The organism is Klebsiella pneumoniae complex sp. WS1778, from assembly GCF_049472055.1.
Classification (GTDB): Bacteria; Pseudomonadota; Gammaproteobacteria; order Enterobacterales; family Enterobacteriaceae; genus Klebsiella; species Klebsiella quasipneumoniae.
Map to the genome: position 1 here is coordinate 1569325 of NZ_JBKGTJ010000001.1, position 115343 is coordinate 1684667.

At 56.3% G+C, this 115343-nt stretch carries 92 protein-coding genes, 2 pseudogenes and 1 riboswitch (2 of these 95 only partly in view); of the genes and pseudogenes, 34 read left to right on the forward strand and 60 right to left on the reverse strand.

Going from position 1 to position 115343, the window contains the following annotated elements:
- The 15 genes and pseudogenes from gndA to galF form a co-directional block, all read right to left on the reverse strand.
- On the reverse strand, positions 1-1057 hold the 5' portion of the coding sequence (gene gndA / locus ACLEXF_RS08015) for an NADP-dependent phosphogluconate dehydrogenase (protein WP_407259700.1). It extends 350 nt beyond the left edge of the window; only the first 1057 of its 1407 coding nucleotides appear in the window; it begins with the start codon at positions 1055-1057; its stop codon lies beyond the left edge, outside the window.
- A 140-nt stretch (positions 1058-1197) separates the two neighbouring features.
- Positions 1198-2595 (reverse strand): undecaprenyl-phosphate glucose phosphotransferase, encoded by a 1398-nt coding sequence (gene wcaJ, locus ACLEXF_RS08020; protein WP_117053763.1) that lies wholly within the window; start codon positions 2593-2595, stop codon positions 1198-1200.
- Positions 2596-2654: 59 nt separating this feature from the next.
- A complete protein-coding gene (locus ACLEXF_RS08025) occupies positions 2655-5048 on the reverse strand; it encodes a hypothetical protein (protein WP_407259699.1) in 2394 nt (797 codons plus the stop codon).
- Between the two features lie 22 nt (positions 5049-5070).
- Positions 5071-6105, reverse strand: a complete 1035-nt coding sequence (locus tag ACLEXF_RS08030; RefSeq protein WP_407259698.1) for an acyltransferase family protein — start codon at positions 6103-6105, stop codon at positions 5071-5073.
- Between the two features lie 30 nt (positions 6106-6135).
- Positions 6136-7236: a glycosyltransferase gene (locus ACLEXF_RS08035; RefSeq protein WP_407259697.1), complete on the reverse strand. Its 1101-nt coding sequence runs from the start codon at positions 7234-7236 to the stop codon at positions 6136-6138.
- Entirely contained in the window at positions 7211-8332 is a 1122-nt protein-coding gene (locus ACLEXF_RS08040) for a hypothetical protein (protein WP_230128020.1), read from the reverse strand. The genes ACLEXF_RS08035 and ACLEXF_RS08040 overlap by 26 nt, the downstream gene beginning before the upstream one ends.
- Positions 8333-8338: 6 nt before the next feature.
- Entirely contained in the window at positions 8339-9409 is a 1071-nt protein-coding gene (locus tag ACLEXF_RS08045; RefSeq protein ID WP_230128017.1) for a glycosyltransferase, read from the reverse strand.
- Positions 9410-9423: 14 nt separating this feature from the next.
- On the reverse strand, positions 9424-10407 hold the full coding sequence (locus ACLEXF_RS08050; RefSeq protein WP_230128014.1) for a polysaccharide pyruvyl transferase family protein: 984 nt from the start codon (positions 10405-10407) through the stop codon (positions 9424-9426).
- Positions 10397-11614 carry a hypothetical protein gene (locus tag ACLEXF_RS08055; protein WP_230128011.1) on the reverse strand — a complete coding sequence of 406 codons (1218 nt, stop codon included), beginning with the start codon at positions 11612-11614 and terminating at the stop codon, positions 10397-10399. Before ACLEXF_RS08055 ends, ACLEXF_RS08050 begins: the two co-directional genes overlap by 11 nt.
- Positions 11615-11676: 62 nt before the next feature.
- The gene (locus tag ACLEXF_RS08060; protein ID WP_407259696.1) at positions 11677-13833 is read right to left on the reverse strand and encodes a polysaccharide biosynthesis tyrosine autokinase; all 2157 of its coding nucleotides are present in this window, start codon (positions 13831-13833) and stop codon (positions 11677-11679) included.
- Positions 13834-13852: 19 nt separating this feature from the next.
- Positions 13853-14284 carry a protein tyrosine phosphatase gene (locus ACLEXF_RS08065; RefSeq protein WP_269077179.1) on the reverse strand — a complete coding sequence of 144 codons (432 nt, stop codon included), beginning with the start codon at positions 14282-14284 and terminating at the stop codon, positions 13853-13855.
- Positions 14284-15423: a polysaccharide export protein gene (locus ACLEXF_RS08070; protein WP_407259695.1), complete on the reverse strand. Its 1140-nt coding sequence runs from the start codon at positions 15421-15423 to the stop codon at positions 14284-14286. Before ACLEXF_RS08070 ends, ACLEXF_RS08065 begins: the two co-directional genes overlap by 1 nt.
- 144 nt (positions 15424-15567) lie before the next feature.
- Positions 15568-17001, reverse strand: coding sequence for a capsule assembly Wzi family protein (locus ACLEXF_RS08075; RefSeq protein ID WP_407259694.1), 1434 nt, complete (start codon positions 16999-17001; stop codon positions 15568-15570).
- Between the two features lie 955 nt (positions 17002-17956).
- Positions 17957-18586: a phosphatase PAP2 family protein gene (locus ACLEXF_RS08080; protein ID WP_069734090.1), complete on the reverse strand. Its 630-nt coding sequence runs from the start codon at positions 18584-18586 to the stop codon at positions 17957-17959.
- A 360-nt stretch (positions 18587-18946) separates the two neighbouring features.
- A pseudogene (galF, locus tag ACLEXF_RS08085) lies at positions 18947-19875 on the reverse strand (GalU regulator GalF).
- A 758-nt stretch (positions 19876-20633) separates the two neighbouring features.
- On the opposite strand from galF, the gene ACLEXF_RS08090 reads away from it, so the two are divergent.
- A complete protein-coding gene (locus ACLEXF_RS08090; RefSeq protein WP_117129901.1) occupies positions 20634-22217 on the forward strand; it encodes a TerC family protein in 1584 nt (527 codons plus the stop codon).
- Positions 22218-22633: 416 nt separating this feature from the next.
- Here ACLEXF_RS08090 and asmA read toward each other — a convergent pair whose 3' ends face one another.
- From asmA to alkA, 4 genes are all read right to left on the reverse strand, one after another.
- Positions 22634-24481, reverse strand: a complete 1848-nt coding sequence (gene asmA, locus ACLEXF_RS08095; RefSeq protein ID WP_117129900.1) for an outer membrane assembly protein AsmA — start codon at positions 24479-24481, stop codon at positions 22634-22636.
- A 30-nt stretch (positions 24482-24511) separates the two neighbouring features.
- Positions 24512-25093 (reverse strand): dCTP deaminase, encoded by a 582-nt coding sequence (dcd, locus tag ACLEXF_RS08100; protein WP_004151145.1) that lies wholly within the window; start codon positions 25091-25093, stop codon positions 24512-24514.
- A 90-nt stretch (positions 25094-25183) separates the two neighbouring features.
- Positions 25184-25825, reverse strand: coding sequence for a uridine kinase (udk, locus tag ACLEXF_RS08105; RefSeq protein WP_002912442.1), 642 nt, complete (start codon positions 25823-25825; stop codon positions 25184-25186).
- 114 nt (positions 25826-25939) lie between these two features.
- Complete coding sequence (alkA, locus tag ACLEXF_RS08110) at positions 25940-26788, reverse strand: DNA-3-methyladenine glycosylase 2 (protein WP_407259693.1); 849 nt, start codon at positions 26786-26788, stop codon at positions 25940-25942.
- Between the two features lie 137 nt (positions 26789-26925).
- On the opposite strand from alkA, the gene yegD reads away from it, so the two are divergent.
- The 5 genes from yegD to ACLEXF_RS08135 all read left to right on the forward strand — a co-directional run bounded on the left by yegD (position 26926) and on the right by ACLEXF_RS08135 (position 32251).
- Positions 26926-28278 (forward strand): molecular chaperone, encoded by a 1353-nt coding sequence (gene yegD / locus ACLEXF_RS08115; protein WP_004201546.1) that lies wholly within the window; start codon positions 26926-26928, stop codon positions 28276-28278.
- A 288-nt stretch (positions 28279-28566) separates the two neighbouring features.
- On the forward strand, positions 28567-30423 hold the full coding sequence (locus tag ACLEXF_RS08120; RefSeq protein WP_064794954.1) for a sensor histidine kinase: 1857 nt from the start codon (positions 28567-28569) through the stop codon (positions 30421-30423).
- Between the two features lie 14 nt (positions 30424-30437).
- A complete protein-coding gene (locus ACLEXF_RS08125; protein WP_226632813.1) occupies positions 30438-31145 on the forward strand; it encodes a response regulator transcription factor in 708 nt (235 codons plus the stop codon).
- Positions 31146-31382: 237 nt separating this feature from the next.
- Complete coding sequence (locus ACLEXF_RS08130) at positions 31383-31523, forward strand: small membrane protein (RefSeq protein WP_004146563.1); 141 nt, start codon at positions 31383-31385, stop codon at positions 31521-31523.
- Between the two features lie 116 nt (positions 31524-31639).
- Positions 31640-32251 carry a helix-turn-helix transcriptional regulator gene (locus ACLEXF_RS08135; protein ID WP_004201550.1) on the forward strand — a complete coding sequence of 204 codons (612 nt, stop codon included), beginning with the start codon at positions 31640-31642 and terminating at the stop codon, positions 32249-32251.
- Between the two features lie 274 nt (positions 32252-32525).
- Here ACLEXF_RS08135 and ACLEXF_RS08140 read toward each other — a convergent pair whose 3' ends face one another.
- On the reverse strand, positions 32526-33800 hold the full coding sequence (locus ACLEXF_RS08140; protein WP_043520386.1) for a dicarboxylate/amino acid:cation symporter: 1275 nt from the start codon (positions 33798-33800) through the stop codon (positions 32526-32528).
- Positions 33801-34101: 301 nt separating this feature from the next.
- Here ACLEXF_RS08140 and ACLEXF_RS08145 point away from each other — a divergent pair, with 301 nt between their 5' ends.
- The 8 genes from ACLEXF_RS08145 (at position 34102) to yegS (ending at position 47987) form a co-directional block, all read left to right on the forward strand.
- Complete coding sequence (locus ACLEXF_RS08145; RefSeq protein WP_004201552.1) at positions 34102-35340, forward strand: MdtA/MuxA family multidrug efflux RND transporter periplasmic adaptor subunit; 1239 nt, start codon at positions 34102-34104, stop codon at positions 35338-35340.
- Positions 35340-38462 (forward strand): MdtB/MuxB family multidrug efflux RND transporter permease subunit, encoded by a 3123-nt coding sequence (locus ACLEXF_RS08150; RefSeq protein WP_017899361.1) that lies wholly within the window; start codon positions 35340-35342, stop codon positions 38460-38462. The genes ACLEXF_RS08145 and ACLEXF_RS08150 overlap by 1 nt, the downstream gene beginning before the upstream one ends.
- Positions 38463-41540 carry a multidrug efflux RND transporter permease subunit MdtC gene (gene mdtC / locus ACLEXF_RS08155; protein WP_043520382.1) on the forward strand — a complete coding sequence of 1026 codons (3078 nt, stop codon included), beginning with the start codon at positions 38463-38465 and terminating at the stop codon, positions 41538-41540.
- Position 41541: 1 nt separating this feature from the next.
- The gene (locus tag ACLEXF_RS08160; protein ID WP_004201556.1) at positions 41542-42957 is read left to right on the forward strand and encodes an MFS transporter; all 1416 of its coding nucleotides are present in this window, start codon (positions 41542-41544) and stop codon (positions 42955-42957) included.
- Positions 42954-44450, forward strand: a complete 1497-nt coding sequence (gene baeS / locus ACLEXF_RS08165; RefSeq protein WP_048295157.1) for a two-component system sensor histidine kinase BaeS — start codon at positions 42954-42956, stop codon at positions 44448-44450. Before ACLEXF_RS08160 ends, baeS begins: the two co-directional genes overlap by 4 nt.
- Positions 44447-45169, forward strand: a complete 723-nt coding sequence (gene baeR, locus ACLEXF_RS08170; RefSeq protein WP_004201558.1) for a two-component system response regulator BaeR — start codon at positions 44447-44449, stop codon at positions 45167-45169. Before baeS ends, baeR begins: the two co-directional genes overlap by 4 nt.
- A gap of 317 nt (positions 45170-45486) precedes the next feature.
- Entirely contained in the window at positions 45487-46848 is a 1362-nt protein-coding gene (yegQ, locus tag ACLEXF_RS08175; protein WP_004201559.1) for a tRNA 5-hydroxyuridine modification protein YegQ, read from the forward strand.
- A 242-nt stretch (positions 46849-47090) separates the two neighbouring features.
- The gene (gene yegS, locus ACLEXF_RS08180; RefSeq protein ID WP_017899357.1) at positions 47091-47987 is read left to right on the forward strand and encodes a lipid kinase YegS; all 897 of its coding nucleotides are present in this window, start codon (positions 47091-47093) and stop codon (positions 47985-47987) included.
- A gap of 240 nt (positions 47988-48227) precedes the next feature.
- Here the strand turns inward: yegS and ACLEXF_RS08185 are convergent, their stop codons facing one another.
- The 10 genes from ACLEXF_RS08185 to dalD form a co-directional block, all read right to left on the reverse strand.
- Positions 48228-49001, reverse strand: a complete 774-nt coding sequence (locus tag ACLEXF_RS08185) for an ABC transporter ATP-binding protein (protein WP_004180550.1) — start codon at positions 48999-49001, stop codon at positions 48228-48230.
- 10 nt (positions 49002-49011) lie between these two features.
- Positions 49012-49875, reverse strand: a complete 864-nt coding sequence (locus ACLEXF_RS08190; protein ID WP_004175147.1) for an ABC transporter ATP-binding protein — start codon at positions 49873-49875, stop codon at positions 49012-49014.
- On the reverse strand, positions 49847-50752 hold the full coding sequence (locus tag ACLEXF_RS08195) for an ABC transporter permease (protein ID WP_407259691.1): 906 nt from the start codon (positions 50750-50752) through the stop codon (positions 49847-49849). The genes ACLEXF_RS08190 and ACLEXF_RS08195 overlap by 29 nt, the downstream gene beginning before the upstream one ends.
- Positions 50749-51786: an ABC transporter permease gene (locus ACLEXF_RS08200; RefSeq protein ID WP_032456380.1), complete on the reverse strand. Its 1038-nt coding sequence runs from the start codon at positions 51784-51786 to the stop codon at positions 50749-50751. The genes ACLEXF_RS08195 and ACLEXF_RS08200 overlap by 4 nt, the downstream gene beginning before the upstream one ends.
- The gene (locus ACLEXF_RS08205; RefSeq protein WP_004180553.1) at positions 51783-53405 is read right to left on the reverse strand and encodes an ABC transporter substrate-binding protein; all 1623 of its coding nucleotides are present in this window, start codon (positions 53403-53405) and stop codon (positions 51783-51785) included. Before ACLEXF_RS08205 ends, ACLEXF_RS08200 begins: the two co-directional genes overlap by 4 nt.
- Positions 53406-53524: 119 nt before the next feature.
- The gene (locus ACLEXF_RS08210; protein ID WP_004214749.1) at positions 53525-54679 is read right to left on the reverse strand and encodes a mandelate racemase family protein; all 1155 of its coding nucleotides are present in this window, start codon (positions 54677-54679) and stop codon (positions 53525-53527) included.
- Positions 54680-54975: 296 nt separating this feature from the next.
- A complete protein-coding gene (locus ACLEXF_RS08215) occupies positions 54976-55638 on the reverse strand; it encodes an HAD family hydrolase (RefSeq protein ID WP_062914149.1) in 663 nt (220 codons plus the stop codon).
- A gap of 49 nt (positions 55639-55687) precedes the next feature.
- Entirely contained in the window at positions 55688-56965 is a 1278-nt protein-coding gene (gene dalT, locus ACLEXF_RS08220; protein WP_069734087.1) for a D-arabinitol transporter, read from the reverse strand.
- A gap of 70 nt (positions 56966-57035) precedes the next feature.
- On the reverse strand, positions 57036-58499 hold the full coding sequence (xylB, locus tag ACLEXF_RS08225; protein ID WP_062914151.1) for a xylulokinase: 1464 nt from the start codon (positions 58497-58499) through the stop codon (positions 57036-57038).
- A gap of 9 nt (positions 58500-58508) precedes the next feature.
- Positions 58509-59876: a D-arabinitol 4-dehydrogenase gene (gene dalD / locus ACLEXF_RS08230; protein WP_062914152.1), complete on the reverse strand. Its 1368-nt coding sequence runs from the start codon at positions 59874-59876 to the stop codon at positions 58509-58511.
- A 206-nt stretch (positions 59877-60082) separates the two neighbouring features.
- Between dalD and ACLEXF_RS08235 the strand changes: the two genes are divergently transcribed.
- Positions 60083-61024, forward strand: a complete 942-nt coding sequence (locus ACLEXF_RS08235; RefSeq protein WP_004201572.1) for a sugar-binding transcriptional regulator — start codon at positions 60083-60085, stop codon at positions 61022-61024.
- A gap of 21 nt (positions 61025-61045) precedes the next feature.
- Here ACLEXF_RS08235 and ACLEXF_RS08240 read toward each other — a convergent pair whose 3' ends face one another.
- Positions 61046-62047: a substrate-binding domain-containing protein gene (locus ACLEXF_RS08240; RefSeq protein ID WP_023318719.1), complete on the reverse strand. Its 1002-nt coding sequence runs from the start codon at positions 62045-62047 to the stop codon at positions 61046-61048.
- Positions 62048-62302: 255 nt separating this feature from the next.
- Between ACLEXF_RS08240 and ACLEXF_RS08245 the strand changes: the two genes are divergently transcribed.
- The 3 genes from ACLEXF_RS08245 (at position 62303) to ACLEXF_RS08255 (ending at position 66051) form a co-directional block, all read left to right on the forward strand.
- Positions 62303-63052: an SDR family oxidoreductase gene (locus tag ACLEXF_RS08245; protein ID WP_023318720.1), complete on the forward strand. Its 750-nt coding sequence runs from the start codon at positions 62303-62305 to the stop codon at positions 63050-63052.
- A 27-nt stretch (positions 63053-63079) separates the two neighbouring features.
- Entirely contained in the window at positions 63080-64687 is a 1608-nt protein-coding gene (locus ACLEXF_RS08250) for an FGGY-family carbohydrate kinase (protein WP_205426233.1), read from the forward strand.
- An 80-nt stretch (positions 64688-64767) separates the two neighbouring features.
- Positions 64768-66051 carry an RbtT/DalT/CsbX family MFS transporter gene (locus ACLEXF_RS08255; protein ID WP_004201577.1) on the forward strand — a complete coding sequence of 428 codons (1284 nt, stop codon included), beginning with the start codon at positions 64768-64770 and terminating at the stop codon, positions 66049-66051.
- A gap of 60 nt (positions 66052-66111) precedes the next feature.
- Here ACLEXF_RS08255 and fbaB read toward each other — a convergent pair whose 3' ends face one another.
- From fbaB to thiM, 3 genes are all read right to left on the reverse strand, one after another.
- Positions 66112-67164 carry a class I fructose-bisphosphate aldolase gene (gene fbaB / locus ACLEXF_RS08260; protein WP_004201578.1) on the reverse strand — a complete coding sequence of 351 codons (1053 nt, stop codon included), beginning with the start codon at positions 67162-67164 and terminating at the stop codon, positions 66112-66114.
- A 147-nt stretch (positions 67165-67311) separates the two neighbouring features.
- A complete protein-coding gene (gene thiD, locus ACLEXF_RS08265) occupies positions 67312-68112 on the reverse strand; it encodes a bifunctional hydroxymethylpyrimidine kinase/phosphomethylpyrimidine kinase (RefSeq protein WP_009307429.1) in 801 nt (266 codons plus the stop codon).
- Positions 68109-68882: a hydroxyethylthiazole kinase gene (thiM, locus tag ACLEXF_RS08270; protein ID WP_205426235.1), complete on the reverse strand. Its 774-nt coding sequence runs from the start codon at positions 68880-68882 to the stop codon at positions 68109-68111. The genes thiD and thiM overlap by 4 nt, the downstream gene beginning before the upstream one ends.
- Before the next feature lie 34 nt (positions 68883-68916).
- A riboswitch (TPP riboswitch) is annotated at positions 68917-69014 on the reverse strand.
- 185 nt (positions 69015-69199) lie between these two features.
- Between thiM and ACLEXF_RS08275 the strand changes: the two genes are divergently transcribed.
- The gene (locus tag ACLEXF_RS08275; RefSeq protein ID WP_205426236.1) at positions 69200-69622 is read left to right on the forward strand and encodes a universal stress protein; all 423 of its coding nucleotides are present in this window, start codon (positions 69200-69202) and stop codon (positions 69620-69622) included.
- Here ACLEXF_RS08275 and ACLEXF_RS08280 read toward each other — a convergent pair.
- Positions 69619-70533 (reverse strand): LysR family transcriptional regulator, encoded by a 915-nt coding sequence (locus tag ACLEXF_RS08280; RefSeq protein ID WP_072206886.1) that lies wholly within the window; start codon positions 70531-70533, stop codon positions 69619-69621. The two genes, ACLEXF_RS08275 and ACLEXF_RS08280, sit on opposite strands and share 4 nt — an antisense overlap.
- A 120-nt stretch (positions 70534-70653) precedes the next feature.
- Between ACLEXF_RS08280 and ACLEXF_RS08285 the strand changes: the two genes are divergently transcribed.
- Entirely contained in the window at positions 70654-72465 is a 1812-nt protein-coding gene (locus ACLEXF_RS08285; RefSeq protein WP_080828048.1) for an adenine deaminase, read from the forward strand.
- A gap of 2 nt (positions 72466-72467) precedes the next feature.
- On the forward strand, positions 72468-73811 hold the full coding sequence (locus ACLEXF_RS08290) for an NCS2 family permease (RefSeq protein WP_023318729.1): 1344 nt from the start codon (positions 72468-72470) through the stop codon (positions 73809-73811).
- Here ACLEXF_RS08290 and ACLEXF_RS08295 read toward each other — a convergent pair.
- A complete protein-coding gene (locus ACLEXF_RS08295) occupies positions 73801-74700 on the reverse strand; it encodes a LysR family transcriptional regulator (RefSeq protein ID WP_004201589.1) in 900 nt (299 codons plus the stop codon). The genes ACLEXF_RS08290 and ACLEXF_RS08295 overlap by 11 nt on opposite strands.
- A 183-nt stretch (positions 74701-74883) precedes the next feature.
- Between ACLEXF_RS08295 and ACLEXF_RS08300 the strand changes: the two genes are divergently transcribed.
- Both ACLEXF_RS08300 and ACLEXF_RS08305 read left to right on the forward strand, forming a co-directional pair.
- Positions 74884-75201, forward strand: a complete 318-nt coding sequence (locus ACLEXF_RS08300) for an RcnB family protein (RefSeq protein ID WP_004201590.1) — start codon at positions 74884-74886, stop codon at positions 75199-75201.
- On the forward strand, positions 75176-75637 hold the full coding sequence (locus ACLEXF_RS08305) for a GNAT family N-acetyltransferase (RefSeq protein ID WP_043520347.1): 462 nt from the start codon (positions 75176-75178) through the stop codon (positions 75635-75637). The genes ACLEXF_RS08300 and ACLEXF_RS08305 overlap by 26 nt, the downstream gene beginning before the upstream one ends.
- On the opposite strand, the gene apbC is transcribed toward ACLEXF_RS08305, so the two are convergent.
- Positions 75634-76743, reverse strand: coding sequence for an iron-sulfur cluster carrier protein ApbC (gene apbC, locus ACLEXF_RS08310; protein ID WP_043520345.1), 1110 nt, complete (start codon positions 76741-76743; stop codon positions 75634-75636). The two genes, ACLEXF_RS08305 and apbC, sit on opposite strands and share 4 nt — an antisense overlap.
- 153 nt (positions 76744-76896) lie before the next feature.
- On the opposite strand from apbC, the gene metG reads away from it, so the two are divergent.
- Positions 76897-78930 (forward strand): methionine--tRNA ligase, encoded by a 2034-nt coding sequence (gene metG / locus ACLEXF_RS08315; RefSeq protein ID WP_032456480.1) that lies wholly within the window; start codon positions 76897-76899, stop codon positions 78928-78930.
- 109 nt (positions 78931-79039) lie between these two features.
- On the opposite strand, the gene ACLEXF_RS08320 is transcribed toward metG, so the two are convergent.
- The 3 genes from ACLEXF_RS08320 to ACLEXF_RS08330 are packed head-to-tail and all read right to left on the reverse strand — an operon-like array spanning position 79040 to position 81959.
- Positions 79040-79510, reverse strand: coding sequence for a DUF1456 family protein (locus tag ACLEXF_RS08320; protein WP_017899341.1), 471 nt, complete (start codon positions 79508-79510; stop codon positions 79040-79042).
- A gap of 47 nt (positions 79511-79557) precedes the next feature.
- Complete coding sequence (btsR, locus tag ACLEXF_RS08325; protein WP_004144215.1) at positions 79558-80277, reverse strand: two-component system response regulator BtsR; 720 nt, start codon at positions 80275-80277, stop codon at positions 79558-79560.
- A complete protein-coding gene (locus ACLEXF_RS08330) occupies positions 80271-81959 on the reverse strand; it encodes a sensor histidine kinase (RefSeq protein ID WP_004201596.1) in 1689 nt (562 codons plus the stop codon). The genes btsR and ACLEXF_RS08330 overlap by 7 nt, the downstream gene beginning before the upstream one ends.
- 229 nt (positions 81960-82188) lie before the next feature.
- Here ACLEXF_RS08330 and ACLEXF_RS08335 point away from each other — a divergent pair, with 229 nt between their 5' ends.
- Positions 82189-82302, forward strand: a complete 114-nt coding sequence (locus ACLEXF_RS08335; protein ID WP_002912762.1) for a protein YohO — start codon at positions 82189-82191, stop codon at positions 82300-82302.
- On the opposite strand, the gene ACLEXF_RS08340 is transcribed toward ACLEXF_RS08335, so the two are convergent.
- The 5 genes from ACLEXF_RS08340 to bglX form a co-directional block, all read right to left on the reverse strand.
- Positions 82277-83014: an ABC transporter permease gene (locus tag ACLEXF_RS08340; RefSeq protein WP_004201597.1), complete on the reverse strand. Its 738-nt coding sequence runs from the start codon at positions 83012-83014 to the stop codon at positions 82277-82279. The two genes, ACLEXF_RS08335 and ACLEXF_RS08340, sit on opposite strands and share 26 nt — an antisense overlap.
- On the reverse strand, positions 82998-83945 hold the full coding sequence (locus ACLEXF_RS08345; protein WP_043520342.1) for an ABC transporter ATP-binding protein: 948 nt from the start codon (positions 83943-83945) through the stop codon (positions 82998-83000). Before ACLEXF_RS08345 ends, ACLEXF_RS08340 begins: the two co-directional genes overlap by 17 nt.
- Positions 83938-85095 carry an ABC transporter permease gene (locus ACLEXF_RS08350; RefSeq protein WP_080841637.1) on the reverse strand — a complete coding sequence of 386 codons (1158 nt, stop codon included), beginning with the start codon at positions 85093-85095 and terminating at the stop codon, positions 83938-83940. The genes ACLEXF_RS08345 and ACLEXF_RS08350 overlap by 8 nt, the downstream gene beginning before the upstream one ends.
- A 7-nt stretch (positions 85096-85102) precedes the next feature.
- Positions 85103-86020, reverse strand: coding sequence for a glycine betaine ABC transporter substrate-binding protein OsmF (osmF, locus tag ACLEXF_RS08355; RefSeq protein WP_049092377.1), 918 nt, complete (start codon positions 86018-86020; stop codon positions 85103-85105).
- Between the two features lie 136 nt (positions 86021-86156).
- Complete coding sequence (gene bglX / locus ACLEXF_RS08360; protein WP_004201601.1) at positions 86157-88454, reverse strand: beta-glucosidase BglX; 2298 nt, start codon at positions 88452-88454, stop codon at positions 86157-86159.
- A gap of 194 nt (positions 88455-88648) precedes the next feature.
- Between bglX and dld the strand changes: the two genes are divergently transcribed.
- Positions 88649-90394, forward strand: a complete 1746-nt coding sequence (gene dld, locus ACLEXF_RS08365) for a D-lactate dehydrogenase (protein ID WP_004201602.1) — start codon at positions 88649-88651, stop codon at positions 90392-90394.
- An 85-nt stretch (positions 90395-90479) separates the two neighbouring features.
- Positions 90480-91034, forward strand: a complete 555-nt coding sequence (locus ACLEXF_RS08370; protein WP_002912829.1) for a GNAT family N-acetyltransferase — start codon at positions 90480-90482, stop codon at positions 91032-91034.
- A 218-nt stretch (positions 91035-91252) separates the two neighbouring features.
- Here the strand turns inward: ACLEXF_RS08370 and pbpG are convergent, their stop codons facing one another.
- Both pbpG and ACLEXF_RS08380 read right to left on the reverse strand, forming a co-directional pair.
- The gene (pbpG, locus tag ACLEXF_RS08375; RefSeq protein WP_074194143.1) at positions 91253-92203 is read right to left on the reverse strand and encodes a D-alanyl-D-alanine endopeptidase; all 951 of its coding nucleotides are present in this window, start codon (positions 92201-92203) and stop codon (positions 91253-91255) included.
- A 188-nt stretch (positions 92204-92391) separates the two neighbouring features.
- Positions 92392-92979, reverse strand: coding sequence for a Yip1 family protein (locus tag ACLEXF_RS08380; protein WP_004201605.1), 588 nt, complete (start codon positions 92977-92979; stop codon positions 92392-92394).
- Positions 92980-93132: 153 nt separating this feature from the next.
- Between ACLEXF_RS08380 and ACLEXF_RS08385 the strand changes: the two genes are divergently transcribed.
- Positions 93133-93702 (forward strand): DedA family protein, encoded by a 570-nt coding sequence (locus ACLEXF_RS08385; RefSeq protein WP_023318737.1) that lies wholly within the window; start codon positions 93133-93135, stop codon positions 93700-93702.
- Between the two features lie 33 nt (positions 93703-93735).
- Here ACLEXF_RS08385 and mdtQ read toward each other — a convergent pair whose 3' ends face one another.
- Positions 93736-95175, reverse strand: a complete 1440-nt coding sequence (gene mdtQ, locus ACLEXF_RS08390) for a multidrug resistance outer membrane protein MdtQ (protein ID WP_023318738.1) — start codon at positions 95173-95175, stop codon at positions 93736-93738.
- A gap of 128 nt (positions 95176-95303) precedes the next feature.
- Here mdtQ and ACLEXF_RS08395 point away from each other — a divergent pair, with 128 nt between their 5' ends.
- Positions 95304-96038, forward strand: a complete 735-nt coding sequence (locus ACLEXF_RS08395; RefSeq protein WP_017899332.1) for a class I SAM-dependent methyltransferase — start codon at positions 95304-95306, stop codon at positions 96036-96038.
- Positions 96039-96071: 33 nt separating this feature from the next.
- Here ACLEXF_RS08395 and ACLEXF_RS08400 read toward each other — a convergent pair whose 3' ends face one another.
- The 5 genes and pseudogenes from ACLEXF_RS08400 to dusC form a co-directional block, all read right to left on the reverse strand.
- Complete coding sequence (locus ACLEXF_RS08400) at positions 96072-97466, reverse strand: glycoside hydrolase family 1 protein (RefSeq protein ID WP_004201610.1); 1395 nt, start codon at positions 97464-97466, stop codon at positions 96072-96074.
- Between the two features lie 15 nt (positions 97467-97481).
- Positions 97482-99456: pseudogene (gene bglF / locus ACLEXF_RS08405) on the reverse strand (PTS beta-glucoside transporter subunit IIABC).
- A gap of 28 nt (positions 99457-99484) precedes the next feature.
- Positions 99485-100318: a transcriptional antiterminator BglG gene (bglG, locus tag ACLEXF_RS08410; protein ID WP_048295206.1), complete on the reverse strand. Its 834-nt coding sequence runs from the start codon at positions 100316-100318 to the stop codon at positions 99485-99487.
- A 155-nt stretch (positions 100319-100473) separates the two neighbouring features.
- Entirely contained in the window at positions 100474-101838 is a 1365-nt protein-coding gene (locus tag ACLEXF_RS08415) for a carbohydrate porin (RefSeq protein WP_407259688.1), read from the reverse strand.
- Between the two features lie 356 nt (positions 101839-102194).
- Positions 102195-103127 (reverse strand): tRNA dihydrouridine(16) synthase DusC, encoded by a 933-nt coding sequence (dusC, locus tag ACLEXF_RS08420; RefSeq protein WP_004201619.1) that lies wholly within the window; start codon positions 103125-103127, stop codon positions 102195-102197.
- Positions 103128-103484: 357 nt separating this feature from the next.
- On the opposite strand from dusC, the gene ACLEXF_RS08425 reads away from it, so the two are divergent.
- The 4 genes from ACLEXF_RS08425 to sanA all read left to right on the forward strand — a co-directional run bounded on the left by ACLEXF_RS08425 (position 103485) and on the right by sanA (position 106579).
- Positions 103485-103889, forward strand: a complete 405-nt coding sequence (locus tag ACLEXF_RS08425; protein ID WP_004201620.1) for a CidA/LrgA family protein — start codon at positions 103485-103487, stop codon at positions 103887-103889.
- Complete coding sequence (locus tag ACLEXF_RS08430; RefSeq protein WP_004201621.1) at positions 103879-104574, forward strand: CidB/LrgB family autolysis modulator; 696 nt, start codon at positions 103879-103881, stop codon at positions 104572-104574. The genes ACLEXF_RS08425 and ACLEXF_RS08430 overlap by 11 nt, the downstream gene beginning before the upstream one ends.
- Before the next feature lie 128 nt (positions 104575-104702).
- On the forward strand, positions 104703-105587 hold the full coding sequence (gene cdd / locus ACLEXF_RS08435) for a cytidine deaminase (protein ID WP_004201623.1): 885 nt from the start codon (positions 104703-104705) through the stop codon (positions 105585-105587).
- 275 nt (positions 105588-105862) lie between these two features.
- A complete protein-coding gene (sanA, locus tag ACLEXF_RS08440; protein WP_064150961.1) occupies positions 105863-106579 on the forward strand; it encodes an outer membrane permeability protein SanA in 717 nt (238 codons plus the stop codon).
- Between the two features lie 69 nt (positions 106580-106648).
- On the opposite strand, the gene mglC is transcribed toward sanA, so the two are convergent.
- The 6 genes from mglC to folE all read right to left on the reverse strand — a co-directional run bounded on the left by mglC (position 106649) and on the right by folE (position 113627).
- On the reverse strand, positions 106649-107659 hold the full coding sequence (gene mglC / locus ACLEXF_RS08445; protein WP_002912871.1) for a galactose/methyl galactoside ABC transporter permease MglC: 1011 nt from the start codon (positions 107657-107659) through the stop codon (positions 106649-106651).
- Positions 107660-107674: 15 nt separating this feature from the next.
- Positions 107675-109195 carry a galactose/methyl galactoside ABC transporter ATP-binding protein MglA gene (mglA, locus tag ACLEXF_RS08450; RefSeq protein ID WP_004201625.1) on the reverse strand — a complete coding sequence of 507 codons (1521 nt, stop codon included), beginning with the start codon at positions 109193-109195 and terminating at the stop codon, positions 107675-107677.
- A 118-nt stretch (positions 109196-109313) separates the two neighbouring features.
- Positions 109314-110312 (reverse strand): galactose/glucose ABC transporter substrate-binding protein MglB, encoded by a 999-nt coding sequence (mglB, locus tag ACLEXF_RS08455; protein ID WP_004201626.1) that lies wholly within the window; start codon positions 110310-110312, stop codon positions 109314-109316.
- Between the two features lie 295 nt (positions 110313-110607).
- Complete coding sequence (gene galS, locus ACLEXF_RS08460; RefSeq protein WP_017899327.1) at positions 110608-111630, reverse strand: HTH-type transcriptional regulator GalS; 1023 nt, start codon at positions 111628-111630, stop codon at positions 110608-110610.
- A 155-nt stretch (positions 111631-111785) separates the two neighbouring features.
- The gene (gene yeiB, locus ACLEXF_RS08465) at positions 111786-112943 is read right to left on the reverse strand and encodes a DUF418 domain-containing protein YeiB (RefSeq protein ID WP_032456403.1); all 1158 of its coding nucleotides are present in this window, start codon (positions 112941-112943) and stop codon (positions 111786-111788) included.
- A gap of 15 nt (positions 112944-112958) precedes the next feature.
- Complete coding sequence (gene folE / locus ACLEXF_RS08470) at positions 112959-113627, reverse strand: GTP cyclohydrolase I FolE (RefSeq protein ID WP_004201633.1); 669 nt, start codon at positions 113625-113627, stop codon at positions 112959-112961.
- Positions 113628-113987: 360 nt separating this feature from the next.
- On the opposite strand from folE, the gene fghA reads away from it, so the two are divergent.
- Complete coding sequence (gene fghA / locus ACLEXF_RS08475) at positions 113988-114821, forward strand: S-formylglutathione hydrolase (protein WP_004201634.1); 834 nt, start codon at positions 113988-113990, stop codon at positions 114819-114821.
- Positions 114822-114891: 70 nt separating this feature from the next.
- Here fghA and cirA read toward each other — a convergent pair whose 3' ends face one another.
- On the reverse strand, positions 114892-115343 hold the 3' end of the coding sequence (gene cirA, locus ACLEXF_RS08480) for a catecholate siderophore receptor CirA (RefSeq protein WP_023318747.1). 1522 nt of this gene lie beyond the right edge of the window; the window shows 452 of its 1974 coding nt (coding positions 1523-1974); its start codon lies beyond the right edge, outside the window; the stop codon is at positions 114892-114894.

Here is a 115343-nt window from a genome sequence, read left to right on the forward strand (position 1 = left end):
AGTTAAGATCCCAGTTGTATTCATCGGAAGCAGCACGCAGCTGGGAGAAGCCCTGAGCATAGGAAACGATTTTACCGAGGTACAACGCACGACGCACTTTTTCGATAAATTCAGCTTTATCACCGGCCGACTGAGCCTGCGGACCACTCAGCACTTTCGACGCGGCTACACGCTGGTCTTTGAGCGAAGAAATATAGCGAGCAAACACGGACTCGGTGATCAGGGACAGAGGTTCGCCGAGATCCAGTGAGCTCTGGCTGGTCCACTTACCGGTACCTTTATTTGCAGCTTCATCAAGAATAACATCAACGAGGTACTTACCTTCTTCATCCTTCTTGGTGAAGATATCTTTGGTAATATCGATCAGATAGCTGCTCAGTTCGCCTTCGTTCCATTCAGTGAAGGTTTGCGCAAGCTCTTCGTTGGAAAGCGCCAGACCACCTTTCAACAGTGCATAAGCTTCGGCAATCAGCTGCATGTCTCCATACTCGATGCCGTTATGAACCATCTTCACATAATGGCCAGCACCGTCAGCACCGATATAGGTCACACATGGCTCACCGTCTTCAGCAACTGCAGCAATCTGCTTCAGAATCGGAGCAACCAGCTCATAGGCTTCTTTCTGCCCACCAGGCATGATGGAAGGCCCTTTCAGAGCCCCCTCTTCACCACCGGAAACACCGGTACCGATAAAGTTAAAACCTTCGGCAGACAGCTCACGATTACGACGGATAGTGTCCTGGAAGAAGGTGTTACCACCATCAATGATGATGTCGCCTTTATCGAGGTAAGGCTTCAGGGAATCGATGGCGCTGTCAGTGCCAGCCCCAGCCTTCACCATCAACAGGATACGACGTGGTGTTTCAAGGGATTCAACAAACTCTTGTACTGTGTAGTAAGGGACCAGTTTCTTGCCTGGGTTTTCGGCAATCACTTCTTCGGTCTTTTCACGGGAGCGGTTGAAAACGGAGACGGTATAACCACGGCTTTCGATGTTCAGCGCAAGGTTACGCCCCATCACGGCCATACCGACAACCCCGATCTGTTGTTTGGACATTACTTACTCCTGTCAGATATAGTACTACGAAACTTCACAACTGATAAAAAAATAATATATAACAAATTAAATAAGACGTATAGTGGAAAGTTAAAATTGTAAATAAATGCTACTAATCAGGTGGAAATCGAAAAAAATAATTAATATGCTGTTTTACTGATAAAACCTTTAAACACTGTTAAAAAAATAATCTTTAAATCTAACCATACACTCCACTCACGGATATACTCAAGATCATATTCAACGCGCTTTTGCATTTTTTCCAAAGTATCAGTTTCACCGCGCCAACCATTAATTTGTGCCCAACCTGTAATTCCGGGTTTAACTTTATGACGTAACATATACCCATCAATTAAAATTCGATATTGTTCATTGTGTGCTACAGCATGAGGGCGAGGTCCCACAATAGACATTCCCCCAAGCAAAACATTAAAAAACTGAGGTAATTCATCAAGAGAGGTTCTTCTAAGAAAACGACCAACTTTAGTCACTCTGACATCATTTTTTGTAGCCTGAGTTACTACGTTGTCGTTCTCCATAACGGTCATACTTCTAAATTTCCAAACTTTAATTGGTTTACCATCCATGCCATATCTTGTCTGTCGAAATATAACAGGCCCCTTGGAGGTAAGTTTTACTGTTACAGCAATAACACAGAGGACAGGAGATATTAATATTAAAATCAACATGGATACGATAATATCTTCAATTCGTTTGAACACCATATTGATACCACTTAAAGGCGTATCAAACAACGGTACAACAGGAACACCATTTACTTCTTCTATCTTTGACTGGAGAATATTGAAAGTAAAAATATCAGGAATCAACATCACAGAACAAGTTGTGTCGGTTAACTCCCTAACAATTTTTTTCAATTTTTTTTCATCAGCCATATCCATGGCAATATAAATACGGTCTAATTTCCCTTTTTTTGCGTCTTCAACTAACTGAGTGAAATCACCCGCATAATTAATTCCCATATTATCTGGTAATGGCGTATCATTGTAAATTCCTGCAACTACAAAACCTAACCACGGCTCATCCAAAAAGCCCTTGAGTAAATTGAACCCAACAGGCATAGATCCAGCCACTGCGACTCTTCGTGTATTATATCCTAGTTTGCGAACTATACCGGCCAAAAATCTGATAGAGGAACGACTTAATACAAAACCGACATCAACAAAGACATACCATTGGAATATGAATTTAAAGCTAAGATCGTAATCTATAAAAATAGAAAATACACCGCTAGCAATCAAAATGCTAAGCGTCCAGTTCTGAATTATCAAATTTAATTCAGTTAAAAATTTAACACCTCGCCAAGAGCGATAAAAGTCAGTAATCCCCCCAATCATCTGGAAGATAACAAGGACCAACAGGGCTAACAACAAATGAATATAACCAATCGTTATTTGATTCAGCTTACATATAAAATAAACACCTACAAATATAATAAATATATCTGAGAATCTTTGTAACATTGATATAATAGAAGCATTTGCTTTCGATTTCGCTTTATTTTTGAAAACCGTCATAATATATTATTCTCATGCTAGTTTTAAATGCAGATTTATGAAGGCGTTGTAATGGCCAACTAATGTAACTTGCCAATCTTATGCCAGCCATTTGCAGTATATATAATACCAATATCGCTACCAATTTCTGGCTTGAGTGAATATAAAACTTCACCAACACTTGCTGTATATAATGGTGAAATGTTATTCATATCATTCGGATTATAACCATCAATACCTTGAATAGTCTTAAATGAGTTTCCAACCATGTAAAACGGCCCGTAACCTTTACCTGAAACATCGACATTCAAGGGAATATTCGAAGTATTCTTAGCTAGGTGCAATAAATGCACATCTTTGAACTTTGCTAAAAAAACCTCTTTTCCATTAATATTAACTTCTGTTTTCTGCAAAGAAATATTATAAATGCTATCACTGCTAAAATTAAACAACAGAGGGGTACCAGGCCCAGTTACTTGTGCTGATTGTATAACGTTACTTACTATATCAACATTATTTGAGGTGATATCAAAAATAGCGACATTAGATAATTCGCCAAAATAAAAATTATTACCTTTAAATTTTACACCTGATGACTTTGTCACAATGAATGGTTTAGCAACTTTAGACATAGACACTTCATTTTCATCAAAACATATATGCGAGTTACTTAATAGTTGAAAAAAACCACTAAAAATGTTATTTCTAAAAATAAAAGAATGAGCACCATCATTTCCTAAAGCTATCTCACATGGATTTAAGGATTTATTAATAAAGGTATTCCCAAAGAACTTCACATTCGCATTATATGTAATATGAGAGGAAGAGCCTTCGTATGCCTCATCAATTACAAATGTATTTTCGATTAGCGCGAGACCAGTTACAATTTTATTATCCTTAGAATCGAATAACTTACCTTTCTTTGTTGTTAAAAAGTAATTATTTTTGACGACAAGATTATTTCTATTAGCAAGAAATACGGGGTACATATCCGACTTGACATAATTCTTTTCAATAAGAAGGCTCATATTTGTATCATTATTTTCTGCCCAAGTAGCGCCACCTAGGCATGAACGCTTAAACTCAAGCCCTCCCTGAGGACACTTAATACCGGAGCATTGGAGCATATCAACCCAATTCGACGATATCGTGCATCGGGTACCACTGGCAAAAATTGGTAGATAACAATTTAATACTACATTACCGTCTATTATGGCATCAACATAACTCTCAGTTTTTATTCCGATAGTGTATCCATATACAACGTTGTTTCTAAAAACTATTCCACTGGAGAGTGTATCTGAAATAAGATCCTTATTCTTTAACCAATTTAGCCTCGGCGGAGGGACATCATTATCTCTTGTTAACGAATACTCAGCCCAAATACCAATATAACCGCAAATTGTGCCCTGCATCTCGGTTTGATTATCGAGGGAAGAAAATTTTGATTTGTAAACACGTTTATTCCATACGATACAATTCTCAACAATTCCTGAAAAACAGGACCAAAGAAAGCAAAAACCGCCATCCGAATCTTTAGCCATGTTTCCATCCGGAGAAACAACATTACCTGCTGAAACATTATTCCCTTTACAGTTCCTAACTTTAGGAAAAAAGCATTTTTTTATTACAATTCCATTGCCATATACTTCATTAATATATACATTCTCTATTGTAGGCAAATATGCATAGTAAAAATAAATTGCATTTGTACCAACGGAAAAAGGTGAAGGATGAGTAAGATCCAGTTCGTTTAAACTATGGCCGCCTTTATTTTTTTGATTTGAATAGTCTATTGAGAAATCTTTTAAGATAATACAGGGAAGATAATCATCAGAATCTGTACCAATAAAAGAAAAAAGCACAGGCTCTTTAATTAATTTTCCATCATGATTTGCAACGGGATCAATATTTCCAAAGGCAAAAATAGTTTTTTCACCATTGCCAACTATTGTAAATGAATTTTTAATATCATCTTTAACAAGTGAGATTCGTTGCTCACCAATGAAATAATAACCTGCCGAAAATTCTAGGACACCACCATTATGCGCAATATATTTGATCGCGCGAACAATTTCTTTGCCACACTCTGTATTCTGAGACTGGACACCAAACCATTGAGCCTGCACATTCCCTGAAAAAACACGCAACCATCCGTAGCTTTCATTAATTCGGAAGAAGACCCCCCCATCGTCTTTATAATCAGTATTTCTAATAGCTAAAAAGTAACCATCTTGAAAGGGGTTTGAATTTGTTGAAAAATAACATTTTTCATTTTCAAAATTAAAGCTAATATTTTTAATATTTTCTATTCTATCAACTACAATAACTCGAGACGTATGTGTGTTTATATTGGAGGATGTATTAGCATTTGCTTTCGGTGGGAGAATACTAGCAATAAATGGCAACGTTAAAAGGTTAAACAACCACCCTCTTCTGTTCACATTTACTATAGAATTTTCATGCTTATTCATGAGGTCCTCGGGCAACGGGCTGTTATACAGATGCAGTTTTATTAAGTCTAAACCTATCCTTAATATAAGTATGCAGAGGTCTCTCTATAAATAAATAAACAAAAATGCCGACAACGCAAGAAGAGAATAAAAGAACAGTGGAAAATAACAGTGATGATGTTAATAATCCAAAATGCTTGCCGATTATAGCTACTGGACTAAGCACAAATGGGTGCGTAAGATAAATAGAATATGAGGCATCCCCAAGAAGGACTCCCAATCGAGAAATGAAATTATTGTTGTAGTTACGTAATAATGATTCAAACCCAATCGTGCCTAGAAATACCAAAACCATAGGCACACCGGAATGGATAGTTCGCCCAAAACTTGTCTCAAGAAACCCATGCTCGTTTTGATAAAACATCAAGAATGAACCAAGGCATATCAATACTAAGCTATGTATATAAGATAACGAAGTCTTTTTATATAAAACAAAACAGAAAATCCCGAAAATGAATTCTAACAATATTGAATCGGTTAGGAAATTCAGAAACGGAGATAAATCAGTCACTTCATTTCTTAATATAAATCCGAATGAAACTAAAATGGTGATTACGCAGGAGCAGATAACGAGATATATATTCTTGAAAATAAGAGAAATGCCAAATATTAAATAGAATAAAAATTCATAACTTAAGGTCCAACCATTTTGCACCAGGTATTTATCACCATTAGGGATAAGAGTAAATGAAGCAAAGATACTTGTTTCTCCCCCAGAACTATTAACTAAACTTGGGGCTACAATATACACCACTAAAGCCAGTAATGTAACAAGCCAATACAATGGCAGAATACGCTTACAGCGTGCAAATATAAATTTAGTGAAACTGATATTCCTATTATGTGTTGTATAACACATAATAAAGCCGGATATAATAAAAAATAGATCTACACCAGAACCTCCGATGTGAAACCATTGAAAAGAATTAATATTATATTGCAGTCCCTTGAGACTAATATGCGAAATTACAACAAATAAAGCAGCAATTGCGCGGAGAAATTGTACAGAGATAATCATATAGAATCCTCGAAAAAATAAGCAGTAGGACTATTTTTTAACATCTTCGCTCATGTACAAATTCATCGTGCGATTGATCATATTTGAATCAGTATATAGCTCATTAAAGATCACATTCCCATGAATTCCCATTTCCTTAAATTTAACAGGCTCATACATTTTTATGGTCTTCAATAAATCTTTAGCTATATTAATATCAAAGAGAAGACCATTTTTATTATGTTCTACAACTTCAGGTAGTGAGGTTGCATTACTTGCAATAATTGGAAGCCCATAACTCATTGCCTCTAATGGAACCATAGCAAAACCCTCCCATCTTGATGGGATGACAAGGCAATCAGCAAACGCTAGGTATTTTGAAATTTCTTTTGAAGCCATCCATCCTGTATAAGTTATATTTTCCGCATCATCATATTTGAAATCCGAATGTACCGAACTACCAATGGCTGTAAGATGAAAATCAGTCCCCTTGAGACTATTCATTGCATCCAATAATAAGTCAAATCCTTTTTGATAATCAAATCTTCCAATAAATAACAGGTTAATCTTACTCGTATTATATGGATTCAAACATTCAGGTGGTATATCTTTTACTACAGGAACTCCGTTATGAATAACATGAAGTTTTTCTTTTGGCATTCCAACCATGACTGCTTGTTTTTTTTCATAATTACTTACACATATAATAGCACTTGTAACCTTTGCCAATATTTTTTCAATGGTAATGTAAAATTTATTTTTAAAAACCCCATTATTACTCATTAAAAAAGAAAAGGCATGCGGACAATAAATTACACGTGGTCTATTCAAGGGGAATAACAAAAAGGTTAAAACCCTTCCTATAATTCCAGCGAATGAACTATGTAAATGTATTACATCCGGTTTTTCTTTTAGTAATGTTTTTAGCAATGCAAATGTAAATTTAATTAATGAGGTTACATTTCGGCCCGTTCTTTCAAAACCTATAATATATTGACTCTCAAGAGGTTCTAGCTGTGACGACTGGCTTGAAGGAACAATACATCTTACACGTGAAAAAGCCCCAGACTTTACTTGATATAATGCAAGCTGTTTTAAAACAGTTGCCACTCCACCCTGAATTGTTTCAGCCGCATGTACTACTTTCATCATCCCTCTCTATAGAATTCGATTTGTTAGCGAAAATAACGTAGAAAAACAATGGATAGAATGGAGCAAGATGCCTCACATAGCTTCCATAGTCTGGTTCAAATAAACTTTGTGTTAAAGTGAATGAAAGAATTAAGCATGCGAGTGCTATGCATGAATTATTTCTAACTTTTTTGTTTTTCTGTAATTCTATTTTTAATGCATACCAAAACTTATAATATAGCATAATTACAAGAAGTGATATTACAATATAATACAAAGATAAAGACAATATTAAAGGAAAGGGAAGCATGAATGAAATCCATGTCAATGAAACATTCAGCCATCCAACTATTAACCCTCCTCCGGGGATAAAAGGCAGTATCATTGAGTTTGCATTCTCATTGCCCTGATCAAGTCGCACATCATTAACAATTTTCCTGAAATTATCTACATCAACACCCAATGCTATCTGTAAAAGAATAGCCAAAAAGAGCAAGGCTAATATACAAATTATAAATAACTTATTTGTTTTATTAATTAATCCACAGACTAAATACAACCCCCAAAAGACACCTAAAAAAAGAAACCAATATGTTCTAAAGTAAAATGCATAAAAGGCTGCGAGTATTGTCCAACATATTAACCCTGCAGTTCTTTTTTTTGTTAAATACAAAAAAGGTAAAATTATTAGGAAAACGATAAAGTCTTTACTTAATAATGTCATATATATGACAGACAATAGCATATAAAAATAAAGTAAAGCTATATCAATAAAACTTAATGTATTCGTTCTGTTTTTTACATGAATATAAAAACCGAATACTATTATTATTGCTGCAAATATTGAAAATACAAAAGACGTTCTCCCTACGCCTAAAACTTTATAAAAGAGGGCTGTATTAGCAAATGAATCACCTGGCACTAAACTTTTGGCATACTGAATATAATCAGCGATTGTATTTGCATCAAAGAAAAAATATTTTGGGATAACAGTCTCTTTATATACAGCTAAAAAGAGCAGGAATGCAATTGCCATATACCATATAAACAACGATATAAAAACATCATTTTTAGATCCTGTCTTTTTATCTGACGAAATTAAGCGAAATACTTTCATTGCACCTCACTCATATTTTTTATTATAAAGTGAAATATGTTTTTCAACTGCATACTGTATTGTATACTCTTGACTATTATGCAATGCATTGTAATGAAATTCATTTAATAGTGCTGTATTACTTGTTAATTCATATAATTTATCAGCATACTCTTTGCAATCTTGTGAATTTACGACAATACCGTTGCCTACATGCTCAACTATTTCACGACAACCACCAACATCAGTAACAATTACAGGTAATCCCGTTAATGTTGCTTCGATAAGTGCAATAGGTAAACCCTCCCATGCTGATGACATAGCAAAAATGTCAACAGTTGGCATAATTTCTTTAATATTATCGCAGTTCCCCAAAAATTTAACTTTAGATAATAACCCTATTCTAGTTGCATAATCCTCTAATAGCTGACGTTCCGGCCCCTCACCCGCTATCTGCAAATTAATATTTAAATTTGGATTATGCGCCAATGCATCAAGCATCAGTTTGAAATTTTTTTGTACAGTTAACCTACCAGCCATTAATATTCTTAATGGAGAACCCGGATGATAATTATCTTTTTTAATAACTCTGTTTTCGGCTACACCATTTGTAATTAATGTCACAGGTTGTCTGGCGATGTTTTTTAACATATCCTGACATGCTCGACATATTCCTATATAATCATCAATGCCTAAATCGAGTAATTTATAAATGTTTTTATTTGCACCAAGATCAATATTATGATGAGTATAAACTTTCCTCTTTGCTTTCGCAAAAAGTGAGAAAACGGCGCCATAGTATAAATGAGAATGCAGAACATCCGGTTTAAACAAGTGAACAACTTTCCGTAACTTAAGAATCCCCTTTAACGGATTTTTTTTACAGCTGTTTCCAATAAAATCATACTGTATTCCTTTATTCCTTATCTCCTCCAAAAAGAGCATTTCAAATGATGTATCTCTGGCTATTTCTTTAGCATGACTTATAAATAAAATAAAAACGTCATGACCTTTTTCAGCCATTGCTATAGATAGATCTTTGACGTACATTTCAGCCCCTCCTGCGGCAGGAGAGGATATAATATGTAAGACTTTCATTTAAACCCCTGAATTTATTTAAACTGAGTTTTCCATTTCTCTATTTCAGAATTTGGCAAGGTAATTTTCGTATCGAATTCTTCGCTGTATATTTTGCAGTAATCGCTTGAACTCATATCACGAGGAATGACTTTAAGATTGAAATCTTTTTTCTTTTCTTCCGCCCTATTATCCACTGATATAATGATACTTCTCCTTTTCTTTTGCAATGCACGAATACCTGCATGCAAACGCGTACCAATATATTCCAATGACTCATCACTATTAAGCACTTTATCAAAATCATATAAATTAGGCGGAACTACGATAATGTCTTTCACAACATCACCAAAACTATTAAAGTAGACATAATCCTTTGAACCTTGAACCCAGAAATAAACTTTATTATATGATTTTAATAGTGAGTTTATAAGCTCTAAGTCTTTAACTTTATCTTCTCTATAATCAGTTAATGTGAAAATAACATTTTCTGATTTATAGGATGGAATTGCTGCACAGTGTTCTTCTGTAAGATCCCACATCGTCGGGCATGATGTATTAATAACATTTGATATCCCTGCATTTTGCAGCATTTCTAAAGTATAGTTGTCCCTTACTGAATGGAGATAGTCACAAGAAAGAAGTCGTTTCAATAATGTCTTTGTATAAAAATCCGGTTTGCCTTGATAATTTTGCCAGCCTACACCTAATGTTATTACATCTTTCATGAATACAGAATTAAGAAACCCAACGTTCCATTGACGATGCAACATCATTTTTGAATTAAGACAGTTCGTCCCGCATAAAAAATTTATAGCTATTTCTTTTTGGCGTTTAAATCCAACTCTATTAATTCTTTCATGTGTTGGGAAACTAACTTTTTGCGCATTATCAAAAACGGAATTAATCCTCTTATAGGCTGAATCCATAATAATGTAATCGCCTACGTTCATTGATGAGATGCTGGTATCTAACACACCAATTTTACTTTCGACAGTATTTAATTGTTTATTTTTCATTTAAAACTCCATCCTTTTTCAAGAAAAAATAATATGCAACAGAACAAAGAATACCATTAGCCAATACCATTAACGCTATGACATTTTGAGCAGTAAATATAAAGGAATATGCTAAAATATATGTAAACACAACTCCAAACAAATTTGAGTAAAAGGTTTCTTTATGTTTTTGAGCTGACTTCAATACATAGGCATAATACTTAAACACCCCCGTCAATATTTGATATAAAGCTAATAAAATAAATGGGATAGAATACTTTAAATTCCCACCATAATAAAATATGTAAATGACATATATAGATAATGACAATGGTATAGAGATTAAAAGCCCATTTCGCCAATACATCTTCCATTGTGTTTTTATATAATTAATATCATTTGATACATATGCGCGTCTCAAGTCTGGCATCAATTTATTTTCTATTGAAGCAAAATAAATTGAAATAATACCAGTTAAACTCAAACACAACCTGCTCACGACAAGTTCATCATCTGATATTTTACCATATAAAAACACAAACAAGCCCTGAGTAGAAAGCCAAAAACAAATCATGGATATAGCAGACCATCTACCATAAACAAAATACTCTTTAATTTTATGGTAATAATTTTTATCCTCTATATTTCCTTCTTTTGCATCAGTCTTTCTTATTATTAAGTTACTGATAAGAAGTGCACACGAAGCAATAATTAGCCCTATAGCCAATAGATATACATATGGTTGATAACTTGTCGCGCCTTGTAAATATAATAACCAATAACCAACACCTATAAACATAGATAAGACAACAGTGGTTATTGCTGATATTATTTCTTTATTTTCAACATATAATGTTCTACGAAGAAAATCATACATTGGGTAACTTACTGATACTAATATTATTTGAATTACGTCATAACAATTCCCGTTTTGTTTTAATATATATACTGCAGAAATTATTACACCTGTCAGCAATGACAAATTTATTGCAAATTTCGACCCAAAAACAAAATTATCTGAATTCCGATTGGCTGAATGAACCCAAAAGGGTGTAATTACTAATGCAACAACAACAATTAATGAAAATGAAGCATATGTGTTTATAAGAATATATTTAGCAGCCAACTCTGAACTTAAATATTTGGATACAAAAGCAATAGTACCAACATTAAGTAATGAGAAAAAAAACTGATCTATATACTTATATATGAAACCCAACTTTCTCATTTTAATCTCATTTGTGTCTATCCAACGTAGTAAAATCCCTTTTACTACGTTGGTTTAGGATGTTATTTTTTCTGATTATCGTATGAATAACCATAATGGTTATATCCGTAACCATAATAGCTACTAGCCTTTTTAACTACACCATTAAGTATACAGCCACGAACCAGTACACCACTTTGCTCAAAACGTTTAACGCTAACAGCAATTTCCTTCGCAGTGTTTTCCTCAAATCTTGCAACCAAAAGAGTTGTCCCAGCATAACGACCAATAATTGCAGCATCAGTCACAGCTAAAATTGGAGGAGTATCAATAATTACAAGCTCATAGTTATCAGAAGCCCATTTTAATAATGCTTCGAATCGTCGGTGCATTAATAATTCCGCAGGATTTGGTGGGACCTGGCCTCTTCCTATATAATCAAATTCCGCACTTGGAATTCGTTCTATTACACTTTCAACTGAACTTTGTCCTGACAAAACATCTGAAAGCCCATGGATGTTTTGTCCACCAAGCATCTTATGCACATAACCTTTACGAAGGTCAGCATCGATGAAAAGAACTTTTTTGCCTGTGGAAGCTATGGTTGCCGATAAGTTAGTACTGATAAATGTTTTCCCTGCGTTCGGGCTAGCACCTGAAATCATTAAAACATTATTTTTTGCTTCCATCATTGCAAAATGCAGGCTAGTACGTAAGCTTCTAATAGCTTCTACAGCTAAGTCCGCAGGGTTTTCAATTGCCAACAGCTTTTCAGATTCATTTTTTTTCAGTTTTATCTTACTAGAGTTTTTAGTAAGCCATTCTGAAACAGGTATGCTAGCATAAACATTTATCCCCATTTCCTCCAATTGTTCTGGAGACTCTATACCTCTTCTTAAATAAACTTTAACAAGCACAATACCAATTGAAATAAACAACCCTGCAAGAATTCCAACAGCAACCACAATTAATGATTTCGGCTGTATCGGTTTTGGTTCTGTTATTGCTTGGTCAATTATTCTCACATTACCTATTGCACTTGACTTTGCGATATTTAATTCTTGTTGTCTATTTAACAACTGCAAGTAGACTGCTCTACCAGACTCAACATCTCTACTCAATCGCAAAACTTCTTGTTGAGTAGAAGGCATAGAACTCACGCGTTTGTTCAGTTTGGCTTTTTCTTCTTGTAAAGTTTTTTTCTTCTCCATTAACGCTTTGTACGTTGGATGTTCTTTAGTATAAAGTTGCGAAACCTCAGCCTCCCTAAAAGTTAGAGAGTTTAATTGATTGTCTACATTTACAATCTGATCGAGGATAGATTTTGCCTCCATAGTTAAATCTACAGAGTCTTTTTGCTTCCGATAATTGTTTAACTTATCTTCCGCAGCATCTAAATCACTTCGGACTTTTGGTAATTGTTCATTTAAAAATTCTAAGCTTTTGGCATCCTGAGCTGCCTGTCTTTCAACGTTCTGTGCCAAATAGTTCTGACTAATGCTGTTCAGAATTTCTCTAATTAATTTTGGATCCTCCCCTACTAACGTAAGGTTAAGCATTCCAGTATCTTTACCTTGATCTGCCACATTGAATTTTTTTTGAAGGTCATCAATTTTTTTTAATTTAGTTTCATATCTTATATAAAATTCTGTTCCGGGATCAGCATTAATCTTATCAATAAGAATGCTAATGCCATTATTATTTAAAAGTGTTCCAACAGTGCCATTTATAGTTATGTTATCTGTAACAATCTGGTATCTTCTTTCATCCAGTATTTTTAGCAGAATATCCTGACTTTCATCGCCATTACTAGGGATATATAACTTTTTTACATCTACAGAACCTTCATTTAAACCCAAAAGACGAGACAAGCCAGCACCGAGAACAGGAAAATGCTTTTGCTCTATTTTATATTGCAAGTTTAGATCATCGATCGTTTTCCCAAGGATCATTCTTGACTGTAAAAGCGATATTTCTGGAGCAGATTGTGGCTGGCTATCTGGAAGCATCTGACTCAAACTATTCAGTATTGCATTCCCCTGCTTTTGCTCTATTTGAATTAGTGCATTTGCTTGATAGACAGGTGTTGCTAAAAGGACATACACTAAAGCAACAAATGTCACAACAGCTGTAACTGCTATTATTAATTTACGATGATCAAGTATTTCACCTATTATTCTTCCCAGATCAATTTCGTCAGAATCTTGTGGTGAAGTTTTGTTATTTGCCAATGAGGACATACTATTCATTCCTAAATAATCAACCGAGTTTATTCGCCCAACCACTGCAACTTTGTTCTACTAGCTTATAAACTAGCTCAAACGCCTCTTCACTTTTTCGATACGGATCTGGAATTTCTTTGCCTCCTAGCCAATGCCCTAACAACATTGTTTTCCCTCTTACTTCTGGTGCTATCTGATTAATTTGCTGGACATGATAATGTTCCATTACTAACAGTAAATCGTAATTTCTTGCCATTGCACTTGTTAATTGCCGCCCCTCATGATTATCTAACGATATGTTATGCTTTGCGGCAATAAGAGCTGCTGTTTCGTCAGCTGAATGGCCTACCATTGCGCCTGTTCCAGCTGAATCTACTTTTAAACTCGGTAACAAATTCCGCAATATTCTCTCAGCAATAGGTGAACGGCATATATTCCCAGTGCATATAACTAGTATTGAATTAAACATTAATTTGGCCACCTTTTGATATAACGTACTGTTTCAGTCATATCATGAACACCGGTGATAGTCGGAACTAGCTGTGAAATTACACGATTCCAACGTACCAAAGGCGCAGTTGTGACATATACAATATCATATGGCTGTAACTGGAATTCCGTGCCTAATACCATTGCAGAAGCATCTTGCGCATTAAGCTGATAAATATTAGCAATTTTTCCCTGTTTATCACCCTTCAACTGTCGAATGACGAATACCCCTGTTGCGTCACTGAATGCTTGCGACATACCTTCCGCATTACCTAACGCTTCTGCCAGAGTCATCCCACTCCGATCCATTTTCATTGTGCTTTGTTTACCAACTTCTCCCATCACAAACACTTTAAGATCATCATTACGAGGGACAAACAGAATATCACCGGGATAAAGCAATCGGTTTTCGGTTAAATCCCCTTTTTGCATTAGAGCGTAAAGTGAGATTTTGGTGTCTTTACCATTATGCGTCAAAACAACATTCCGCCAGTCAGCGTTCTCTGATAAGCCCCCCGCAGCGTTTATAGCATCCATAACTGTTAAAGGGATATTAGTGATCGGTTGCTGACCTGATTTTGCAACTTCGCCAGTCACATAGGCTTTTTGAGAACGAAATGCAGCAATACTTACATCAACCTGTGGACTTTCAATATAAGTTGTCAAACGGCTGGCTATATCCTGGCGTACCTGGCTAAGTGTTTTCCCCGCCACCTGCACTTTACCGATATAAGGATAGAAAATGGTACCGTCGGAGTTAACCCAGTTACCAGTATCGCTGGCGCTACGGTACTGACCTGCAGGGGTAGTCAGTTCAGGATGGTCCCAAACAGTGACCATCAATACATCGCCTACACCAATGCGATATTCATAACTACGTAGTAAATTATCCAACTGTGGATTCGGACGCGCGAGAACAGTCTCCGGGCGGAGTTGATCAATTAAGCCTGGAGTCATCGGATATACATTAACCAATTTATCCAGATCGTAGTCGCTATCCGGGAGTTCAACCACGTTCTTACGTAGACTGTTTAATCCCTGGCCAGGGATAATTGTACAACCCGATAAAAAACCAATTGTCAACGCTAATGCCGAAAATCTAAAGATTTTTTTCTTCATAATGTCACATCATCAGTAAATCAAAATTTGCCAATTCCTGAGCAGCTGTCATAGCCATTGCTTCCCTACAGGCTTATGGAGAGATAAAAGCTGACTGCGTCCTGCAGCGCTACCACCCTTCTCCCCAGATTTCAGCATTCAGCCTTATAAACTAAATGGTATCTCTATCCCTGCGCTGGCCCCAACGTCATCGCTGTCGCTGTTGTTAGCGTTGGTATACCATAGGGAGGTATTCAGGCGGACCGACTGATAAACATCTCCGCTCCAGCCCAACTGCACACCTTTCAATGTGTCTGAATGAGGGAATGCTTTATTAATTGGTTGATCTTTTGGATTTACCTTGGCATATACCAAACGCGTACTCCAACGCTGATTGTCCTCTGTTATCAGCTCAACCTTACCGGCGAATAACTGGCCATCTCCCCCCATCGCATCCCCCAGCGGATAACCCTGCTGGTAGTAACCATCCTTATAGATATGATGAGTGTAGCTGTAACCATAGCGACTCATATTGGTCCGCGTGTCGTGCGCTTCCAAATACCAGTTCACCGCGTCCTTACCCCAGCCATGGTGGCCTTCGACACCGCCCAGATACATATTGGCAGAAGGCAGATAACCTGACTCATCCTCGCCGATCATCTGTCCATAGAAACTGACCGGCCAGCCGAGAGTTGGCTCGAGTTTAAACTTAAAGTCAAAGCCGGCCAGCTGGTTACCCGGTTCATTATCTGTTCCGGTATTATCATGGCCAGTGAAGCCATCCCAGAAGCTGCTAAATGACTCAGGCCGTCCTTCACCACCCCACTGCATAACACGCGACGCACCTAATTCTAATGACTGGAACGGTGTGAAGGTAAAGCGTCCGCCGATAATTTTGGCATGAGGCACAGCGGTATATTGATTCATCTGACTAGCGGAGATCTGGTACTGCCACGGGCCTACCCAGCGCAGCCACCAGGTTTCCGGCGCCGCCTGCTCGGCTCGCTGCATCAGGAAACCGGTCATCGGTCGCATTGCATCCCCGCGGATCAGGCTTCCTTCATAGCCCGGCCCCCACCACTGCGGAACCTGACCAAAGGAGAGCCACTGGTTCCAGAATTTCACCGCGCCGTAGGCGCCGTTGGCGTTGAAACGCGATCCGTTACTGATCCGCTCCCCCCCTTCGACGTTCCCCTGAAGGTGGACATCCCACCATTCGCCGCTGTTGTTAAACGCCAGGCCTAACGAGTTATCTGCCGGCTGCGTCTGGCCAAAACCCTGTGGGGTGCCCGGCTGATCGGTTGAAGTGTAGCCGGTGACCCGGAAATCCGCTTTTAGGGCAGACAGTCGCTGATTGATACGGGCCAGCACCACTTGTTCAGAAGAATAGGACGGTTTGGCCTTTTTTAGCGCCCTGGCGATCTCTTCCTGACTTAGCGGCCAGGTCGACAGGCTCAGATGGATGACCCCACGATCGGAAAGCCAGGCAAGGTCGTTTCGCAGATCATTATCATTTACTACTAACCCGGCCGCGTAAGCCTGGACTCCCAGTGAGGAAAGCAAGCCCAGCGTCACGGCAATGCGCGCAATTTTTATCATTGTACAAGATCCATTTTCAGCCCCGCTGTCGTATCTCAATGAGAATGAGGGGAATACCAAGATAGAAAGCGCTCGCGGCACCAGCTGACTTCACTGTGCAACACCGGCGAGGCAAGTACAGTTACCCTAAGCTGCTTGTTAGCCTTATAACTTCCACCCAGCTCACAATGTAGGCGAATTTTACCCTACAGGCTATCGATGAGACGGGAAAGTTGGTTTAAAGGTGATATCAGCAGCCGCTCCTGACCCTTTTTGAGGATATTTGATAAGCATCATAGATATCTCATCGCGTTAATCACCCAGAGAGTGTCGATTTTTATAGCCGTTCAAAGAAGGTGTTTTGTGTTGCAGCAGGTGGTTTCAGCGACGCTACCGCCCCTGGCTTAACAGCTACCAGCGCACTGACTACCTGAACGGCGTATTTATCGGCCTGTGGGTGATAAATTGGTCAGGCCTTTATTTTTTGCGGCGTTAAGTTTACGGGATTTCGGTCACAATTGGGAGTCTTGTTACCGAATATCTGCCATTTAATACCGCCTGCTCTTTTATTGGCAAAAATAAGCGGTCAACACTTAAGATTATTCACTAAGTTAAACGGCCAGACAGTGTCCCGTTGTTGCTAACCTATCAAGCATGAAGCTAACCATCTGTAAAACAAGATCTTTTACGTTAATGTCGCGTCGTTCAAAAATCAGATGATGGCGTCTAAGTCAACTACAATTTCTAATAGTTTCCTGGTAACGGAATATTCAGCAGACGTGCTCCAGGTTCTTTCTCATCGCATTTAAGAAACGTCTGAACACGGCTATATCCAGGCAAATATGCAATAGCAATGTAGTAGCACTTCATTATTTCATAAATATGAATTATCAATAGCCCGGCATATAGTAGATTATTTTCTTATTTGACTAATTAACCAGCAAAAACTTAATTTCCCCTGTAAAACAAATGGCAATTACCAGACCTGCTTGTACAGGTCGTTGCGGGTAAAGGGTTTATCCAGCGGGCCTACCGCAATAGCAATTTGCCCCAGCAGGGACTGAGTTGGCGCCTTATTGCCGCTATGCAACAGGATAAGCGGGACCATCACCAGGCACACAGCGCCGCCCCAGGAAATATTCACGCTATCCGCACGGGCGGTACGTTTTTGCAGCAGCAGGAACAAAGCGCTGCCGGCAGCGCCCAGCAGCAGGCCAGCTATCACTTCCGAGACGGAATGCGCATGGATGACCAGCCGTGAATACCCCACCACTGCGGCTAAAACATAGCCGGTGGCGACCGCTGCTCTTTGCACACCCGCCGAAAAACGAGCGCTGAGCAGCCATAAGAAGATAGGCCAGAAGGCCGCGGAGAGCGCTGAGTGGCCACTGAAGCCGGTGTAATCCAGCTCACGAATGCCCAGACCCCAGCCCATAAAGGCCAGTTTGGAGGCGCAGACAATGGCGCCGGTGATGCCGAACAGCAAACTCCACTGCCACGCCAGCAACCGCGACGTTTTACGCAGCATCAGGACAATAAACAGCGCCGCTGCGCTGGGCAGCAAAACGGTGCTATCGCCAAAAAATGAGATGAGTTGCCAGTTCATATACCTGTGATCCTTCGATGTTGTCCACTGCCGTGCTCAGGGATTATCCGTAATGTCTGTACCAGCTCGCATGCCAATTCATTTCACATTTTTATGCATGCAAGTGAGATGTTTAAAGCTGAAACATGATCGCAGTCAAGTTTTATTTTTGGCTGACGTTGACCGCTTTCCCTGCGCTTTAAGAATTGTCGCACTAAGTGACTATTCATAAAGCATTATTGCCGCTACTCCGACCATTGCACCACAGAGGCCAGAGACAAACTACCAGAAGTCTCCGAAGCCATACGTTTCTTTACAATCGTTATAACATTCACGTTATGAATAATTTCTGCATAACGTTATGAGCGGCAGGACAGATGTTCAGAGCCTGCCGCTCGGTCTCAGGCTGGCGTTCAGGCCAGCAGTTTTTTAATGCTTTCGCGGAATTTGGCGCCTTCTTTCAGGTTACGCATCCCGTAGGTGACGAAGGCCTGCATGTAGCCCATTTTCTTCCCGCAGTCGTAGCTTTCGCCGGTCATCAGCATCGCGTCGACGGACTGCTTCTTCGCCAGTTCGGCAATGGCGTCGGTCAGTTGGATACGGCCCCATGCGCCCGGCTCGGTACGTTCCAGTTCGGCCCAGATATCCGCCGACAGCACATAGCGCCCCACCGCCATCAGGTCGGAGTCCAGGGTCTGCGGCTCGTCCGGTTTTTCAATAAACTCAACGATACGCGCAACCTGCCCTTCCGCCACCATCGGCTCTTTGGTCTGAATCACGGAATATTCGGAGAGATCCCCCGGCATGCGTTTCGCCAGCACCTGGCTGCGGCCGGTCTCGTTAAAGCGGGCGACCATGGCGGCGAGGTTATAGCGCAGCGGGTCCGCAGTGCCGCCGTCGAGGATAATATCCGGCAGCACCACGACAAACGGGTTATCCCCGACGACCGGGCGGGCGCAGAGGATGGAGTGGCCGAGACCCAGCGGCTGTGCCTGGCGCACGTTCATGATAGTTACGCCCGGCGGGCAAATGGCCTGGACTTCCGCCAGCAGCTGGCGCTTCACACGCTGTTCCAGCAGGGCTTCCAGCTCGTAGGAGGTGTCGAAGTGGTTTTCCACCGCGTTCTTCGAGGAGTGCGTCACCAGGACAATCTCTTTGATCCCGGCGGCGACGATTTCATCAACGATGTACTGAATCATTGGCTTATCAACGATCGGCAGCATCTCCTTTGGAATTGCCTTTGTGGCCGGCAGCATATGCATGCCTAGTCCTGCGACCGGAATAACCGCTTTCAAATTCGCCATATTCATCTTCACCTGTTTGGTTGCAAAACACGCAGTTATGCAAAATTGTACATGTCACAAATCCATTGAAACTGATAATACACGGATACTGCCCGGGCATCTGCCCGCCAAATTCTTAAATTCACTGTCACCTAAAAGAATACACACAACTTCCATTTACCAACAGTTAGAGCTGAGAATAATCTTATTTTCGTTCAGGTTATTCAGCGGCTCGTTTCATGCACGGCGCCATGTGGCGGAGAGGCGCGCCAGGCGGGCTTTCCGGGGCGCCGTGCCCGCCACGCCGCGCCTGTGCCCGCAAAGAATAGATATAGATAATAAATTTTGCCAGACAATATATTTCAGCATAAACAGCCAGATATGGTGACATATTACCGCAATTCCGCGTCTATGAACTGCGATCTGCCCTATTCTGCGCTCACTTCATAATATGAATTTTGCCGGTTTTGTGAGCGGGCTTCGCGCTTCGCTTCTCCTGTGTGCATCAATGCTCGCCGTGACAAACCGTGGGATGAAGCCCTTTTACCGCCCTCGCTGATACGCAGCCGAAAAAGTTCTGATACCGGCTCGCTTATTCCAGAGCAGTCGCCATGGTGTTATTTTTTCACTGTTCTTTACCGGAACATAATTCTTATCGGTTCGCTTTATGTGCTGGAAATATATCCATCCATGGCAGGGCGATATCCGCGTCGTTATTGCATTTTAGACTCATCTTATCCATGATCGTGGTAACACATACCGCAGTCGTACAGGTTTTAATACATATGGAATGGATTGCCGATCCGTCAATCTGGGCAGGTCTCGTCACGCTGGTGGTTATCGAACTGGTGTTGGGCATCGATAACCTGGTCTTTATCGCTATCCTCGCCGAAAAGCTCCCGCCCGCCCAGCGCGACCGCGCGCGGATCACTGGTCTGATGCTGGCGATGGTCATGCGTCTCCTGCTGCTGGCCTCTATCTCCTGGCTGGTCACCCTGACCAAACCGTTAATTGCTTTTCGCGACTTCAGCTTTAGCGCCCGCGATTTAATCATGCTGTTTGGCGGCTTATTCCTGCTGTTCAAAGCGACCGTCGAGCTTAATGAGCGGCTGGAGGGGAAAGACAGCGATAACCCCACCCAGCGCAAAGGGGCGAAATTCTGGGCAGTGGTGGCGCAGATCGTGGTGCTCGACGCCATTTTCTCCCTCGACTCGGTGATCACCGCCGTCGGCATGGTCGATCACCTGGCGGTGATGATGGCCGCCGTGGTTATCGCCATCAGCCTGATGCTGATGGCCAGCAAGGCGCTGACGCGCTTTGTTAACAGCCACCCGACCATTGTCATCCTCTGTCTGAGCTTCCTGCTGATGATCGGCTTCAGCCTGATTGCTGAAGGCTTCAGCTTTATTATTCCGAAAGGCTATTTATATGCGGCAATTGGCTTCTCGGTGATGATTGAAGCCCTTAACCAGCTGGCGCTGTTTAACCGCCGTCGCTTTCTTTCCGCCAATATGACGCTGCGTCAGCGCACCACCGAGGCGGTGATGAGCCTGCTGAGCGGTCAGAAAGAAAAAGCTGAACTGGATGCTAACACAGCGTCACTAGTCGCCGATCAGGATCATCATCCGCTGTTTAATCCGCAGGAACGCTTGATGATTGAGCGGGTGCTGAACCTGAATCAGCGCAGCGTCAGCAGTATTATGACCTCCCGCCATGATATCGAGCGCATCAACCTCAGTGCGCCGGAGGAAGAGATCCGCAGCCTGGTGGAAAAAAATCAGCATACCCGCCTGGTGGTGACTGGCGGGAAAGATAATGAAGACCTGCTGGGAGTGGTGCATGTTATCGACCTGCTCCAGCAGTCCCTGCGCCAGGAGCCGCTGGATCTGCAAGCGCTGGTGCGCCAGCCGCTGGTCTTTCCGGAGGGGCTGCCGCTCCTCTCCGCGCTCGAGCAGTTCCGTCAGGCCCGCACCCACTTTGCCTTTGTGGTGGACGAGTTTGGCTCCGTCGAGGGGATTGTGACCCTGAGCGACGTGATGGAGACCATCGCCGGCAACCTGCCCAACGAGGTGGAGGAGATCGACGCCCGGCACGATATTCAGCATCATCAGGACGGTTCGTGGACGGTTAACGGCCATATGCCGCTAGAGGATCTGGTGCAGTACGTTCCACTGCCACTGGATGATAAACGTGAGTACCACACCGTTGCCGGTCTGCTGATGGAGTATCTGCAGCATGTGCCGCAGGTGGGGGAAACCATTGAGATTGACGGTTATACCCTGCGCACGCTGCAGGTCGACAGCCATCGGGTGCAAAAGGTGCAGATCGTCCCGCCGGTAAAGCAGGATGAGCTGGATTATGAGGTGTAATCCTAAGGGATAAATAACGGCCCGGGGTATCCCGGGCCGTAAAATTGATAGCCAGGTACCCTGTTTATTGCCTGCTGGCGCTTCGCTTATCAGGCCTACGGAATGGCGACACAAACCGGGGAATTCCCCCCTGCCGCACAACCCAGGCCTAGTCAGGCGTATCCGCCGCCCGGCATTAACGTGACATCACACTTTGACGACATGCTCACATCACAGGAATTGATGCTCTACAGCCGCCACACTGCCTGATGGCGCTTCGCTTATCAGGCCTACGGGAGGGCGACACAAACCGGGGAATTACCCCCTGCAGCACAATCCTGGCCGGATCAGGCGCAGCCGCCGCCCGACATTAAGGTGACATCACACTTTGACGACAATGACACAGCCCGGAAGTCCCGGGCTGATGGTCTGGACGATTACAGCTTATCGAGCAGTTTTTTGGCGTCTTTGCTCTCTTTGCTGCCTTTATTACGTTCGACCCAGTCGTTGAGGCGCTGCTTCGCTTCATCCTGCAGCTGTTTGCGCAGGATCTGGTCGACCTGCAGGCTGTAGCTCAGCGACTGCCAGTCGCCATAGATGCGCAGCGGGATAGCGGTCTGTTTCAGGCGGTCGATAAGTTTGCCCTCGCCTTTCCAGCCGCCGAGCACGCGCACGTTAAAGCGCATATCGCAGTTCTCTTTCTGCAGATCGAGCTGACCTTCGCCGGTCATCGCCATCACATCGGACTGCCCCTGCAGGCGGTTCAGCGTCACCAGCCCGTTATCCAGCGTGAGCTGGCTGCTCACGGCATCCAGGCGGGTGGCATTGTCATAGTTTTCCTGCGCCCGCACGTTGGTGCTGCGCTCCACGGCCTGTTGCACCAGCTGCTGGAAGTTAAGTCCTTCGGTTCGGGTATCGGTCATCTGGAGCTGCGCCTGGCCCTGCCAGTGACGGCGGAAATCATCCGCGTCAATGCGCGTTCCGGAAAACTCGCCGGTCAGCGACAGCTTGCCGGTCAGGCTTAATGAATAGTTGAAGGCTTTGATCAGCGAACCAATCTCCACGTTCTGCAGCGCCGGCTGGAACGTCGCCTGCGGCGTGTCGCCGCGGGCATCAAGGGTCCCGGGGAGGGAGAGCTGGCCGCCGTCGAGGTTGCCCTGCATTTTGCTGACCCTCAGCAGCCCCTGCTGATTGCTGATTTCGCTCTGCACCTGTGTGAAGTTCAGGCCGCGCCACTGCAGCTGGTCGGCGCTCAGGGCCATCCGGCCGTTAAAGCCGCGCAGGCTCTGATAATCTTCGCGCTCATCGCTGTCGGCGATCACCGGACGCAGCGGTCGCGTCTGGCTCTGGCCCTGCTGGCTGGCGCTGCTGTCGGTCGCCGGCGAAGAGGATGCCAGCAGACTGTCGAGATTCAGGGTGGTGGCATGCAGATCCAATGACCAGTCCGGGCGGTCTCCCAGCACCACGCTGCCGTTGCCGGTGAGGGTGCTGCCGCTGGCCATCAGGTTCAGATTATCAAAGCGCAGGGTCTTGCTATCTTCCTGCCAGCTGGCCTGCAGGCTCCCCTGACCATTGATGCCGTCGGGGGGCAGCTCGGCGCCGCGCAGCTGCCAGCTGAGCTGGCTAAAGTCGGCTTTTAACGAGTGCGGATAGTCGCCACCCTGCACGGTGGCGGAGAAGCTCAGCGCCAGGTCGCGCTGGTCGCGGTTGACGCGGCCGGAGAAATCGACGGTGGCCCGGTGGTTCTCATCCTGCTCCATCTGCAGGCGGATGTCGCGCACGGTCACCTGCTCGCCGTTCTCATGCTGGAAGAAGAGCACGCTGTCGGCCACCTGCAGCTGGCGCACGTCGTAGGACCATCCGCGGTCCTCCGGAGCCAGCGGCAGGGTGTTGTCATGCGGCACCACCGGCGCGGCGCTGTCGCGAACCGCCTCGGTTTTCGGGGTCAGCTGGATCACCGCCCCCTTGAGCATCACCTGCTTCACCTGCAGCTGGTGCGAAAGCAGCGGCAACAGCGCCACGTCGAGGCGCATGTTGTCGGCGCGGATCACCGGCTCTTCGGCGCCTCGGGCGGTCAGCGTCATGCGTCCGCTGAGAATGCTGAGCTGCGGCCAGACGTGCCAGCGCAACGGGCCATCGAGTTCAAGCTGATAACCGCTGCGCTCTGCCACCTGATGCACCATATAGGCGCGAAAATCGTTGGGATTGACCAGCAATACCAACGAGGTAAGCCCGGCGACAATGACCGCCAGCAGGATCATCAGCGTTGTCAGTATTCGTCTCATGGCACCCTCAGCAACACCCCGTTGACGTTATCAATCCTTGTCGATTCGGCTCGCCACCGCGCCCTGTTGGTCGCGATATTTGGCGTCTTCACGGCGATTATATGGCCGCGCCGCCGGGCCCGATAAGGGTTCAAAGCTCAGCGCGCCGATGGGCATCCCCGGGCGCAGCGCCAGCGGCAGTTTGCCGGAGTTGTAGAACTCAAGCACGATGCAGCCGGACCAGCCCGGGTCGATGCGGTGCGCGGTAACGTGCACCATCAGCCCCAGCCGCGCCAGTGAGGAGCGTCCGTCGAGCCAGCCCACCAGATCGGCAGGCAGGGTGACTGACTCATAAGTCACCGCCAGCGCCAGTTCGCCCGGATGCAGGAAAAAGGCCTCCCCTTCCGGCAGGACAATCTCTTCGCTCATCACGCGGTCCAGCGCGGCGCTGACCTCGGCCTTCGGACCGCTTAAATCGATAAACGGCGCCGTGTGGCCGCGGAAGGTGCGGAATTTATTACCCAGCCGTACATCAACCGTCGCGCCATTAATACGCTCAACGGGCGGGCGCGGATTGATGGCCAGTCGCCCTTCATCCAACCAGGCTTCGATATCTCGGTCACACAGACGCATGGGCTTTCTCCTTATAAGGCTGCTTCCCGCACGCTTCGCGGCGGAGAGGGCAACAGGGCTACTCTTTGCACGTTACACAATTCGGCCAGGTTATTCAAAGAACTGACTGATTTTGGCCTTCAGAATATCAATCGCGATGCGGTTTTTGCCGCCGCGCGGCACGATGATGTCGGCATACTGCTTCGACGGTTCAATAAACTGCAGGAACATCGGGCGCACAGTCTTCTGGTACTGGGCCATCACCGAGTCCATGGAGCGGCCACGCTCGTTTACGTCGCGCTTAATGCGGCGCATCAGGCAAATATCGAGCGGGGTGTCGACGAAAATAGAGAAGTTGAGCTCGTTACGCAGACGCGCGTCGGTCAGCAGCAGGATCCCTTCAAGAATAATCACCTTCTTCGGCTCGACGTGAATGGTGTTCGGCGTGCGGGTATGCTCGACGTAGCTGTAGACCGGCAGTTCAATCGGCTGGCCGCTTTTCAGCATCTGCAGGTGCTGGAACAACAGACTGTGGTCCATTGAGCTCGGGTGGTCATAGTTGGTTTTGACGCGCTCTTCCATCGACAGATGACTTTGATCTTTGTAATAGCTGTCTTCCGGAATGACGCCAATATGTTCGTCGCCAACTTGTTCACGCAATTCGCGATAGAGAGTACTGGCAATAAGACTTTTGCCAGAAGCCGATGCGCCGGCGATACCTACAATGACGCACTGATGGGACATATCAGTCATAAATTTTTGCGACCTGATTAACCTGGATAGAGATGGAGGGTGGCGGCGGACCGCCAAACGCGGCAATTATAGGGATTTCAGCGTCCCGATACCAGTGGTATGCGCCCCGGACGGCTATTCCGCCGCCGGCGCCCAGTCATCGGTATACCAGATATGCAACAGCGCATAAGATCGCATCGGCTGCCAGCGGCGGGCATAGCGGGCGATGGCGGCTGGCGTCATTCCCGGAAAGCGCTGTTTAATCAGGTAGTCGTCCGGCAAAAAGATATCCTTCGCCTGCCAGCCGCGCAGGGCAAAGTAGTTTGCCGTCCAGCGGCCAATCCCGGGCAGAGTCTGCAGCTGACGCAGCCCGGCGTCGATATCCGCCGGCGCCGTCAGTGGCAGCTCGCCGCTGAGCGCCGCCCGGGCGAGGTGGATCAGCGCCTCCGCGCGGCGAAGCGGCATCCCCAGCGCCTTCAGCCCCTGCGGATCGGCCCGGGAGAGCGCCTCCGGCGTCGGGAATAAGGCATAGCCGGGGGCGTCCGCCAGCAGTTCGCCCCAGCCGGCCGCCACTTTGCCGGTGAGCCGGGCGGCCATCGCCACGCTCACCAGCTGGCCGAGCACCGCGCGCACCGCCTGTTCGAAAGCGTCCAGCGCCCCGGGCAGGCGCAGCCCCGGTCGCGCCTGCGCCAGGTCGCCCAGCGTGCGAGCGACCTGCTGCGGGTCGCAGGCCAGATCGAACAGCTGGCCAATTCGCGCATAGCAGATCTCAGCCACCGGCTGCAGCCCCGGGGAGAGCGTCACCCGCAGGCCCTGCGCCTCCTCGTCCGGCGCCAGATGAATCAGCCCGCCGTGGCCTGCTACGCGAAAGCTGCGGCTGTAGCCGCCGTCATGAAAACGCTCGACGCCAGCGACCGCACGCGCCTGCAGAAAACCAACCATCCACGCCCAGTCGTAAGGCGGGGTCCAGGGTAACAACACCATAAGCTCTCCTTTATATAGCGTTTCAATGATAGTCGCCCTTCACCGTCAGCGCCTTGCTTTTAAATTCCGGTTGTCGCCATGACGGCGATCCGCTAAAGTCGCCCCCCTTCTTCACCGGCATGGGGATTTTGCAGACGATGTTTATTGGTTTTGACTACGGCACCGCCAACTGTTCGGTGGCCGTGATGCGGGAAAACAAGCCCCAGCTGTTGACGCTGGAAAACGGCAGCGCCCTATTGCCCTCGATGCTCTGCGCGCCGACGCGCGAAGCGGTCAGTGAGTGGCTCTATCGCCATCACGATGTGCCCACCCACAGCGACGAAAACCAGGCGCTGCTGCGCCGGGCGATTGCCGCCAACCGCGACGAAGACATCGAGGTGCTGCGCAACAGCGTGCAGTTCGGCCTCGCCTCACTGCATCAATATGTTGAAGATCCGCAAGAGGTCTACTTCGTTAAATCGCCAAAGTCCTTCCTCGGCGCCAGCGGCCTCAAGCCGCAGCAGGTGGCCCTGTTTGAAGACCTGGTCTGCGCCATGATGCTGCACATCAAACTGCAGGCGGAAAGCCAGCTGCCCGAGCAGATTGACCAGGCGGTGATTGGCCGACCGATTAACTTCCAGGGCCTCGGCGGCGACGACGCCAACGCCCAGGCGCAGGGGATCCTTGAGCGGGCAGCCCTCCGCGCCGGTTTCCGCGACGTGGTCTTCCAGTTTGAACCGGTGGCCGCCGGCCTGGATTTCGAAGCTACCCTCAATGAAGAGAAGAGGGTGCTGGTCGTCGATATCGGCGGCGGCACCACCGACTGTTCCCTGCTGCTGATGGGCCCGCAGTGGCGGGAGCGCGCCGACCGCCAGCAGAGCCTGCTCGGCCACAGCGGCTGCCGCATCGGCGGTAACGACCTCGACATTGCCCTGGCCTTTAAATGCCTGATGCCCCTCCTCGGCATGGGCGGCGAAACGGAGAAAGGCACCGCGCTGCCGATCCTCCCGTGGTGGAATGCGGTGGCGATCAACGACGTCCCGGCGCAGAGCGATTTCTACAGTACCGCCAATGGCCGACTGCTGAACGATCTGCTGCGTAGCGCCCGGGATGCCGATAAGGTGGCCCTGCTGCTGAAGGTCTGGCGTCAGCGTCTGAGCTATCGCCTGGTGCGCAGCGCCGAAGAGAGCAAAATCGCCCTCTCCAGCGCCGCCCGCGTTGAGACCGCGCTGCCGTTTATTCAGGACGAGCTGGCTACCGATATCGCTCAGCAGGGTCTGGAAGCGGCGCTGGATCAGCCTCTGGCCCGCATTATGGAGCAGGTGCAGCTCGCCCTCGACAGCAGCCAGACCACCCCGGATGTGATCTATCTTACCGGCGGTAGCGCCCGCTCGCCGCTGATCAAAAAGGCGCTGGCGGCCCGGCTGCCCGGTATTCCGCTGGCCGGTGGCGATGATTTTGGCTCGGTAACCGCCGGGCTGGCCCGCTGGGCGCAGGTGGTTTTCCGCTAGTCCCCCCCGGCGCTGCCGCGCAGCAGGTCTGTCCTGATCGTGGCGCTGCAGATTACGCTGGAATATTCCTGGTCTCCCACGCAAAATGGCCTGTTCTTCCGGACAGGCCTGTCCACTTTCCTCCGATTCAGGGGGCGTATTATCCATACCGTAGCCAGTCGTCTGCGGTCAGTAATCTTTGCATGCCGCAAGGGGGCGTGATTGAAAAGGGTGTCTGCGATTTTCGCGGCGGTCCGGCGTTGCCGGCCGCAGTTCCTGGCAGGCTGGCTGGTCAGCTGCGGATTGCTCTTGCTGCTGGCCGCCCCACAGGCGCAGGCGGCGCCCCGACAACTGGGGACGGATATCCCCGTCGAATGGTACGCGGACGACAGCGGCCAGATGACCATCGATCGCTTTGCCGACCTGCCCGTGGACCGGCTCGCCACCACCCGGCAGATCCCCTCCTTCGGCTATTCACGCAAAACCCTGTGGCTGCGCAGCGAGCTGCCTGGCAGCTGGTTTGCCGACGAGTCGCGCTGGCTGCAGATTGGTCCCTCTTTCGTCGACCACCTGACTCTCTATTACCGGCCGTTGGGCAGCGACGCGCCGTGGACAGCGCGTACCTTTGGCGACCGCGACCCGGCCCGCGAGAGCGATCTTCACTATCGGGAAAGCGTGCTGATCCTCCCTCCGCCGCCGACCGCCGCCGGCTATGAGATAGTCTTTCGTCTGCAGAGCACCAGCACTCTGATCCTGCTGGCCTCGCTCTCTTCGCCGCAGGCCTATGTGCAACGGGCCGCCGCCGACACCGCCTTCTGGAGCTTCTATTTTGGTCTCGCGGCGGTCGCCAGCGGCGTGGCGCTGTGGCTGGCCCTGGCCCTGCGCCGGCGTCTGCTATGGGGCATCTGCTTCTTCTCGCTCAATTATCCGCTGGTGGCTGCCCTGCACGGCTTCCCGGAGTGGTTCTTCGGCCACGCCGCGCTGCCCTTCCAGGATTTTATGATCAGCAGCCTCTCGCTGTTCAGCTATGCCACCGCCCTCTGGCTACACAGTGAGATATTCGATTTAAAGAAAAATATGCCGCGGCTTTACCGGCTGCTGATCGCCGCCGTGGTGCTCAACCTGCTGCTGCAGGTCAGTATTCCGCTGGGTTTTTACGGCCTCGCGATGCAGATTGAAGGAGTGATCTTTATCATTATCACTCCGGTGCTGCTGTTCACCTCCTGGTGGCTGTGGCGCAAAAAAGCTATCGACCGCAACACTCTCCTGCTGGGGCTCCTGCCGCCGTTCTATGTCGCCGCCGCGGTGCTGGTGCAGCTGTCGATCCACGGTATTATCCCGTTTCATATGGCGATCTATTCCCTCTGGCAGTATGCGCTGATCGTCCACATCATTACGGTGCTGATCATTGCCATCCTGCGGGTGCGGGCTGAAAACCGCCAGCTGGAGCAGAAGCAGCGCCTGGCGCGCGAGCTGCAGATTGAGCGCGAGGCCAGCTTCCACCAGCGGCAGTTTATGGGCATGGTGGCGCACGAATTCCGCACCCCGCTGGCGGTGATCCAGGCTGCGCTGGAGAATCTCCGCCTCTCGGCGGCCTCCGCCAGCCAGGAGGCGCGCTTCGATCGCATCGGCCGCGCCGCCACCCGTCTGGTACAGCTCACCGATAACTGCCTCGCCGACGCGCGCCTCGCCTCCCACGATCTACACGTTGACCGCCAGCAGACCGCCCTGCTGGCGGTGATCAACATGGCCGCCTCGGTGGTAGCCATCTCCCATGATCACTACCTGAACATCCGCCATCACGGCGCGGTGGAAAGCCCCCAGCTGCAGGCCGATGCCGGTCTGCTGTGCATCGCCATCGCTAACCTGCTGGATAACGCGGTCAAGTATTCGCCGCCGGGCGAAATCACCATCGATATTCACGCTGATGCCGGGCAAACAGAGCTGCGCATTCGCGACTACGGCCCTGGGCTCCCCGCCGGACAGGCGGAACTGATCTTTGAGCGCTATCGCCGCGGGGAACATACGTCGCCGGTGCCGGGCGGCACCGGTCTCGGACTGTATGTTGCGCGTCAGATCGTGCAGGCTCATGATGGCAAACTGTGGCTGGCCGAGCATGGCCCGGACGGCTGCACCTTTATTCTCACCCTCCCCACGGTTGCTTAAGAGGAGAACGACGCATGGCTTTACGGCTGGCGATAATTGAAGATAACCCCGATCTGCTGGATGAACTGCTGGCCTGGTTGGGCTATCGCGGCTTCGAGGTATGGGGGACGCGGAGCGCTGAGGCCTTCTGGCGGCAACTGCACAGCCATCCGGTGGACATCGTGCTGATTGATATCGGTCTGCCCGGCGAGGATGGCTTCAGCGTGCTGAGCTACCTGCACGAGCTGGGGCACTACGGTCTGGTGGTGGTCAGCGCCCGCGGCCAACAGCAGGATAAACTGCAGGCGCTGAGCCTCGGGGCCGATGCCTATCTGATCAAGCCGGTTAACTTCGCCCATCTCGCGGAGACCCTGACCGCCCTCGGCGCCCGCCTGCAGCAGGATCGGCCGGCCCCTCAGCAGCCAGAGATGGCCAGCGCCGCCCCCGCTCCCGCTCCCGCTACCGGACTGTGGCGTCTGCATGAGGATAAACTGATCTCCCCAGACGCCCGGGCGCTGGAATTAACCCAGCAGGAATATCGCCTGGTGGAACTCTTAATGCGCAATCGCAACGAAGTGTGTAGCAAACTGGATCTTCATGCTTGCCTGTTTGCCCATGAAAGCGAGCCTGACCTGCACCGTATCGACGTGGTGGTTAGCCGCCTGCGCCACAAGGCTCGCCAGCAGGGGATCCACCTGCCCGTACGCGCAATCTTTGGTAAGGGGCTGGCCTTTATCTCCTGAACGACGGGGCATGTCGGCGGCCGCGCGGGATATGAATGACTCGCAAGTGTTAATTTTTCTCATTTTCTGAGAGAAATGAGAGGAATGAGACTGACGATAACCTTAAGAACTTTCTTATAGTGCTACTACATCAGGATGATGTCGTATGATTTTCATCGGACAGAAAAGCATATAACAAAACGTATTAGCCGTTCGCGGCAAATTCTGACACCATGCAACACAAACAAGGTATAAACAATGGCCATGCAAACGTGGTTAGTTTTATTGCTATGCATTTTTTTCTTCAGCATCTCTGTATACAGTTTTATTTCCTATCTGAAAGACAGGAGACGGCAGAAATTTACCTTTAACGATAAGCGTTCAATGCGTCGTAAATAATTCACTGTAGAATAATAAAAACATATTGTAGGTACTTTAATACAGTCAACACACCGCATACGCCCGGAGGATGTGTCACAGCATGGCGTTATGTTTTTGCGTAAGGAAATAACGCCATGAGAAACATTAATGTCACCATCAACACCCGCAATACCTTTGTCCGTGAATCGCTGATGGCTATGGTCAATGACCTCACGCAGGGCGAAATACGGGCGCGTTTTTCCTGGCGTAATAATGACCTGTCAGGGGAAGACATCATCATTTGCGAAGTGATCCCCGGCGAAATCTACCTGTGCAATACGCTGATTAAAAACAGGAAAAAAGGCAGTTCGCTGATTATCCTCCACAGCTACGACCAGTTGCCGGAAGATGATTTCATGATTAACTGCCTGAAAGGGGTTATTTTTGTTTCGCTAAAAACCGCCAGTATTCCGCAACTGCTGACGATCATTAAAAGCGAGCTCCAGCATTGTATGAGCCCGTCAGCCACCGACGCCGCGGGTCGGGAACTCAGCTGCGCCAGCTGCCCGCACCGCGTGCTGTCGCGCTCGCAGACCGCCGTGGTGCACGGTATTCTCGAAGGGATGGATATGAGTAAAATCGCCGCCCTGCAGCGCGTCAGTCCCCGTACCGCCGCCTATCATAAAAATAAGATTATGGAAAAATACAGTCTGAATAATAACCATGACTTTTTCCAGTTTATGAATCTGTTACGAGAGCGCTGGTAGGTAAATAGCGAGCAGAAGAGAATAAGATATTCGCCTGGCGATATTGTCGTAAATCCGAAAATAGCCACAGGATGCTAAAAAAGCGCCAGCGCTGCCAGACATAACGTTAAACTCTGACGCTTCCTCGGTATAAAGACGTTACCGCGCGCCTTTATATAAGAAAAAAGACTATTTACGAGGAAAACTGATACTTCGTCACATTGCCCCTGACGTGCCTGTCAGGGGTCTTTTTTTCGGTGTGGAATGGCGCCCTCTGCGCGAGGGCGCGGCAGGATCAGGCTTCCACTTTCTCCACTTGCCAGTCCGGCTGCGCTTCCTCGTCGGTCATCAGACCTTCGTTTTTCGACAGCATAGCGGTGGCGATGCCGTTACCCAGTACGTTGATGGCGGAGCGCCCCATATCGAGGAAATGGTCGATGCCCATCAGCAGCAGGATCCCGGCAACCGGGATATGGAAGCTGGGGATAGTGGCCGCCAGCACCACCAGCGCCGAGCGCGGTACCCCGGCGATGCCTTTCGAGGCCAGCATCAGGGTCAACATCATGACCGTAATCTCGCTAAAGCTCAGCGGGACGTTATAGGCCTGGGCGATAAACATCGCGGCGAAGGAGCAGTAGACCATCGAGCCGACGAGATTAAACGAGTAGCCAATCGGCAGAACGAACGAGACGATATTGCGCGAACAGCCAAACTTCACCAGCCGTTCGAGGGTCTTCGGATAGGCCGCCTCCGAGCTGCTGGTGGTAAAGGCTACCAGCACCGGATCTTTCAGCATGTTCAGCAGACGGAAGACCTCTTTCTTCAGCACCATATAGCCGACGGCAATCAGCACCGCGCTGGTCAGCAGCACCGCCAGGTAATAACCGCCGATGAACGAAGCGTAGTTGAGTAATATCCCCAACCCCTGCGAGGCAATCACCGACGAGATGGCGGCGAAAATAGCCAGCGGCGCAACGTACATCACATAGCCGGTCACCTTCAGCATAATGTGCGACACCACGTTTAGGGCCGCCACCAGCGGAGCATTAAACTTCTCGCCCAGCGACGCGCCGGCGATGCCAAAGAACATCGAGAACACCACGATCTGCAGGATCTCGTTGTTGGCCATCGCCTCGGTGATGCTGGTAGGGATGGTATGCGACAGGAACCCTTTCAGGGTCATGCCGCTGACCGCCAGGCCGGTATCCACCGCCTCTTTCGGTACCGTCAGGTTCAGCCCGGCGCCCGGGTGCTGGAAGGTGACGATCACCAGCCCGACGAGAATGGATAATACCGATGAAGTGATAAACCACACCATCGCCTTACCGCCCACCCGGCCGATGGTCGCCGTCTCGCCGAGGCGCATGATCCCGACCGTCAGGGTGCTGAACACCAAGGGCGCGATAACCATTTTGATTAAGCGCAGAAACAGATCGGTCAGCAGCGTGATGTTGTCTGCCCAGGCGGAGATAGTAGTCGGCGTCGCGTAGGCATGGATAGCCGCGCCGGAGAGGATCCCCATCAGCATAAAAACGACGATGAAGAGCGTGAGTTTGTTTGCGTTTGCCACAGCAATGACCCCTGATTATTTTAACACGTTGATTTTTAAGTGCATATTTTATTATTATGAGAATGCACTGATTTATTCACCGCATAAATCTAATTAAAGCCCCCGCGGATACAACTATTTTTTGCTTTTTTAAACTAAAAGTTGATATCACCCCGGAAATCAGCGGCGAGAACGCCCGGCGTCGCGGCCGTTATCCAGACATTTCTCAACCTTCTTTTCATAATTCCTCCATTTTTACGGCCCCTTCCCTCACTAAACTAGTATCATTCAGCGAAACGCTTCAGGATGAGACCGTAAACTAATGAAAGGCAGTAACATACGTCGTTGGGGCGCCGCGCTGGCGGTAGTGATTATCGCCGGGGCCGCCTACTGGTTCTGGCACGATCGTGGAACGAGCGGCAGCGGGACGCCCGCCGCCGGGCAGGGTCCGCAGGGTCCGGGCGGCGCGCGCCATGGCCGCTTTGGCGGCGCGCTGGCGCCGGTGCAGGCCGCCACCGCAACCGAACAAGCGGTCCCGCGCTATCTCACCGGGCTGGGTACCGTGACGGCGGCCAATACCGTCACCGTCCGCAGCCGGGTCGACGGCCAGCTGCTTAGCCTTCACTTCCAGGAGGGTCAGCAGGTCAAAGCCGGCGATCTGCTGGCGCAGATCGATCCCAGCCAGTTTAAAGTCGCCCTCGCCCAGGCGCAGGGTCAGCTGGCGAAAGATAACGCCACTCTGGCGAATGCCCGCCGCGATCTCGCCCGTTACCAGCAGCTGGTGAAAACCAATCTCGTCTCCCGCCAGGAGCTCGACACCCAGCAGTCGCTGGTGGTGGAATCCGCCGGCACGGTGAAAGCTGATGAAGCAGCCGTCGCCAGCGCCCAGCTGCAGCTCGACTGGACGCGCATTACCGCGCCGATCGACGGCCGCGTCGGCTTAAAGCAGGTCGATATCGGCAACCAAATTTCCAGCGGGGATACCACCGGGATTGTGGTTCTCACCCAGACGCATCCGATCGACGTGGTCTTTACCCTGCCGGAAAACAGCATCGCCACGGTGGTGCAGGCGCAGAAAGCGGGTAAAGCGCTCAGCGTCGAAGCCTGGGACCGTACCAATAAGCAGAAAATCAGCGTCGGGGAGCTGCTGAGCCTCGACAACCAGATCGATGCGACCACCGGGACCATCAAGCTGAAGGCGCGCTTCAGCAATCTGGACGACGCCCTGTTCCCCAACCAGTTCGTTAACGCCCGCCTGCTGGTGGACACCCAGCAGAACGCGGTAGTCATCCCTGCCGCCGCTCTGCAGATGGGCAACGAAGGGCATTTTGTATGGGTGCTGAACGATGAGAATAAGGTCAGCAAACACAGCGTCACCCCGGGGATCCAGGACAGCCAGAAAGTGGTCATCAGCGCCGGGCTTTCCGCCGGGGATCGCGTGGTCACCGACGGGATTGACCGCCTGACCGAAGGGGCGAAAGTGGAAGTTGTCACCGCCAGCGGCAGCGAGCAGGCGCAGCCCGCCCCGCGCCAGAGCGGTAAACACGGAGCGCGTTCCTGATGCAGGTGTTACCCCCAGGCCGCACCGGCGGCCCGTCCCGGCTTTTTATTATGCGTCCGGTGGCCACCACGCTGCTGATGGTGGCGATCCTGCTGGCCGGGATCATCGGCTACCGTTTTCTGCCGGTCTCCGCCCTGCCGGAGGTCGATTACCCGACCATCCAGGTGGTCACCCTCTATCCGGGCGCCAGCCCGGACGTGGTGACCTCCGCCATCACCGCCCCGCTGGAGCGCCAGTTCGGCCAGATGTCCGGCCTCAAGCAGATGTCGTCGCAAAGTTCCGGCGGCGCCTCGGTCGTCACGCTCCAGTTCCAGCTGACCCTGCCGCTGGACGTTGCCGAGCAGGAAGTGCAGGCGGCCATTAACGCCGCCACCAACCTGCTGCCGAACGATCTGCCCAACCCGCCGGTCTACAGCAAGGTGAACCCGGCGGATCCGCCGATCATGACCCTCGCCGTTACCTCCTCCGCGATCCCGATGACCCAGGTAGAGGATATGGTGGAGACGCGGGTGGCGCAGAAGATCTCTCAGGTTTCCGGCGTCGGTCTGGTGACCCTCGCCGGCGGCCAGCGCCCGGCGGTGCGGGTGAAGCTTAACGCCCAGGCCATCGCCGCCCTCGGCCTGACCAGCGAAACCGTGCGCACCGCCATCACCAGCGCCAACGTTAACTCGGCGAAAGGCAGCCTCGACGGCCCGGCCCGCGCGGTAACGCTTTCCGCTAACGATCAGATGCAGTCCGCTGAGGATTACCGCCGCCTGATTATCGCTTATCAGAACGGGGCGCCGATCCGGCTCGGCGATGTCGCCAGCGTCGAACAAGGGGCCGAAAACAGCTGGCTCGGGGCGTGGGCCAACCAGCAGCGGGCGATCGTGATGAACGTCCAGCGCCAGCCGGGGGCCAACATCATCGACACCGCCGACAGCATTCGCCAGATGCTGCCGCAGCTCACCGAGAGCCTGCCGAAATCGGTGAAGGTGCAGGTTCTCTCCGACCGGACCACCAACATTCGCGCCTCGGTGCGCGACACCCAGTTTGAGCTGATGCTGGCCATCGCCCTGGTGGTGATGATCATCTACCTGTTCCTGCGCAACGTGCCGGCGACCATTATTCCCGGCGTCGCGGTGCCGCTGTCGCTGGTGGGCACCTTCGCGGTGATGGTATTCCTCGACTTCTCGATCAACAACCTGACGCTGATGGCCCTGACCATCGCCACCGGCTTTGTGGTGGATGACGCCATCGTGGTGATCGAGAACATCTCGCGCTATATCGAGAAAGGCGAGAAGCCGCTGGCCGCTGCGCTGAAAGGCGCGGGAGAAATCGGCTTCACCATCATCTCCCTCACCTTCTCGCTGATCGCGGTGCTGATCCCGCTGCTGTTTATGGGCGATATCGTTGGCCGCCTGTTCCGCGAATTCGCCGTTACCCTCGCCGTCGCCATCCTGATCTCGGCGGTGGTCTCCCTGACCCTGACGCCGATGATGTGCGCCCGCATGTTAAGCCACGAATCGCTGCGTAAGCAGAACCGCTTCTCGCGGGCCAGCGAGCGCTTCTTTGACCGGGTGATCGCCGTCTATGGCCGCTGGCTGAGTCGGGTGCTGAACCACCCGTGGCTGACGCTCGGCGTCGCCCTGAGCACCCTGGCGCTGTCGATTCTGCTGTGGGTCTTTATCCCGAAAGGCTTTTTCCCGATCCAGGATAACGGCATTATCCAGGGCACCCTCCAGGCGCCGCAGTCGGTCTCCTTCGCCAGCATGGCCCAGCGCCAGCAGCAGGTTTCCGACATTATTCTCAAGGATCCGGCGGTGGAGAGCCTGACCTCGTTCGTCGGCGTCGACGGCACCAACCCGGCGCTGAACAGCGCCCGCCTGCAGATCAACCTCAAGCCGCTGGATGAACGCGACGACCGCGTCCAGACGGTGATTAGCCGTCTGCAGCAGGCGGTGGCCGGTGTCCCGGGCGTGGCGCTCTATCTGCAGCCGACCCAGGATCTGACCATCGACACCACGGTGAGTCGCACCCAGTACCAGTTCACTCTGCAGGCGAACTCCCTCGAGGCGTTGAGCACCTGGGTGCCGCCGCTGCTCAGTCGCCTGCAGGCCCAGCCGCAGCTGGCCGACGTCAGCAGCGACTGGCAGGACAAAGGCCTGGCCGCCTATATCAAGGTGGACAGGGACAGCGCCAGCCGCCTCGGCATCTCGATGGCCGATGTCGATAACGCGCTGTACAACGCCTTCGGCCAGCGGCTGATCTCCACCATTTACACCCAGGCGAATCAGTATCGCGTGGTGCTAGAGCAGGATACCGAGGCGACCCCGGGCCTGGCGGCGCTGGATAATATCCGCCTGACCAGCAGCGACGGCGGCATCGTGCCGCTGACCGCCATCGCCACGGTGGAGCAGCGCTTTACCCCGCTGTCAGTGAACCACCTCGATCAGTTCCCGGTGACCACCATCTCGTTTAACGTTCCGGACAACTACTCGCTGGGCGAAGCGGTAGAGGCAATCCTCACCGCCGAACAGTCGCTGGATTTCCCGAGCGATATTCGCACTCAGTTCCAGGGCAGCTCGCTGGCCTTCCAGTCGGCGCTGGGCAGCACCGTCTGGCTGGTCGTGGCCGCGGTGGTGGCGATGTATATCGTCCTGGGGGTGCTGTATGAGAGCTTTATCCATCCGATCACCATTCTCTCCACTCTGCCCACCGCGGGGGTCGGGGCGCTGCTGGCGCTGTGGCTGGCGGGCAGCGAGCTGGACGTGATCGCCATCATCGGCATCATTCTGCTGATCGGCATCGTGAAGAAGAACGCCATCATGATGATCGACTTCGCGCTGGCCGCCGAGCGCGAGCAGGGCATGCCGCCGCGGGAGGCGATCTACCAGGCCTGTCTGCTCCGCTTCCGACCGATCCTGATGACCACCCTCGCCGCCCTGCTCGGCGCCCTGCCGCTGATGCTGAGCACCGGCGTCGGCGCGGAGCTGCGGCGTCCGTTGGGGATCGGCATGGTTGGCGGCCTGATGCTCAGCCAGGTGCTGACCCTGTTCACCACCCCGGTGATCTATCTGCTGTTCGACCGCCTGTCGCTGCACCTGAAGCGCCGCTTCCCGCGTCAGGAAGAGGAGGCGTAAGTGAAGTTTTTCGCCCTCTTCATTTACCGCCCGGTGGCGACGATCCTCATCTCGCTGGCCATCACCCTGTGCGGCATTCTCGGCTTCCGGCTGCTGCCGGTGGCCCCGCTGCCGCAGGTCGATTTCCCGGTGATTATGGTCAGCGCCTCGCTGCCGGGGGCCTCGCCGGAGACCATGGCCTCGTCGGTGGCCACCCCGCTGGAGCGCTCCCTGGGGCGGATTGCCGGGGTCAATGAGATGACCTCCTCCAGTTCACTCGGCAGCACCCGCATCATTCTCGAGTTTAACTTCGACCGCGATATCAACGGCGCGGCGCGCGATGTCCAGGCAGCGATCAACGCCGCGCAAAGTCTGCTGCCGAGCGGGATGCCCAGCCGGCCGACCTACCGCAAAGCCAACCCGTCGGATGCGCCGATCATGATCCTGACGCTGACCTCCGACACCTACTCCCAGGGTGAGCTGTATGATTTCGCCTCCACCCAGCTGGCGCAGACCATCGCGCAGATTGACGGCGTCGGCGATGTCGACGTCGGCGGCAGCTCCCTGCCGGCGGTGCGCGTCGACCTCAACCCGCAGGCGCTGTTCAACCAGGGCGTGTCGCTGGACGCGGTGCGCACCGCCATCAGCGACGCCAACGTGCGCAAGCCGCAGGGGGCGCTGGAGGACAGCGCCCACCGCTGGCAGGTGCATACCAACGATGAGCTGAAGACCGCCGCCGACTATCAGCCGCTGATCGTCCACTACCAGAATGGCGCCGCGGTGCGGCTGGGGGATGTTGCCACCGTGTCAGATTCGGTGCAGGACGTGCGCAACGCCGGGATGACCAACGCCAAGCCGGCGATCCTGCTGATGATCCGCAAACTGCCGGAAGCCAATATCATTCAGACGGTGGACAGCATCCGCGCCCGCCTGCCGGAGCTACAGCAGACCATCCCGGCGGCCATCGACCTGCAGATCGCCCAGGATCGCTCGCCGACCATCCGCGCCTCGCTGGAGGAGGTGGAGCAGACGCTGGTGATTTCGGTGGCGCTGGTGATCCTGGTGGTGTTCCTGTTCCTGCGCTCCGGACGCGCCACGCTGATCCCCGCCGTCGCCGTTCCGGTTTCCTTAATCGGCACCTTCGCCGCGATGTACTTATGCGGTTTCAGCCTCAATAACCTGTCGCTGATGGCCCTGACTATCGCCACCGGCTTCGTGGTGGATGACGCCATCGTGGTGCTGGAGAATATCTCCCGCCATCTGGAGGCGGGGATGAAACCGCTGCAGGCGGCGCTGCAGGGAAGCCGCGAGGTCGGCTTTACCGTCCTGTCGATGAGCTTGTCGCTGGTGGCGGTGTTTCTGCCGCTGCTGCTGATGGGCGGCCTGCCGGGCCGCCTGCTGCGCGAGTTCGCCGTCACCCTGTCGGTGGCGATCGGCATCTCGCTGGCGGTCTCCCTCACCCTGACGCCGATGATGTGCGGCTGGCTGCTAAAAAGCGGCAAACCCCACCAGCCGACGCGCAACCGCGGCTTTGGCCGCCTGCTGGTGGCCGTACAGGGCGGCTATGGTAAATCGTTAAAATGGGTGCTGAAGCACAGCCGCCTGACCGGCCTGGTGGTGCTGGGCACCATTGCCCTCAACGTCTGGCTCTATATCTCGATCCCGAAAACCTTCTTCCCGGAGCAGGACACCGGCGTGCTGATGGGCGGCATTCAGGCCGACCAGAGCATCTCCTTCCAGGCGATGCGCGGCAAGCTGCAGGACTTTATGAAAATCATTCGCGAAGATCCGGCAGTGGATAACGTCACCGGATTTACCGGCGGCTCGCGGGTCAACAGCGGGATGATGTTTATCACCCTCAAGCCGCGCGACCAGCGCCACGAGACGGCGCAGCAGGTGATTGACCGGCTGCGCAAAAAGCTGGCCTACGAGCCCGGGGCTAACCTGTTCCTGATGGCGGTGCAGGATATCCGCGTCGGTGGCCGGCAGTCGAACGCCAGCTATCAGTACACCCTGCTGTCCGATGACCTGTCGGCGCTGCGCGAGTGGGAGCCGAAGATCCGCAAAGCGCTGGCGGCGCTGCCTGAGCTGGCGGACGTCAACTCGGATCAGCAGGACAATGGCGCCGAAATGGACCTGGTCTATGACCGGGATACCATGTCGCGCCTCGGCATCAGCGTTCAGGACGCCAACAACCTGCTGAACAACGCCTTCGGCCAGCGGCAGATCTCCACCATCTACCAGCCGCTTAACCAGTACAAGGTGGTGATGGAGGTGGATCCGGCCTACACCCAGGACGTCAGCGCCCTGGATAAGATGTTTGTCATCAACAGCGAGGGTAAGCCGATCCCGCTGGCCTACTTCGCCAAATGGCAGCCGGCCAACGCCCCGCTGTCGGTGAACCACCAGGGGCTGTCGGCGGCGTCCACAATCTCCTTTAACCTGCCCACCGGCCGCTCGCTGTCGGAAGCCAGCGAGGCGATTAACCGCGCGATGACCCAGCTCGGGGTGCCGTCCACCGTACGTGGCTCCTTTGCCGGTACCGCTCAGGTGTTCCAGCAGACCATGAACGCGCAGGTGATCCTGATCCTCGCGGCCATTGCCACGGTCTATATCGTGCTGGGGATGCTCTACGAGAGCTATGTACATCCGTTGACCATCCTTTCGACGCTACCCTCCGCCGGGGTGGGCGCGCTGCTGGCGCTGGAGATATTCGATGCCCCGTTCAGCCTAATCGCCCTTATCGGGATCATGTTATTAATTGGCATCGTGAAGAAAAACGCCATCATGATGGTTGATTTTGCCCTTGAGGCGCAGCGCACCGGCAACCTGACGCCGGAAGAGGCGATTTTCCAGGCCTGCCTGCTGCGTTTCCGGCCGATTATGATGACCACCCTCGCCGCGCTGTTCGGCGCCCTGCCGCTGGTGCTCTCCGGCGGCGACGGCTCCGAACTGCGCCAGCCGCTGGGGATCACTATCGTCGGCGGTCTGGTGATGAGCCAGCTGTTAACGCTCTACACCACGCCGGTGGTCTATCTTTTCTTTGACCGTTTGCGGCTGCGTTTTTCGCGTCATTCCACTCAACCGGTAAGCGAATAAGATGACAGACCTCCCGGCCAGCGTGCGCTGGCAGCTATGGATAGTGGCGTTCGGCTTCTTTATGCAGTCGCTGGACACCACCATCGTCAACACCGCCCTCCCCTCGATGGCCAAAAGCCTTGGGGAGAGTCCGCTGCATATGCATATGATCATCGTCTCCTATGTCCTGACGGTGGCGGTGATGCTGCCGGCCAGCGGCTGGCTGGCCGACCGGGTCGGGGTGCGCAATATTTTCTTTACCGCCATCGTGCTGTTTACCGCTGGATCGCTGTTTTGCGCCCAGGCCAGCACCCTTGACCAGCTGGTGATGGCGCGGGTGCTGCAGGGTATCGGCGGCGCGATGATGGTGCCGGTCGGTCGCCTGACGGTGATGAAGATCGTCCCGCGCGATCAGTACATGGCGGCGATGACCTTCGTTACCCTGCCGGGCCAGGTCGGCCCGCTGCTCGGCCCGGCGCTGGGCGGGGTACTGGTGGAGTACGCCTCCTGGCACTGGATCTTCCTCATTAACATCCCGGTGGGGATCGTCGGCGCCATCGCCACCCTCTGCCTGATGCCCAACTACACCATGCAGACCCGACGCTTCGATCTCGCCGGCTTTGTGCTGCTGGCGGCCGGGATGGCGACCCTGACCCTGGCGCTGGATGGCCAGAAAGGGCTCGGCATTTCCCCCGCCTGGCTGGCGGGACTGGTGGCCGTCGGCCTCGCCGCCCTGCTGCTCTACCTGTGGCACGCCCGCGGTAACGCCCGGGCGCTGTTCAGCCTTAACCTGTTTCGCAACCGCACCTTCTCCCTTGGCCTCGGCGGCAGCTTCGCCGGGCGCATCGGCAGCGGCATGCTGCCGTTTATGACCCCGGTGTTCCTGCAGATCGGCCTCGGTTTTAGCCCCTTCCACGCCGGGCTGATGATGATCCCGATGGTGCTCGGCAGCATGGGGATGAAGCGGATCGTGGTCCAGGTGGTCAACCGCTTCGGCTACCGTCGGGTGCTGGTCGCCAGCACTCTGGGGCTGGCGGCAGTCAGCCTGCTGTTTATGTTTTGCGCCCTGGCGGGCTGGTATTACGCGCTGCCGCTGATCCTGTTTCTGCAGGGGATGATCAACGCCAGTCGCTTCTCGTCGATGAATACCCTGACCCTGAAAGATCTCCCGGACGATCTGGCCAGCAGCGGCAACAGCCTGCTGTCGATGGTGATGCAGCTGTCGATGAGTATTGGCGTGACCATCGCCGGGCTGCTGCTGGGGCTGTACGGCCAGCAGCATCTGAGCCTCGACGCCGCCGGCACCCATCAGGTCTTTCTCTATACCTATCTGAGCATGGCGGCGATCATCGCCCTGCCGGCGCTCATCTTTTCCCGGGTACCGGATGACGTCGGCAGCAATACCGTCATCCGTCGACGCAACAGGAGTGGATCGTGAAATTTTGGCGCCCGGGCATTACCGGCAAGCTGTTCCTCGCTATTTTCGCCACCTGCATCGTGCTGCTGATCAGCATGCACTGGGCGGTGCGCATCAGTTTCGAACGCGGGTTTATCGATTACATCAAGCGCGGCAATGAGCAGCGGTTAACCATGCTTAGCGACGCGCTGAGCGAGCAGTATGCCCAGCACGGCAGCTGGGCGTTTCTGCGCAACAATGACCGCTTTATCTTCCAGCTGCTGCGCACCTTCGAACGGGATAATGACGACCGCTCGCCGCCGGGGCACGCCATGAAGCCGGGGGCGATGGACGCGCCGGGCGCCGGTCCCGATGGGCCGCCGCCGGATGGTCCCCCTGACGGCCCGCGCCCGAGGCCGGAAATGCCGCCCCACGGCTGGCGCACCATGTTCTGGGTGGTTGATCAGTCTGGCCGGGTGCTGGTGGGCCCCCGCGAGCGTGTGCCGGAGGACGGCAGCCAGCGCAGCATTATGGTCAACGGCGTGGAGGTAGGCAGAGTGATCGCCTCGCCGGTGGAGCGGCTAACCCGCAATACCGACATTAACTTCGACCGGCAGCAGAAGCGCACCAGCTGGCTGATTGTCGCCCTCGCCACCCTGCTTGCCGCGCTGGCCACCTTCCCGCTGGCCCGCGGCCTGCTGGCGCCGGTGAAACGGCTGGTGGAAGGCACCCATAAGCTGGCGGCGGGCGACTTTTCCACCCGCGTGACGGTGACCGGCGGCGATGAGCTCGGCCGCCTGGCGCAGGATTTTAACCAGCTTGCCAGCACCCTGGAGCGCAACCAGCAGATGCGTCGCGACCTGATGGCCGATATCTCCCATGAACTGCGTACCCCGCTGGCGGTGCTGCGCGGCGAGCTGGAGGCGATTCAGGACGGGGTCCGGCGTTTTACCCCTGAATCCATTCCCTCTCTGCAGGCTGAAGTGGCCACCCTCACCAAGCTGGTAGACGATCTCCATCAGCTGTCGATGTCCGATGAGGGAGCGCTGGCCTACCAGAAAACCTCGCTGGATATCATCACCCTGCTGGAGGTAGCCGCAGGCGCTTTTCGCGAGCGCTTCGCCGGCCGGCAGCTGAGCATCCAGGTGTCGCTCCCGGAGCAGGCGATGATCTTCGGCGACCGCGACCGCCTGATGCAGCTCTTCAACAATCTGCTGGAAAACAGCCTGCGCTATACCGACAGCGGCGGCAGCCTGCACATCACCGCCCGCCGCAGCGGACGGATGCTGGTGATCGACTTCGCCGACAGCGCCCCCGGGGTCAGCGATGAGCAGCTGGCCCGCCTGTGCGAGCGCTTTTACCGGGCAGAAGGATCGCGCAACCGCGCCAGCGGCGGCTCCGGCCTTGGGCTGGCGATTTGCCTCAATATCGTAGCGGCCCACGGCGGCACCCTGCGTGCCGACCATTCGCCTTTTGGCGGGGTTAGCATTAAAGTTGAGTTACCTCTGGAACATGATTTACCGAGAGACGTATGACTGAATTGCCTGTAGATGAAAACACCCCGCGCATTCTTATCGTGGAAGATGAACCCAAGCTCGGCCAGCTGCTGATTGATTATCTGCAGGCCGCCGGCTATGCGCCTACGCTGATTAACCATGGCGACAAGGTCCTGCCCTACGTTCGCCAGACTCCGCCGCACCTGATCCTGCTGGATCTGATGCTGCCCGGTACCGACGGCCTGACGCTGTGCCGCGAAATTCGCCGCTTCTCCGACGTTCCGGTGGTGATGGTGACGGCGAAAATCGAAGAGATCGACCGCCTGCTGGGGCTGGAGATTGGCGCCGACGACTATATCTGCAAGCCTTACAGCCCGCGGGAAGTGGTCGCCCGGGTGAAAACCATTCTCCGCCGCTGCAAGCCGCAGCGCGACCTGCAGGCGCTGGACGCGCAGAGTCCGCTGATTGTCGACGAGGGCCGTTTTCAGGCCTCGTGGCGCGACAAGCTGCTGGACCTCACCCCCGCCGAGTTTCGGCTGCTGAAAACCCTCTCCCAGGAGCCGGGCAAAGTGTTCTCCCGCGAACAGCTACTCAACCATCTGTATGACGACTATCGGGTAGTGACCGACCGCACCATCGACAGCCACATCAAGAACCTGCGGCGCAAGCTGGAGGCGCTGGACGCCGAACAGTCGTTTATCCGCGCCGTGTACGGGGTTGGCTACCGCTGGGAAGCCGACGCCTGCCGGCTGGCGTAGTGAGCCTTTCCCGGCTCGCGCTGCGCTTAGCCGGGCTACAAGTCCACCGCCGTCTGCAATCCGTAACCCGGGTAAGGCGTTTACGCCGCAACCCGGGAAACTCCGTAGCGTCTATCCCACCAGGCGTTATGAGTGCTGTCAGTGTGAGCACTGCCCAGGTTCAAAATGGCAAACAAATTAGCCATACTGAAAGATACCCATCTGATATTTACTCCCCTTCGCCGCGGCGCTACAATGCCCGCCCTTAATGTGGGGACACTCCCCAACTCGCCGCACCCGGTGCGGCGAATCTGACCTGTCATCAGAACGAGAACACCATGTTTAAACCAGAACTCCTTTCCCCGGCGGGAACGCTGAAGAATATGCGTTACGCTTTCGCCTATGGCGCCGATGCCGTTTATGCCGGCCAGCCGCGCTACTCGCTGCGCGTGCGTAACAACGAATTCAATCACGAAAATCTGCAGCTCGGCATCAATGAAGCCCACGCGTTGGGTAAAAAATTCTATGTGGTGGTCAACATCGCCCCGCATAACGCCAAGCTGAAAACGTTTATTCGCGATCTGAAGCCGGTGGTGGAGATGGGTCCGGACGCGCTGATCATGTCCGATCCGGGTTTAATCATGCTGGTGCGGGAAAACTTTCCGGATATGCCGATCCATCTTTCGGTGCAGGCCAACGCCGTCAACTGGGCGACGGTAAAATTCTGGCAGCAGATGGGCCTCACCCGCGTGATCCTGTCGCGTGAACTGTCGCTGGATGAAATCGAAGAGATCCGCCGCCAGGTGCCGGAGATGGAAATTGAGATTTTCGTCCACGGCGCGCTGTGCATGGCCTACTCCGGCCGCTGCCTGCTCTCCGGGTATATCAACAAGCGCGACCCGAATCAGGGAACCTGCACCAACGCCTGCCGCTGGGAATACAACGTGGCGGAAGGTAAAGAGGACGACGTCGGCAATATCGTTCACAAATATGAGCCGATTCCGGTGCAGACCGTGGAGCCAACCCTCGGCATTGGCGCACCGACCGATAAAGTCTTTATGATCGAGGAAGCCAAACGTCCGGGCGAGTACATGACCGCCTTCGAAGATGAGCACGGCACCTACATCATGAACTCGAAAGATCTGCGGGCTATCGCCCACGTTGAGCGTCTGACCCAGATGGGCGTTCACTCGCTGAAGATCGAAGGCCGCACCAAATCCTTCTACTACTGCGCGCGCACCGCCCAGGTTTACCGCAAGGCGATCGATGATGCCGCCGCCGGCAAACCGTTCGATACCAGCCTGCTGGAAACCCTTGAGGGGCTGGCCCATCGCGGGTACACCGAAGGCTTCCTGCGCCGCCATACCCATGACGATTACCAGAACTACGAATATGGCTACTCCCTCTCCGAACGCCAGCAGTTTGTCGGCGAATTCACCGGGGAGCGGAACGGCCCGCTGGCGGCAGTGGCGGTCAAAAATAAGTTCAGCGTTGGCGACAGCCTTGAACTGATGACTCCGCAGGGTAACGTCAACTTCACCCTCGAGCACATGGAAAATGGCAAAGGCGAAGCCATGCCGGTGGCCCCGGGCGACGGCTATACCGTATGGTTGCCTGTGCCGGACGACCTGCCCCTGCAGTATGCGCTGCTGATGCGCAACTTTACTGGTCAGACAACCAGAAACCCGCACGGTAACTAGTTAATTTGCGTTATTTTTTCACGATGTAAGGATATTAGAATCGGATCACATACCGTTTCGATCGAAACAGGTATCATCCATTTCGCTGAAAAACATAACCCATAAATGCTAGTTGTACCAGGAACCACCTCCTTAGCCTGCGTAATCTCCCTTACGCGGGCTTATTTTTTTGCCTCTCTTCCGGCCTTCACTTGCGTCATGCGGTACACTTTATGCAACATTGAGCAATAAAGGTTCCCTTGATGATGTCTACGTTTCCTGCCAGCTTACTGATCCTTAACGGCAAAGGTGCCAATGAACCGCAGCTACGCGAAGCGGTTAACCTGTTACGCGATGAAGGGATTGATATTCACGTCCGCGTGACCTGGGAAAAGGGCGATGCCGCGCGGTTTATCGATGAAGCCCTGCAGCTGAACGTTGAAACGGTGATCGCCGGCGGCGGCGACGGCACGATTAATGAAGTGGCGACCGCGCTGGTGGAGCGCGGCAGCAACATGGCGCTGGGGATTTTACCGCTGGGCACGGCCAACGACTTCGCCACCAGCGTCGGTATTCCACAGGATCTGGCCAGCGCCCTCAAGCTGGCGATCGTCGGTCGCGATGTGCCGATAGATATCGCCCGGGTTAATGATAAGACCGGCTTTATTAATATGGCGACCGGCGGGTTCGGCACCCGGATCACCACCGAAACGCCGGAAAAGCTCAAAGCCGCGCTCGGCGGTGTATCTTATTTAATCCACGGCCTGATGCGCATGGATACCCTGAAGCCGGACCGCTGCGAGATCCGCGGGGAGAACTTTCACTGGCAGGGCGATGCGCTGGTCATCGGCATCGGCAACGGCCGCCAGGCGGGCGGCGGCCAGCAGCTATGTCCGGAGGCGTTGATTAACGATGGTCTGCTGCATCTGCGCATTTTCACCGGCGAAGAGCTGATCCCTGCCCTCTTCAGCACCCTGGCGAATCCGGAAAACTCGCCGAATATTGTCGACGGCGTCTCCTCCTGGTTTGAGATCACCGCCCCCCATGAGATGACGTTTAACCTCGACGGCGAGCCGCTCAGCGGAAAAACCTTCCGTATGGAGCTGTTACCGGCGGCCCTGCGCTGCCGGCTGCCGCCCGACTGCCCGCTGTTGCGCTGATCAGGCTTCGCAAAGCAAAGACGGTGCCCGGCTGGTATACAGCAGCCGGGTTCGTTGATTGAGCCTCTGAATGTTAAGGTAAAACGGCACCTGCGGCTGCAGGAAAAACCTAGGCAGGATATCGATCCAAACAACGCGCTTACATTAATAGACGATACCCACAACCACAAAAAACCTATAACATCAAATGGTTACCTATTAAAATGGGCGCATCTGCCGTGAGACAATGCGCCATAAAGCTTAGTATTCCGCCACCTCACGCGCCATTTCGCGCGTATATTGCCGACTGGCGTTAACCAGCATCTGCGTATAGGCCGTCTGCGCCTGGCCGCTGACCAGCGCATCGACCGTCAGGGTTTCGAGGATCTTCCCGTACTGCATCACCGCCACTTTCTGGCATAAGTGGGCAATAACCCCAAGATCGTGGGTGACCATCAGGTAAGTGAGCTTAGCCTCCCGCTGCAATTCTGCCAGCAGGTTAAGGATCTCAGCCTGCACCGACACATCCAGCGCCGACGTCGGCTCATCCAGCAGCAGCACCTGAGGCTCAAGAATCAGCGCTCTGGCTATCGCCACGCGCTGCCGCTGCCCGCCGGAGAGCTGATGCGGATAGCGCTCGCGAAAGGCGCGGTTGAGGCCAACTTTATCCAGCAGCACATTGATCCGCCGGTCGCGGTCGTTGATACGATGGATCTGCAGCGGCTCTTCGAGGATATCGCCAATGGTGTGACGGGGATGCAGCGATCCGTAGGGGTCCTGAAATACCATCTGCACCTGACGGCAGCGCTCGCGGCTAATTTCATGCCCTAAGGGCTGAGCATCGATGGTCAGTTCCCCCTGCCAGTGGGTAAACAGCCCCGCCAGGCACTTGAGCACCGTCGTTTTACCGGAACCGGACTCTCCTACCAGACCGTAGATCTCGCCGGGCTTAACGTGGAAACTGACGTCATACAGCACCTGGTTACGCTTCTCCCCCTCGCCAAACGCGAGGTTGAGATGTTGAACTTCAATCATTATCCGCTCCTTAATCCGTTAACCAGCTGGCCTGACGCTGCAGCACCGGCAGTATCGGGCGACGATGCTGCATATCCGGCAGCGAGTTAATCAATCCCTGAGTGTAGGGGTGACGGGCGTGATCGAGATCTTTAGCGGCGATGGACTCCACTACCCGTCCGGCGTACATCACCAGCACCCGGTCGCAGAAGCTGCGCACCAGGTTGATATCGTGGCTGATAAAAATCAGCCCCAGCCCGCGCGACTGGACCAGGTCATCCAGCAGGCCCAGCACCTGCAGGCGCACCGACACGTCCAGCGCGGAGGTGGGCTCATCGGCAATGATCAGCTCCGGGTCGGTAATCAGCATCATGGCGATCATGATGCGCTGCCCCTGTCCGCCGGATATTTCATGCGGATAAAGCTGATAAACGCGCTCCGGCTGGCGAATACGCACCACCTCCAGCATCTCCAGCGCCCTGGCTTTCGCCTCATCTTTGCGCCCGGGATGATGAGTAAGCCAGGCCTCGGCGATTTGCTTACCCACGCAGACCACCGGATTAAGCGAATATTTCGGGTCCTGCATAATCATAGAGATACGTTTGCCGCGTACGCCGCGCATCTGCGCTTCGCTAAGATGCTGCAGATCGAGGTCGGCAAACTGCATCCGGCTGGCGCTGACGCGGGCCTTTTTCGGATGCAGCTGCAGCAGCGCGCGCCCAACGGTGGACTTACCCGAACCGGACTCGCCGACAATAGCCAGCTTCTCATGCCCCAGTTGGAAGGAGACGCCGCGCACGGCGTGGGTCACCGCGCTACCGTTAACAAAGTCGACGCACAAATCGCGCACGTCGAGCAGCGGTGCATTATTCACTACGGGGATCGAGGATGTCACGTAGGCCATCTCCTAAGAAGTTGAACGCTAAGCTATTGATCAAAATCGCCAGCCCCGGAATGGTTACGACCCACCAGCACTCCATCATATAAGTGCGCCCGCTGGAGATCATCGCTCCCCACTCCGGCTCTGGCGGCTGCGCGCCGAGGCCGAGAAAGCCTAGGCCGGCCGCAGTCAGAATGATCCCGGCCATATTCATGGTGATACGGATAATGACCGAGGGCAGACACAGCTGTACGATATGGCGCCAGAGGACGCGGGCCGATGAAGCGCCCTGCAGACGCACGGCGGAGATAAAATCAGCCTGGCGCAGAGAGAGCGTTTCGGCGCGCGCCAGACGGGCAATCGGCGGCCAGGCGGTCAGCGTGATGGCGATAACCACGTGCTCCAGCCCCGGTCCTAAAGCGGCGACAAACGCCAGCGCCAGGACCAGACTCGGGAAGGAGATGAAAATATCGGTGACGCGCATCAGCACCATATCGACTTTACCGCCGAAATAGCCGGCACTGACGCCCAGCAGCAGTCCGAGCGGACCGACGGTCACTGAGACCAGCAGCACGATATAGAGCGTGATGCGGGAGCCGTACACCAGGCGACTAAAGATATCTCGGCCAAACTCATCGGTGCCGAACCAGTGCTGCGCATTCGGCGCGACCAGCGCACTATTCAGGTCCTGTACCAGCGGGTTATAAGGCGCAATCAGCGGCGCGAAAATCGCCACCACCAGCAGCATAAAGATAATTCCTCCGCCGATGGCCGTGAGCGGATTGCGCGCCATTTTGCCGATAAACCCGACGGCCCGCGCCGCCGCGCGTTGCAGCCGCTGACGGCCTTCGCCCGCACCACCCGAAAGCGGCGAATCCAGAGAAACGGTCATGATTTTGTCCTCGGGTCAAAGAATTGATACAGCATGTCGGAGAGCAGGTTGAGCATCACGAAGATCACCCCCACCAGCAGCACGCAGCCCATCACCGCATTCATATCGCCCAGCAGCAAGCTTCCGGTAAGGTAGGAGCCAAACCCCGGCCATGAGAAGACGGTTTCAATCAGCACCGCGCCTTCCAGCAGCGCGCCGTAGGCCAGCGCCACCACCGTCAGCAGTTGCACGAGGATGTTACGAAACGCATGGTTCCAGATAACCTGGCGCTCGGTCAGCCCTTTCACCCGGGCGGTAATAATGAACTCCTGCGACAGCTGGGCCAGCATAAAGCTGCGGGTCATACGGCTGATATAAGCCAGCGAGTGAAAACCCAGCAGCGAGGCGGGAAGAATCAGATGATTAATGGCGTTCCAGAACACCTGGCCGTTGCCGGCCAGCAGCGCATCAACGGTCATCAGCCCGGTGCAGCGCGGCACCACACCATCCAGCCCGAGCTCTACCCTCCCGGCGCCGCCTACCCAGCCAAGCCAGGCATAGAACACCAGCAGCCCCATCATCCCGACCCAAAAGATCGGCATCGAGTAGCCCGCCAGGCTGATAATGCGTACCACATAATCGGAGACGCTATTGCGCCGCGCCGCCGCCAACACGCCCAGCGGAATACCAAGACCCGCGCCGACAATAATCGCCATCGTTGCCAGCTCCATGGTGGCCGGGAAGACGCGGATAATATCGTCCACCACCGGTTTCCCGGTCAGCAGCGCGTTGCCCAGATCGCCGTGCAACAGGTTGACGAAATAGATGCCAAACTGGGTGGTCAGCGATTTATCAAACCCCAGCTGCTGGTAAACCTGCTGATAGGTACTCTGGTCAGCATCCGGGCCGACAATCGCCAGCACCGGGTCGATGGGCATGACGCGGCCAATGGTAAAGGTCAGCAGCAGCAGGCCGAACAGTGTAATCACCACCTGCAGTAGCCGTTTTGATAAGCGCCGGCCGCGTGAGCCGGGCGCAAGGATTGCGGTACTCATCCTTTCTCTCCTTCGCGGACTTTATAGACGTCACGCAGAAAAGTGGTGGCGGAGGGGTGCGGCTGATACTCCCGTACCTCGTTGCGCACGACGACCGAATCAACCATCTGCGAAAGCGGAATTAAAGCCGGAACCAGCTGGTCGTAGCGTGTCTGGATGGCCTGGTAGTCAGCCACCTGTTTTTGCGGATCGCGTTCCAGCAGGGCCTGGTCAATCATCGTATTCAGTTGCGGGTCGTAAAAACCGGTACGCCAGCCCTGGAAGTTGGTCAGGCGCGCCTTATCGCTGTTATCCGGGTTATAGACCAGCGCGCGCAGGCTGGAGTGCGGATGCGGCTCCATCCCGCTGCCGCCGCGACCTACCAGCAGGTCAAATTTACGCTCGCGCATTGCGCCGTAGATCTGGTTACCAGTGCCGGTGATGATTTTGGCGTTAATCCCCGCCTGCATCAGCGTCGACTGCACGGCGATAGCGATGTTAAGAAATGGCTGATCGGAGAGTACCCGCAGCGTGGTATCAAAGCCGTTGGGATATCCCGCTTCCGCCAGCAGCTTTTTCGCCCGCGCCACATCCAGCCTGTAGCCGGGATCGGGTAGCGTGGACGGCATTCCCGCTTTGATAGGCCGCTGGTGCAGCACGCCGTAGCCCGGCATCAGCGCTTTATTGATACCCTGGTAATCAATCAGATAGCGCACCGCCTCGCGCACTTTCGGATTGGCGAAGTGCGCCTCTTTCATGCTCATCGCCACGTAGTACATGGTGCCGCGCTGCACCGCATCGACGGTCAGCTGCGGATCGCTGCGCAGGGCGTTGATATCGGAAACCGCCATATTGTTGGCAATATCAAGGTCGCCTTTTTCGATCATCAGGCGCAGAGTTTGCGACTCCTGGAAATGACGCAGTACCACGCGGCTCATTTTCGCCTCGCCGCGCCAGTAGTCAGGGTTGCGCTTCATGCGCAGCACATCTTTCGCCTGCCAGGTTTCGAGGATAAACGGCCCGGAACCGGCTTCATGGGTGGTTAGCCAGCGGTTACCCCAGTCGTTATCCTGCTGGTGGCTTTGCACCGTTTTACTGTCCAGCACTCCGAGGTTGCCCAGCGCCGCCAGCGAGTAAATCACCAGCTGCGGATCGTTATCTTTGGGTAATACGATTTGCACCGTGAAGCGGTCCGGCGCGCTGACCTGGCTGTCGATATTTTTCTTACTGAAGCCATAGGATTTCCATACTGAGGCCTGGGCCAGGTTGAGGTGCAGGATGCGCCGCATTGACCACACGACGTCGGCGGCGGTCAGCGGGTTGCCGGAGTGAAACTTAACGTCATCGCGCAGATGAAAGGTCAGGGTTTTGCCGTCGGGGCTGATATCCCAGGATTTCGCCAGCGCGGGCCTGACGGTGGTGAGCTGCTCAGGGTCAAGCTCCACCAGCGAGTCGTAGAGGTTGACCACGATCCCCACCACTTCGTTACCGGTCATCGCCGCCGGGTCAAGGGTGAGCAGGTTATTCATATTCATGCCGATGATCAGCTGGTCGGGCGGCGTTTTCGCCACCGCCTCCCCGCTCCCCATCGACATGGCGAGCGCGAGAATACACGCTCCCAGTAAGGAGGTTTTTTTCATATCTCTGTTTGCCTGTACTGTAGGGTACATGTTGCCGGATGGCGGCATTTTCGGCTTATCCGGTCTACCGGGCCGCAGGCTCGATAAGCGCAGCGCCATCGGGTATTTATTTTTTTAAATCAGTCGTGGCTAACGGTATTGGCTTCGATATACGCAAAATTAATGTCTTCACCGAGACCCGGACGTTGTGACAAATGCACAAATCCCTGGTCATCCATCGGGTCGACAATGCTGTTGAGATAGGCCGCCGGTTCATCGTAGTCGAGGAACGGATGCAGCAGGCCGCGCTCGTACCAGCGGCAGTTGCGGATCGCGCCCACCACCGCCAGGCTTGCCGCTCCGTTGCCGTGGACTTCGCAATCCATGCCGAAAGATTCCGCCAGCGCCGCCACCTTCATGGTCGGTGTAATCCCCCCCACGCCGTTAGCGCCGGCGCGCAGAATGTCGCAGGCCCCGGCTTTCACCCATTCGGCGCGCATGTGGTGCTTGCCGCCGAAGCTCTCCGGCCCGACGATGGGAATCGACAGGTTTTCCGCCAGCCACGCATAGGAGGACATCGAATCCTCCTCCATCGGCTCTTCAAACCAGGCGAAATTGAGTTTTTCCAGCTCTTTGCCGATCCACAGCGCCTCGGCGCGGCTGTACCAGTGATAGCCATCAATCATCAGGTCAATATCCGGCCCTACGGCTTCGCGCACCGCCGCGCAGGCTTTAATGTCCATTTTGGGATTGGGCGCAAAAGAGATTGGCGGCATCCAGGTGTGCAGCTTGATGGCCTTGTAGCCGCGGGCGACCAGCTTCTCAGCAAAAGCGGCATACTCTTCCGGGGTCGACAGGCCGCCCGGCAGATCGTCGCCGCACATGGTGCTACCGTAAGCCGGGACAGTGTCGCGATAGCCGCCGAGCAGCTTATAAACCGGCATCTTAAGGCTGCGGCCGATCAGGTCCCACAGCGCCTGTTCAACAAACGACAGCGCGCGCTCCGTTAGCTGATGTGCGCTGCCGCGCTGCCAGTGGTTAAGATCCTGCCAGATACGCTCACGGTTAAACGGGTCCTGTCCCACCAGCACTTTGCGAAAAAAAGTATTCACCACGAACGGGCGCACGACTTCCGGAGGCGCAAACGAAAAGCCCTGCGCCCCATCATCAGCGGTGATGGTCAGCATCGCCATTTTGGCCATGCTTTCACCCCCCGGATGGGAGTGCCCGGCGCTGTCGGAAACCCGACGAGTGGGATATTGGAAAACGGTGACATTCACAGATTCAATTTTCATGCTCGGTCCTTATCACGGCCAAATCCGATCGACATAATCAAATCGGCAAAGCGGTTTCACATTATTGAAAATACGTTTCAATATATAATCTAAGCACAACTTCGTAGTAGTGCCTCGGACAAACACCGCTAAGCAAGGCCATAAATTTGGGCATTGGCACAACAAGACGTGACTGTTTTCACAAAAGATGAGCGAAATGTGAGGCAGATCGACCAGGAGAAAAAAGGGCGTGAGCGCAGAGAAGAGATTAACCGACCAGCTACATCCCGGGAATGTCTGCGCCCACAAATGGCGACTTAAACCGCCGCCTCTGGCGCGGCGGTAAGCGCTTCCAGCAGTTCCGGCAGCGCCCGGTAGCGGCCAGCGGCGGCCTGGAAACGCGCGTGCTGGCTATCTTCTGCAATCACTATCGTGGCAATCCCCGCCGACTGGGCCGCGCAAAAGCCGGTAAAGCTATCCTCAATCACCAGACACTGGCTGGCGTTGAGATTGAGCTTCCGCAGCGTCGTGAGGTACACCGCCGGGTGCGGTTTGCCGCGTGGTTCATCATCCGCGCTGGAGATCGCGTCAAAAAAGTGCCAGAGCGAGAGCTTGTTCAGCACGGCGGCGATAACCTGGCGGGATGATGACGTGGCGAGCGCAATTTTATAACCGGCAGCGCGAAAATAGCCTAACGCCTCCTGCACCCCACGCATCGGCTCGCCATCGGCGGCAATCAGGCCGGTGATGCGCTGCAATATGGCCTCTTCCAGCAGCGATGGGGCAAGGTTAAGCTGAAAATAGCGGCACCAGGTGTCGGCGATTTCGTCGAGACGCTTGCCCTTGGTCAGGGTTTCACACTCAGCCACGCTCGCCGTTGTTCCCCACTGCGCAAGGGCGTCAATCTGCGCCTGGCGCCACAGCGCCTCGGAATCAATAATCACGCCATCCATGTCAAAAATAACCGCCTGCATACTCATTCGTTCACCTCATTAAGGCTGGCATGGAGCCCATGCCAGCCACATCACCTTAAGAGAATTCAACCTGCTCACGGGCAGTCGCTTCCTTGTGGGAAAATCCCGGCTGCTCCACGCGGATAAACGCACAGAGGAAAAAGGCCACCACGTACAATGCGGTATAGGCGATGACTACCCCAATGGTGCTGAAGAACGGCAGCAGCACCACGGCAATCGCCGGAGCGAGAAAGTTAGACATCCCCGCCGACAGGTTATATACCGAAATCGCCGCGCCTTTGTGCTTCGGCTCCAGCGCCGGGAACACGGCGGCCAGCGGCACAAAGGCGGCGACAAAGATCCCAAGGGCGATGGCCGGGATCAGCGCCATCGCAAAGCTGTGGCCAAAGTGCTGAGGGATGTAGTAAAACGCCAGGCTGGAAAGCGCCATCCCGATGCAGCCGAACCAGCGCACCACCTTCATCCAGCCCAGTTTTTCACCCAAAATGCCCCACAGCACGTTAGAGAAAATGGTGGTAAAGAAGAAGACCGCCCACACCTGAAGCCATTCTGAAGTGCTGAAGCCCAGCTCATCAACGAACATCATCGGCATAATCACCGCAAACCCGAACAGCGAGAGGGTATTGATGATCCTGACCATGCTCGACAGCAGAATATTGCGGTTGGTATAGAGCAGCGTCGCGGCGCGTCCCAGCTCGGCAAACTTCTCACGGGTGGTGAGATTCTGCATATGCTGCGGCGTTTGAATATGGCGCAGGGAAGCCAGAGCAATCACGCCCCCGGTAAGGCAGAAGGCCAGCGCCAGCCACAGGGTGCCCATTTCGCCAATATGCGGAATGGTGAAACTCGGAATATAGCTGCCGAAGACCCCGATGCCGATGGAATAGACCGCCCAGAACCAACCGATGGCCGAGCTGGCGTTGTCGCTTTTGACGTTATGGACAATCGCCACGATAAACGAGTAGAGGAACAGCGGATAGGCGAAGCCGCGGATGCCGTAGAAAAGCAGGATCAGCGCATAGTTGGCGTGACCGAGGCCGAAAACGAGGAACAGCACGTGGAACACGCACCACAGTACGAAGCCAATCATCATTGTTTTCAGCGGGGTGATAATTTCCGCCACCACGCCGGAAATCCACGCCGACAGCGCGGCGGCCAGGCCGTAGAGGGTAAAGGCAAAGGAGGCCTCCGCCGGAGAGAAGCCGAGCGCTTTGATATAGTGCGAGAGAAAAGCTAATTCGAAACCGTCGCCGGTCATAAATACGGCAATGGCGATGTATCCCCAGAGCAGGTTCAGGGGTAAACCGAGCCACTGTTTATTATTGATAGACATAATGACCTCGTTTTCAGGGTACAGGGTGGCCGCTCCGCGATGTGCAACGAAGCGGCTGTGGTGGTGAAAATTAGTGCTGCCGATAGTGCAGATCGTTTAAATACAGGGCCTTAAACTGCGCGTAGCGTTGCATCAGGGTGTGGTGGCGAACAGGATCCGCACGCCAGGTCTGCCAGACTTCCGGTTTTTCACACACCGCGGCAATCGGTTTGCCTGCCGCCAGGCAGGCCAGCCGCGCCGCGCCCAGCGCGCCGCCGGTCTCTCCGCCTTTGTGGGTCACCACCGGCATAGCGAGAATATCGGCCAGCAGCTGGGCCCAGAACGGACTGCGGGCGCCCCCGCCCACCAGCGAGCACTGCGCGATCGGCGTCCCGCTCTCTTTCAATACCTGCAGGCCGTCGTTGATGCCAAAGCTCACCCCCTCCAGCACCGCGTAGCCGAGCTGGGCACGCAGGCTGGAGTGGGTCATGCCCCAGAAGATGCCGCGGGCGTCAGGATCGTTATGCGGGGTTCTTTCCCCGGAGAGATAAGGCAGGAAGAACGGCGCGTTGGCTTTATCCTCCTCGCTTAGCTCGGCAATCTCCGCCAGCAGCGCCACTTCCGTGGTACCGGTGAGGCGGCAGAACCACTGCAAACAGCTGGCGGCGCTAAGCATCACGCTCATCTGATGCCACAGGTTCGGCAGAACGTGACAAAACGCATGGACCGCCGACTGCGGCGCCGGACGATAGGCGTCGGTCACCACAAACAGCACCCCGGAGGTACCGAGCGAAATAAACGCATCACCCGGTGAAACCGCGCCGACGCCAATGGCGCTGACCGCGTTATCGCCGCCGCCCCCGGCCACCACCACCGAGGCGTTCAGCCCCCAGCGTTCGGCCACATGCGGGTCAAGGGTGGCGGAAACCTCGCAGCCTTCCACCAGCGTCGGCATCTGGCTGCGCGACAGGCCGCACTTGTCCAGCAGCGCATCGGACCAGTCGCGCTTCGCCACATCCAGCCACAGCGTCCCGGCGGCGTCCGACATATCGGAGACTTTCTTCCCGGTCATCCGGTAGCGCAGATAATCTTTCGGCAGCAGCACCGTGGCGGTGCGCTGAAAGTTTTGCGGCTCGTGACGACGCACCCACAGCAGCTTCGGCGCGGTAAAGCCCGGCATCGCCAGGTTGCCCGCCACCTGATGCAGCTCCGGCGCCATCTCCTCCAGCTCTGCGCACTCTGCGGCGCAGCGGGTGTCGTTCCACAGAATGGCCGGACGGATCGTCTCCCCCTTTTCATCCAGCAGCACCGCGCCGTGCATCTGTCCGGAGAGGCCAATCGCCTTGACGGCCGACCAGTGCTGAGCGCATTTTTCCCGTAGGGTGGCCATCAGGTACTCCGTCGCCTCCCACCATAACTCCGGCGATTGTTCTGACCAGTGCGGATGAGGCCGCTGAATGCTCAGCGGCGCGCTATGGCTGGCGATAACCTGATTGTTCTCATCAATGACCAGCGCTTTGACTTCCGATGTGCCAAGATCGATACCCAGATACATAGCCACCTCTTATTTAATAAGCGTGTAAACAGCGGCGACTTTCTCGCGCATTAGCGCCAGGAAATCCGCGTTGTCGGCCAGGTCACCAAACAGGGCTTTATCACGGGCGAAGACAGCCACCGGATCCTGAGCCTCATACATCTCATGCACCGCCTGCTCATCCAGGATGCCGTCCTGGTACTGATACGGCAGGGTTCCCTTATGCCACTGCTCCATAAAGACGAAGAACAGCGCCGGCAGCATGGCGGTCGCTTCCGGACGGACGCCGCGCTGATAGCACTCCTGCAAGGTTGGCGCGATCATCGCCGGAATCTTTGAGAAGCCGTCGGCGGCAACGCGCTGGTTGGTGTCCTGGATATGCGGGTTGGTAAAGCGCTTGAGCACCACATCGCGGTAGGTCGGCAGATCAATGCCGTTATCGCCGAGGCAAGGAATGACATCCTCTGTGACGTAGCGGTCGGCAATGGCGTAGATAGCATCGGTGAGCGTACTTTCGTGAATATACTGCTGGCCGATTAAGGTCCCCGCCCAGGCAATGCAGCTGTGGGACGCGTTCAGGATGCGGATTTTCGCCTCTTCATAGGGGATAACCGACTCGACCATCTCCACGCCGACCGCTTCCAGATTTGGGCGGGCATCGCGGAAGTTGTTCTCCACCACCCACTGGATAAAGGTCTCGCCCATTACCGGCGCCTTATCGTCAATGCCGGTTTGCGCTTTGATACGGGCCGGCAGATCGGCCGCCGGACGCGGGGTGATGCGGTCCACCATGGTATTCGGACAGGTGGTATTCGCGGCCATCCAGTCAATCACCGCCTGTTTGCCGGTAAGCTGCAGGAACTCCACCATCCCGTCGTGGAAGCGCTCGCCGTTATGCCGCACGTTGTCGCAGTTGAGCAGGGTCAGCGGCCCGGCGTTGTCCGCCATGCGCTTTTCCAGAATTCGTGCGAGGGTGCCGTAAATGGTTTTGCATTCGCCTTTCAGGTCGGCCTGCAGATCGGGGTTGCTGGTTTCCAGCTGATGGCGGGTATTCAGGTAGTACCCCCCTTCCGTCACGGTAAAGGCGATAACTTTGGTCTGCGGATTGGCCCCTTCGTTAATCAGCGGCTGCAGCCCTGCCTGCCACGGCAGCAGTTTCTGAATAGAGGTGATTTCTTCATATTCGCGCTCCCCTTCCGGGCTGACGGTCTCCAGCACGTAACGTCCTCCCTGCGCCGCCAACGCCTGCACCACCTGCTCGGCGTCGTTGCGGATATTGCCCGCCGCGATGCTCCAGCGCTTATCCCCGGAAGCGATCAGACGATGCAGATACCACGCCTGATGCGCGCGATGAAAAGAACCCAGACCAATGTGAAGCCATGTGAATTGATTGTTCATGTTCTGCTCTCCTTGAGTTGATGGCGCCACTGTAATTGATCATTTGACCAAAATAAGAGCCACAGATCACAAAAGAACAATTACCCAATTAAATTACAAATGACCAGTCGAGAGCAAAAGCTTGCCAGTTATGCCAACCACGGCGAGAATGCGGTTATTCGCCGGGCCAATTGCGTGCCCAGGCCAGCAACTTAGGGCGGGAAACCATGAGTAAAGAAGACGATATCCGGTTGGATCAGAAGGTGCGTGCCGCATGGATGTACTACATCGCCGGCCAGAATCAGAGCGAGATTGCCAGCCAGCTGGGCACCTCCAGACCGGTGGTGCAACGGCTGATCGCCGCCGCGAAAGAAGAAGGGATTGTGTCGATTAATCTGCACCATCCAGTTGCGAACTGCCTCGATTATGCGCAGTTGTTGCAGGAAAAGTATCGGCTTCTTGAGTGCAATGTGGTCCCCGCCTTTAGCGAAGAAAGCACCCTCGACAGCGTATCGTTTGGCTGCTATCAGCTGATGGCTCGCTACCTGCAGGATGATAAAGAGAAAATCATCGGTCTGGGCTCGGGCCTGACCCTGAAAAAAGCGCTGCAGCGCATCGATTTCGACAGCCTGAATACCCGCTGCGTGGCGCTGATCAGCGCCATGGACGCCGACGGGCAGTGCAACTATTACGATGACGTGCCCCTGCTGCTGACGAGCAAAATAAAAGCCAAGTACTATCAGTGGCCGGCGCCGCGCTACGCCCAGACCGCGGATGAGTATGAGATGTGGTGCACCAATCGCTTATTCCGCAGCGTCTCTGGCGTCGCCCGGGAGGCGGACGTGATTTTTGTCGGTATTGGTCCGCTGGGCACGCAAAGCCCGATCTTTAAAGACGGATTTATCAATCAGGCGCAGATGGATGAGCTGACCGCCCGCGGCGGCATCGGGGAGATCCTCGGGCGGTTTATTGATGCAGAAGGCGAGGTGGTCGACAGCGAGATCAACCGCATGATCACCAGCTATGATATCCGCCAGAACCACTGCCCGCGGATTGCCGCGGCCTGTGGAGAATACAAACGACCGGCGATCCTGGCCGCCCTTAAAGGCGGCTGGATCAACGGCCTGGTGACCGATGAACATACCGCTCGCTGGCTGCTGACGCGCTAACGGCAAACAGCAAACCGCGACTCAACTGCTGCTCATCAGTCGCGGCGGAATTTCAATCCGCTGCTGGCTGGCTTCGCCGGCGTCAATAATCGAAAAAACAGCGTCCAGCATCGCCGGCACGTCCTGCTGCACCATGTCGATATCGTGCCCCAGCAGATAGACAAACGGATCCCAGTCGAAGCAGCCCATCGGCGGCTGCTCGCTGCCGGTCAGCCCCACCTGCGACAGCCAGCGCACAACCCCTTCAAGGGATATCGTCGAGTTAACAAATATCCCCTGCAATAGCGTCTTCGCGCTGCCAAACCGCTCCTGCAGGCAGTCCTCAACGTGACCTTTCGAATAGCCGGGAGCCAGAATATTCGCCTGCGGCACGCTCAGCCCCTGCTCGTGATGCGCATCGTGGAAACCGCGTAAACGCTCGCTGGTGTTATGGTCGCTGCTGCGCCCGCCGATGAAGGTCAGCGGCGCCAGCGATCCCCGACGGCGGGCGCTGTTAGCGAGGATCTTGTGGGTCAGCGCTTTCGCACCGCCGTAGTTATCCGAAATCACCGACGGAGAGAGAGACCCCGGCAGGTCGAGATTGACCGTAGGCACGCCCGCCTGCTGGCAGAGCGCGGAAATTTTATCCGGATTGGTCGCCCCGGTCGCGATCACCCAGTCAACCTGCCAGGAGAGCATCGCTTTTACCGCTTCGAGCTCCAGCTCCGGGCTTCGGCGCGTACAGGTGATAATCGGCAGCAGGCCACGCTCGCGGGCCATCTCCTCAAAGCGTTCAGCGACGGAACCGAAGTAGCGGTTATCGTATTTGGGGATAATCATGCCAATGACGTGTGATTTTTTACTGCGCAGCATGCTGGCCTGGCGGTTAATCGCATAGCCCTGCTCCTCAGCAATCCGGGTCACCTTCTCGGCAAGCTTTGCGCTGATGCGGCGTTTTTTCCAGTTACCGTTGAGGATAGCGCTCACCGCGCTCGCCGAAACGCCGGAAAGCTCCGCCAGGTCGTAAATCGTTATCTTCTTCATTTTTCCAACTTGCGTCACAAAATCATGTCGCTGTTAATTTCCCCACTTGCTCAATCGATGAAGCGAGCGCAACATAGCTTCATCGATTGAGCATCCATTTCACGCCAGGAAGTACGCGCGCATACTGCCTTAACATGCCAGCAAGCCTGAATAATGATGCTGATATTCAATATGTTACCAGGTTTTTGTCCATAACCTCGAACGCGATGCCCTCGGGTTCGATAGTTTTAACCAGACACGGCAAAGGATTATAAAATGAACCACTCTGTCTCCTCTATGAATACTTCCCTCAGCGGTAAAGTCGCCGCGATCACTGGCGCGGCGTCCGGTATCGGCCTCGAGTGCGCGAAGACCCTGCTGGGGGCTGGCGCAAAAGTAGTGCTAATCGACCGCGAAGGCGAAAAGCTCAACAAACTGGTCGCCGAACTTGGCGAAAACGCCTTCGCTCTGCAGGTGGATCTGATGCAGGCGGACCAGGTCGATAATCTTCTGCAGGGCATTTTGCAGCTTACCGGGCGTCTCGATATCTTCCACGCCAACGCCGGTGCCTATATCGGCGGGCCGGTGGCCGAGGGCGACCCGGACGTCTGGGACCGCGTGCTGCACCTCAACATCAATGCCGCCTTCCGCTGCGTGCGCAGCGTCCTGCCGCATCTGATCGCGCAACAATCCGGGGATATTATTTTTACCAGCTCCATCGCGGGCGTGGTGCCGGTGATCTGGGAGCCTGTCTATACCGCGTCGAAATTCGCTGTGCAGGCGTTTGTCCACACCACTCGTCGTCAGGTGGCGCAGTATGGCGTGCGCGTCGGCGCCGTACTACCGGGCCCGGTAGTGACCGCGCTGCTGGACGACTGGCCAAAAGCCAAAATGGATGAAGCGCTGGCCAACGGCAGTCTGATGCAGCCGATTGAAGTAGCGGAGTCAGTGCTGTTTATGGTGACGCGTTCGAAAAACGTCACCGTACGCGACATTGTGATCCTGCCGAACAGCGTGGATCTCTGACCCGTAACCAGCCTGTGAGAGGATGTGATGCAAAACAATACGCAAAACATTATTGGTGTGGATGTCGGTTCGGGCAGCGTGCGCGCCGGGGTCTTCAATCTGCGGGGCGAGCTTCTCGCCCACGCGACCCGGGAAATTACCCTGTTTCGCAGCGCCGGAAACAAGGTCGAGCAGTCGAGCCGTGAAATCTGGCAGGCGGTGTGCTACTGCATTAAAACCGCGGTGGCCTGCGCCGGCGTCCCGCCGTCGTCGATCGCCGGGCTCGGCTTCGATGCCACCTGCTCGCTGGTGGTGATTGGCGATAACGACGCGCCGCTGGCGGTCGGGCCTTCGGACGATCCGGACCGCAATATTATTGTCTGGATGGATCATCGCGCCACCGCGCAGGCGGAAAAGATCAACGCGACGGGCCACCCGGTACTGCAGTACGTTGGCGGCAAAATCTCGCCGGAGATGGAAACGCCGAAAATTCTGTGGCTGAAGGAGAATCGCCCGCACATCTATCAGCAGGCGCGCCACTTCTTCGACCTCGCCGATTACCTTACCTGGCGCTCAACCGGCGATGACGCCCGCTCGGTCTGCACTGTGACCTGTAAATGGACCTACCTGGCGCATGAACAACGCTGGGATGCCGGCTACTTCCGCCAGATTGGCCTCGACGAGCTGGCGGATGAAGATTTTGTCCGCATCGGCCAGCGGATTGTCGCCCCTGGAACCCCTTGCGGCGACGGTCTTTGCGCCACGGCGGCAGAAGAGATGGGCCTGCCGATCGGCACGCCGGTGGCGGTGGGGATGATTGACGCCCACGCGGGCGGCATCGGCACCGTTGGGGTGCTTAACGGCGCGGTCAACAATATGGCCTACGTCTTCGGCACTTCTTCCTGCACCATGACCACCACTGAGGAAGCGGTGTTCGTCCCCGGCGTCTGGGGCCCCTACTATTCGGCGATGGTCCCGGGCTACTGGCTGATTGAAGGCGGACAAAGCGCCGCCGGCGCAGCAATCGACCAGCTGCTGAGCTTCCATCCGGCGGCGGCGGCGGCTTGCGAGCAGGCTAAAGCCGCGGGCGTCCCTCTGCCGGTCTGGCTGGCAGATCGCGTACTGGCGCAGGCTGCCTCGCCTTCTGAGGCGGTCAAGCTGGCCGCCGGTCTACACGTGGTGCCCGAGTTTCTCGGTAACCGCGCGCCGCTTGCCGACCCCCACGCGAAAGCGCTGATTGCCGGGCTGGGGATGGAGCGGGACCTGGATAACCTGACCGCGCTGTACGTTGCCGGGTTATGCGGGATTGGCTATGGCCTGCGACAGATCCTCGACGCCCAGCGCGCCTGCGGAATTGAGAGTGAAAATATCGTCATCAGCGGCGGGGCCGGACAGCATCCGCTGGTGCGGCAGCTGCTGGCCGACGCCTGCGGCGTTAGCGTCGTGAGCACCGCCTGCAGCGAGCCGGTGCTGTTAGGCTCCGCCATCCTCGGCGCCGTCGCGGGCGGAATCACGGCTTCGCTGCCGGAGGCCATGAAGCAATTTACTCAGGTGGATGCCACCTATCACAGCGAGACTGCGTTTAGCTCGCTACATCAGCGCAGGTATGAGGCCTATAAGGCGCTACAACAGGCCGGCAGGCTGATTCGCGAATAACAACCCTCTTTTTTAATAACAATAATGCTCCGCTGCTGTGCAGCGGAGACACTCATCTGCACTCTGAAATCGAGGTCAACATGTCCGTTAATAACAAACAGTGGTACGGTCTACCGCTCAACCTCATCTGGGGATATGTCGCCATCGCCGTGTTTATGACCGGCGACGGCTTTGAGCTGGCTTTTCTGTCGCACTACATCAAAGCACTCGGATTCACCCCGGCGCAGGCTTCCTTTGCCTTTACGCTATACGGTCTGGCCGCCGCCCTGTCGGCGTGGGTCTCCGGCGTGGTGGCGGAGATCATCACCCCACGCAAGGCCATGATGATCGGCTTCGTGCTGTGGTGCGTATTCCATGTACTGTTCCTCGTCTTCGGCCTCGGTCGCGCCAACTATGCGCTGATCCTGCTGTTTTATGGCATCCGCGGCCTGGCCTACCCGCTGTTCCTCTACTCATTTATCGTCGCCATTATCCACAACGTTCGCAGCGACAGTTCCAGCTCTGCGCTGGGCTGGTTCTGGGCGGTCTACTCCGTGGGCATCGGCGTGTTCGGCAGCTATATTCCGAGCTTCACCATTCCCCACATTGGCGAAATGGGGACCCTGTGGCTGGCGCTGGTCTTTTGCGCCACCGGCGGCATCATTGCGCTGGTGTCGATGCGTCATACCGAAACGCCGCGCCATATGCAGAACCTGACCACTCGCGAAAAACTCGCCGAACTGGGGCGCGCCGCGACGCTGCTCTATACCAACCGCAGCATCCTGTTCTCGAGCATTGTGCGCATTATTAACACCCTGTCGCTGTTTGGTTTTGCGGTGATTATGCCGATGATGTTCGTTGATGAGCTGGGCTTTACCACCTCGGAGTGGCTCCAGGTGTGGGCGGCCTTCTTCTTCACCACTATCTTTTCGAACGTTTTCTGGGGGATCGTGGCGGAGAAAATGGGCTGGATGAAGGTGATTCGCTGGTTCGGCTGCATCGGGATGGCGTTCTCCAGCCTGGCGTTTTACTACATCCCTCAGCACTTTGGCCACAGCTTTGCGATGGCGCTGGTGCCGGCTATTGCCCTGGGTATTTTCGTCGCCGCATTCGTGCCGATGGCGGCGGTGTTCCCGGCGCTGGAGCCGAACCATAAAGGCGCGGCGATTTCGGTCTATAACCTGTCAGCCGGGCTGTCGAACTTTCTGGCGCCGGCGATCGCCGTGGTGCTGCTGCCCTATTTCAGCACCATCGGGGTGGTGATTGCCTATACCGCCTTATATATTCTGGCCTTCTTCCTGTGCCCGTTAATCCGCGTTGAACAGCCTGGCTTTACCAGTGCTCAGAGTGCAAAACCGTTTACCGCCAACGCGGCGGAGTCTTAATAAACCCGACATCGGGTAGGAACAACGAGCAATCCGGGCGGTGACGCCCGGATTTTCGCCTTAGGCGATGGTGACTTTGCCGTCGAGGTAGACATCCTGCACGGCATTGATCAGCTTCACGCCGTCGGCCATCGATTTCTTAAACGCTTTACGGCCAAGGATCAGCCCCATGCCGCCGGCGCGTTTATTGATCACCGCCGTGCGCACCGCGTCGGCAAGGTCGGTCTCCCCGCCCGCCGCGCCGCCGGAGTTAATCAGCCCGGCGCGGCCCATATAGCAGTTGGCCAGCTGGTAGCGCACCAGATCGATAGGGTTATCGCTGGTCAGTTTGCTGTACACCCGGTCGTCGGTATAGCCGAAGTTAACCGCTTTGTAGCCGCCGTTATTCTCCGCCATTTTCTGCTTAACGATATCGGCGCCGATGGTGGCCGCCAGGTGGTTGGCCTGACCGGTCAGGTCAGCGGAAACATGATAGTCGACACCGTCTTTCTTGAAAGCCGAATTGCGCAGATAGGCCCACAGCACGGTGACCAGGCCCAGCTCATGCGCCCGCTCAAAGGCAGCGGAAATCTCTTCTATCTGACGACGCGATTGTTCCGAGCCGAAATAGATCGTCGCGCCCACGGCCACCGCCCCCATATTGAACGCCTGCTCAACGCTGGCGTAGAGGGTCTGGTCGTACTCGGTGGGGTAGCTCAGCGTTTCGTTATGGTTGAGCTTCACCAGGAAAGGAATGCGATGCGCGTAACGGCGCGACACCGAGGCCAGCACGCCGTAGGTTGACGCCACGCAGTTACAGCCGGCTTCGATCGCCAGCTCGACGATATTTTTCGGATCAAAGTACAGCGGGTTGGCGGCGAAGGAAGCCCCTGCCGAGTGCTCCACGCCCTGGTCGACCGGCAGAATGGAAAGGTAGCCGGTCCCCCCCAGACGTCCGGTGTTGTACAGGGTTTGCATATTGCGTAGCACCGCCGGTGGCCGGTTGTTATCCACCATCACCCGATCAACATAATCTGCACCAGGCAGATACAGCTGGTCGGCCGGAATGGTTATACAACGGTGCTGCAAAAGGCTCTCGGCATCTTTGCCCAGCAACTGCGTAATATCAGTCATAGCAATCTCCCGTAAGGCCGGCCGGAGCCGGCATGCATTATCCCAACCCAATTATTTTGGGCAGGTTAAGCCTGGTACCGACTTAGCCTATTTTCCAGCCGGGAGGGCATTTTTTCAGGAGATTCTGCTGTCCCGTTACGCTGCCATTTACCACCAGGCGTGGAAATGGTGTACCGGCCCGATGCCATGGCCCACCTCCAGGGAGTCGGCCTGGGCCAGGGCCGCCGACAGCCAGGCCTTGGCCTCGGTAACGGTGGCCGCCCAGTCAGCGTGACGCGGGCGCAGCGCCGCCAGCGCGGCGGAGAGCGTGCAGCCGGTGCCGTGGGTGTTTTTGGTCTGCACTCGCGGCGCGGTAAATCGCTGTTCCCCTTCGCGGGTGAAGAGCCAGTCCGGGCTTTCGGCATCGTCGAGATGGCCGCCTTTCATTAATACTGCGCCGCAGCCCAGCGCCAGCAGCGCCCGCCCCTGCTCCAGCATTTCGCGCTCGTTGCGCGCATGGGGGGCGTCAAGCAGGGCGGCCGCTTCCGGCAGGTTCGGGGTGATCAATGACACCTGAGGCAACAATCGTTGACGCAGGGTCTCCACCGCCGAGGCCGACAGCAGCGGATCGCCGCTTTTCGCCAGCATGACGGTATCCAGCACCACATTGGCCACCCGGTAGCGCGCCAGCCGCTCGGCCACGGCTTCCACAATATCGGTCTCCGCCAGCATGCCGATTTTGGTGGTATCGATGCGCACATCGCTGAATACCGAATCGAGCTGCGCCGCCACAAAGTCCGGTTCAATACGATAGACCGACTGCACGCCGCGGGTATTCTGCGCCACCAGGGCGGTGATCGCCGAGCAGCCATAGGCTCCCAGCGCGGAGAAGGTTTTCAGATCGGCCTGGATACCGGCCCCGCCGCTGGGATCGGTGCCGGCGATGGTCAGGGCGTTGATGCGTTTCATCCCCGCACCTCCTGATACAGCGCGTCGAGAAACGCCGGAACAAAGCTCCCGGGTCCCCCGTGACGGGCGGCGATTTCCCCGGCCTGCTTCATTAACCCGCAGGCGGCGGCCACGTTTTCCAGCCGGTCGCCCGGCAGCGCCGCGCTCGCCGCCACCACCGCCGACAGCGCGCAGCCGGTGCCCACCACCCGGGTCATCAGCGCACTGCCGCCCGCCACGCTGAGCACCCGCTCGCCGTCGGTGACGTAGTCCACCTCGCCGGTGACCGCCACTACGGTACTCAGCTGACGAGCCAGCGCCTGGGCCGCCGGCAGCGCTGCGGCGGCCGTATCGGTGGTATCCACCCCGCGCCCGCCGCCGCTCATCCCGGCCAGCGCCAGAATTTCAGAGGCATTGCCGCGGATGGCTGCCGGGTGCAGGGCCAGTAGCTCGCGACAAAAGGCCGTGCGTACGGTCAGGGCGCCGACCGCTACCGGATCCAGCGTCCAGGGCTTGTCGGCCCGGCGGGCCTGCTCCACTGCGGCGCGCATGGCCACGGCGCGGTCTGCGGTCAGGGTGCCGACGTTGATTAACAGCGCATCGGCGATGGCGGCGAACTGCGCCGCTTCGCGAGGATCGATCACCATCGCCGGCGAGGCGCCGACGGCCAGCAGAACATTGGCGGTAAAGGTCTGCACCACGTCATTGGTCATGCAGTGCACAAGGGGGGAATGGGCGCGCAGCAGATGGCGCAGGTGCGCGACAGGCGCGGGATTCAGCAGCTCAGGCATGGTTTGCTCCCGCCAGACGAGGTAGAAGCAATGACCCTGCGGTCTCTGACTTCCCTACGCTGGCATTATCCAGATCAGGTGGTACGGGTATTTCTCAGCCTTCAACGAAGAAGGGCACCCCGAGTCAAAATAGTGAAATTGTTAAGCGTTGTGGAATTTACCGCAACTCACCGGTTCATACAACAAGCCTTTAACCCTGCATACGACACCATCGCGGCCATCATGCTCATCAAGCGACCGGGCAAGATTGCATTCCGCTGCTGGCGGGCGGAAAATGATGACATCATGAGCTAATTAACCTACTGAGGATATACGCCATGGCCGTTTATCACCATGCGCTGGTACTGATCAACAGCAGTCAGGACGGCGTCCCGCTGCTCGATCATGCCGCCAGAATGGCAGAAGAGAACGGCATGCGCATCACCATCGCCCACATCAGCACCGACTACCGGGCGCTGAACTATGTTTCCGACAGCCTGCGCGACGATCAGGTCTCGCAGGAGGTGATCCAGGCCAAAGCCCTGCTCAACGAGTTGGCCTGCACCGTCTCCCTGCCGGTGGATACTCTCTCGCTGGTGACCACTCGCCGGTTTGAAGATGTCGAAGCCTGCATTCGACAGCGGCAGATCGATTTAATTATTGCCGGGCACCATAACCGGCTGCTGGGCGTCCTCTCCTCACACTCGCTGGAGTACATCAACCACTTAACCATAGACGTGCTGATCAAGCACCTGCCCTAGCGCAAGGCGGCCTGTAGCAGGGAAAAACAGTCTTCGATAAGCGGCGGCAGCGCCTGCGGCCCGCGCATCAGGGCCACCGTGCGGGTCAACGCCGGCTGCTGCAGCTGGGCGACCTTGAGCGCCGGGTCCTGCAGATGGGTGGTGTACAGCTCCGGCAGAATCGCCACCGCTAAGCGCGAGCGTACCAGGCCATACAGGGTTTCGATATAGTCCACCTGGAAGCGGGTGGTTAGCGTCAGGCGATGGCTCTCCACTAATGCCGCCACCAGCCGCTGGATATTGCCCTTCGAGAACACGGCAATGTCCCGCCCCACCAGCTGTTTCCACGGCAGATGCGCCTGCGCGGCCAGCGGATCGTCGCGGTGCAGCACCGCCACGAAGGGATCGTCGCGCAGCGGATAGACCAGCAATTCCGCGGGCAGTGAGCTGTCGATCGCCCCGATGCCGAAATCAATCTCGCCACACTGCAGCGCCAGGATAAGCGCATCGTTGGTCTGATCGTGAAATTCAATGCGCAGGCGGGGAAAGGCCTGGGCCAGGGTCTGCGGCAGCAGAGGAAACAGCAGCGAACTGACCGACGGCACCAGGCCGATGCGCACCGTCCCGTCGCCGCCCGCCTCGACGATCTGCTGCATATCGAAAAAGGCCGCCTGCGCCACGCTGAGGATCCGCTGGGCGTGGGGTAAAATCGCCGCCCCCAGCTCAGTCAGGGTGACCGCCGAAGCGGTGCGGTTGACCAGCTTGCCGCCGAGCACCGTTTCAATCTGCCGCAGGGCGCTGCTCAGCGCCGGCTGGCTAATCGCCAGCCGACTGGCGGTATCGGTAAAATGGCGCAGCTGGGCCAGGGTGACGAAATACTGAAGCTGTTTAAGTGAGAGCGCGGGCAGTCGCTGCCAGGGTTCTTTCATTATCGGGTTCGCTACGGTGGTCCTGCACAATAACCCGAGCTTATCGGGTGATAAATTTATTCATCTGGGCAAACGTTTGCTGTGCCTCTAGAGTATCCGCATTATCCTTGTGCCGGAGTGGTTATGTCCAGCAATGCTCAAGTCCGCCGTCGCGCCGTGCAGGCCGCGCGCGGCGAATCCCCGTTTGATCTGCTGCTGGTCGATGCGCAGATCGTCGATATGGCCACGGGCGAAATTCGCCCCGCTGACGTCGGTATCGTCGGCGAGATGATCGCCAGCGTCCACCCCCGCGGCAGCCGCGCCGACGCCCATGAAGTGCATTCCCTGGCCGGTAGCTATCTGTCGCCCGGCCTGATGGACACCCACGTGCACCTCGAAAGCTCGCATCTGCCACCCGAGCGCTACGCCGAAATCGTCCTCACCCAGGGCACCACCGCGGTGTTCTGGGATCCGCATGAGCTGGCCAATGTGCTCGGCGTCGAGGGCGTGCGCTACGCGGTAGACGCCAGCCGCCACCTGCCGCTGCAGGTGATGGTCGCCGCGCCGTCGAGCGTGCCCTCCACCCCCGGCCTCGAAATGTCCGGCGCCGATTTCGCCGGCGCGGAAATGGAGACCATGCTCGGCTGGCCGGAAGTGCGCGGCGTGGCAGAAGTGATGGATATGCACGGCGTGCTGCACGGCAGCGAGCGGATGCAGGAGATTGTCCAGGCCGGTCTCAACAGCGGCAAACTGATTGAAGGCCACGCCCGCGGCCTGAGCGGCGCCGACCTGCAGGCCTACCTCGCCGCCGGCGTCACCTCCGATCATGAACTGACCTCGGCGGACGACGCGCTGGAAAAACTGCGCGCCGGTCTGACGATCGAGATCCGCGGCTCGCACCCCTATCTGCTGCCGGATATCGTCGCGGCGTTGAAAACGCTGCCGCACCTCTCCTCGCAGATCACCGTCTGCACCGATGACGTGCCGCCGGATATGCTGCTGGAGAAAGGCGGGATCATCGCCCTGCTCAACCTGCTGATCGAGCACGGTTTACCGGCGGTCGACGCGCTGCGTTTCGCCACCCTCAACGCCGCTATTCGTCTGCAGCGCCACGATCTCGGGCTGATTGCCGCCGGGCGGCGCGCCGATCTGGTGGTGTTTGACTCCCTGGAAAAACTGGCGGCCCGCGAAGTCTATGTTGGCGGGGAACGGCTGGCCCAGGCCGGCCGCCTGCTGAAGCCGATCGCCCCGGCGCCGGGCGTAACGCCGCCGCGCGATACCTTACAGATAGCCCCCCTCGCCGCCGATGACTTTATCCTGCGCATCAAGGGCATTCGCCACGGCGTCGCCCGCCTGCGCCATATCCGCGGCGCGCGCTTCACCCAGTGGGGTGAGGTCGAGGTGCAGATCCGCGACGGCCAGGTCCAGCTGCCCGCCGGCTTCAGCCTGATCTGGGTCAAGCACCGCCACGGCCGCCATCAGGCGACGCCGCAAATCGCCCTGCTTGAAGGCTGGGGCGAGCTGCGCGGCGCCATCGCCACCAGCTACTCCCACGACTCACACAATCTGGTGGTGCTCGGGCGCGATGCTGAGGATATGGCGCTGGCGGCCAACCAGCTTATCGCCTCCGGCGGCGGGATGGCGCTGGCGCAACAGGGCGAGATCCTCGCCCATGTGGCGATGCCGATTGCCGGCATGCTGTCGGATCTGCCGGCCGTCGAGCTGGCGCGTCAGTTCCGCGAGCTGCGCGATCTGAGCAGCAGAGTCGCTGACTGGGAGCCGCCGTACCGGGTCTTCAAGGCTATTGAAGGCACCTGTCTTGCCTGTAACGCCGGGCCGCATTTAACCGATTTGGGTCTCACCGACGGCGGCAGCCGCCAGATAGTCGACCCGTTGATAGCCTGCCGGGAGACCCCGGCGCCAACGCCTCACAACAATAATCCTCAGGGAGCCTGAGCATGGCCGATAACACACTTCACTCTTCCGCCCGCGATAACTGGCTGGAGCGCCGCTTTGCGCTGCGCTCGCGCGGCGGCACGCTACGCACTGAATGCCTGGCCGGGATCACCGGTTTCCTCGCCGCCGCCTATTTACTGGTGGTCATCCCGGGACTGCTGGCGATCGGCGGGATGGACAAAGGCGCCGCCACCACCGGCACCATTCTGGTCTTCGTCGTCGGTTCGCTGCTGATGGCGTTTTACGCCAACCTGCCGTTTATCGTCGGCCCGGGCATTGGCGGCTCGGTGCTGGTAGGGGTTACGCTGGCCGGTAGCGAGGGGATTGGCTGGCAGACAGGCCTCGGGATCGCCTGCTGGTCAGGGGTTCTCTTCTTCCTGCTGACCCGCTTTGGCCTGCGCGAAGTGGTCACCCGCTCGGTGCCGCAGTCGATCAAGCTGGGGCTGACGGCCTCCATCGGCCTGTTTGTCGCCGTCCTCGGCTTTCGCAACGCCGGGCTGGTGCTCGCCAATGCGAAAACCAACGCCCTGATGCTCGGCGACTTTCTCGCCCCCGGCGCGCTGGTGGCGCTGTGCGGCCTGTTCCTGGCGATAGCCCTGCAGGCGCGTAAGGTGCCGGGCGCCATTTTGTGGGCCATTCTGTGCGCTACCCTGGTGGGGATCCCGTTCGGCGTGACCAAACTGCCGACGCATTTTATCGATGTCCCCCACTCGCTGGCGCCGGTGCTGGGACAGGTTGACCTGCTGGGGGCGTTAAACATCGCCTTCCTGCCGTTCCTGTTCGTCTTTTTCGCTTCTGAGTTTTTCTCCACCATGGGGACGACGCTGGCGGTGGGCGGCGAGGCAGGTCTGCTGGATGAAGAAGGCAACATGCCGCAGATTAATCGCCCGTTTATGGTCGATTCGATTGCTGCGGCGCTCGGCCCGTGGGTGGGGATTCCGGCGGCAACGGCGCTGATCGAGTCCTCGGCGGCAGCGGAAGCCGGCGGCAAAACCGGCCTCACCGCGCTGTCGGCGGCGGTGATGTTCCTGCTGATGCTGCTGTTCACGCCGGTGGCGCTGATGATCCCGAAGGAGGCCACCGCCCCGGCGCTGATCCTGATCGGCCTGAACATGTTCAGCGGCCTGCGCAAAGTGGATCTCGGCAACTTCACCGACGGCCTGCCGGTACTGATGATGGTGATGATCACCCTCATCGCCAACAGCTTCGGCACCGGTATCGCCGGCGGGCTGCTGTTTTACATTGTGATCAAGGCCATCGCCGGCAAGTGGCGGGAAATCCCGATTGGCCTGTGGGTGCTGGCCGTCCCGCTGGTCTACTACTTCGCGACCTTAGTTAGACATTAAGCCCTTCACAATGTGCTTTCACCTCTTCATATAACAAACGCACCGCGGCAGAGAGCTGCTTGCGGTGCGGACAAATCAGGTTCAACGGCACCATATCCCCCTGGTAACGCGGCAGCAGGCGCCGCAGGCGGCCCGCCCGCAGATCGTCGCTGACGTCGAGCATCGATTTATAGGCAATGCCCTCCCCGGCCACCGCCAGCCGCCGGATCACCTCCGCGTCGTCGCTCATCACCGTGCCGGAGACCTTCTGCTGCTGAACTTCTCCGTCGAGGCTCAGTGACCAGCGGTCGAACGGGCGGCCGCGCAAAATGTAGATCAACGCATTGTGCTGGCCGAGCTCCTGAAGGGTCTGCGGCTCGCCGTGGCGGGCGATCCACTCTGGGGAGGCCACCAGCACCCGACGATTTTCCGGCGCCACCGGCAGCGAAATAAACGAGGCGTCATCGTTATTGCCATAGCGAAACGCGACGTCCACCGGATCTTTAAACACGTCGGTCAGCTGGTCGGAAAAGAGCAGCCGCAGGCGCAGCGCCGGATGGCGTTGCCGAAAGTCGCGGAACAAGGTCAGGAGCAGGTTACGCCCGAGGTCTGACGGCACGGCAATCTGCAGCATGCCGCGAATTTCATCATCCGGGGTCTGGATCTTCTGCAGGCCGGCCTCGAGGGTATCGAGCATCTGGGTGGCATACGGCAGCCAGGTCTCCCCCTCCGGCGTCAGGCGCAGGCTGCGGGTCGAGCGGGCGAACAGGCGAATATTGAGGATCGTCTCCAGACGTTTAATCGCCGCGCTCACCTGCGCCGGCTGCTGCCCCGCCTCGCGCGCGGCGTCGCTAAAACTGCCCAGTGCCGCGGCGCGGACAAATAAGGTCAGATCTTCCAACCTGAACATGCCGATTCTCCCCTGCTTCAGATTGCTCCCAAAATACGCATCACCGTCGCTGCAACGCAAGCGGCGCCGGACTTGCGCCGTGTTTTGCTTACACTTTTTAAAAATCCAGTGCTTGCCATTTCAGCAACGCATCAGGAATGATACGAGGCTGCTATTTTGAGTCCAGGTAATATTGAGGAAATTATGCGTAAAACAAAAATGATGCTTCTGGGCGTACTCCTTGCCACCGCTGGCGCCAGCTGGACGGCTTCTGCCGCGGGGATCGATCAGTATGCGCTGAAAGAGTTCACCGCCGACTTCACCCAGTTTCACATTGGCGACACCGTTCCGGCGATGTACCTTACCCCGGAATACAACATCAAAGGCTGGCAGCAGCGTAATCTTCCCGCGCCGGACGCCGGCAGCCACTGGACCTATATGGGCGGTAACTACGTGCTGATCACCGACACCGAAGGCAAAATCCTCAAGGTGTACGATGGCGAGATCTTCTATCATCGCTGATCCGCTTAATATCCGCATCCGCCCCGGCGAACCAGCGGACTCTCCGGCGCTGCGCCAGCTCTTCCTGCGGGCGCGCAGTGTGTCGTGGACCTGGCTTCCCTCCACGACGTGGCGGCTGGAAGATTTCGATGCCGCCACCGCGGATGAACAGCTGTGGGTCGCGGAATGCGACGGCCTGCCGGTGGGCTTTGCCGCCGTATGGACCGCCGATAATTTCCTTCACCATCTGTTCGTCGACCCGGACTGGCAGGGCAAACATATCGGCAGCGCGCTGCTGGCGCAGGTCGAACGGACCTTTACCGCCAGCGGGACGCTGAAGTGCCTGATGGAAAATAAAAACGCCCTGCGCTTCTACCAGCGTCACGGCTGGACCATCGAAGCACAGGGCGCCTCGCCCGAGGGCAGATACTGGCTGATGCGCTCGCCGCGGCCTTAAACGGCGCGGAAGGCAATCTCACCCGGGATCACTTCTCCCTGCCAGTACATCTGGGCCGCCACCCGGCCCGCCAGCTGGCGGTAAATGTCGGTAAATTCGCTTTCCGGACGCGCCACCACCGTCGGCGTGCCGTTATCCAGATCTTCCCGCAGCGTAATATGCAGCGGCAGCTGGCCCAGCAGCTGGGTGTGGTATTTCTCGGCCAGTTTTTGCGCGCCGCCGGTGCCGAAGATCGGCTCGTGGTGCCCGCAGTTGCTGCAGATATGCATGCTCATGTTTTCCACGATCCCCAGCACTGGCACTTCCACTTTCTCGAACATCACGATGCCCTTTTTGGCGTCGATCAGCGCGATGTCCTGCGGCGTGGTGACCACCACCGCGCCGGTGACCGGAATGTTCTGCGCCAGCGTCAGCTGAATGTCGCCAGTGCCCGGCGGCATATCCAGCACCAGGTAATCCAGATCCGGCCACAGGGTCTCCTGCAGCATCTGCATCAGCGCCTTGCTGGCCATCGGGCCGCGCCAGACCATGGCGTTGTCGTCAGTCACCAGGTAGCCGATGGAATTGGTGGCCAGCCCGTACTTCATGATCGGCGCCATATGGGTGCCGTCCGGCGAGGTCGGGCGGCTGTCTTCCGCGCCAAGCATGGTGGGAATCGACGGGCCGTAGATATCGGCATCCAGAATGCCCACCTTCGCCCCTTCCGCGGCGAGTGCCAGCGCCATGTTTACCGCCGTGGAGGATTTACCGACGCCGCCTTTCCCGGAGCTGATGGCGATAATGTTCTTCACGCCGTTGATCCCGGGCTGGTTTTTCACGCGCTTGAGGGTGGCGATGCTGTGGGTCAGCTTCCAGTCGATAGCCTTCGCGCCAGTGATGCGCAGCAGCTCGGCGCTGCACTGCTCTTTCAGCGCTTCGAAGGCGCTGCTCCAGACGAACGGCATCTGCAGCTCAATATGAATGGTATCATCCAGCCAGGCGACATGGTGCAGCGCCTTGAGGGTGGTGAGGTTATGCTTCAGGGTTGGGTGCTGGAAATTGGCCAGCGTCCCGGCGACCATCGCACGTAGGCGCTCGGGGGATTTGGCCTGGGATTGCGAATTCATCCCGACTCCTTTGTTGTTTTGAGATGCTTTCAGTAATCACAGAGTTTATCACAGGTAAGGATTATCCATATATGGGCAGCCATTTATGGCGCACCCACAGCCCTTTTGGTAATATCGGAAGCCCTTTTTACAACAGAAGATGTAATGCTCACTATGACTCAAGTCGCGAAGAAAATTCTGGTAACGTGCGCCCTGCCGTACGCCAACGGCTCCATCCACCTCGGCCACATGCTGGAGCACATCCAGGCTGATGTCTGGGTCCGTTACCAGCGAATGCGCGGCCATGAAGTCAACTTCATCTGCGCCGACGACGCCCACGGCACGCCGATTATGCTCAAGGCGCAACAGCTCGGTATCACTCCGGAGCAGATGATTGGCGAGATGAGTCAGGAGCATCAGACCGATTTTGCCGGCTTCGACATCAGCTACGACAACTATCACTCGACGCACAGCGATGAGAACCGCGAGCTGTCGGAGCTGATCTACACTCGTCTGAAAGAGAACGGCTTTATCAAAAACCGTACCATCTCTCAGCTCTACGATCCGGAAAAAGGCATGTTCCTGCCGGACCGTTTTGTGAAAGGCACCTGTCCGAAGTGTAAATCTCCAGACCAGTACGGCGATAACTGCGAAGTGTGCGGCGCGACCTACAGCCCTACCGAGCTTATCGACCCGAAATCGGTGGTCTCCGGCGCCACGCCGGTGATGCGTGACTCCGAACACTTCTTCTTCGACCTGCCGTCATTCAGCGAAATGCTGCAGGCGTGGACCCGCAGCGGCGCGCTGCAGGAGCAGGTGGCGAACAAAATGCAGGAGTGGTTTGAGTCCGGCCTGCAGCAGTGGGACATCTCCCGCGATGCGCCGTACTTCGGCTTCGAAATTCCGAACGCGCCGGGCAAATACTTCTACGTCTGGCTGGACGCGCCGATCGGCTACATGGGCTCCTTCAAGAACCTGTGCGACAAGCGCGGCGACACCACCAGCTTCGACGAATACTGGAAGAAAGACTCCACGGCCGAGCTGTATCACTTTATCGGCAAGGACATCGTCTACTTCCACAGCCTGTTCTGGCCGGCGATGCTGGAAGGCAGCAACTTCCGTAAGCCGACTAACCTGTTCGTGCACGGCTACGTGACGGTCAACGGCGCGAAGATGTCCAAGTCGCGCGGGACCTTTATCAAGGCCAGCACCTGGTTAAATCATTTCGACGCTGACAGCCTGCGCTACTACTACACCGCCAAGCTCTCTTCGCGCATCGATGACATCGACCTCAACCTGGAAGACTTTATCCAGCGCGTGAATGCCGACATCGTCAACAAGGTGGTTAACCTCGCCTCGCGCAACGCCGGCTTTATCAGCAAGCGTTTTGACGGCGTGCTGGCCGCTGAGCTGGCCGACCCGGCGCTGTACAAAACCTTCACCGACGCGGCGGAAAGCATCGGCGAAGCGTGGGACAGCCGCGAGTTCGGTAAGGCCATCCGCGAAATCATGGCGCTCGCCGACGTGGCCAACCGCTATGTCGATGAGCAGGCGCCGTGGGTGGTGGCGAAACAGGAAGGCCGCGACGCCGACCTGCAGGCCATCTGCACCATGGGTCTGAACATGTTCCGCGTGCTGATGACCTGGCTGAAACCGGTCCTGCCGCAGCTGGCCGCGCGTGCGGAAGCGTTCCTCAACAGCGAGCTGAGCTGGGACGCCATTCAGCAGCCGCTGCTGGCGCACAAGGTCAATCCGTTTAAGGCGCTGTACAACCGCATCGAGATGAAACAGGTGGAAGCCCTGGTTGAAGCGTCAAAAGAAGAGGTGAAAGCCGCAGCTGCGCCAGTGACCGGCCCGCTGGCGGACGATCCGATTCAGGACACCATCACCTTTGATGATTTCGCCAAAGTCGATCTGCGCGTGGCGCTGATTGAGAACGCGGAATTTGTTGAAGGCTCCGACAAGCTGCTGCGCCTGACGCTGGATCTGGGCGGCGAGAAACGTAACGTCTTCTCCGGCATCCGCTCCGCTTATCCGGATCCGCAGCCGCTGATTGGCCGCCTGACGGTGATGGTCGCCAACCTGGCGCCGCGCAAAATGCGCTTCGGTATCTCGGAAGGGATGGTGATGGCCGCCGGCCCTGGCGGGAAGGATATCTTCCTGTTAAGCCCTGACGACGGCGCCAGGCCGGGTCAGCAGGTGAAATAATAAAAAAGCCGGATTAACCATCCGGCTTTTTTTTGCCCGGCGGCGCTGCGCTTGCACGGGCCTACGGGTTATGTAGACCGGGTAAGGCGAAACCGCCACCCGGCAAAAATCACGGTTTCGGGTGATGCACCCGCTGGGTCAGCCCGCGCAGGAAATTGCGCAGAAACTGGTCGCCGCACTCGCGGTAGTTTTTGTGGTCAGGCGATCGCATCATGGCGGTCACTTCCGGCACTGACACGCGGTATTTCTGCTCGCTCATGATCGCCACAATATCGTCCGTTTTCAGCGAGAAGGCGATCCGTAGCTTTTTCAGCACCGTGTTGTTATTCACCCGACGCTCCAGCGCTAACTCCGGCGCCGAATCGTCTTTGCCGCGCTTATCATAGATCAGGCCGTTGAGGAAACCCGACAGAATAATGTCCGGGCAGCGGACAAAGCCCTCTTCATCCTCTTTCGTGGTCCAGGTGTCGAAGCTGGCGGAGGTGGATTCCATAGCGGATAGCGCAAGAATGCGCACCATATCGTTATTATTGACTTTCAGGGTGTAGCGCAGGCTACGAAGAATATCATTACTGAGCATGAGTGCCTTTTACTGTCGATGATGCAATGGGGCGCAGTGTAGCAGCTTTACAGGCCAATCGCCTCTTTCAGGCTTTTTAAATAGCGTCGGCTCACTGGCACCGTTTGCCCGGCGCGCATTAGCAGCTCCGCCTGACCATTCTCCTCCAGGCGAATCTCCTTCAGGTGCGCCATATTCACCAGATACTGGCGATGGCAGCGCAGCAGCGGCGTGCGGCTCTCAAGGGTGCGCAGGGTCAGCTCGGTAAACCCTTCCTTGCCCTCGCGGTCGGTCACGTAGATGCCGCTCATCCGGCTGCTGACGAAGGCTACATCCTCCATCTGCAGCAGCCAGATACGGCTGTGACCGGTACAGGGTATGTATTTCAGCGTCTGCTGAGCATCATCCAGCAGCGACACATCCTGCAGATTACGCTCCTGGCGCAGGCGGGCGAGGGTTTTCTCCAGCCGCGCAGCTTCAATCGGCTTGAGCAGATAGTCAAAAGCATGCTCCTCAAAGGCTTTCACCGCGTATTCATCAAAGGCGGTGAGAAACACAATATAGGGGCGGTGCTCCGGGTCGAGCATCCCGACCATCTCCAGACCGCTGATGCGCGGCATCTGGATGTCGAGAAACAGCACGTCGGGACGCAGTTTATGTACCGCGCCAATCGCCTCCACCGCGTTGCCGCACTCGCCGACGATCTCGATATCGCGCTGTGTCTCCAGCAATATACGCAGGTTTTCCCGCGCCAGCGGCTCATCATCGACGATCAATACTCTCAGCATGCATTCTCCTCCAGGGGCAGACGTAGGGTGACACGGGTAAAGCGCTCCGGCTCGCAGGTGACGCTGATGCCGCAGTCGGCGCCAAAACGCGCCCGCAGCCGCCTGTCCACCAGATTCATCCCCAGCCCGCTGGCCTGAGGGTTGGCCTGGTACAGCCCGGCGTTATCTTCGATATCCAGCTGCAGCCAGCGATCGTCCTGGCTGGCGCGAATGGTAATTTCGCCGACGCCTAGATGCTGCGATGTGCCATGCTTAATGGCGTTCTCCACGATCGGCTGCAGGGTAAAGGCCGGCAGCTGGTGATGCGCCAGCCCTTCCGGCACCGCCATCTGGATCTGCAGGTTAGCCTGAAAGCGGGCCTTCTCAATCTGCAGATAGGCGTTAACATGCTCTATCTCATCGGCGAGGGTGACGATTTCCGTCGGCCGCTTCAGGTTCTTGCGAAAGAAGGTCGACAGATACTGCACTAGCTGGCCGGCCTGCTCGCTGTCGCGACGGATCACCGCCTTCAGGGTGTTGAGCGCGTTAAACAGGAAGTGCGGGTTAACCTGGGCATGCAGGAGCTTGATTTCGGATTGCGTCAGCAGCGCCTTCTGCCGCTCGTACTGCCCGGCGAGGATCTGCGCCGACAGCAGCTGAGCAATACCCTCTCCGAGGGTGCGGTTGATCGAACTGAACAGACGGTTTTTCGCCTCATACAGTTTGATGGTGCCGATCACCCGCTGGTTCTCACCGCGTAAGGGGATCACCAGCGTCGATCCCAGCTTACAGTGCGGATGAATCGAGCAGCGGTAGGGCACCTCGTTGCCGTCGGCATACACCACCTCCCCGGTCTCAATCGCCCGTTGCGTATACGACGAGGAGATAGGTTTGCCCGGCAGATGGTGGTCGTCGCCGATGCCGGTAAACGCCAGCAGCTTGTCGCGATCGGTGATCGCCACCGCGCCGATATCCAGCTCCTGGATAAGCACCTGGGCCACCTTCATGCTGTTCTCTTCGTTGAACCCCTGACGCAGGATCCCCTCGGTGGACGCCGCCACCTTCAGCGCCGTGGCGGAAAAAGCGGAGGTGTACTTCTCGAACATCGCCCGCTTGTCCAGCAGAATGCGCATAAACAGCGCCGCACCGACGGTATTGGTCACCATCATCGGCGCGGCAATGCTCTGCACCAGATGCAGGGCGTCCTGGAACGGGCGGGCAATCAGCAGAATGATCATCATCTGCACCAGCTCGGCCACGAAGGTGATCGCCCCGGCGGTGAGCGGGCTAAAGACTTTGTCCGGCCGGCCGCGTTTGACCAGCACGCTGTGCACCAGACCGCCCAGTAGCCCCTCGACGATGGTGGAGACCATGCAGCTTAAGGCGGTCATCCCCCCCAGCGAGTAGCGGTGCAGTCCGCCGGTCAGCCCCACCAGCCCGCCGACCACCGGGCCGCCGAGCAGGCCGCCCATCACGGCGCCGATGGCGCGGGTGTTGGCGATAGAGTCTTCGATATGCAGACCAAAATAGGTCCCCATAATGCAGAAAATGGAGAAGGTGACGTAGCACAGCAGCTTGTGCGGCAGGCGAACGGTGACTTGCATCAGGGGGATAAACAGTCGGGTTTTGCTCATCAACCACGCGATGACCAAAAATACGCACATCTGCTGAAGCAGCAGCAACACCAGATCAAACTCGTACATACCCGCAAACCACACATTTCAGAAAGCGCGTACCATACCCTGACTGGCGAAAACTTTCTTTGAAGCCCTGCATAAAAATGAAAAATGACGGGCAGGATCACACTTTTTTGCGGCGCGTTGCTTAGCCAAATAGGCAAAAAGCCCGGCGCGGCGCGCTAAACCGCAATTAATGTTTCATTAACACCTGCGCTTCACCGTATAATCCCCCTGTTAACATCAGGAGCCTATTATGAAGCCAGCGAAAATCGCGGTCGTCACTCTCTTCTTACTTATGGCCATCGGCGGGATCAGCGGCGTAATGCTGGCCGGCTATTCCTTTATTGTGCGTGGCGGTGTCGGCTGATCCAGCGGGTCAGACGCTCAAACGCGCGGTCGACAATGATCGCCGCCAGCGCCACCAGTAGCGCCCCCTGCACAATATAGGCGGTATTAAACCCGCTCAGGCCGATGATGATCGGCGTCCCAAGCGTATTGGCCCCCACCGTCGAGGCTATCGTCGCGGTACCAATATTGACGATGACCGAGGTGCGGATCCCCGCCAGGATCACCGGGGCCGCCAGCGGCAGCTCCACCTTATACAGACGCTGCCAGCCGGTCATTCCCATCCCTTCTGCCACATCTGACACGCCCGACGGTATCGATCCCAGCCCGGCCAGCGTCCCCTGCAGCACCGGCAGTATGCCATACAGCGCGAGGGCGATCAGCGCCGGCAGCCAGCCAAAGCCCAGCACCGGTACCGCCATCGCCAGCACCGCCACCGGCGGAAAGGTCTGCCCGATAGCGGCGATGGTCTCCACCAGCGGACGAAAAGCGCTGCCCGCGGGCCGGGTAACCGCCACCCCTGCCCCCAGCCCGACGGCGGTTGCCGCGAGGCTGGATACCACTACCAGCCAGCCGTGATCGAGAGTGAGCGCCCAGAAGCTCTCCTGCTGGTAAACCGGCCGCGGCAGCTCCGGAAACAGCCGGCTGAACAGCGGCGCGCTGTAGGGTAGCCCCATCAGCAGGCCGATGAACAGCGCGATAAGCCACCACAACGGCTCACGAAGCGCCTTCATGGCTCGCCTCCTGGCGCAGCAGATCGGCAAAATGCAGCGTGCCGCAGGGCTGCCCCTCGGCATCCACCACCGGCAGCGCCTCGCAGCGCCGGGCGACAAACTGCGATAGCGCTTCCCGCAGGGTCATGGTGACGGTCAGCCCCTCGCCCGCCAGCCGCTCGTCGGGGCGCAGATAGTCCCGCACCTCACGCAGCGACAGCAGGCGCACGCCCAGCTCGCTGCGGCCAAAAAAGGTCTGCACAAAGCTATTCTCTGGCCGCAGGAGCATCGCCAGCGGCGCCCCCTGCTGGACCACCTCGCCACCGTCCATCAGCACCAGGTGGTCCGCCAGACGTAGCGCTTCGTCAATATCATGGGTCACCAGGATAATGGTTCGCCCCAGCAGGCGGTGAATGCGCAGCATCTCCTGCTGCAGCGCCTCGCGGGTCACCGGGTCGAGAGCGCCGAAGGGTTCATCCATCAGCAGCACCTCCGGGTCTGCCGCCAGCGCCCGCGCCACCCCGACCCGCTGCTGTTGGCCGCCGGAAAGCTGATGGGGGTAGCGGTCGCGCAGCGTCGCCTCCAGCCCCAACAGCGCCATCAGCTCGTCGACCCGGTCGGCGATCCTCGCCCGCGGCCATTTTTGCAGCTGCGGCACGGTGGCGATATTCTGCGCCACCGTCCAGTGGGGAAACAGGCCGATAGACTGGATGGCATAGCCCATCCGTCGCCGCAGGGTCAGGAGCGGCTGCTGGCGGATGTCTTCGCCGGCAAAGCGAATCATGCCCCGGTCCGGCTCCAGCAGGCGGTTGATCATTTTCAGCGTCGTCGACTTGCCCGAGCCGGAGGTTCCCACCAGCACCGAAAAGGCGCCTTCGCGCAGCTCCAGGGTCAGGTCCTTCACCGCCGGGTGGCCGGCAAACGCTTTGCTGACCCCTTGAAACTCAATCATTGGCCTCTCCTTTTAGCCAGGCGCCCCACAGGGCGAACAGAGCATCCACCACCACCGCCAGGGCAATGGTCGGCATCACGCCCAGCAGCACCAGATCCAGCGCGCTGCTCAGCAGCCCCTGAAATACCAGCGCGCCAAAGCCGCCGGCGCCGATCAGCGCCGCCACCACCGCCATGCCGACGGTTTGCACGCTGACCACCCGCAGGCTGCGCAGCAGCACCGGCATCGCCAGCGGGAGCTGCACCTGGCGAAAGCGCTGCCCGGCGCTCATGCCCATCGCCGTCGCGCTCTCCAGCGCATCCTGCGGCACCTGCTGCAGGCCGGTCACCACCCCACGCACCAGCGGCAGCAGCGCATACAACGTCAGGGCAATCAGGGCCGGCGCCACGCCGGTCCCGGAGACGCCCAGCTCGCCCAGCGCCGGAAAATAGCGCGCCACACCGGCAAGCGGGGCAATCAGCAGGCCGAACAGCGCCACCGACGGGATAGTCTGGATCACATTGAGCACAGTGAAGGCCGGCGCCTGCCAGCGCGGACGCCGCCAGAGCCATACCCCCAGCGGCAGGCCGATCAGCAGGCCCGGCAGCAGGGTGCCAAACAGCAGAAGCAGATGCTGGCGCAGAGCGTCGTCAAACACCTCCTGGCGGTTGGCATACTCTTTCAGCAGCGAGAGCTGATCGAGCGCCCCGGCGGCGAGCAGGATGATGGGCAGAAGCCAGACTTGCGCATTGAGCAGCCAGCGCCACAGCGGCCGGGCGGTAAGATGACGAATGGCCTCGCTGGCCAGCAGCAGGCAGAGCGCCAGCGACAGCCACAGGCCGCTGCCGGGCGAGGTGCGCGCCAGCGGCGAGCCGTGCCGGGAGAGCTCAAGCGCCGCCTGGCCGCTGCCCCAGATAAGCAGCGGGAAGAGCAGTTCGGCCAGCAGCAGATGGAGAAGCGGCGCGACCCTGCCCGGCAGCCAGCAGAGCAGGATCCCGGCGAGGGCTGCCGCCAGCTGAACACCGGCGAGCCAGGGCATCACCTGCCACAGCCCGCGCCCTTCCCCGGAGAGTAAGCGATTCGGCGCGTAAGTGATAAACGGCAGCGCCAGCGTAACCAGCAGCAGGCCTGTCAGCAGCAGGCCGACGCGGTGAGTACAGCGAATGGTCACCGGTGGCTTACTTCAGCAGGCCTTTCTGCTGCAGATAATCTGCCGCCACGCGCTTCGCATCCTGGCCTTCCACCGCGATGCGGGCGTTCAGCTGCTGCAGGGTCTTTTCATCGAGGCTGGCGAAGACCGGCTTCAGCCAGTCGGCGATCTGCGGGTAGGCTTTCAGCACCGTCTCGCGCACCACCGGCGTTGGGGCGTAAATCGGCTGCACGCCCTGCGGGTCGCTCAGCGTCTGTAATCCCAGGGCCGCCACCGGGCCGTCGGTGCCGTAGGCCATCGCCGCGTTGACGCCGGAGGTCTGCTGCGCCGCCGCTTTGATGGTCACCGCCGTATCGCCCCCGGCCAGCGACAGCAGCTGGTTCTGGTTAAGTTTGAAGTCATACGCTTTTTCAAACGCCGGCAGCGCGTCCGGGCGTTCAATAAACTCCGCCGAGGCCGCCAGCTTAAATTCGCCGCCCTGCTGCAGATAGCGGCTGAGGTCGGCCAGCGAAGTCAGGTGATTTTTCTCCGCCAGCTCCTGACGCACGGCGATGGTCCAGGTGTTGTTGGCCGGCGCCGGGGTAAGCCATACCAGCTGATGTTTCTCCTGATCCAGGCGCTTCACCTTCTCATAGCCCTGCTGGGCATTTTTCCATGCCGGGTCGTTTTCATCTTTAAAGAAAAAAGCACCATTGCCGGTATATTCCGGGTAGATATCCAGCTCGCCGGCGACAATCGCCCCGCGCACCACCGGCGTGGTGCCGAGCTGGATTTTGTTAATCGTTTTGACGCCGTGGCTTTCCAGCACCTGCTGGATCATATTACCGAGCAGCGCCCCTTCGGTATCAATTTTCGAGCCGACCTTCACCGGCTCCGCCGCCTGCAGCGGCATACTTATCAGGGCGGCCAGCGCCAGCGCGCCGGACCATTTCGTCGCCATCTTCATCCCGCATCCCTCAGTTCTTTTGCGCTTCGCTTACAGAAGCTTAAGAGAAAAGCGTAGTCCATTTGCCAGCGATACGAAAAAGAAAAGGCCGATTAATCGGCCTTTTAAGTGTGACGTTGGGCTTAAGGGCTATGCCTTACAACAGCTCAAACTCGCTCTGCTTCACGCGGGCGGAGTCCACGCCGATAAAGACATTGAATTTGCCCGGCTCAGCGACGTATTTCATCTGCTGGTTCCAGAACTTCAGCGCGTCGACGTCGATCGGGAAGCTGACGGTTTGCGTTTCGCCCGGCTTGAGGTTGACCTTTTTAAAGCCGCGCAGCATTTTCACCGGCCGGCTCATGGAGGCGGTGACGTCCTGCAGATACAGCTGAATGACCGTCGCCCCTTCGCGTTTGCCGGTATTGGTCACCTGCACGCTGGCGGTCACGCTGCCGTCGCGCGGCAGGGTGGCCGACGACATGGTGACATCGGAGACGCTAAAGGTGGTATAGCTCAGGCCGTAGCCAAACGGGTACAGCGGGCCGTTGGCTTCATCGAAGTAACGCGAGGTGTACTTGTTCGGCTTCTCCGGATTATACGGACGACCGGTATTCAGGTGGCTGTAGTAGGTTGGGATCTGCCCCACCGAGCGCGGGAAGGACATCGGCAGCTTGCCCGACGGGTTATAGTCGCCAAACAGCACGTCGGCGATGGCATGCCCGCCTTCGGTGCCGGCAAACCAGGTCTCCAGCAGCGCATCGGCTTGCTGATCCTCTTTCACCAGCGCCAGCGGACGGCCGTTCATCAGCACCAGCACCAGCGGTTTGCCGGTGGCCTTGAGGGCGGCAATCAGGTTGCGCTGGCTCTGCGGCAGGGTGATGTCGGTCCGGCTGGAGGCCTCATGGGCCATGCCCTGCGCCTCGCCCACTACGGCAACCACCACGTCGGATTGCTTCGCCGCCGCGACGGCTTCGTCAATCATTTCCTGCGGCGAGCGCGGGTCAACCTGCACCGCGTTCTCATACAGGTTGAGGAAATCGACAATGCCTTTGTCGTCGGTAACGTTCGCCCCTTTGGCGTAAATCACTTTGCCGTTATCGCCCAGCGCTTCTTTGATGCCGGTCAGGACGGTCACCGACTGGTCGGCCACGCCCGCCGCCGACCAGCTGCCCATCATGTCGCGTTTGCTGTCCGCCAGCGCGCCCACCACCGCGATAGTGCCGGATTTTTTCAGCGGCAGCGTATCAAGCCGGTTTTTCAGCAGCACCAGGCTCTCGCGGGCGACTTCCCGCGCCTCTTTACGATGCAGACGGCTTTCTGCGTTGGTGTCCTGCGGGTCAGAATCTTTTGGCCCCAGGTGGCTGTACGGATCGTTGAACAGCCCCATATCATATTTGACGTTAAGCACGTGACGGGTGGCGTCATCCAGCTCGGCCATGGTCACCTTGCCGGACTTCACCAGCCCCGGCAGGTACTTGCTGTAATACTCGTCGCTCATGCTCATGTTGATGCCGGACTTGAGCGCCACGCGCACCGCGTCTTCCGGGTCGGAGGCCACGCCGTGCTTGATCAGCTCTTTAATGGCGCCGTGGTCGGAGACCGTGATGCCTTTAAAGCCCCACTGGTCGCGCAGGACATCTTTCAGCAGCCAGGAATCGGCGGTCGCCGGGGTGCCGTTCAGCGAATTCAGAGCCACCATCACCGCGCCGCTGCCGGCATCCAGCCCGGCTTTATACGGCGGCATATAGTCGTTGAACAGGCGCTGCGGGCTCATGTCGACCGTGTTGTATTCTTTCCCGCCCTCCACCGCGCCGTAGGCGGCGAAGTGCTTGACGCTGGTCATCACCGAATAGCGGTCCGCCGGGCTCTTGCCCTGCATCGACTCCACCATCGCCTGGCCCATCATCGTGGTCAGATAGGTGTCTTCCCCGAACCCTTCGGAAGCGCGTCCCCAGCGCGGGTCGCGGGAGACGTCGACCATCGGCGCCCAGGTCATGTTCAGCCCGTCATCGGCGGCTTCATAAGCTGACACCCGGCCCACGGTCTTCACCGCGTCGAGGTTAAACGACGAGGCCAGGCCGAGGCTTATCGGGAAGACGGTGCGCTGGCCGTGCAGCACATCGTAGGCAAAGAACAGCGGGATCTTCAGGCGGCTGAGCTGCATCACCTGATCCTGCATCACGCGGATATCCGGCCGGGTGACGGTGTTAAAAATCGCCCCCACCTGACCGTTTTTGATCATTTCACGGATCGCCTCTTTGGGGTTATCCGGGCCGACGCTTATCAGACGCAGCTGGCCGATTTTCTCGTCTACGGTCATTTTTTTCAGCAGGTCGGTGACAAAAGCATCCCGCGCCTGCGGGGTCAGGGGGTGGTTACCAAACAGTTCATCCGCCAGCGCGGGTTGCAGCGCCAGACTCACGGCGACGCCTACAGTGCAGAGCCATTTCATTGTTATCTCGCTTTTTCTCAGACGGGGACTCGGTAAAACATAATAAAAACCGCAGTTTGCCATATATATAAACAACGCGCCCGCAGAATGCTAAGGTTCTTCTCTGATTTTTGCGAAACATTCATGCATCAAATTGTCATACAAAGCGCTATGCTTATCCTCGATATTTCGCGCACCACCACAAGGAGTGGAACATGTCATCTGCACCCACTAACACCAATAAAACGTTTCTGGCTGACCTCGCGCGCCTGGTTGGCCCTTCGCATCTGCTGACCGACCCGGCAAAAACCCAGCGCTACCGCAAAGGCTTCCGCTCCGGTCAGGGCGAGGCGCTGGCGGTTGTCTTTCCCGGCACCCTTTTGGAACTCTGGCGCGTGCTCAACGCCTGCGTCGACGCCGATAAAATCATTCTGATGCAGGCGGCCAACACCGGCCTGACCGAAGGCTCCACCCCCAACGGCAATGATTACGATCGCGAGATCGTGATTATCAGCACCCTGCGCCTGGATAAACTGCATCTGCTGGACAAAGGCGAGCAGGTGCTGGCCTGGCCCGGCACCACGCTCTACTCACTGGAAAAAGCGCTGAAACCGCTGGGGCGCGAGCCGCACTCAGTGATCGGCTCATCGTGCATCGGCGCGTCGGTGATCGGCGGGATCTGCAACAACTCCGGCGGTTCCCTGGTGCAGCGCGGGCCGGCCTACACCGAGATGTCGCTGTTCGCACAGATTGACGCCGACGGCAAGCTGAAGCTGGTCAACCATCTGGGCATCGATCTCGGCAGTACGCCGGAGCAGATCCTCAGCCGACTCGACGACGAGCGGATCAGCGATAGCGATGTGCTGCACGATGGCCGCCACGCCCACGATCACGATTATGTTACCCGCGTGCGCGATGTCGATGCCGACACCCCGGCGCGCTACAACGCCGACCCGGACCGCCTGTTCGAATCCTCCGGCTGCGCCGGCAAGCTGGCGGTTTTCGCCGTGCGTCTCGATACCTTCCCGGCGGAAAAGCGCCAGCAGGTGTTTTACATTGGCACCAACCAGCCGCAGGTATTGACCGAGATCCGCCGCCATATCCTCGCCGAGTTCCAGCATCTGCCGGTGGCCGGGGAATATATGCACCGCGATATTTACGATATCGCCGAGAAGTATGGCAAAGACACCTTCCTGATGATCGACAAGCTCGGCACCGACAAAATGCCGTTCTTCTTCACCATGAAGGGGCGCACCGACGCGATGCTGGAGAAAGTGTCGCTGTTTAAACCGCACTTTACCGACCGCTTTATGCAGAAGCTCGGCCACGTCTTCCCGGCGCATTTACCGGAGCGGATGAAAACCTGGCGCGACAAATATGAACACCATCTGCTGCTGAAGATGGCCGGCGACGGCATCGAAGAAGCACAGCGCTGGCTGACGGAATACTTCCAGCAGGCCGAGGGAGATTTCTTCGCCTGTACGCCAGAAGAAGGCAGCAAGGCATTCCTCCACCGCTTTGCCGCCGCCGGCGCGGCGATCCGCTATCAGGCGGTGCATGCCGACGAAGTCGAAGATATTCTGGCGCTGGATATCGCCCTGCGCCGCAACGATACCGAGTGGTTCGAACATCTGCCGCCGGAGATCGACAGCCAGCTGGTGCACAAGCTCTACTATGGCCACTTTATGTGTCATGTGTTCCATCAGGATTACATCGTCAAGAAAGGGGTCGATGCCCATGCGCTGAAGGAGCAGATGCTGGAGTTGCTGAAAGCGCGCGGCGCCCAGTACCCGGCGGAGCATAACGTGGGTCATCTGTATGAAGCGCCGGAGAGCCTGCAGCAGTTCTATCGCCAGAACGATCCGACCAACAGCATGAACCCGGGGATTGGTAAAACCAGTAAGCAGAAATATTGGGGTGAAGCGGCCCCGGCGCCGGTCTCCCCGGCGGATCCGCAATAATCGGCGGCAGGACTATTCAGCCTGGCGCTTCTGTATTACGCTGCACGCCGGAGAATGTCTCTCCGGCAGATTCAGGAGCGCCGCCATGCCCGCAGAGGCCCCGTTACTCGACAGTGATTTAGAAATTCGTGAAGCGCTGCCCGACGATGCGCACGCCATCGCCGCGCTGTATGTCTGGCACGTGCTTAATGGCCGCGCCTCCTTCGAAGAGATCCCCCCCACCGTTGACGAAATGCGTAAACGGATCCAGACCGTGCGCGATAACGGGCTGCCCTGGCTGGTCGCGCTGTGGCGCGGGGCTATCGTCGGCTACTGCTACGCCACTTTCTATCGCCCGCGCCCGGCCTATCGCTATACCCTCGAGGAATCGATCTACGTGGAATCCGGAATGGGCGGGCGCGGCATCGGCAGCGCGCTGCTGTCGCGGCTGATCGCCGAATGCGAGAAAGGCCCGTGGCGGCAGATGCTGGCGATCATCGGCGATGGCCATAACAATGCCGGCTCGCTGGCGATCCATAAAAAGTTCGGTTTTACCGTGGCGGGTCAGCTGCGCAGCGTCGGCTATAAGATGGGCGACTGGCGGGATACGTTGATTATGCAGCGCGCGCTGGGTGACGGCGACTGGACGCTCCCGGAGTAATATTCGGCGTCAAATCCCCGGCTCGCGGCGTAAACGCCTCAGCCGGGCTACCGTTCAGCGCGGTTCCCCAGGCCGGCTAAGGCGTCAGCCGCCATCCGCCACTCGGCCTGATTGCCCGGCGGCGCTGCGCTTGCCGGGCCTACGAAGGGGGCGAACCCGGCGCCAAATCACGTAGCCCGGATAAGGCGCAATGCGCCGTCATCCGGGGGATGTGCAGGTTAATCGTTCTGCGCGGTCTGGGCGCCGCCTTTCAGCATCGCCTCCGCCATCTGCGCTTCGCGCTGCTTCTTATAGCTCAGCGCCGAAGCCGGCACCGGCATCACCTTCCCCGTCTCGATCCACGTGCGCAAACGGCTGGCGTCGGCAAAGTGGGTATATTTGCCGAAGGCATCCATCACCACCAGCGCCACCGGGCGTTGGTTGATCACCGTGCGCATAATCAGGCAGTGGCCGGCGGCGTTGGTGAAGCCGGTTTTGGTCAGCTGGATGTTCCAGTTGTCGCGATACACCAGATGGTTAGTGTTGCGGAACGGCAGGCTGTAGGCCGGATGGGCAAAGGTGGCGGTCTCTTCTTTGGTGGTGCTCAGCTGGCCGATCAGCGGGTACTGCTCGCTGGCGATCAGCAGTTTGGTCAGATCGCGGGCGGTGGAGACGTTATGCACTGACAGTCCGGTGGGCTCCACGTAGCGGGTATGGGTCATCCCCAGCGCCTGCGCTTTGGCGTTCATCGCGCGAATAAAGGCGTCGTAGCCGCCCGGATAGTGATGCGCCAGGCTGGCGGCCGCACGGTTCTCGGAAGACATCAGCGCCAGCAGCAGCATATCGCGGCGGCTGATTTGGCTGTTGAGACGCACGCGCGAGTAAATCCCCTTCATTTCCGGGGTATGGCTGATATCCACCGTCAGCATCTCATCCAGCGGCAGATGGGCATCGAGCACCACCATGGCGGTCATCACCTTGGTGATCGACGCCATCGGGCGCACCAGATCCGGCTGGCTGGCGTAGATGATTTTTTTGGTGGCCAGATCGACGATCATGGCGCTGCCGGAAGCGATGTCCGGCTGCGAGGCGGTCACCGCCATCGGGGTTTTTGCTAACGCCTGGGGCGCAAAAGGCACAGCCAGCAGCAAGGTCAGGCTGAGCAAAGAGACTCGAAATTTCGGCATCATGGGCATTCTGAAAAGTATTTTTGCACGTTATGCAACGTACGCCGCGAGGTTAAGTGGGCAACTTCGCTGGCAAATGCCATCATACCGCGCTGTAAGGCCCTGTGCCTAATAAGAATCGTGAAGAAATGCTGCATTGCCGACATAAAATACATATTTGCCGGCAATGCATATTGACCCGTTACGTCCGATCAGAAGAGTCGGTAGCCATACCCCCACAGCACCACGGTGATCGCCAGCAGGACTTCAAGCACCAGCACCCCGATGGCCAGGGTTGAGCTGGCGAAACTGAGCCCCTCTTCCCGGTTAATGCTCAGGAAGGTCGGGATCCCGAGATAGAGCAGATAGCCAGTATAGAACAGGGCAATGGTACCGATCAGCGCGCATAGCCAGACCAGCGGATAGAGCGCCACAATCCCGCTCAGGAACAGCGGTGTGGCCACATAGCCGGCAAATACCATGCAGCGTTTCAGGGAAGGCTGCTGTGGATACTGCCTGGCCATCCACCAGATGACCCGCCCCATGATCGCCACCCCGGCGAGCATCACGGCATAAAACAGCACCGCCAGCGCCAGCCCGGTCAACATCGACAGTTTAATAATAGTGCCGTCGCCGAAGTTCCAGCCCAACTGCGTGGTGCCGATAAAGGCGCAAACCACCGGAACCGCCGCCATCAGCAGCACATGGTGCGTATAGTGATGAGAAATGGTTTCATTCTCGCTCTTAATCACGCTCATCTCCCGGTTGGGATGAGCGAAGAGCCCCCAGACATGGTTCATAGCGTCCCCCTTGTCACGGCTTCGTACTGCACTGATCCAAGTATAATTCACCCTGTAGATTATTTTGTGTACAGCGCAAAAAATCTGCCTCGCCGCGTTTTGGTCAGCAGGGTGTATGATTAAGAGGTGAAGAGGTAAGGAGAAAAGCTGTTTATGGATATCAATCACCTGATTTCCCAGTATGGCTACGCGGCGCTGATCGTCGGCAGCATGGCGGAAGGTGAGACCATTACCCTGCTGGGCGGCGTCGCAGCGCATCAGGGGCTACTGAAGTTTCCCCTGGTGGTGATCGCCGTCGCCCTCGGCGGGATGATTGGCGATCAGCTGCTCTATCTGCTTGGTCGCCGCTTCGGCGGGCGCATTCTGCGCCGTTTCGCCAGCCAGAAAGCGCGGATCCGGAAAGCGCAGCGCATGATCCAGCACCGGCCGTGGCTGTTTGTCATCGGCACCCGCTTTATGTACGGCTTCCGGGTGATCGGCCCCCTGCTGATCGGCGCCAGCCGCCTGCCGCCGCGCATTTTCCTGCCGCTGAATATTGTCGGAGCGCTGGTGTGGGCCCTGCTGTTTACCACCATAGGCTATCTTGGCGGCGAGGTGGTCGGCCCGTGGCTGCACCATCTGGACGCCCATCTGAAGCATTGGATCTGGCTGATCCTCGCGGTGCTGGTGGTCGTGGCCGCCCACTGGTGGCTCAGGCGGCGCGAGAGTAAGAAGAAAGACTGAGCGGCGCGCCCGCGGGCGCACCGTGGTTGGCGGTTACTTCACCGTCTGATGGTAGCCGCCGCCAAGGGCCGAGGTCAGCTGAATGCTGGCGTCAATCCACTGGCCGTGCAGGCGCAAGGCGGTGATACGCTCCTGCAGCGCCGGGAGTTTCGCCAGGCTCACCCTGGAGCCGGGCAGGATCCCCGCCGCCATTCGGGCCTGCGCCAGATCCACCACCCGCTGGGCGTCTTTTTCAACCTGCTGCTGCTGTTGGCTTTTGGCCATCAGCGTCTCGACCTGGCTGGCGGTTTTCGCCACCTGGTTGACGGCGTCCACCACCGCTTTGTTGTATTGGGCGATGGACAGGCTGTTCTGCGCGCTGGCGATATCCAGATTAGCATTGAGACGACCGCTGTCGAAGATCGGCAGCGTCAGTCCGGCGGTGACGCCCATCTGCTGCGCCGAATGGCGGAAAAGATCGCTTAAGTGCAGGGCATCCTGCTGCAGGAACGCCATCAGGTTGATGTCCGGATAAAACGCCGCCTTCGCCGCGTCCACTTCGCTCAGCGACGCCTCGATATACCAGTGAGCGACCTGCAGATCCGGGCGGCGCGCCAGCAGCTCATAGCCGAGGGTATCCGGCAGCTGCGCGCTGACCGTCGGCAGGCTGGCGGGTTTGAGGTTCAGCGACTGGCTCTGGCTGTTGGTCAGGGCCATCAGCCGCGCTTCAATCTCTTTCATCGTGCCCGCCACGTCCGCCAGCTGCTGGTCGGTTTTGCTGACGTTAATATCGTTCTCCGCCCCTTCGGCGGAGTTGGTGATCCCGCGCTGATACAGGGCCTTGTCGACCGTCACGATATTATTTTGCTCGTTTTTCACCTGCTGCAGCACCGCTTTGATCGCCGCTTCCGTCTGCCACTGCCAGTACAGGCGCGCCACGCTGCCGGAGAGCAGCTCGCGGGTCTGTGCCTGCTCGGCCACCTGGGCTTTCAGCTCGCCGATGCGCGCTTTCACCAGCGCGCGGTTTTTGCCCCACAGATCGAGATCCCAGCCGGCAGTCAGGCCGAAGGTGCCATTGGTGTACCACGGGCCGGTATTGCCGTCGGTATCGGTGGCGAACGGCCCCATCAGGCCTTCAGCGGACATTTTCTGCCGTTCGATATCGGCGGAGAAATCCATCTCCGGGCCAAGATTCGCCTGCGACATTCGCGCCTGCGCTTCAGCAAGCCTGATGCGCTGTTCGGCAATCTGCATGTCCGGCGCGTTGGCGAGTGCGCGCTGAATCAGATTATCCAGTTGGGCATCGTGGTAGTCTTTCCACCAGTCGGTGTGTGGCCAGCCATTTTTGACGGCGGCGGGAAGATCCATGGAAACGTGGGAAGCCGGAATTTGCTGCTGCGGCGGATTAGCGACCTCATGAGAAGGCGCGCAGCCAGCCAGCGCGATGGCCAGGGGCAACGCCGCCAGCACGCTATTTTTTAATATCAATTTCATTTAACAGGTCAGATAACGTAATCAGGTTGGTTATCATAAATTAATTGAATTAAACGCGTTTAGTAAAGCGTGTGACCAAATTATTAGTTAGCTAAAAATAAACAACCTTATCAATTCAAGGGATGAATATGAGTCAGAATATTTATGACGACCCGCAGTTCTTTGCCGGCTATGCGACCCTCGATCGCTCGGTGAAGGGACTGGAGGGTGCACCAGAGTGGCCATCGCTGCAGGCAATGCTGCCGCCAGTAACCGGTTTGCGGGTGGTGGATCTCGGTTGTGGCTACGGCTGGTTTTGCCGCTGGGCGCAGCAGCAGGGAGCCAGCCAGATAATTGGTTTTGATATCTCCCGACGTATGCTGGCGCAGGCGCGAGAGATGACCCGCGGGGATGAGATTGACTACCGCTGCGCCGATCTGCAAACCCTGACGTTGCCCGCCAACAGCTGCGATCTGGTCTACAGCTCACTGGCGCTCCATTACTTACCAGACATCGCCCCGCTCTTCACCGTCCTGCAGCAGGCGCTGGTCCCTGGCGGCATCCTGGTCTTTTCCGCGGAACATCCCATCTATACCGCGCCGCTGCAGCAGGGATGGCAGGTAAATGAGCAGGGGCAAAAAAGCTGGCCGGTCAGCCACTATCAGCAGGAGGGCGAGCGCGTAAGCAACTGGTTTGCCGAGGGCGTCATTAAACAGCACCGCAAACTCTCAAGCTGGGTAAACGCGCTTATCGCCGCTGGTTTTGTGCTGGAGCAGCTGGATGAATGGGGTCCGAGCGCCGAACAGATTGCTCAACAGCCCGCCCTGGATGAAGAGAAAGAGCGTCCGATGATCTTTTTACTGCGCGCGCGTAAACCGGGCTGATCCCTCGCCCGGCGATGGCCGGGCGGGGAAGCATTACGCTTTCAGGCTGGCGCCGCGGCTGGCAATCACCTCTTTATACCAGTCAAAGCTCTTCTTCTTACTGCGTGCCAGGGTGCCGGTGCCGTCATCATGGCGGTCAACATAGATAAAGCCGTAGCGCTTCGACAGCTCCGCCTTCGAGGCGCTCACCAGGTCAATCGGCCCCCAGCTGGTAAAGCCCATCAGCTCAACGCCATCGTCAATGGCTTCCCGCGCCTGCACCAGGTGGTCGTTCAGGTAGCTGATGCGGTAGTCATCATTAATGCTGCCGTCGGCTTCCACCTTATCTTTGGCGCCCAGACCGTTTTCCACGATAAACAGCGGCTTCTGATAGCGATCCCACAGCACGTTCAGCAGCGTACGCAGGCCGAGGGGGTCTATCTGCCAGCCCCACTCCGAGCTCGCCAGGTGCGGGTTCGGCACCATGCTGAGAATATTGCCGCGCGCCTGCTGGTTCAGCGCCTCATCGGCGGTGACGCACCCGGTCATGTAGTAGCTGAAGGAGATAAAATCGACGGTGGTTTTCAGCGTTTCGCGATCGGCCTCGGTGATGTCGAGCGTGATGCCGTTGTCGCGGAAAAAGCGCTGCATATAGCCCGGGTACGCCCCGCGCGCCTGCACGTCGCCGAAGAACTGCCAGCTGCGGTTCTCCTGCAGCGTCGCAAACACATCTTCCGGTTTGCAGCTCAGGGGATACATCAGCCCGCCGAGCAGCATATTGCCGATTTTGCCCTCGGGCACCAGCTCATGACAGGCTTTGACCGCCAGAGCGCTGGCCACCAGCTGGTGATGAATGGCCTGATACACCTCGCCTTTACTGCTGCCGGCCGGCAAGCCGACGCCGGTCATCGGGGCATGCAGCGACATATTAATTTCGTTAAAGGTCAGCCACAGTTTGACTTTGTTTTTATAACGGCTGAACACCGTCCGGGCGTAGCGCTCAAAGAAGCCAATCACCTGCCGGCTGCCCCAGCCGCCGTAATTTTTCACCAGCGCCCATGGCATTTCATAATGCGACAGCGTCACCAGCGGAGTGATGTTGTGCTTCGCCATCTCGTCGAACAATTTGTCGTAGAAGGCGAGTCCGGCTTCGTTCGGCTCGGCGTCGTCGCCGTTGGGGTAGATGCGCGTCCAGGCGATGGAGACCCGCAGGCAGTTAAAGCCCATCTCAGCGAACAGGGCGATATCTTCCGGGTAGCGATGGTAAAAATCGATCGCCACATCCTTTATGCCGCTGTCGCCGGGTACGCGCTCGACCACTTCGCCGAAGACGCCGTGCGGCTGCACATCGGAGGTGGATAACCCTTTGCCATCTTCCAGGTACGCCCCTTCCACCTGATTCGCCGCGGTCGCGCCGCCCCATAAAAAATCTGTCGGGAATGTTTTCATCTCTCTCTCCTGTGATTAATGGCTGACTGACAACAACGGCTGACCGGCTTCGACGGCGCTGGGCGCCACCGTGTCGATCTCACGATAGTCATCGCTGTTGCTGATAATAATCGGGGTCGCCAGGTCGTAACCGGCGTCCAGAATCGCCTGACGATCGAACTCAATCAGCAGATCGCCGGCCTGTACCCTGTCGCCCTCTTTCACATGCGCGGTAAACGGCACGCCGTCGAGTTTGACCGTGTCGATGCCAACGTGGATCAGCAGCTCGATGCCGCTGTCGCTCTGCAGGCCGATGGCGTGTTTAGTCTGAAACAGGGAAGCCACTTCGCCCGGGAATGGGGCAATGACTTTGCCCACAGCCGGGATAATGGCGACTCCTCTCCCCAGCAGGCCGCTGGCGAAGGTGCTGTCCGGCACCTGATCGAGGGCGATGACGCTGCCGCTCATCGGCGCAAGGATGTCATTTGCCGAGACCGGCGCTACCGCCACGGCGCCCGGCGCGGCGCTGGCGCGCGGCAGGCCGGCGAAGAAGGTCAGCACGCAGGCGAGCACGAAAGCCACGCCGGTGCCGATAAGCCCGCCCCAGACGCTGGCGTCAATCCCGCCGGGCGGGATCATTTGCGCCGGGAAAAAGATGTTTGGCAGGCCAAACGAGTAGGCATAACTGTTGCTAAAGGCAGTGATCGCCCCGCCAATCGCCCCGGCGACACAGCCGAAGATAAACGGACGGCGCAGCGGCAGAGTCAGGCCATAGATAGCCGGCTCGGTGATGCCGAACAGCCCGGCGGAGAAGGCGGAACCGGCCAGCACCCGCTGGCGCGCATCGCGGGTGGCGAGGAAAATACCGAGCACGGCGCCCACCTGGGCAATCACCGCCGGGAGGATAATAGGCAGCATGGAGTCGTGACCAAGCACCGTCATGTTATTGATCATCAATGGCACCAGCCCCCAGTGCAGGCCGAAAATAACGCACACCTGCCACATGGCGCCCAGTACCGCGCCCGCCAGCCATGGCGCAAACGCATAAATGAACTGGTAGCCGTTGGCCAGCAGATGGCTCAGCCAGGTGGCGACCGGGCCAATCACCAGGAAGGTGAGCGGGACCACCACCGCCAGGCAGATGGCCGGGCTGAAGAAGTTTTTCATCGATGACGGCAACAGCGCGTTGCTCTTGCGCTCCAGCCAGCAGGAGACCCATGAGGCGAGAATAATCGGGATCACTGACGAGCTGTAGTTGATAAAGGTCACCGGAATGCCGAGAAAGTGCTCCACCGCCGCGCCCGGCGCCTGGCTGGCCTCAAAGGCCTGAATCATCAGCGGGTGGGTTAACGCCCCGCCAATCACCATCGAGATAAACGGGTTGCCGCCAAACTTCTTCCCGGCGGTATAGCCAAGAAACATCGGGAAGAAAAAGAACAGCGCGTCGCTGGCAGCAAACCAGATTTTATAAGTCCCCTGCTCCGGCGTAAGCCAGCCGCAGGTCACCGCCAGCGCCAGCAGGCCTTTCAGCAGACCGGTTGCCGCCATCACGCCGATAAACGGTGTAAAAATGCCGGAGATGATGTCGATAAGCTGGCTTAACACCGATCCTTTGGCCGCTTTTTCCTCGGCAACCGGTTCGCTGTCATCGCTTAACCCCGCCTCCTGGCGCACCGCCTGCCAGACGTCGTGGACGTGGTTGCCAATCACCACCTGAAACTGGCCGCCGCTCTCCACCACCATAATGACGCCCGGATTCGCCTTCAGCCCTTCGGCATCGGCTTTGCCGTTATCTTTCAGTTTAAAACGCAGACGTGTCGCACAGTGAACCAGACTCACAATGTTCTCTTTGCCGCCGACGCGGTTGAGAATATCCTGCGCGAGTGCTTTATATTCCATGCTCTTTTCCTTACTGCCGCTGCCCGCAGACAACCGGCGACTGAGTAGTAAAAATAAAAAAAACCCGAGAACCACGCCGGTAGGCGTCGCGCTCAGGTTTTGCCTGCATCATGCAGTAACAATCCAGTTTGTCGGGAGACTTAGCGTCCCTCTTTTCTTACCCGTTCAATATGAATGGCAAGAAACATAATTTCTTCGGTGGTCAGCGCCCGCTGATACTGCTTTTGCAGATGCGTCGCCACCGTTTCCGCACACTTCCACGCTTTGGCGTAGTTGTCTTTCACCGCGCTGTGCAGCGAGACGTCGTCATCTTCCACCACCGTGCGGGTCAGCATCCGCTGAGCGAAAAACTTCAGGTGGGTGACGAAACGCTGATAGCTCAGCGACTCCTCGTCGTAGTTCAGCTGCAGCTGATACTTCACCAGCTGCAGGATCTCCTGCATCACCCGGGTCACGTGCATGACCTCCGGCATTTCGCTGTTGAGCTGCGCCGTCACCAGATGCAGGGCGATAAATCCGGCTTCATCCTCCGCCAGCGCCACGCCTAGCCTTTTGGCAATGATGGCCCTTGCCTCCTGGCCCAGCGCGAACTCCTTCGGATAGAGCCGCTTGATCTCCCACAGCAGCACGTTACGCAGCGCGATGCCCTTTTTCTGCCGCTCGATAGCAAAGTGGCAGTGATCCGTTAACGTGATGTACAAACTTTCCTGTAACTTGCCCAACCGCCCGCGTGCCAGGTCGATAATGCGATCGCAGGTAGTCATCACTTCTAACGGTATTTGACTGAGCAGCTCGCCTAAGCGGCCGACCAGCTCATCGCTTTGTAAGGCGAAAACTTTTTCAATTTTACTGTCGTCCAGCACGTCGCCCGGGCGTTTCTGAAAGGCCAGCCCTCGCCCCATCACCACCTGTTCGCGCCGGTGCTCGTCGAGAACCACCACCACATTGTTATTGAGTACTTTGGCGATTTGCATATAGACCCCAGAAACAAAAAAACCTGACCCCCGACGAAACGCCAAGTGATCAGGTTTTGCCTGCCGCAGCAGTTGCAATCCAACACCCGCACTGTAACAACTTCTGCTGCGCGCTCAACCTGACAAGTGAAAAAACGTGATTAAGATCGCGACTATCAGAAGGTCACGACGGTTTTCCACTCCACTACCCACGCGTCCTGGGTCTGCGCGACGCCGCCCGGACGGTGCCAGTACTGCAGGCCCGGCTGCAGCTCCAGCCAGGAGACCGGGCGGAAGCGATAATAGAGCTCACCGTTCAGCGAATGACCGGCCACCGGCTGCCAGGCCGGATCGTTATAGTCGGTGGCGCCGCTGAGCTGGTTCATATAGCGCTGATTACGTGCGTAGTGGCTGCTCATGTCGATCCACGTCAGGCCGAAGCCAATCCAGTCCTCCGGGCGGGCGTCAAACAGACCGCGGTAGCGCATTGAGGCGGCGACGGCGGAGTGGATATAGTTGCTGCGCTGGTCGCTGAGGCTGCCGCTCAGTGAGACGCTCATTCCCCGCAGCGGGTCGTCGGCGTGGCGGGTGATCTGCTGGTTCAGGCCGGCGTACATAAACCAGGTGCTGTCGTGCTCGGCGTAACCTTGCGGATCGGTCGCCCCGGCGCCGCCGGATTTACCGCTGTAGAGGTCGCTCTGCGGCGCGTTAGTCCAGACCACACCGAGGTTATAGGCTCCCGGCAGGCCATTAATCAGCGGACGGGTTTCGATCTCCATCGGCAGTAAGATGCCTTTGCTGTCCTTCGTCGACCAGCTCCACGCGTGGCTGCGCGCGGTAGCCTGCGGGTTTTGCTCCATCACCCCGCCTTTCAGGGTGACTGTCGGCGTCAGCTTGTACTCCAGGGTGGTGCCCCAGGTGTGAATGTTCCAGTTATTCCACGTCAGCGAGTTGGCCGATTTCCCACCGCACTGGGTCAGCAGCTGAAAATCGCAGGGAATGATCTGGTCGAAGGTTTGCACCTTGTTCATCATGCCGATGCGCCAGGTCAGGCGGCGGTCGTCAAAGCTGCGGGCAAAGGTCAGCCAGCCGAGACGGGTGATCGACCCGCCGCCCCAGCTCTCCTGCGACAGATCGTTGAAGCTGACCCGCGGATCCTGCAGCCGTTTTGTGGTGAGGTTATCATCATGGTTGCGGTTGACGATATTACCCTCAAGCCGCGCGTCCGGTATGCCGGTCCAGCGCTCCAGATCCTGGGTAAAGGTCAATGACACCTGGTCAATATAGGCCAGATGTTTATCATGGTTATAGCCGCCGCCGGCGTTGTAGGCCATCTCGTTAAGATAGCCGAGATTATAATGAAAGCCGTTTTCTTCAAGGATCGGACGAATGCCTAGCATATCGCCCAGCAGCCCTTGCTGCCCGGCTTCAAACCCCAGCGCGCTGCCGTTCCACGCCGGGATGTCCGCGGCGCTCACGGCAGGCGCCATGGCCGCCAGCATAGCGCCGATCAAAAGCTGATTTATTTTTTTGTTATGCATTGTGATATCCACCGTGACTGAATAAAAACAAAGGGGATCCCCAGGCTATTTATTTACCCGTTTTCTTTTTTTAAAAATGAATGGCAAAAAGCGTCCGTCGGTAATAAAACCGCGACAATGCCAGAGAAATCGTTATTCACATCTCATTGTTTTACATCATCATTTTATCCACCCTGAATTTTTACCAAAAAAAAACCTAAGCACTTTGCGCCACGAATGACGAAAGTGCTTAGGTTTTGCCTGTGTTCAGTAGCAATCCTGAATTGATTGACGGCACATTATCACTTTATTCAACACATGCCTATCATCAATAGGCATGCAAGTAATAATATGTGAAGCGAATAACAATATGGCGCTTAATAGCGGGCGATCGCCGCCGCTATTTCAGCAGAGGTTTGCAGGGCGCGAATTTCATTAAACAGCGTCAGCGCCTCGGTATATTCCTTGCGTAAATAGCCCAGCCACTGCTTAATTCTCGCCACATGATACAGGCCGGTATCGCCCTGCTTTTCCAGACGGGTATATTTTTGCAACAGCTGAACCACCTGCGGCCACGGCATGCGCGGTTCGTTGTATTTGATCACCCGGCTGAGGTTCGGCACGTTGAGCGCCCCGCGGCCAATCATCACCGAATCGCAGCCGGTGACGGCCATACAGTCCTGCGCGCTTTGCCAGTCCCAGATCTCGCCGTTGGCGACCACCGGAATAGTCAGACGCTGGCGGATCTCGCCGATGGCCTGCCAGTTGATGCGCTCTGCTTTGTAGCCATCTTCTTTGGTGCGGCCATGGACCACCAGCTCGCTGGCCCCTGCCTGCTGCACCGCGTCGGCGATTTCAAAGCGCCTTTCGCCGCTATCCCAGCCGAGACGCACCTTGACGGTCACCGGTAAATCCGCAGGGACCGCTTCGCGCATGGCTTTGGCGCCGCGATAGATCAGCTCTGGATCTTTCAGTAGCGTCGCCCCACCGCCGCTGCCGTTCACCAGCTTCGACGGACAGCCGCAGTTTAAATCAACGCCCCACGAACCCAGCGCCACCGCGCGGGCGGCGTTTTCCGCCAGCCACTCGGGATATTGTCCCAGCAGCTGGACGCGCACGCGGGTACCGGACGGGGTACGGCTTTGATGATGCAGTTCCGGGCACAGCCTGTAGAACGATTTGACCGGCAGCAGTTGGTCCACCACGCGCAGAAATTCGGTGATGCACAGATCGTAATCGTTAACCTCGGTCAGCAGCTCGCGCACCAGCGAATCGAGCACGCCTTCCATCGGCGCCAGTAGTACACGCATATCGTTACCCGGAAAAAAAAGAGGCGCTATGGTAGCGCCTCCGGGCGTTGGTTGAAAGCGCTCAATGCGTCCGACCCGGCGCACTCCGGTCCCCGGACGCCCGAGGCGGCAAAACGGCGAGATAATCTCTATGCTTTACAGGGGCCTGTGGCGTCTCATTTACCTTTATTTGCCGCGCCTCGTCCAGCAAGGTAGCGTGGGGAGAGAAACCGTCTAAGCCGCAAGGCTTCGGACTCTGACGGGCGAGACGATGGTTCCCGTAAGCTATCAGCGCTATGCATAGAATTCATGATGTGATCGGTAGCACATTTTAGGGATTAATTGTATGATGAATGCACTTCATCAAGGGTTATTACCATGAGTAAATCGCTGACTATTATCTGGCAGTACCTGCGGGCTTTCGTCCTGATTTACGCCTGCTTGTACGCCGGAATATTTATCGCCGGGCTGCTGCCCATCACCATCCCCGGCAGCATCATCGGCATGCTGATCCTCTTCGTGCTGCTGGCGCTGCAAATCATGCCGCCGCAGTGGGTCAACCCCGGCTGCAATATCCTGATCCGCTATATGGCGCTCCTGTTCGTGCCGATCGGCGTCGGCGTGATGCAGTACTGGGATCTGCTACGCGCCCAGCTTGGGCCTGTCGTTATCTCCTGCGCCATCAGCACGCTGGTGGTGTTTGTGGTGGTGAGCTGGAGTTCCCATCTGGTGCATGGCGAACGTAAAGTGATTGGGCAAAAGGAAAAGAAAAATGATGCATGAAATCTGGTGGTCGCTACCGCTTACCCTGATCGTCTTTTTCCTCGCCCGCAAACTGGCGGCCCGCTTCAAATTCCCGCTGCTCAACCCGCTGCTGGTGGCGATGGTGGTGATTATTCCCTTTCTGCTGCTGACCGGGATCTCCTATGAACGTTATTTTGCCGGCAGCAAGATCCTGAACGATCTGCTGCAGCCGGCGGTGGTCGCGCTGGCCTTCCCGCTATATGAACAGCTGCACCAGATCCGCGCGCGCTGGAAATCGATCATCACCATCTGCTTTATCGGCAGCTGTGTGGCGATGATCACCGGCACCACCGTGGCCCTGCTGATGGGCGCCACGCCGCAAATCGCCGCCTCTGTTCTGCCCAAATCGGTGACCACGCCGATTGCGATGGCGGTGAGCGGCAGTATCGGCGGCATCCCGGCCATCAGCGCCGTGTGCGTGATTTTTGTCGGTATCCTTGGCGCGGTATTCGGCCATACGCTGCTCAACCTGATGCGTATTCGCACCAAAGCATCGCGTGGCCTGTCGATGGGCACCGCCTCGCACGCCCTCGGTACCGCCCGCTGTGCGGAACTGGACTATCAGGAAGGAGCGTTCAGCTCGCTGGCGCTGGTGCTGTGCGGGATCATCACCTCGTTGATGGCGCCATTTTTATTCCCGCTGATCCTCGCGGTGGTGGGATGAATTGTGATTCAAGTCACATTTCTTAATGCAACAAAGAAAAGTTGCATTAGCAATGGGATGTATATCACATTTGAAACCCCTTGACGCCCGTACACTGGTTCCCCATTACACTGTTATGAGGCAACGCTATGCACTCACGTTTTCAAGCTGCTTTGACTACCCTGGCAGCAGACCTGCAGGCGGCCATCTCCCCGATGCTCGCCGACCCGCACTTCCCGGCGCTGCTCGAAGCCGATCAGGTGGCGACGCTGCAACAGGCGACAGGTCTGGACGAAGACGCGCTGGCCTTTGCGCTACTGCCGCTGGCCGCCGCCTGCGCGCGCGCCGACCTTTCTCACTTTAACGTCGGGGCTATCGCCCGCGGCGTCAGCGGCCGCTGGTACTTTGGCGGCAACATGGAGTTTCTCGGCGCCACCATGCAGCAGACCGTCCATGCGGAGCAGAGCGCCATCAGCCACGCCTGGCTGCGCGGTGAAACCTCCCTGCGCGCTATCACGGTGAACTACACGCCGTGCGGCCATTGCCGTCAGTTTATGAACGAACTGAACAGCGGACTGGCGCTGCGCATTCATCTGCCCGGTCGTGAAGCCCATGCTCTGCAGCACTATCTGCCGGATGCCTTCGGCCCGAAAGACCTGGAGATCAAAACCCTGCTGATGGACCACCAGGACCACGGCTTCCCGGTCAGCGGCGATGCCCTGACGCAGGCGGCGATTGAGGCCGCTAACCGCTGCCATGCGCCGTACAGCCATTCGCCTTCCGGCGTGGCGCTGGAGCTGAAAGATGGCACCCTTTTCAGCGGCAGCTATGCGGAAAACGCGGCGTTCAACCCGACGCTGCCGCCGCTGCAGGGGGCGCTGAATCTTCTCAGCCTCAACGGCTATGATTATCCGGACATCCAGCGGGCGATCCTGGCGGAGAAAGCCGATGCGGCGCTGATTCAGTGGGACGCCACCGTCGCCACCCTGAAGGCGCTGGGCTGCCACAATATCGAGCGCGTGCTGTTAGGTTAATCCGCCTGCGCAGACGGCCGGATGGCGTCTTCGGCTTATCCGGCCGACCTTTTATACCCTTAGGTGTCGGGTGGCGCTACGCTTACCCGACCTACGGTTCGCGCCATGGCGAGCTGAAGATCCCTATGCCGGGTGTCGGCTCACCCCTTACCCGGCCTGCGTTCAGCGATCTGTCTATATTGCTGAAAATCCCCGCAATCAAACGCGGGTTTCTTGCGCTTACCCGGCGGGTAAAGTAGCCTGAAGACTCCGTTGTCTATTATTGAGCCAAGTTCATGTTAAAGCGTGTGTTCTACAGCCTGTTAGTCCTGCTCGGCCTGCTGCTGTTGACCGTGCTGGGTCTTGACCGTTGGATGAGCTGGAAAACCGCGCCCTATATCTATGACGAGCTGCAGGATCTCCCCTACCGCCAGGTCGGCGTGGTGCTGGGCACTGCTAAATACTACCGCACCGGCGTCATCAATCAGTATTACCGCTACCGCATCCAGGGCGCGCTCAACGCCTACAACAGCGGCAAGGTCAACTATCTGCTGCTGAGCGGGGATAACGCCCTGCAAAGCTACAATGAACCGATGACGATGCGCCGGGACCTGATCAAAAGCGGCGTCGATCCGGCGGATATCGTGCTGGACTATGCCGGTTTCCGCACGCTTGATTCGATCGTCCGCACCCGCAAAGTGTTCGACACCAACGACTTCATTATCATCACCCAGCGCTTCCACTGCGAACGGGCGCTGTTTATCGCCCTGCATATGGGGATCCAGGCCCAGTGCTACGCGGTGCCGTCGCCGAAGGATATGTGGAGCGTGCGGCTGCGCGAATTCGGCGCCCGCTTCGGCGCGCTGGCGGACCTCTACATCTTCAAACGGGAACCGCGCTTCCTTGGCCCTTTAATCCCGATTCCGGCGCAGCAGCACGACGTGCCGGATGACGCCCAGTCCTACCCGGCGGTCACGCCGGAGCAGCTGCTGGAGCTGCAGAAAGAAAAGTAGCCCCATCATCGCATCCGTTTCAGGTATAAAAAAACCCGCGCCAGGCGCGGGTTTTTACTCAGGCAAAAATTACTTCTTACGGGCGTATTTCAGGGAATCCAGCGCCACGGCGAAGATAATGATCGCCCCCTTGATGATGTACTGCCAGTAAGGGTTGACGCCAATGTAGGTCAGGCCATAGTTGATCACGGTGAAGATAATTACCCCTGTCACCACGCCGAATACGGTCCCTACCCCGCCGCTGAACGATACACCGCCCACCACGCAGGCGGCGATGGCGTCCAGTTCGTACATAAAGCCGAGGTTATTGGTCGCCGAGCCGATACGACCGGCTTCCAGCAGGCCGCCGAAGGCGTAGAACACCCCGGAGAGGGCATAGATCATCAGCAGGTTCAACGCCACGTTAACCCCGGAGACTTTCGCCGCTTCCGGGTTACCGCCGATAGCGAAAATGTTTTTGCCAAAGCGCGTCTTGTTCCACAGGATCCAGACAAAGAAGACGGCAATCAGCGCGTAGAAGGTAATGTAGGACAGGCGGAACGAGCCCAGCGCCACAAACCCCTGCGCGAAATGGGAGAAGTGACTGTCGAAGCCGGAGATCGGCGACGCGCCCACGAAATCGTAGTACAGCGAGTTAATGCCGTAGACGATGATCATGGTCCCGAGAGTGGTAATAAACGGCGTTACGTTCAGATAGGCAATGACGATCCCGTTAATCAGCCCGATGACCGCCCCGATGGCGCATACCAGCAGGATGACCAGTGGGATCGGCATGGTCGCCATATCTGGGAACACCTTGTTGGCATTATCCACCGCCTGCAGCATGGTCGCGGCAATCACCGCCGCCAGTCCCACCTGACGGCCGGCGGAGAGGTCCGTGCCCTGCGTGACGATCAGTCCGGCCACGCCGAGGGCAATAATAATACGCACCGAGGACTGGGTCAGAATATTACTCAGGTTGAGCAGACTTAAAAATGTCGGATCCTGGAAAATAATAATGGCCAACAGGACCAGAAGGACGACATATATCCCACCCTCTTTCAGGTAAGTGAGAAAACTCTTTTTATTTAACGCACTCATGTGAAGCCCCTGATCTTAAAGGTGCAATGACGCAAGACGCAGTATTTCGTTTTGCGTGGTGGTTTTAGTCTCAACAATGCCCGCGACCAGGCCGTTGCTCATTACCAGAATGCGGTCGGTAATCCCCAGCAGTTCCGGCATTTCGGAAGAAATAATAATGATCCCTTTATCTTTTTTAGCCAGCTCGGCAATCAGCTGATAGATCTCGAATTTGGCGCCGACGTCGATACCGCGCGTCGGCTCGTCCAGCATCAGGATCTCCGGCTGGGTCAGCAGCCAGCGGCCAATAATGACCTTTTGTTGGTTACCACCGGAAAGCGAACCAATCTGCGTATGCTGGCCGGGGGTTTTAACGCGCATGGAGTCAATCACCCATTGGGTATCGCTCTTCATCCGCGAGTTATCCAGCAAGCCGACGCTGTTTTTATATTTCTTAATATTGGAGATCAGCGAGTTAAAACCGATGTCCAGATAGGCGTAAATTCCGGTGGAGCGCCGCTCCTCGGTTACCAGCGCAAAACCGTGGTTAATCGCCTCATTGGCGCTGTGGTTGTTGATCTTCTTCCCGTGCAGGGTAATGGTGCCGCTGGCCTTCTCACGGATCCCGAACAGGGTCTCCACGATGTCGGTACGCTTCGCGCCCACCAGACCGGCGATACCGAGAATTTCGCCCTTATGCAGGTCGAAGGAGACATCGCGAATGGAGGGCTGGCGCAGGGAGGTGAGATTGCGCACCTGGAGGATGACTTCCCCCGGGGTGTTTTCACGATCCGGGAAGCGCTGATTGAGCGAACGCCCGACCATCATGGCGATGATCTTGTCCATATCCAGCCCTTCCAGCGGCTGGGTAGCGATCCACTGGCCGTCGCGCAGGATGGTAATTTCATCGCACAGCTGGAAAATCTCTTCCATTTTGTGCGAGATATAGACGATACCGCAGCCGCGATCTTTCAGCTTGCGGATGATCTTGAACAGATGGTTGACCTCTTTCTCCGTCAGCGATGACGTCGGCTCGTCCATGATGACGATTTTGGCGTCATAGGAAAACGCCTTCGCGATCTCAATCATCTGCATCTGAGATACCGATAAAGTCCCGACGCGGGCGCGCGGATCGATATCAATATCCAGCTCATCAAAAATAGCCTTGGTATCCCGGTACATTTTGTCCTGATCGACAAACATGCCTTTGGTGGGATAGCGGCCGAGCCACATGTTGTCCATGACCGAACGCTGTAAGACCAGGTTTAATTCCTGATGCACCATCGAAATACCGTTTTCCAGAGCTTCTTTCGCCGAATGGAAATCGATCTCTTTTCCCTGAAAAAGAATGCTGCCGGAATCTTTTTGATAGATCCCAAAAAGGCATTTTAATAATGTCGATTTACCGGCGCCGTTCTCACCCATTAACGCATGAATGGAGTGCGGACGAACCTTCAGGTTGACATTATCAAGAGCCTTGACGCCAGGAAACGATTTGTTGATGTTGGTCATCTCCAACAAATATTCGCCTGACCGTTCGCTATTATTGCTGACCATAGTTATACCTGGCTGCGTTCATGCACGCCCCGTCCGGCGCAATAACGCCAGCAGGAGTCTGGTTCTGTATCAGGAATAATCGGGCGTGGATAACCCACGCCCGCAACTCACATCACGATTATTTGCCGGTAAACTGGCTCAGGTTGTCTTTATCGACCCCCACGTAGGGGACGCGAACAATCTTGTTGTCAATTTTCCAGTTGGTGCCTGCCGCCGCCTCTTTTCCGTCGGCAAGGTTTTTCGCCAGCTCGAAGGTCGCTTTCGCCTGGTTGTTAGCATCGTTCAGCACGGTACCGGCCATCGCGCCGGATTTCACCAGCGCCAGGGCTTCCGGCAGGGCGTCAACGCCGAACACCGGAATGCTGCTCTTGTTGTGCGCTTTCAGCGCTTCAACCGCACCCATCGCCATGGCGTCATTGTTGGCGATCACCACTTCAATCTTGTTCGCATTCGGGCCGGAGAGCCAGGCGTCCATTTTGTCTTTCGCCTGGGCGGTATCCCACATAGCGGTGTCCATCTGCAGCTGCTGGGTCTTCAGACCTTTATCGTTCAGCTCTTTGATAACGTAGGTGGTACGCGCTTCCGCATCCGGATGGCCCGGCTCGCCTTTCAGCAGGACGTACTGGATCTGGCCGTCTTTATTCAGATCCCAGTTCGGGTTTGCTTTCCAGTGCTTGGCGATCAGATCGCCCTGAATAATCCCGGACTCTTTCGAGTCGGTACCGACGTAGTAAGCCTTGTCATAACTATCCAGCGCTTTACGGGAAGGCTCTTTGTTGAAGAACACCACCGGAATATTCTGCCCGCGCGCTTTTTCGATGACCGTTCCCGCTGCCGCCGGGTCAACCAGGTTGATCGCCAGGGCTTTCACGCCTTTCGCCAGCAGCACGTCAATCTGATCGTTTTGTTTCGACTGGTCGTTCTGCGAGTCATTCATCAGCAGCTGGACGTCAGGCGCGGATTTGCCATCTTTTTCAATCGCCTTACGCACCACCGACATAAAGTTGTCGTCATATTTATAAATCGTCACGCCGATACGGGTATCTGCTGCGTGTGCTGCGGCGCCAAATAACAGACCAGCCATTACAGCAGAGAGGGTAAACACCTTCTTATTCATGGAATCTCCGGTTTTATTATGCAGGGTCATTTTTGTGAAAAGTGCGGGCGGGACTTGTTGCATTAGTGTTACCGCACAACGCATTTCACGACGAAAATTCGGTCTTCCGTGTCGGGTAACGCTCCAGGAAAATACGACTCTAATACTCGTTTAACGCCTTGTTCCTAATAGTAAAAGTGAGGACTTCCCATCACCTTGTGGTTCAGACTGGTAAACGCTGCCATCATAATCAGGCGAATGTTAATATACTGTGAATTTACTCACAAATTGAAAGCGGTTACATCCCGCTGCCGCTTCAGTTAGTGATCGGCCCCACAGTTTGCCGCTGGGCAACGGAGTGACGGCGCACCAGGGTCGGCATAAAGCAGTGCGTCGCCTCGCGATCCAGCTTGCCGGCCGCCCCCAGCAGCGCCAGCTCGGTGGCCAGCTTCGCCATCGACATCACCGGATAGCGCACGGTGGTCAGTTGAGGATCGGTGTAACGGGAAATAGGAATATCATCAAAGCCAATCAGCGATAGATGCTGCGGCACGACAATGCCGTTATCCTTTAGCGTTGTCAGCGCGCCGGCCGCCATGCTGTCGTTATAGGCGAACACGGCGGTGAGGCCGAGATTCCGCCCCAGCAGTTCGACCATCGCCGCTTCGCCGCCCTGCATGTCCGGGGAGCCGGACCCGACCCAGCTGTCCGGGGCGATGATGCCCTGCTCCTGCAGCGCTTTGCTCCACCCTTCCCGGCGCATATCGTCGTCTTCAATGCCGTGATTTGAGGAGAGATAGCCGATGCGCTGGTGGCCGTGATTGAGCAGCATGCGGGTAGCCATTAGCGCGCCGCTGACGTTGTCGAGACCCACGCAACGATGGGCAAAGCCCGGCACGATGCGGTTGATCAGCACCATCCCCGGGATATGTTGCATAAAGTCGCTCAGTTCAGCATCGCTGAGCGCTTTCGAATGGACGATCAGCGCCGAGCAGCGCTGGCGGATCAGCACCTCGATGGCGTGGCGCTCTTTTTCCGCCTCGTGATAGCTGTTGCCGATCAGCACATACTTCTGATGCTGCTGGGCGACGGTATCCACCGCTTTCACCAGCGCGCCGAAGAAGGCATCGGAGACGTCCATCACCACCACGCCGATGGTATCGCTGACCTGGGTGGCCAGCGCCTGGGCATTGGCGTTTGGCCGGTAGCCCAGCTGGGTCACCGCTTTCATCACGACGTCGCGCGTATCCGGACTCACCAGCGCGCTGTTGTTCAGCACCCGCGACACGGTGGCCACGGATACGCCCGCCTGGCGGGCGACATCACGAATGGTGATCATACTCAGCGACCTTAAGAGAATTACAGCACGTCACATTCACCTCCTGTGCTCAGCAAGGAGGCTATTCTGGCAGCGACCCGCGGTCCGCTACGTGAGTGAGGTCACACGGCTGGAAACGTTTACATCCGTTTTGTTAATGATTGTGATCGAGATCGTTATCTGGATGTGTCTTTCAATGATGTCCCTGACGCACGCAGGGTTAACTGACGCCACAGCCATTCCACCGGCCCCTGGCGGAAGCGGCGCAGCCAGAGTGATGACAGAAGGAGGTTTACGGCCCAGATGGGGGGAACAAAGGCCAGCAGCTGCAGACGATCGAAGCGCATAAACAGCCCGAGATGATAAAACAGGGTGGTGCAGATCAGGGTCTGCAGCAAATAGTTGGTCAGCGCCATGCGTCCAACGCAGGCGATAGCCCCCACCAGGCGGAAACGGCAGAGCTGCGGCCAGTAGCCCCAGGCCAGCGAGGCATAGCCGATAGCCTGCAGCGGGGCGCTCAGTTCACGCGGCGCCTGCAGTAAAAACGCGCACCAGCGATAGTCCCAGGCCAGATACCACTGGGCGACGATGGCCGGCACATTCACCGCCATCCCGGCCGCCACCAGCAGCACGCCGGTGCGCCGATAGTGACGCTGGCTGAACTGCCCTTTCAGCCAGCCGCTGCGCATCAGCGCCGCGCCTATCAGCATCATCCCCGCCAGCTGCCAGCCATACTGCGCGCCGAGCGCCAGCAGATTGTCCGACAGCATATCCGCCCGGTTGCTGACCGCCTCCATGCCGCCGTGTAGCTTCCAGTACTGCTCATACTGCAGATTGGCCGCGTCCGGGACCCAGGAGCGATTGGCTGCGGGTCCGGAGATCATCCCCAGCAGGACCAGCACCGCAATGCCGGTGAGGTAGAGCACCACCCCGGTGTTGAACAGCGATTTGACATGCTGCGCCTCGCGCACCATGCGCCAGCTCACCAGCCCCACCAGGGCGTAGGCCAGCAGAATATCGCCATCCCAGAAGAAAAGACCGTGAATGAAACCAAGCAGCGCCAGCAGGGTCAGGCGCGACTGGATCCAGCGTTTTCCGCGGGGGAGCAGAAGCTGCAGACCGGCGCCAAACAGCAGCGCGAACAGGGTGAGAAATTTCACCTGCGCCAGCAGGTCGAGAAGCGCCCAGGTCCAGGTATCGCTGAGGGTCGCGCTTCCTGACCAGGCCGGATTGAGGTAAGCGGCCTTCGGCAAGCCGAAGGCGCTGATATTGAGAAGCAGGATACCGAGGATGGCGACGCCGCGGACAAAGTCCAGCGTGACATTTCTCTCCATGTACCCTGCTCCGTTTTAGCTGTGGTGACGTACTGCGCGCAGGAATTCCTGGCGGGTATTCTGGCTGGATTTGAACAGGCCACCGAGGGAGGTGGTGGTAGTGGCGCTGGTCGCGTCGCGGATGCCGCGCGCTTTCACGCAGTAATGCACCGCGTCAATGGATACCGCCACGTTGCTGGTGCCGAGCAGCGTCTGCAGCGCAATCAGGATCTGCTGCGTCAGACGCTCCTGGACCTGCGGACGCTGGGCGAAAAACTGCACGATACGGTTGATTTTCGACAGGCCAATCACCGAATCTTTCGGGATATAGGCTACCGTCGCTTTACCATCGATGGTGACGAAATGGTGTTCACAGGTGCTGGTCAGGGTGATATCGCGTACAGTGACCATTTCATCGACCTTCATTTTGTTTTCAATGACGGTGATTTTCGGGAAGCGAGAATAATCCAGTCCGGAGAAGATCTCATCGACATACATTTTGGCGATGCGATGCGGGGTCTCCATCAGACTGTCATCACTCAGATCCAGATTCAGCAGTTGCATAATCTCGGTCATATGACCGGTAATCAAACGCTTGCGTGTTTCGTTATCAATTTCTTGTACTGGCGCACGCATCGGCGTCTCCAGCCCACGAGCGACCAGCGCTTCATGAACGAGGACGGCTTCTTTACTCAGTGATGACATTTGGGTTTCTCCTGCAGGTGTGGCGCTCTTTGCTTTTTCTGGGGGCAAAGTTTGTATTCATTGTGCGTGAGGCGGCGCACAGAATCCAGTAGCCGTAACGATAATTATTGAAATTGGCGCTGCCTTTTATTAAGGCGCGAAGTCTCGCCTCAAGCGCGGCACCAAATCCCTACCGCCGAATCCGGAATGATCCAACCGCTGTACGCATCCATAAGCGCCATCGCTACACCGGCATGTTGGCTATAAGTTGCATTAATGATGCAGTAAGTTCTCAAAAGGAGAAAGTGAAAGTTGCTCACTGGCTAATGAAATATCTGTATTATGAACGTTTACGCGCACACCCCTTCCGAGGAGCCTTGCATGGAACTGCTTGAAGAGCATCGCTGTTTTGACGGCCGGCAACAACGCTGGCGTCATCACTCCCCTGTCCTGAACTGCGCCATGACGTTCAGCATTTTTTTACCGCCTGAGCGCGAAACGCCGCCGCCGGTGCTGTACTGGCTGTCCGGGCTGACCTGTAACGATGAAAACTTTACCACCAAGGCGGGCGCGCAGCGCATTGCCGCCGAGCTGGGCATCGCGCTGGTGATGCCGGATACCAGCCCGCGCGGTGACGAGGTGGCCAACGACGACAGTTACGATCTGGGGCAAGGCGCCGGCTTCTACCTGAACGCCACCCAGGCGCCCTGGGCGGCGCACTACCGAATGTACGATTACCTGCGCGACGAACTGCCCGCGATTATCCGCAGCGAGTTTAGCATCGGCGACCGCTGCGCCATCAGCGGCCACTCGATGGGCGGTCACGGCGCGCTTATCATGGCGCTCAACAATCCCGGCCGCTACGTCAGCGTCTCCGCCTTCGCGCCGATCGTCAATCCCTCCCAGGTGCCGTGGGGTAAGAAAGCGTTTACCGCCTATCTCGGCGCCGATGAATCGACATGGCACGCCTGGGACAGCTGCGCCCTGATGCAGGCCAGCCAGCCGGCGGACGCTGTGCCGACGCTTATCGATCAGGGCGACAGCGATCCATTCCTTGCCGGACAGTTGCAGCCGGCGGTACTGGCGGAGGTCGCGCGGCAGAAGGCCTGGCCGTTAACGCTGCGCATCCAGCCCGGTTACGACCACAGCTACTACTTCATTGCCTCGTTTATTGAAGACCATTTGCGCTTCCATGCGCAGCATCTCTTTGGCTAAACGCAAATGCGCCGCGAAGCTGCTTCGCGGCGCATGTTCAGGCCTACAGGACGCGTTTTAGCGCCGGCAATCAGAAGCGATAATCCACCGCCATAAAGTAGCGACGGCCCTCTTCGGTATAGCTGTAGTCGTCCCGGCTGAGATCTTTATCGCCCACGTTCTGCACCCCGGAGCGCAGTTTCACATTCTTGGTGACCTGCCACGCCGCGCCGACGTCAAACAGGGTATAGCCGCCCGGCGTTTTGCCGGTGGCGCTCACCGCGCGCTGCTGGCCAGTATAGTTGGCTGTCACGTAGAAGGACCAGTCATCCAGCGGTTTCCAGTCGAGCGTGCCGTTGGCGGTATGGAACGGCAGCGTCTGCAGCGGTTTGTCGCCGCCGTTGCTCAGATCGCGACCATCGTTGTAGGTGTAGTTCACCGTCAGCTTCCACTCATCGCCAAACGGGATCTTCACCTCGGTTTCCACCCCTTTGATGCGCGCTTTGTTGACGTTGAAATAGCGGAAGATCGGCACGCGCTTGC

Bases quoted from the DNA above. Each gene is read 5' to 3' on its own strand.
- wcaJ (WP_117053763.1), bottom strand. From the start codon at position 2,595: ATGACGGTTTTCAAAAATAAAGCGAAATCGAAAGCAAATGCTTCTATT.
- ACLEXF_RS08025 (WP_407259699.1), bottom strand. From the start codon at position 5,048: ATGAATAAGCATGAAAATTCTATAGTAAATGTGAACAGAAGAGGGTGG.
- ACLEXF_RS08030 (WP_407259698.1), bottom strand. From the start codon at position 6,105: ATGATTATCTCTGTACAATTTCTCCGCGCAATTGCTGCTTTATTTGTT.
- ACLEXF_RS08035 (WP_407259697.1), bottom strand. From the start codon at position 7,236: ATGATGAAAGTAGTACATGCGGCTGAAACAATTCAGGGTGGAGTGGCA.
- ACLEXF_RS08040 (WP_230128020.1), bottom strand. From the start codon at position 8,332: ATGAAAGTATTTCGCTTAATTTCGTCAGATAAAAAGACAGGATCTAAA.
- ACLEXF_RS08045 (WP_230128017.1), bottom strand. From the start codon at position 9,409: ATGAAAGTCTTACATATTATATCCTCTCCTGCCGCAGGAGGGGCTGAA.
- ACLEXF_RS08050 (WP_230128014.1), bottom strand. From the start codon at position 10,407: ATGAAAAATAAACAATTAAATACTGTCGAAAGTAAAATTGGTGTGTTA.
- ACLEXF_RS08055 (WP_230128011.1), bottom strand. From the start codon at position 11,614: ATGAGAAAGTTGGGTTTCATATATAAGTATATAGATCAGTTTTTTTTC.
- ACLEXF_RS08060 (WP_407259696.1), bottom strand. From the start codon at position 13,833: ATGTCCTCATTGGCAAATAACAAAACTTCACCACAAGATTCTGACGAA.
- ACLEXF_RS08065 (WP_269077179.1), bottom strand. From the start codon at position 14,284: ATGTTTAATTCAATACTAGTTATATGCACTGGGAATATATGCCGTTCA.
- ACLEXF_RS08070 (WP_407259695.1), bottom strand. From the start codon at position 15,423: ATGAAGAAAAAAATCTTTAGATTTTCGGCATTAGCGTTGACAATTGGT.
- ACLEXF_RS08075 (WP_407259694.1), bottom strand. From the start codon at position 17,001: ATGATAAAAATTGCGCGCATTGCCGTGACGCTGGGCTTGCTTTCCTCA.
- ACLEXF_RS08080 (WP_069734090.1), bottom strand. From the start codon at position 18,586: ATGAACTGGCAACTCATCTCATTTTTTGGCGATAGCACCGTTTTGCTG.
- ACLEXF_RS08090 (WP_117129901.1), top strand. From the start codon at position 20,634: ATGGAATGGATTGCCGATCCGTCAATCTGGGCAGGTCTCGTCACGCTG.
- asmA (WP_117129900.1), bottom strand. From the start codon at position 24,481: ATGAGACGAATACTGACAACGCTGATGATCCTGCTGGCGGTCATTGTC.
- dcd (WP_004151145.1), bottom strand. From the start codon at position 25,093: ATGCGTCTGTGTGACCGAGATATCGAAGCCTGGTTGGATGAAGGGCGA.
- udk (WP_002912442.1), bottom strand. From the start codon at position 25,825: ATGACTGATATGTCCCATCAGTGCGTCATTGTAGGTATCGCCGGCGCA.
- alkA (WP_407259693.1), bottom strand. From the start codon at position 26,788: ATGGTGTTGTTACCCTGGACCCCGCCTTACGACTGGGCGTGGATGGTT.
- yegD (WP_004201546.1), top strand. From the start codon at position 26,926: ATGTTTATTGGTTTTGACTACGGCACCGCCAACTGTTCGGTGGCCGTG.
- ACLEXF_RS08125 (WP_226632813.1), top strand. From the start codon at position 30,438: ATGGCTTTACGGCTGGCGATAATTGAAGATAACCCCGATCTGCTGGAT.
- ACLEXF_RS08130 (WP_004146563.1), top strand. From the start codon at position 31,383: ATGGCCATGCAAACGTGGTTAGTTTTATTGCTATGCATTTTTTTCTTC.
- ACLEXF_RS08135 (WP_004201550.1), top strand. From the start codon at position 31,640: ATGAGAAACATTAATGTCACCATCAACACCCGCAATACCTTTGTCCGT.
- ACLEXF_RS08145 (WP_004201552.1), top strand. From the start codon at position 34,102: ATGAAAGGCAGTAACATACGTCGTTGGGGCGCCGCGCTGGCGGTAGTG.
- ACLEXF_RS08150 (WP_017899361.1), top strand. From the start codon at position 35,340: ATGCAGGTGTTACCCCCAGGCCGCACCGGCGGCCCGTCCCGGCTTTTT.
- ACLEXF_RS08160 (WP_004201556.1), top strand. From the start codon at position 41,542: ATGACAGACCTCCCGGCCAGCGTGCGCTGGCAGCTATGGATAGTGGCG.
- baeR (WP_004201558.1), top strand. From the start codon at position 44,447: ATGACTGAATTGCCTGTAGATGAAAACACCCCGCGCATTCTTATCGTG.
- yegQ (WP_004201559.1), top strand. From the start codon at position 45,487: ATGTTTAAACCAGAACTCCTTTCCCCGGCGGGAACGCTGAAGAATATG.
- yegS (WP_017899357.1), top strand. From the start codon at position 47,091: ATGATGTCTACGTTTCCTGCCAGCTTACTGATCCTTAACGGCAAAGGT.
- ACLEXF_RS08185 (WP_004180550.1), bottom strand. From the start codon at position 49,001: ATGATTGAAGTTCAACATCTCAACCTCGCGTTTGGCGAGGGGGAGAAG.
- ACLEXF_RS08195 (WP_407259691.1), bottom strand. From the start codon at position 50,752: ATGACCGTTTCTCTGGATTCGCCGCTTTCGGGTGGTGCGGGCGAAGGC.
- ACLEXF_RS08200 (WP_032456380.1), bottom strand. From the start codon at position 51,786: ATGAGTACCGCAATCCTTGCGCCCGGCTCACGCGGCCGGCGCTTATCA.
- ACLEXF_RS08205 (WP_004180553.1), bottom strand. From the start codon at position 53,405: ATGAAAAAAACCTCCTTACTGGGAGCGTGTATTCTCGCGCTCGCCATG.
- ACLEXF_RS08210 (WP_004214749.1), bottom strand. From the start codon at position 54,679: ATGAAAATTGAATCTGTGAATGTCACCGTTTTCCAATATCCCACTCGT.
- ACLEXF_RS08215 (WP_062914149.1), bottom strand. From the start codon at position 55,638: ATGAGTATGCAGGCGGTTATTTTTGACATGGATGGCGTGATTATTGAT.
- dalT (WP_069734087.1), bottom strand. From the start codon at position 56,965: ATGTCTATCAATAATAAACAGTGGCTCGGTTTACCCCTGAACCTGCTC.
- xylB (WP_062914151.1), bottom strand. From the start codon at position 58,499: ATGTATCTGGGTATCGATCTTGGCACATCGGAAGTCAAAGCGCTGGTC.
- dalD (WP_062914152.1), bottom strand. From the start codon at position 59,876: ATGAACAATCAATTCACATGGCTTCACATTGGTCTGGGTTCTTTTCAT.
- ACLEXF_RS08235 (WP_004201572.1), top strand. From the start codon at position 60,083: ATGAGTAAAGAAGACGATATCCGGTTGGATCAGAAGGTGCGTGCCGCA.
- ACLEXF_RS08240 (WP_023318719.1), bottom strand. From the start codon at position 62,047: ATGAAGAAGATAACGATTTACGACCTGGCGGAGCTTTCCGGCGTTTCG.
- ACLEXF_RS08245 (WP_023318720.1), top strand. From the start codon at position 62,303: ATGAACCACTCTGTCTCCTCTATGAATACTTCCCTCAGCGGTAAAGTC.
- ACLEXF_RS08250 (WP_205426233.1), top strand. From the start codon at position 63,080: ATGCAAAACAATACGCAAAACATTATTGGTGTGGATGTCGGTTCGGGC.
- ACLEXF_RS08255 (WP_004201577.1), top strand. From the start codon at position 64,768: ATGTCCGTTAATAACAAACAGTGGTACGGTCTACCGCTCAACCTCATC.
- fbaB (WP_004201578.1), bottom strand. From the start codon at position 67,164: ATGACTGATATTACGCAGTTGCTGGGCAAAGATGCCGAGAGCCTTTTG.
- thiD (WP_009307429.1), bottom strand. From the start codon at position 68,112: ATGAAACGCATCAACGCCCTGACCATCGCCGGCACCGATCCCAGCGGC.
- thiM (WP_205426235.1), bottom strand. From the start codon at position 68,882: ATGCCTGAGCTGCTGAATCCCGCGCCTGTCGCGCACCTGCGCCATCTG.
- ACLEXF_RS08275 (WP_205426236.1), top strand. From the start codon at position 69,200: ATGGCCGTTTATCACCATGCGCTGGTACTGATCAACAGCAGTCAGGAC.
- ACLEXF_RS08285 (WP_080828048.1), top strand. From the start codon at position 70,654: ATGTCCAGCAATGCTCAAGTCCGCCGTCGCGCCGTGCAGGCCGCGCGC.
- ACLEXF_RS08290 (WP_023318729.1), top strand. From the start codon at position 72,468: ATGGCCGATAACACACTTCACTCTTCCGCCCGCGATAACTGGCTGGAG.
- ACLEXF_RS08295 (WP_004201589.1), bottom strand. From the start codon at position 74,700: ATGTTCAGGTTGGAAGATCTGACCTTATTTGTCCGCGCCGCGGCACTG.
- ACLEXF_RS08300 (WP_004201590.1), top strand. From the start codon at position 74,884: ATGCGTAAAACAAAAATGATGCTTCTGGGCGTACTCCTTGCCACCGCT.
- ACLEXF_RS08305 (WP_043520347.1), top strand. From the start codon at position 75,176: ATGGCGAGATCTTCTATCATCGCTGATCCGCTTAATATCCGCATCCGC.
- apbC (WP_043520345.1), bottom strand. From the start codon at position 76,743: ATGAATTCGCAATCCCAGGCCAAATCCCCCGAGCGCCTACGTGCGATG.
- metG (WP_032456480.1), top strand. From the start codon at position 76,897: ATGACTCAAGTCGCGAAGAAAATTCTGGTAACGTGCGCCCTGCCGTAC.
- ACLEXF_RS08320 (WP_017899341.1), bottom strand. From the start codon at position 79,510: ATGCTCAGTAATGATATTCTTCGTAGCCTGCGCTACACCCTGAAAGTC.
- btsR (WP_004144215.1), bottom strand. From the start codon at position 80,277: ATGCTGAGAGTATTGATCGTCGATGATGAGCCGCTGGCGCGGGAAAAC.
- ACLEXF_RS08330 (WP_004201596.1), bottom strand. From the start codon at position 81,959: ATGTACGAGTTTGATCTGGTGTTGCTGCTGCTTCAGCAGATGTGCGTA.
- ACLEXF_RS08335 (WP_002912762.1), top strand. From the start codon at position 82,189: ATGAAGCCAGCGAAAATCGCGGTCGTCACTCTCTTCTTACTTATGGCC.
- ACLEXF_RS08340 (WP_004201597.1), bottom strand. From the start codon at position 83,014: ATGAAGGCGCTTCGTGAGCCGTTGTGGTGGCTTATCGCGCTGTTCATC.
- ACLEXF_RS08345 (WP_043520342.1), bottom strand. From the start codon at position 83,945: ATGATTGAGTTTCAAGGGGTCAGCAAAGCGTTTGCCGGCCACCCGGCG.
- osmF (WP_049092377.1), bottom strand. From the start codon at position 86,020: ATGAAGATGGCGACGAAATGGTCCGGCGCGCTGGCGCTGGCCGCCCTG.
- bglX (WP_004201601.1), bottom strand. From the start codon at position 88,454: ATGAAATGGCTCTGCACTGTAGGCGTCGCCGTGAGTCTGGCGCTGCAA.
- dld (WP_004201602.1), top strand. From the start codon at position 88,649: ATGTCATCTGCACCCACTAACACCAATAAAACGTTTCTGGCTGACCTC.
- ACLEXF_RS08370 (WP_002912829.1), top strand. From the start codon at position 90,480: ATGCCCGCAGAGGCCCCGTTACTCGACAGTGATTTAGAAATTCGTGAA.
- pbpG (WP_074194143.1), bottom strand. From the start codon at position 92,203: ATGATGCCGAAATTTCGAGTCTCTTTGCTCAGCCTGACCTTGCTGCTG.
- ACLEXF_RS08380 (WP_004201605.1), bottom strand. From the start codon at position 92,979: ATGAACCATGTCTGGGGGCTCTTCGCTCATCCCAACCGGGAGATGAGC.
- ACLEXF_RS08385 (WP_023318737.1), top strand. From the start codon at position 93,133: ATGGATATCAATCACCTGATTTCCCAGTATGGCTACGCGGCGCTGATC.
- mdtQ (WP_023318738.1), bottom strand. From the start codon at position 95,175: ATGAAATTGATATTAAAAAATAGCGTGCTGGCGGCGTTGCCCCTGGCC.
- ACLEXF_RS08395 (WP_017899332.1), top strand. From the start codon at position 95,304: ATGAGTCAGAATATTTATGACGACCCGCAGTTCTTTGCCGGCTATGCG.
- ACLEXF_RS08400 (WP_004201610.1), bottom strand. From the start codon at position 97,466: ATGAAAACATTCCCGACAGATTTTTTATGGGGCGGCGCGACCGCGGCG.
- bglG (WP_048295206.1), bottom strand. From the start codon at position 100,318: ATGCAAATCGCCAAAGTACTCAATAACAATGTGGTGGTGGTTCTCGAC.
- ACLEXF_RS08415 (WP_407259688.1), bottom strand. From the start codon at position 101,838: ATGCATAACAAAAAAATAAATCAGCTTTTGATCGGCGCTATGCTGGCG.
- dusC (WP_004201619.1), bottom strand. From the start codon at position 103,127: ATGCGTGTACTACTGGCGCCGATGGAAGGCGTGCTCGATTCGCTGGTG.
- ACLEXF_RS08425 (WP_004201620.1), top strand. From the start codon at position 103,485: ATGAGTAAATCGCTGACTATTATCTGGCAGTACCTGCGGGCTTTCGTC.
- ACLEXF_RS08430 (WP_004201621.1), top strand. From the start codon at position 103,879: ATGATGCATGAAATCTGGTGGTCGCTACCGCTTACCCTGATCGTCTTT.
- cdd (WP_004201623.1), top strand. From the start codon at position 104,703: ATGCACTCACGTTTTCAAGCTGCTTTGACTACCCTGGCAGCAGACCTG.
- sanA (WP_064150961.1), top strand. From the start codon at position 105,863: ATGTTAAAGCGTGTGTTCTACAGCCTGTTAGTCCTGCTCGGCCTGCTG.
- mglC (WP_002912871.1), bottom strand. From the start codon at position 107,659: ATGAGTGCGTTAAATAAAAAGAGTTTTCTCACTTACCTGAAAGAGGGT.
- mglA (WP_004201625.1), bottom strand. From the start codon at position 109,195: ATGGTCAGCAATAATAGCGAACGGTCAGGCGAATATTTGTTGGAGATG.
- mglB (WP_004201626.1), bottom strand. From the start codon at position 110,312: ATGAATAAGAAGGTGTTTACCCTCTCTGCTGTAATGGCTGGTCTGTTA.
- galS (WP_017899327.1), bottom strand. From the start codon at position 111,630: ATGATCACCATTCGTGATGTCGCCCGCCAGGCGGGCGTATCCGTGGCC.
- yeiB (WP_032456403.1), bottom strand. From the start codon at position 112,943: ATGGAGAGAAATGTCACGCTGGACTTTGTCCGCGGCGTCGCCATCCTC.
- folE (WP_004201633.1), bottom strand. From the start codon at position 113,627: ATGTCATCACTGAGTAAAGAAGCCGTCCTCGTTCATGAAGCGCTGGTC.
- fghA (WP_004201634.1), top strand. From the start codon at position 113,988: ATGGAACTGCTTGAAGAGCATCGCTGTTTTGACGGCCGGCAACAACGC.